This is a genomic window from Vibrio sp. 10N.247.310.98, assembly GCF_041467395.1.
Classification (GTDB): domain Bacteria; phylum Pseudomonadota; class Gammaproteobacteria; order Enterobacterales; family Vibrionaceae; genus Vibrio; species Vibrio crassostreae_C.
On sequence record NZ_JBFSUL010000005.1, the window covers coordinates 38,202 to 150,712 of the forward strand.

The 112,511-nt window shown below is 43.1% G+C and carries 112 protein-coding genes; 68 read left to right on the plus strand and 44 right to left on the minus strand.

Annotation, left to right across the window (positions count from 1 at the left end; genetic code table 11):
* The first annotated feature begins 2,269 nt into the window (after positions 1-2,269).
* The 8 genes from AB6E78_RS03470 (at position 2,270) to AB6E78_RS03505 (ending at position 11,815) form a co-directional block, all read left to right on the plus strand.
* Positions 2,270-3,079, plus strand: coding sequence for a hypothetical protein (locus AB6E78_RS03470; protein ID WP_136987112.1), 810 nt, complete (start codon positions 2,270-2,272; stop codon positions 3,077-3,079).
* 11 nt (positions 3,080-3,090) lie between these two features.
* The gene (locus AB6E78_RS03475) at positions 3,091-3,885 is read left to right on the plus strand and encodes a hypothetical protein (protein ID WP_136987113.1); all 795 of its coding nucleotides are present in this window, start codon (positions 3,091-3,093) and stop codon (positions 3,883-3,885) included.
* A complete protein-coding gene (gene mobH, locus AB6E78_RS03480; protein ID WP_372129340.1) occupies positions 3,885-6,302 on the plus strand; it encodes a MobH family relaxase in 2,418 nt (805 codons plus the stop codon). Before AB6E78_RS03475 ends, mobH begins: the two co-directional genes overlap by 1 nt.
* On the plus strand, positions 6,295-8,208 hold the full coding sequence (gene traD, locus AB6E78_RS03485; protein WP_162299038.1) for a conjugative transfer system coupling protein TraD: 1,914 nt from the start codon (positions 6,295-6,297) through the stop codon (positions 8,206-8,208). The genes mobH and traD overlap by 8 nt, the downstream gene beginning before the upstream one ends.
* A 9-nt stretch (positions 8,209-8,217) precedes the next feature.
* Complete coding sequence (locus tag AB6E78_RS03490) at positions 8,218-8,844, plus strand: hypothetical protein (protein ID WP_086715022.1); 627 nt, start codon at positions 8,218-8,220, stop codon at positions 8,842-8,844.
* Positions 8,834-9,517: a DUF4400 domain-containing protein gene (locus tag AB6E78_RS03495; RefSeq protein WP_081230206.1), complete on the plus strand. Its 684-nt coding sequence runs from the start codon at positions 8,834-8,836 to the stop codon at positions 9,515-9,517. Before AB6E78_RS03490 ends, AB6E78_RS03495 begins: the two co-directional genes overlap by 11 nt.
* A 394-nt stretch (positions 9,518-9,911) precedes the next feature.
* Positions 9,912-10,505: a S49 family peptidase gene (locus tag AB6E78_RS03500; protein ID WP_372153735.1), complete on the plus strand. Its 594-nt coding sequence runs from the start codon at positions 9,912-9,914 to the stop codon at positions 10,503-10,505.
* A 632-nt stretch (positions 10,506-11,137) separates the two neighbouring features.
* Positions 11,138-11,815 (plus strand): hypothetical protein, encoded by a 678-nt coding sequence (locus AB6E78_RS03505; protein WP_154723884.1) that lies wholly within the window; start codon positions 11,138-11,140, stop codon positions 11,813-11,815.
* Between the two features lie 64 nt (positions 11,816-11,879).
* Here AB6E78_RS03505 and AB6E78_RS03510 read toward each other — a convergent pair whose 3' ends face one another.
* Positions 11,880-12,389 carry a hypothetical protein gene (locus AB6E78_RS03510; protein ID WP_136987118.1) on the minus strand — a complete coding sequence of 170 codons (510 nt, stop codon included), beginning with the start codon at positions 12,387-12,389 and terminating at the stop codon, positions 11,880-11,882.
* Positions 12,390-12,454: 65 nt separating this feature from the next.
* Positions 12,455-12,943 carry a DUF4262 domain-containing protein gene (locus tag AB6E78_RS03515; protein ID WP_162299039.1) on the minus strand — a complete coding sequence of 163 codons (489 nt, stop codon included), beginning with the start codon at positions 12,941-12,943 and terminating at the stop codon, positions 12,455-12,457.
* A gap of 768 nt (positions 12,944-13,711) precedes the next feature.
* Here AB6E78_RS03515 and AB6E78_RS03520 point away from each other — a divergent pair.
* A complete protein-coding gene (locus AB6E78_RS03520; protein WP_102305682.1) occupies positions 13,712-14,014 on the plus strand; it encodes a hypothetical protein in 303 nt (100 codons plus the stop codon).
* Positions 14,015-14,106: 92 nt separating this feature from the next.
* On the opposite strand, the gene AB6E78_RS03525 is transcribed toward AB6E78_RS03520, so the two are convergent.
* From AB6E78_RS03525 to AB6E78_RS03540, 4 genes are all read right to left on the minus strand, one after another.
* Positions 14,107-14,766, minus strand: coding sequence for a hypothetical protein (locus tag AB6E78_RS03525; protein WP_231903955.1), 660 nt, complete (start codon positions 14,764-14,766; stop codon positions 14,107-14,109).
* Complete coding sequence (locus tag AB6E78_RS03530) at positions 14,763-15,248, minus strand: hypothetical protein (RefSeq protein ID WP_136987137.1); 486 nt, start codon at positions 15,246-15,248, stop codon at positions 14,763-14,765. Before AB6E78_RS03530 ends, AB6E78_RS03525 begins: the two co-directional genes overlap by 4 nt.
* Positions 15,249-15,262: 14 nt before the next feature.
* Complete coding sequence (locus AB6E78_RS03535) at positions 15,263-15,478, minus strand: hypothetical protein (RefSeq protein ID WP_136987138.1); 216 nt, start codon at positions 15,476-15,478, stop codon at positions 15,263-15,265.
* An 83-nt stretch (positions 15,479-15,561) separates the two neighbouring features.
* Entirely contained in the window at positions 15,562-15,930 is a 369-nt protein-coding gene (locus AB6E78_RS03540; RefSeq protein WP_136987139.1) for a hypothetical protein, read from the minus strand.
* A 305-nt stretch (positions 15,931-16,235) separates the two neighbouring features.
* Here AB6E78_RS03540 and AB6E78_RS03545 point away from each other — a divergent pair, with 305 nt between their 5' ends.
* The 5 genes from AB6E78_RS03545 to AB6E78_RS03565 all read left to right on the plus strand — a co-directional run bounded on the left by AB6E78_RS03545 (position 16,236) and on the right by AB6E78_RS03565 (position 20,044).
* Positions 16,236-16,580, plus strand: a complete 345-nt coding sequence (locus tag AB6E78_RS03545) for a DUF3085 domain-containing protein (protein WP_136987140.1) — start codon at positions 16,236-16,238, stop codon at positions 16,578-16,580.
* Between the two features lie 425 nt (positions 16,581-17,005).
* Entirely contained in the window at positions 17,006-18,832 is a 1,827-nt protein-coding gene (locus tag AB6E78_RS03550) for a DNA cytosine methyltransferase (RefSeq protein ID WP_372129341.1), read from the plus strand.
* A gap of 98 nt (positions 18,833-18,930) precedes the next feature.
* On the plus strand, positions 18,931-19,260 hold the full coding sequence (locus AB6E78_RS03555) for a hypothetical protein (protein WP_372050541.1): 330 nt from the start codon (positions 18,931-18,933) through the stop codon (positions 19,258-19,260).
* An 84-nt stretch (positions 19,261-19,344) separates the two neighbouring features.
* On the plus strand, positions 19,345-19,740 hold the full coding sequence (locus tag AB6E78_RS03560) for a hypothetical protein (RefSeq protein WP_154723879.1): 396 nt from the start codon (positions 19,345-19,347) through the stop codon (positions 19,738-19,740).
* Between the two features lie 16 nt (positions 19,741-19,756).
* Positions 19,757-20,044, plus strand: a complete 288-nt coding sequence (locus AB6E78_RS03565; RefSeq protein ID WP_154723878.1) for a hypothetical protein — start codon at positions 19,757-19,759, stop codon at positions 20,042-20,044.
* Positions 20,045-20,338: 294 nt separating this feature from the next.
* On the opposite strand, the gene AB6E78_RS03570 is transcribed toward AB6E78_RS03565, so the two are convergent.
* The 4 genes from AB6E78_RS03570 to AB6E78_RS03585 all read right to left on the minus strand — a co-directional run bounded on the left by AB6E78_RS03570 (position 20,339) and on the right by AB6E78_RS03585 (position 21,779).
* A complete protein-coding gene (locus AB6E78_RS03570) occupies positions 20,339-20,800 on the minus strand; it encodes a hypothetical protein (protein WP_154723877.1) in 462 nt (153 codons plus the stop codon).
* Between the two features lies 1 nt (position 20,801).
* Positions 20,802-21,044 (minus strand): hypothetical protein, encoded by a 243-nt coding sequence (locus tag AB6E78_RS03575; RefSeq protein WP_102305692.1) that lies wholly within the window; start codon positions 21,042-21,044, stop codon positions 20,802-20,804.
* Positions 21,045-21,256: 212 nt separating this feature from the next.
* Complete coding sequence (locus AB6E78_RS03580; protein WP_102305693.1) at positions 21,257-21,511, minus strand: hypothetical protein; 255 nt, start codon at positions 21,509-21,511, stop codon at positions 21,257-21,259.
* A 61-nt stretch (positions 21,512-21,572) separates the two neighbouring features.
* Positions 21,573-21,779, minus strand: coding sequence for a hypothetical protein (locus AB6E78_RS03585; RefSeq protein WP_081230226.1), 207 nt, complete (start codon positions 21,777-21,779; stop codon positions 21,573-21,575).
* Positions 21,780-21,963: 184 nt separating this feature from the next.
* On the opposite strand from AB6E78_RS03585, the gene AB6E78_RS03590 reads away from it, so the two are divergent.
* Together AB6E78_RS03590 and AB6E78_RS03595 are read left to right on the plus strand one after the other, a co-directional pair.
* Positions 21,964-22,308, plus strand: coding sequence for a hypothetical protein (locus tag AB6E78_RS03590; protein ID WP_102305694.1), 345 nt, complete (start codon positions 21,964-21,966; stop codon positions 22,306-22,308).
* Positions 22,309-22,585: 277 nt separating this feature from the next.
* Positions 22,586-23,038: a hypothetical protein gene (locus AB6E78_RS03595; RefSeq protein WP_154723876.1), complete on the plus strand. Its 453-nt coding sequence runs from the start codon at positions 22,586-22,588 to the stop codon at positions 23,036-23,038.
* A gap of 571 nt (positions 23,039-23,609) precedes the next feature.
* On the opposite strand, the gene AB6E78_RS03600 is transcribed toward AB6E78_RS03595, so the two are convergent.
* The 6 genes from AB6E78_RS03600 to AB6E78_RS03625 all read right to left on the minus strand — a co-directional run bounded on the left by AB6E78_RS03600 (position 23,610) and on the right by AB6E78_RS03625 (position 27,763).
* Positions 23,610-24,053 (minus strand): YiiD C-terminal domain-containing protein, encoded by a 444-nt coding sequence (locus tag AB6E78_RS03600; RefSeq protein WP_082419996.1) that lies wholly within the window; start codon positions 24,051-24,053, stop codon positions 23,610-23,612.
* Positions 24,054-24,118: 65 nt separating this feature from the next.
* Entirely contained in the window at positions 24,119-24,763 is a 645-nt protein-coding gene (locus AB6E78_RS03605) for a DsbA family oxidoreductase (protein WP_055024797.1), read from the minus strand.
* A 120-nt stretch (positions 24,764-24,883) separates the two neighbouring features.
* Positions 24,884-25,195, minus strand: a complete 312-nt coding sequence (locus AB6E78_RS03610; RefSeq protein WP_055024798.1) for an EthD family reductase — start codon at positions 25,193-25,195, stop codon at positions 24,884-24,886.
* Positions 25,196-25,240: 45 nt separating this feature from the next.
* Positions 25,241-26,041: an SDR family oxidoreductase gene (locus tag AB6E78_RS03615; RefSeq protein WP_055024799.1), complete on the minus strand. Its 801-nt coding sequence runs from the start codon at positions 26,039-26,041 to the stop codon at positions 25,241-25,243.
* A 141-nt stretch (positions 26,042-26,182) separates the two neighbouring features.
* Positions 26,183-27,004 (minus strand): AraC family transcriptional regulator, encoded by an 822-nt coding sequence (locus tag AB6E78_RS03620; RefSeq protein ID WP_198589623.1) that lies wholly within the window; start codon positions 27,002-27,004, stop codon positions 26,183-26,185.
* Between the two features lie 165 nt (positions 27,005-27,169).
* On the minus strand, positions 27,170-27,763 hold the full coding sequence (locus AB6E78_RS03625) for a TetR/AcrR family transcriptional regulator (RefSeq protein ID WP_055024800.1): 594 nt from the start codon (positions 27,761-27,763) through the stop codon (positions 27,170-27,172).
* 109 nt (positions 27,764-27,872) lie between these two features.
* Between AB6E78_RS03625 and AB6E78_RS03630 the strand changes: the two genes are divergently transcribed.
* Both AB6E78_RS03630 and AB6E78_RS03635 read left to right on the plus strand, forming a co-directional pair.
* Entirely contained in the window at positions 27,873-28,691 is an 819-nt protein-coding gene (locus AB6E78_RS03630; RefSeq protein WP_055024801.1) for a peroxiredoxin family protein, read from the plus strand.
* Between the two features lie 18 nt (positions 28,692-28,709).
* On the plus strand, positions 28,710-29,267 hold the full coding sequence (locus tag AB6E78_RS03635; RefSeq protein ID WP_055024802.1) for a carboxymuconolactone decarboxylase family protein: 558 nt from the start codon (positions 28,710-28,712) through the stop codon (positions 29,265-29,267).
* A 332-nt stretch (positions 29,268-29,599) separates the two neighbouring features.
* Here the strand turns inward: AB6E78_RS03635 and AB6E78_RS03640 are convergent, their stop codons facing one another.
* The 4 genes from AB6E78_RS03640 to AB6E78_RS03655 all read right to left on the minus strand — a co-directional run bounded on the left by AB6E78_RS03640 (position 29,600) and on the right by AB6E78_RS03655 (position 31,312).
* Positions 29,600-29,854: a hypothetical protein gene (locus AB6E78_RS03640; protein ID WP_371724578.1), complete on the minus strand. Its 255-nt coding sequence runs from the start codon at positions 29,852-29,854 to the stop codon at positions 29,600-29,602.
* 240 nt (positions 29,855-30,094) lie between these two features.
* Positions 30,095-30,352: a hypothetical protein gene (locus tag AB6E78_RS03645; protein ID WP_154724136.1), complete on the minus strand. Its 258-nt coding sequence runs from the start codon at positions 30,350-30,352 to the stop codon at positions 30,095-30,097.
* Between the two features lie 47 nt (positions 30,353-30,399).
* A complete protein-coding gene (locus AB6E78_RS03650; protein WP_102305698.1) occupies positions 30,400-30,756 on the minus strand; it encodes a hypothetical protein in 357 nt (118 codons plus the stop codon).
* Positions 30,757-30,811: 55 nt separating this feature from the next.
* Entirely contained in the window at positions 30,812-31,312 is a 501-nt protein-coding gene (locus AB6E78_RS03655; RefSeq protein ID WP_154724135.1) for a hypothetical protein, read from the minus strand.
* A gap of 174 nt (positions 31,313-31,486) precedes the next feature.
* On the opposite strand from AB6E78_RS03655, the gene AB6E78_RS03660 reads away from it, so the two are divergent.
* Both AB6E78_RS03660 and AB6E78_RS03665 read left to right on the plus strand, forming a co-directional pair.
* Complete coding sequence (locus AB6E78_RS03660) at positions 31,487-31,810, plus strand: hypothetical protein (RefSeq protein WP_154724134.1); 324 nt, start codon at positions 31,487-31,489, stop codon at positions 31,808-31,810.
* A gap of 41 nt (positions 31,811-31,851) precedes the next feature.
* Positions 31,852-32,370: a hypothetical protein gene (locus AB6E78_RS03665; RefSeq protein WP_136987017.1), complete on the plus strand. Its 519-nt coding sequence runs from the start codon at positions 31,852-31,854 to the stop codon at positions 32,368-32,370.
* Positions 32,371-32,418: 48 nt separating this feature from the next.
* Here AB6E78_RS03665 and AB6E78_RS03670 read toward each other — a convergent pair whose 3' ends face one another.
* Positions 32,419-33,132 carry a hypothetical protein gene (locus AB6E78_RS03670; RefSeq protein WP_154724241.1) on the minus strand — a complete coding sequence of 238 codons (714 nt, stop codon included), beginning with the start codon at positions 33,130-33,132 and terminating at the stop codon, positions 32,419-32,421.
* A 178-nt stretch (positions 33,133-33,310) separates the two neighbouring features.
* Between AB6E78_RS03670 and AB6E78_RS03675 the strand changes: the two genes are divergently transcribed.
* A complete protein-coding gene (locus AB6E78_RS03675) occupies positions 33,311-33,526 on the plus strand; it encodes a hypothetical protein (RefSeq protein WP_154724035.1) in 216 nt (71 codons plus the stop codon).
* A 10-nt stretch (positions 33,527-33,536) separates the two neighbouring features.
* On the opposite strand, the gene AB6E78_RS03680 is transcribed toward AB6E78_RS03675, so the two are convergent.
* A complete protein-coding gene (locus AB6E78_RS03680) occupies positions 33,537-33,734 on the minus strand; it encodes a hypothetical protein (protein WP_081230237.1) in 198 nt (65 codons plus the stop codon).
* Between the two features lie 407 nt (positions 33,735-34,141).
* Here AB6E78_RS03680 and AB6E78_RS03685 point away from each other — a divergent pair, with 407 nt between their 5' ends.
* The 6 genes from AB6E78_RS03685 to AB6E78_RS03710 all read left to right on the plus strand — a co-directional run bounded on the left by AB6E78_RS03685 (position 34,142) and on the right by AB6E78_RS03710 (position 38,676).
* Entirely contained in the window at positions 34,142-34,474 is a 333-nt protein-coding gene (locus AB6E78_RS03685) for a hypothetical protein (protein ID WP_081230238.1), read from the plus strand.
* 57 nt (positions 34,475-34,531) lie between these two features.
* A complete protein-coding gene (locus AB6E78_RS03690) occupies positions 34,532-34,861 on the plus strand; it encodes a type IV conjugative transfer system protein TraL (protein ID WP_136987019.1) in 330 nt (109 codons plus the stop codon).
* Positions 34,862-34,923: 62 nt separating this feature from the next.
* A complete protein-coding gene (locus AB6E78_RS03695; protein ID WP_372050578.1) occupies positions 34,924-35,592 on the plus strand; it encodes a TraE/TraK family type IV conjugative transfer system protein in 669 nt (222 codons plus the stop codon).
* An 8-nt stretch (positions 35,593-35,600) separates the two neighbouring features.
* Positions 35,601-36,788, plus strand: a complete 1,188-nt coding sequence (locus tag AB6E78_RS03700) for a hypothetical protein (protein WP_372050577.1) — start codon at positions 35,601-35,603, stop codon at positions 36,786-36,788.
* A gap of 12 nt (positions 36,789-36,800) precedes the next feature.
* Complete coding sequence (locus AB6E78_RS03705) at positions 36,801-38,159, plus strand: TraB/VirB10 family protein (RefSeq protein ID WP_136987022.1); 1,359 nt, start codon at positions 36,801-36,803, stop codon at positions 38,157-38,159.
* A gap of 1 nt (position 38,160) precedes the next feature.
* Positions 38,161-38,676, plus strand: coding sequence for a hypothetical protein (locus AB6E78_RS03710; RefSeq protein WP_136987023.1), 516 nt, complete (start codon positions 38,161-38,163; stop codon positions 38,674-38,676).
* A 56-nt stretch (positions 38,677-38,732) separates the two neighbouring features.
* Here the strand turns inward: AB6E78_RS03710 and AB6E78_RS03715 are convergent, their stop codons facing one another.
* Entirely contained in the window at positions 38,733-38,963 is a 231-nt protein-coding gene (locus tag AB6E78_RS03715) for a hypothetical protein (RefSeq protein WP_086714999.1), read from the minus strand.
* Between the two features lie 9 nt (positions 38,964-38,972).
* A complete protein-coding gene (locus tag AB6E78_RS03720) occupies positions 38,973-39,515 on the minus strand; it encodes a hypothetical protein (protein WP_136987024.1) in 543 nt (180 codons plus the stop codon).
* A 393-nt stretch (positions 39,516-39,908) separates the two neighbouring features.
* Between AB6E78_RS03720 and AB6E78_RS03725 the strand changes: the two genes are divergently transcribed.
* From AB6E78_RS03725 to AB6E78_RS03735, 3 genes are all read left to right on the plus strand, one after another.
* On the plus strand, positions 39,909-40,133 hold the full coding sequence (locus tag AB6E78_RS03725) for a hypothetical protein (protein WP_133150982.1): 225 nt from the start codon (positions 39,909-39,911) through the stop codon (positions 40,131-40,133).
* A 220-nt stretch (positions 40,134-40,353) separates the two neighbouring features.
* The gene (locus AB6E78_RS03730) at positions 40,354-42,018 is read left to right on the plus strand and encodes an ATP-binding protein (protein WP_372050576.1); all 1,665 of its coding nucleotides are present in this window, start codon (positions 40,354-40,356) and stop codon (positions 42,016-42,018) included.
* Positions 42,019-42,078: 60 nt separating this feature from the next.
* On the plus strand, positions 42,079-42,315 hold the full coding sequence (locus tag AB6E78_RS03735; RefSeq protein ID WP_086714996.1) for a hypothetical protein: 237 nt from the start codon (positions 42,079-42,081) through the stop codon (positions 42,313-42,315).
* A gap of 185 nt (positions 42,316-42,500) precedes the next feature.
* On the opposite strand, the gene AB6E78_RS03740 is transcribed toward AB6E78_RS03735, so the two are convergent.
* The 6 genes from AB6E78_RS03740 to AB6E78_RS03765 all read right to left on the minus strand — a co-directional run bounded on the left by AB6E78_RS03740 (position 42,501) and on the right by AB6E78_RS03765 (position 48,934).
* Positions 42,501-43,631, minus strand: coding sequence for a hypothetical protein (locus tag AB6E78_RS03740; RefSeq protein ID WP_136987026.1), 1,131 nt, complete (start codon positions 43,629-43,631; stop codon positions 42,501-42,503).
* Between the two features lie 2 nt (positions 43,632-43,633).
* Positions 43,634-44,893 (minus strand): ParA family protein, encoded by a 1,260-nt coding sequence (locus tag AB6E78_RS03745; protein ID WP_372050575.1) that lies wholly within the window; start codon positions 44,891-44,893, stop codon positions 43,634-43,636.
* A gap of 530 nt (positions 44,894-45,423) precedes the next feature.
* The gene (locus AB6E78_RS03750; RefSeq protein WP_154724030.1) at positions 45,424-45,579 is read right to left on the minus strand and encodes a hypothetical protein; all 156 of its coding nucleotides are present in this window, start codon (positions 45,577-45,579) and stop codon (positions 45,424-45,426) included.
* Positions 45,580-45,722: 143 nt separating this feature from the next.
* Positions 45,723-46,808, minus strand: coding sequence for a hypothetical protein (locus AB6E78_RS03755; protein ID WP_372128876.1), 1,086 nt, complete (start codon positions 46,806-46,808; stop codon positions 45,723-45,725).
* A complete protein-coding gene (locus tag AB6E78_RS03760; RefSeq protein WP_081230253.1) occupies positions 46,808-47,839 on the minus strand; it encodes a recombinase RecT in 1,032 nt (343 codons plus the stop codon). The genes AB6E78_RS03755 and AB6E78_RS03760 overlap by 1 nt, the downstream gene beginning before the upstream one ends.
* Positions 47,840-47,854: 15 nt before the next feature.
* The gene (locus AB6E78_RS03765) at positions 47,855-48,934 is read right to left on the minus strand and encodes a PD-(D/E)XK nuclease-like domain-containing protein (protein ID WP_136987028.1); all 1,080 of its coding nucleotides are present in this window, start codon (positions 48,932-48,934) and stop codon (positions 47,855-47,857) included.
* Between the two features lie 206 nt (positions 48,935-49,140).
* On the opposite strand from AB6E78_RS03765, the gene AB6E78_RS03770 reads away from it, so the two are divergent.
* The 5 genes from AB6E78_RS03770 to AB6E78_RS03790 all read left to right on the plus strand — a co-directional run bounded on the left by AB6E78_RS03770 (position 49,141) and on the right by AB6E78_RS03790 (position 54,013).
* Entirely contained in the window at positions 49,141-49,857 is a 717-nt protein-coding gene (locus tag AB6E78_RS03770; RefSeq protein WP_136987029.1) for a hypothetical protein, read from the plus strand.
* A 98-nt stretch (positions 49,858-49,955) separates the two neighbouring features.
* Positions 49,956-50,660 carry a hypothetical protein gene (locus AB6E78_RS03775; RefSeq protein ID WP_102423357.1) on the plus strand — a complete coding sequence of 235 codons (705 nt, stop codon included), beginning with the start codon at positions 49,956-49,958 and terminating at the stop codon, positions 50,658-50,660.
* A gap of 4 nt (positions 50,661-50,664) precedes the next feature.
* On the plus strand, positions 50,665-51,276 hold the full coding sequence (locus AB6E78_RS03780; RefSeq protein ID WP_136987030.1) for an LPP20 family lipoprotein: 612 nt from the start codon (positions 50,665-50,667) through the stop codon (positions 51,274-51,276).
* A gap of 11 nt (positions 51,277-51,287) precedes the next feature.
* On the plus strand, positions 51,288-51,755 hold the full coding sequence (locus AB6E78_RS03785; RefSeq protein ID WP_102305722.1) for a metal-dependent hydrolase: 468 nt from the start codon (positions 51,288-51,290) through the stop codon (positions 51,753-51,755).
* A 1,202-nt stretch (positions 51,756-52,957) separates the two neighbouring features.
* On the plus strand, positions 52,958-54,013 hold the full coding sequence (locus AB6E78_RS03790) for a replication initiation protein (protein ID WP_170964545.1): 1,056 nt from the start codon (positions 52,958-52,960) through the stop codon (positions 54,011-54,013).
* A 1,555-nt stretch (positions 54,014-55,568) separates the two neighbouring features.
* On the opposite strand, the gene AB6E78_RS03795 is transcribed toward AB6E78_RS03790, so the two are convergent.
* Complete coding sequence (locus tag AB6E78_RS03795; protein WP_372153731.1) at positions 55,569-56,327, minus strand: DsbA family protein; 759 nt, start codon at positions 56,325-56,327, stop codon at positions 55,569-55,571.
* Between the two features lie 181 nt (positions 56,328-56,508).
* On the opposite strand from AB6E78_RS03795, the gene AB6E78_RS03800 reads away from it, so the two are divergent.
* Positions 56,509-57,519: a hypothetical protein gene (locus AB6E78_RS03800; RefSeq protein WP_372128019.1), complete on the plus strand. Its 1,011-nt coding sequence runs from the start codon at positions 56,509-56,511 to the stop codon at positions 57,517-57,519.
* Here AB6E78_RS03800 and AB6E78_RS03805 read toward each other — a convergent pair.
* Both AB6E78_RS03805 and AB6E78_RS03810 read right to left on the minus strand, forming a co-directional pair.
* Positions 57,516-58,946 (minus strand): DnaB-like helicase C-terminal domain-containing protein, encoded by a 1,431-nt coding sequence (locus tag AB6E78_RS03805; protein ID WP_157939158.1) that lies wholly within the window; start codon positions 58,944-58,946, stop codon positions 57,516-57,518. The two genes, AB6E78_RS03800 and AB6E78_RS03805, sit on opposite strands and share 4 nt — an antisense overlap.
* 158 nt (positions 58,947-59,104) lie before the next feature.
* Entirely contained in the window at positions 59,105-59,554 is a 450-nt protein-coding gene (locus tag AB6E78_RS03810; protein ID WP_372128879.1) for a hypothetical protein, read from the minus strand.
* Between the two features lie 253 nt (positions 59,555-59,807).
* On the opposite strand from AB6E78_RS03810, the gene AB6E78_RS03815 reads away from it, so the two are divergent.
* The 12 genes from AB6E78_RS03815 (at position 59,808) to AB6E78_RS03870 (ending at position 74,935) form a co-directional block, all read left to right on the plus strand.
* Complete coding sequence (locus tag AB6E78_RS03815) at positions 59,808-59,966, plus strand: hypothetical protein (protein ID WP_372133825.1); 159 nt, start codon at positions 59,808-59,810, stop codon at positions 59,964-59,966.
* A gap of 36 nt (positions 59,967-60,002) precedes the next feature.
* Positions 60,003-60,269 (plus strand): hypothetical protein, encoded by a 267-nt coding sequence (locus AB6E78_RS03820; RefSeq protein WP_372128880.1) that lies wholly within the window; start codon positions 60,003-60,005, stop codon positions 60,267-60,269.
* A 205-nt stretch (positions 60,270-60,474) separates the two neighbouring features.
* Complete coding sequence (locus AB6E78_RS03825; RefSeq protein ID WP_146493234.1) at positions 60,475-60,954, plus strand: lytic transglycosylase domain-containing protein; 480 nt, start codon at positions 60,475-60,477, stop codon at positions 60,952-60,954.
* Positions 60,955-61,067: 113 nt separating this feature from the next.
* The gene (locus tag AB6E78_RS03830; protein WP_102305739.1) at positions 61,068-61,427 is read left to right on the plus strand and encodes a hypothetical protein; all 360 of its coding nucleotides are present in this window, start codon (positions 61,068-61,070) and stop codon (positions 61,425-61,427) included.
* Positions 61,428-61,541: 114 nt separating this feature from the next.
* Positions 61,542-63,494, plus strand: coding sequence for a helicase-related protein (locus AB6E78_RS03835; protein WP_372133826.1), 1,953 nt, complete (start codon positions 61,542-61,544; stop codon positions 63,492-63,494).
* Positions 63,495-63,570: 76 nt separating this feature from the next.
* Positions 63,571-64,272, plus strand: a complete 702-nt coding sequence (locus AB6E78_RS03840) for a hypothetical protein (RefSeq protein WP_102305741.1) — start codon at positions 63,571-63,573, stop codon at positions 64,270-64,272.
* Positions 64,273-64,515: 243 nt separating this feature from the next.
* Entirely contained in the window at positions 64,516-65,283 is a 768-nt protein-coding gene (locus tag AB6E78_RS03845) for a hypothetical protein (RefSeq protein ID WP_081230270.1), read from the plus strand.
* Positions 65,280-65,981 carry a TraV family lipoprotein gene (locus tag AB6E78_RS03850; protein ID WP_086714968.1) on the plus strand — a complete coding sequence of 234 codons (702 nt, stop codon included), beginning with the start codon at positions 65,280-65,282 and terminating at the stop codon, positions 65,979-65,981. The genes AB6E78_RS03845 and AB6E78_RS03850 overlap by 4 nt, the downstream gene beginning before the upstream one ends.
* Positions 65,982-65,994: 13 nt before the next feature.
* Positions 65,995-68,652 carry a TraC family protein gene (locus AB6E78_RS03855; RefSeq protein WP_372129061.1) on the plus strand — a complete coding sequence of 886 codons (2,658 nt, stop codon included), beginning with the start codon at positions 65,995-65,997 and terminating at the stop codon, positions 68,650-68,652.
* Positions 68,653-69,227: 575 nt separating this feature from the next.
* Positions 69,228-69,722 carry a hypothetical protein gene (locus tag AB6E78_RS03860; RefSeq protein WP_081230274.1) on the plus strand — a complete coding sequence of 165 codons (495 nt, stop codon included), beginning with the start codon at positions 69,228-69,230 and terminating at the stop codon, positions 69,720-69,722.
* Between the two features lie 572 nt (positions 69,723-70,294).
* Positions 70,295-74,488: a hypothetical protein gene (locus tag AB6E78_RS03865; protein WP_269999708.1), complete on the plus strand. Its 4,194-nt coding sequence runs from the start codon at positions 70,295-70,297 to the stop codon at positions 74,486-74,488.
* Between the two features lie 312 nt (positions 74,489-74,800).
* Positions 74,801-74,935 (plus strand): hypothetical protein, encoded by a 135-nt coding sequence (locus AB6E78_RS03870; protein WP_372129062.1) that lies wholly within the window; start codon positions 74,801-74,803, stop codon positions 74,933-74,935.
* 383 nt (positions 74,936-75,318) lie between these two features.
* On the opposite strand, the gene AB6E78_RS03875 is transcribed toward AB6E78_RS03870, so the two are convergent.
* From AB6E78_RS03875 to AB6E78_RS03895, 5 genes are all read right to left on the minus strand, one after another.
* The gene (locus AB6E78_RS03875; RefSeq protein WP_372129063.1) at positions 75,319-75,879 is read right to left on the minus strand and encodes a hypothetical protein; all 561 of its coding nucleotides are present in this window, start codon (positions 75,877-75,879) and stop codon (positions 75,319-75,321) included.
* 310 nt (positions 75,880-76,189) lie between these two features.
* Entirely contained in the window at positions 76,190-76,555 is a 366-nt protein-coding gene (locus AB6E78_RS03880) for a hypothetical protein (protein WP_372129065.1), read from the minus strand.
* Between the two features lie 661 nt (positions 76,556-77,216).
* Positions 77,217-79,379 carry a hypothetical protein gene (locus AB6E78_RS03885; protein ID WP_050612790.1) on the minus strand — a complete coding sequence of 721 codons (2,163 nt, stop codon included), beginning with the start codon at positions 79,377-79,379 and terminating at the stop codon, positions 77,217-77,219.
* 450 nt (positions 79,380-79,829) lie between these two features.
* Positions 79,830-80,129: a hypothetical protein gene (locus tag AB6E78_RS03890; protein ID WP_102558269.1), complete on the minus strand. Its 300-nt coding sequence runs from the start codon at positions 80,127-80,129 to the stop codon at positions 79,830-79,832.
* Positions 80,130-80,159: 30 nt separating this feature from the next.
* The gene (locus AB6E78_RS03895; protein ID WP_102558270.1) at positions 80,160-81,329 is read right to left on the minus strand and encodes a DGQHR domain-containing protein; all 1,170 of its coding nucleotides are present in this window, start codon (positions 81,327-81,329) and stop codon (positions 80,160-80,162) included.
* A gap of 157 nt (positions 81,330-81,486) precedes the next feature.
* Between AB6E78_RS03895 and AB6E78_RS03900 the strand changes: the two genes are divergently transcribed.
* The 4 genes from AB6E78_RS03900 to AB6E78_RS03915 all read left to right on the plus strand — a co-directional run bounded on the left by AB6E78_RS03900 (position 81,487) and on the right by AB6E78_RS03915 (position 87,135).
* On the plus strand, positions 81,487-85,155 hold the full coding sequence (locus AB6E78_RS03900) for a hypothetical protein (protein WP_372129067.1): 3,669 nt from the start codon (positions 81,487-81,489) through the stop codon (positions 85,153-85,155).
* Entirely contained in the window at positions 85,148-85,627 is a 480-nt protein-coding gene (locus tag AB6E78_RS03905; RefSeq protein ID WP_102558272.1) for a hypothetical protein, read from the plus strand. Before AB6E78_RS03900 ends, AB6E78_RS03905 begins: the two co-directional genes overlap by 8 nt.
* Positions 85,628-86,128: 501 nt before the next feature.
* Positions 86,129-86,677: a hypothetical protein gene (locus tag AB6E78_RS03910; protein ID WP_102558273.1), complete on the plus strand. Its 549-nt coding sequence runs from the start codon at positions 86,129-86,131 to the stop codon at positions 86,675-86,677.
* 8 nt (positions 86,678-86,685) lie between these two features.
* Positions 86,686-87,135 (plus strand): type II toxin-antitoxin system YafO family toxin, encoded by a 450-nt coding sequence (locus AB6E78_RS03915; RefSeq protein ID WP_102558274.1) that lies wholly within the window; start codon positions 86,686-86,688, stop codon positions 87,133-87,135.
* Positions 87,136-87,231: 96 nt separating this feature from the next.
* Here the strand turns inward: AB6E78_RS03915 and AB6E78_RS03920 are convergent, their stop codons facing one another.
* On the minus strand, positions 87,232-87,576 hold the full coding sequence (locus AB6E78_RS03920; RefSeq protein WP_136987070.1) for a hypothetical protein: 345 nt from the start codon (positions 87,574-87,576) through the stop codon (positions 87,232-87,234).
* A 466-nt stretch (positions 87,577-88,042) separates the two neighbouring features.
* Here AB6E78_RS03920 and AB6E78_RS03925 point away from each other — a divergent pair, with 466 nt between their 5' ends.
* From AB6E78_RS03925 to AB6E78_RS03935, 3 genes are all read left to right on the plus strand, one after another.
* Complete coding sequence (locus AB6E78_RS03925) at positions 88,043-90,451, plus strand: Ig-like domain-containing protein (RefSeq protein ID WP_136987069.1); 2,409 nt, start codon at positions 88,043-88,045, stop codon at positions 90,449-90,451.
* Positions 90,452-90,763: 312 nt separating this feature from the next.
* Positions 90,764-91,552: a serine/threonine-protein kinase gene (locus AB6E78_RS03930; protein WP_102305763.1), complete on the plus strand. Its 789-nt coding sequence runs from the start codon at positions 90,764-90,766 to the stop codon at positions 91,550-91,552.
* A complete protein-coding gene (locus AB6E78_RS03935; protein WP_102305764.1) occupies positions 91,552-92,289 on the plus strand; it encodes a PP2C family serine/threonine-protein phosphatase in 738 nt (245 codons plus the stop codon). The genes AB6E78_RS03930 and AB6E78_RS03935 overlap by 1 nt, the downstream gene beginning before the upstream one ends.
* Positions 92,290-92,357: 68 nt before the next feature.
* On the opposite strand, the gene AB6E78_RS03940 is transcribed toward AB6E78_RS03935, so the two are convergent.
* Complete coding sequence (locus AB6E78_RS03940; RefSeq protein WP_136987068.1) at positions 92,358-94,844, minus strand: Ig-like domain-containing protein; 2,487 nt, start codon at positions 94,842-94,844, stop codon at positions 92,358-92,360.
* Between the two features lie 423 nt (positions 94,845-95,267).
* On the opposite strand from AB6E78_RS03940, the gene AB6E78_RS03945 reads away from it, so the two are divergent.
* Positions 95,268-96,074 (plus strand): hypothetical protein, encoded by an 807-nt coding sequence (locus AB6E78_RS03945; RefSeq protein ID WP_136987067.1) that lies wholly within the window; start codon positions 95,268-95,270, stop codon positions 96,072-96,074.
* A gap of 80 nt (positions 96,075-96,154) precedes the next feature.
* On the opposite strand, the gene AB6E78_RS03950 is transcribed toward AB6E78_RS03945, so the two are convergent.
* Both AB6E78_RS03950 and AB6E78_RS03955 read right to left on the minus strand, forming a co-directional pair.
* Positions 96,155-96,946 (minus strand): hypothetical protein, encoded by a 792-nt coding sequence (locus AB6E78_RS03950; protein ID WP_372129069.1) that lies wholly within the window; start codon positions 96,944-96,946, stop codon positions 96,155-96,157.
* A 50-nt stretch (positions 96,947-96,996) separates the two neighbouring features.
* Positions 96,997-97,347, minus strand: coding sequence for a hypothetical protein (locus tag AB6E78_RS03955; protein ID WP_133150988.1), 351 nt, complete (start codon positions 97,345-97,347; stop codon positions 96,997-96,999).
* Positions 97,348-97,548: 201 nt separating this feature from the next.
* On the opposite strand from AB6E78_RS03955, the gene AB6E78_RS03960 reads away from it, so the two are divergent.
* The 6 genes from AB6E78_RS03960 to AB6E78_RS03985 all read left to right on the plus strand — a co-directional run bounded on the left by AB6E78_RS03960 (position 97,549) and on the right by AB6E78_RS03985 (position 104,339).
* Positions 97,549-98,058 (plus strand): S26 family signal peptidase, encoded by a 510-nt coding sequence (locus tag AB6E78_RS03960; protein ID WP_086714935.1) that lies wholly within the window; start codon positions 97,549-97,551, stop codon positions 98,056-98,058.
* Entirely contained in the window at positions 98,045-99,625 is a 1,581-nt protein-coding gene (locus AB6E78_RS03965; protein WP_372129070.1) for a TrbC family F-type conjugative pilus assembly protein, read from the plus strand. Before AB6E78_RS03960 ends, AB6E78_RS03965 begins: the two co-directional genes overlap by 14 nt.
* 16 nt (positions 99,626-99,641) lie before the next feature.
* Positions 99,642-99,869, plus strand: a complete 228-nt coding sequence (locus AB6E78_RS03970; RefSeq protein WP_081230308.1) for a hypothetical protein — start codon at positions 99,642-99,644, stop codon at positions 99,867-99,869.
* 12 nt (positions 99,870-99,881) lie between these two features.
* On the plus strand, positions 99,882-100,949 hold the full coding sequence (locus tag AB6E78_RS03975) for a TraU family protein (RefSeq protein WP_081230309.1): 1,068 nt from the start codon (positions 99,882-99,884) through the stop codon (positions 100,947-100,949).
* Positions 100,950-101,080: 131 nt separating this feature from the next.
* On the plus strand, positions 101,081-104,044 hold the full coding sequence (traN, locus tag AB6E78_RS03980) for a conjugal transfer protein TraN (protein ID WP_372103844.1): 2,964 nt from the start codon (positions 101,081-101,083) through the stop codon (positions 104,042-104,044).
* A 25-nt stretch (positions 104,045-104,069) separates the two neighbouring features.
* Positions 104,070-104,339 carry a hypothetical protein gene (locus AB6E78_RS03985; RefSeq protein WP_136987062.1) on the plus strand — a complete coding sequence of 90 codons (270 nt, stop codon included), beginning with the start codon at positions 104,070-104,072 and terminating at the stop codon, positions 104,337-104,339.
* 75 nt (positions 104,340-104,414) lie between these two features.
* Here the strand turns inward: AB6E78_RS03985 and AB6E78_RS03990 are convergent, their stop codons facing one another.
* Together AB6E78_RS03990 and AB6E78_RS03995 are read right to left on the minus strand one after the other, a co-directional pair.
* Entirely contained in the window at positions 104,415-104,582 is a 168-nt protein-coding gene (locus tag AB6E78_RS03990; RefSeq protein ID WP_165919345.1) for a hypothetical protein, read from the minus strand.
* Positions 104,583-104,593: 11 nt separating this feature from the next.
* Positions 104,594-105,598, minus strand: a complete 1,005-nt coding sequence (locus AB6E78_RS03995) for a hypothetical protein (RefSeq protein WP_136987061.1) — start codon at positions 105,596-105,598, stop codon at positions 104,594-104,596.
* Positions 105,599-105,863: 265 nt separating this feature from the next.
* On the opposite strand from AB6E78_RS03995, the gene AB6E78_RS04000 reads away from it, so the two are divergent.
* The 6 genes from AB6E78_RS04000 to AB6E78_RS04025 all read left to right on the plus strand — a co-directional run.
* Positions 105,864-107,711: an ATP-dependent helicase gene (locus tag AB6E78_RS04000; protein WP_102367669.1), complete on the plus strand. Its 1,848-nt coding sequence runs from the start codon at positions 105,864-105,866 to the stop codon at positions 107,709-107,711.
* A 283-nt stretch (positions 107,712-107,994) separates the two neighbouring features.
* Positions 107,995-108,942: a single-stranded DNA-binding protein gene (locus tag AB6E78_RS04005; RefSeq protein WP_372083463.1), complete on the plus strand. Its 948-nt coding sequence runs from the start codon at positions 107,995-107,997 to the stop codon at positions 108,940-108,942.
* Between the two features lie 16 nt (positions 108,943-108,958).
* The gene (locus tag AB6E78_RS04010) at positions 108,959-109,117 is read left to right on the plus strand and encodes a hypothetical protein (protein WP_154723760.1); all 159 of its coding nucleotides are present in this window, start codon (positions 108,959-108,961) and stop codon (positions 109,115-109,117) included.
* A 60-nt stretch (positions 109,118-109,177) separates the two neighbouring features.
* On the plus strand, positions 109,178-110,263 hold the full coding sequence (locus tag AB6E78_RS04015) for an AAA family ATPase (protein WP_081230315.1): 1,086 nt from the start codon (positions 109,178-109,180) through the stop codon (positions 110,261-110,263).
* Positions 110,264-110,667: 404 nt separating this feature from the next.
* Complete coding sequence (locus AB6E78_RS04020) at positions 110,668-111,702, plus strand: DUF3150 domain-containing protein (RefSeq protein WP_081230317.1); 1,035 nt, start codon at positions 110,668-110,670, stop codon at positions 111,700-111,702.
* Between the two features lie 65 nt (positions 111,703-111,767).
* Positions 111,768-112,511, plus strand: a 744-nt coding sequence (locus AB6E78_RS04025) for a hypothetical protein (protein WP_372153733.1), incomplete at its 3' end; no start/stop codon positions are given.

A 112,511-nucleotide genomic window follows, 5' to 3' on the forward strand; every position in this document is an offset into this window, starting at 1 on the left:
ACTGCCCGAGCATCAATCATCGACCGTGACATCCCATGAATATGATTCGACCCTGCCCGAGAGTGAATCAATGACCACTGGCTAACCGTAAAGAGTCTAACCAAGACATTGAAATGGAATCCTGAGCGGTACAGCCCTTCTTAAAAACAAAAAAATAAATATAAATATCCAAAAATCATCTCAAGCCGAACGGTACTACCCAAGATTGAGTCGTTGCCCGAGACGGTTCAATTTCTCGGGGTGACAATGAATATGAATTAATTACTAAACAATCTAGAAAATGGTGTTCAAGCCAATTGTCTTTGACGGATTCTCAACTCACGATGACCAGCGGATTCTCGGTTAAAAGACCGGCGCTGGTGCCGCGTCATGCCATCACGTGTCAGTGCGAGACATGCGGGATTAATTCCCACGCCAGAGCGAGCGCCTGGGTACTAGTCATCGGCCGGTTCCAAGGCAGGGAGCTGGTGGCAGGTCATAACGTCCAGTGTCGGTCAGAGATATTGAACTTGGATATTAGTTACCAGCGAGCCCCGGTCCGTGCATTCATCTCCAGCAGGTAATCGGGTGATAAACCGACGCTGGTGCTGCGTCATAACATCCCGTGTCAGTGCGAGACATGGGGAAATGATACTTACGCCGGAGCGAGCGCCTGGGTACTGGTCATCCGCCGAGTCCCATCGCCCGGTTCCCAGCCGAGGAGCCGGTGCCGGGTCATAACATCCCGTGTCGGTCAGAGATATTGAGCTTGGTATTAACAATCCGTCGTACCAAGTTGATTCAATAGGCTTGAGATTTGGTCGAGCTTTAAGTCATTCGTGTTGATTTTGATTAGTTTGAATAGCCCGACTGTTTTAGGCCCTAAGCTAATTGGCGCCGCACTGCCCGAGCAAAAGGTCCGTTCGTTCACCAAAGCCTATGAGTGTTCATCTCCCAGTGCCAGTGCGAGACATGGGGTATTAATACCCACGCCGGAGCGAGCTCCGGGGTAATGGCCAGTCGCCGGGTCCCAGCCGAGGAGCTGGTGCCGGGTTTACTGCATTCAGTGTCGAGCAATGACATTGAGTTTCAGTTTTTTTTATCAGCGAGCCCCGGAGATACTTGTGACCAGCAGGTTCTCGGGTGAAAGACCGACGCTGGTGCCGCGTCACATCATCCCGTGTCACTGCAAGACATGGGAATCGTTACCTACGCCGAGCAAGAACCTGGGTACTGGTCATCCGCCAGGGTCAACTGAAGACCGGCGCTGGTGCTGCGTCACATCATCCCGTGTCAGGCAATGACATTGAATTTCAGTTTTTGCTACTAGCATCGCCTGGTGACCAGCAGGTTCTCGGGTGAAAAACCGACGCTCTTGCCTGATCAGAATACCGACAGTCAGGCTAAAATGTTGGGGTTGTGCTTAAGATGGAAGTTTACTTACCGACCATTAATTTCTATTTGAGCTTACTGAATACATACTGACAATTCTTAAGCCACGGACACCATTGCTAGTCATTGCCTGATTAAAAAGCCTAAGAGTACATTCGGCCCAGAAATGTTCATCTCCCAGTGCCTGTCCAAGAGGTAGATAACGTCGAGGTCCTGATGACCAGCAGAAAACTGAGCGCTGGTGGCTGGCTCGCAACTGAAATGTCATTCAAAGATGTGGGAATCGAAATCTACGCCGGAGCGAACACCAGGGCGCTGGCCAGCCGAGGAGCTGGTGCCAGGTTTATTGCATTCAGTGTCAGGCAATGACATTGAGTTTGATAATTTTCATACCAGCGAGGCCCAGGTGATACTCGTGACCAGCAGGTTCTCGGGTGATAAACCGGCGCTGGTGCCGGGACACATCATCCCGTGTCAGTGCAAGACATGGGAATCGACATCTGCGCCGGAAGAAATTCTTGGGTGCTGGTCATCCGCCGGTTCCCAGCCGAGGAGCTGGTGGAAAGTCATTAGTTCCAATGTCATTCAGAGAAATTGAGTTGAGCGACTGCACGAGCTCGAATCGTTGGTCACCAGCTGAATTCCACGAACGCTGGTCATGTCTAGTCCCCCTTCCCTGTCATAGCGAGACAAAGTGTTAGGCTGAACAAATTCAAATTCGTGGATACGACTTTCATGATTGAACCATTGTTCATACCAACGTAAACACCCGCAGACCTGCCCTATTCGGAAAGCAATTCTGAAATCTATTAGCGAAAATTCGTCCCTTATTTGAAAAAACGTCGATTTATTTCATGCAGTATCAACCAATACCCCATTTGGGAAGGAGACAGGGTTTATGCATGAACAGGCGGATGTCCTTGACGTTCAAACAGACGAACTTGATGTTCTTACTGAGGACATTGAGGCTGATGTTCAGGTTAAAAAAGACGATATCCATGCAGATTTAAAATTGGGTTTGATCACCAAGAACCTAAAACGTAATGCAATGGAACTGAAGGCGGTCTATGCCGAAGCCGGTGAACTTATAGCCGAAATGGAAGACTTGGCTGACAAGTATTACCGAAAACCTCAGCTCGAACAGAACCATGTAATTATCAAAGACAATTCTTACAACCGTAGAAGCACGTTCGCCAATACAGGCCATGTACTGATTGGGACTAAGTATTACACCAAAGACAGAGACGGTTGGGAGATGGTGATGTGTTTTGAACTTCGAATGCGTGACATGAGCCGCTTAAACAAAACAACAAAAAAGAAGGCGTATCACTTTGATCCCGATAAGAAGATTCCGAATTCAGAGAAATACTATGAAATTCCTAAGTTCGCGACGAAGTACGAGAACAAGTCAGAGAACAAGATTCCCTACAAAGTGCTGACCCACCCTTTTTCCAAATCACAATGTAAAAAATACATGAGGGATTGGGAATTAAAGCTGTTCCTAGCATTTAAGAAAATCATCAGTCCACCCACACGACGTTACCTCGGATTAAGGGAGCGCTATAAAACGCTTCGAGAGGAACGACGCGTATTACTCAGCATTTTCATTGCAGATAGAGGGCTCCCACTAAGCAGGGAATACAACCGAAAAATAGGCGAGCTAGAAAAGGTCATCGCTGACCATTACCCAGAACTCATCAATCTCTAAGGAGAATCACCATGGCTGAATTTAAGCAAATGCGACGCCACATCCCCGTTTCAATCGTGTGTCGAAGCGAGACAATGTACCGCTACTTAGGTCAAAAAGGCGGTCAATTGGTTGGCGCAACACAACGAATTGCGACGCTGTACGAGTCCACCGAAGACAACGATGAAAACCGTGATGCGGTAGTGTCTATCTTTGAAACCAACTTTGAACATTTGGAAGAAGGTCAAGGTGAGTTTGCAAGACAGGCTGATGCAGTGAAGCGTAAATACCGCAAACAAAATCGCAATGTACCTTTTCCTGAAATCGAAGTACCAGATAACCACAAAGTCGTCATCGATGTGACCCACCCTGTCTTCCAACGTGTGTTGCAGGTCATTCGAAAGTTCGACAACTCGATGGCGGTCATGGAAGTACTTTGGATGGTAGGCGATGTCGACGAAGAACGTTACAAGTACGCGAAAATCAAACTCGCTTCTACGATGTCGCGCTTCTCTAACGACGTGTTCCGTATTACCAACCAACTTCGCTCGCTAGACACTGGTCGCGGCACAACACACCAACGCGTTAATCAACAAATCAATCAAAAGTTGAAACCAGTAGAGGTGGTTGAAGAGGTCACCGATGAGCAGCCAGATAACGTGTCGGCTCCATTGAATGAAGCTGAAACTGAGCAAGAAGCAGAACCGGTGGATATTCATGCTGGTGGCGCTGAGATATTAGGCGAAGACGAAGACCCACTGAGTGCGGAAGAAATTCAAACCGTAATAACTCAAAAATCCGATGAGTCACTACAGGAATCAGCTTAATGCGAATGTTTGATGGCGTCAGATCAAAATTAACTCAAAGTGCAATTATCGTAAAAGAGAAATTGCGCTTGAAAACTGGTGAGCTGCATGAGGAGTTCGCCAGTGAAACTATTTTGAAGCAGCAGCAGGAGATCACACGCTTGCAGAAAGAAGTCGCAAGCATGATCAAATACCCGCCGACGCCAGATGGTGTCCCTGTCTTAACGGAGGGGGACATTTTATTCGCTTATAGAGGCATTATTAAGGAAACCTTCCTTGCCGTAGGCATGCTCGAAGGTACAGATAAAAACCTGACGCCATGCTTTATGAACACGTACATGCACGCGATCCGTTCTGTGATTTCATTTTTCCACCTACTGCCTGCTAGTGAGTACCATCATCACAATGAAGTTGGCGGCCTACTTCGTCATTCATTAGATGTTGCCTTAATGACCTTAAGAATGTCGAAGGGCTCTCGGCCTTTGGCTATCGGATTCCAAGATGAGGAGATGCTACGAGAACCGCGATGGCGCTTTGCCGCATGGTTAACAGGTTTGTTGCATGATGCAGGGAAAGTCATTTCTGACATGAGGGTTTCGGGGAAAGAGCTGGATACTACCTGGAACCCACAAATTGAAACCATTTACGAATTCAGTGAAAGATACGGTATTGACCGCTACACCGTTAGCTGGAATCCACGCCGTGCTAATCATTACCATGAGAAGCTGTCAGTGCTGTTATTAGACAGAGTTCTGAGTGACACAGCAAAGCGCTGGTTATATCAATCTAACGATAACCTTTCAGGACCAATCATTGACGCGCTGCAGAATTATGCCCGTAAGGAAGGGTATATCGAGAAACCATTGCGCCGTGCCGATGCGCTCAGTGCCGAACGAGATCGTAGAACCCAATTCCACAAACTCATCGGACAGCGTAAAGCCGGTAAGAGTCACGGCATTATCTCGGCCATCCGTGATTTACGAAAAAACCGTTGGAACAAAGTCAATGAAATCGGTGCTCGCATGTATGTCATTGATGGGGAGGTATATCTCGATTACCGAAATGGCGTGCAAGACATCATCAGCCACATGAACGCCAATTCTAGCAACTCGGGTCACCTAGCCAGAATTGAATCCAACATTGGTATCGTGATTCAGGAGATGGAAGAGCTAGGTATTGTGGAGCCGATGCACGAAGAGTCAGACTTTGTGAGGCTCACATTTACAGCGAAGCAAGGGAAGATGCGACAAGTTGATATCGTTCGTATCAGTTATCCAGATTTGGTCTTCGAAGGTGAATTACGCCCACCTAACCTTAAAGACTGTTACATCGAATTTTCTAGCATGGGCGAACGCTTAACAATCGACGCCAAAGGCAGCTTGGATTATACCGAGCCAAAAGATAACCCATTTCAGACCCTTTATAACTTGGACCCAGAGCAAGGCTCCCAAGTGAATCGTAATAAGGCTCGTTCGTTGAATTTGCCGGGGCTACCAAAACCACCTGAAGAACTCATGCAAGCTGCTGAAAATCAATCACCGACAACGACCCCGCAGCAGATCAATGCACCAGCACCGGCCAACACGAGCAACGATGGGAAGCCAGCAACAGCGACACCTGCTCAAAACAACGTACCTGCGCAGAAACCAGCACCCAAACCACAAGCAACGAAAACGCCAGCAACGAAAACGCCAGCAACGAAAAAAGCAGCGACTAAGACGAACACCACAAAGGCAAACTCACCGTCAAAGACAAGGGGGCCAACAATCGTGTTCGAAAATGAAACAAATCAGTCGGTGGAAGAAAACAATGCGGCACCTAGTGTATGGGATGGCATGAACATCAACGCAGCTGACGACAAACCGGTTCAGGCACCGTCGTCCAAACCTCTAGCCACCGCAGCTAAAGGGCGTAAGTCCCAAACACAGAAAGCACCGCAAAGAGCTTCCGCTTTAAAAAATGTGTCTGATAAAGACCTAAGAACCTTGTGTTATGTGATGGCATGGGCGCTATCCAATGGTAGGACCGATGGTGATTCCATTGTCAGCTACAGCTCAAGAAATGCGATCTACGCGCACAAAACGTGGGTTCTTTGTCTTGTAGAGATGACCAACATGGAAATGAATACAATGGCCTTTTTTGACCGCTTCGGAGATGACATAGAGCCAGGGAAAGTATTGGGCATTGACGCGACAGAGCACATCAAGTTGGACAGCAGTTGCGTCAAAGCCTTCGCAGAGCTGTTCGGTGTGGGCGAAAAGCTGTTCTTAGATCAAATTAAAAATTTCAATGACTATGGTAGGCCGGAGCGTATGGATAACCTCGATTTCTTTGCAGGAAAGCTCACCATTAACAGCGAGCAAGAGAAGTTAATTTTAGATTCAAACCTCGCCAAAGAATTGAACTTAATTGCTAATGGAGTCGCTTCTGATGTTTAAGTCAAAGACAAAACCCCTGTATGACGATATTCAAGACTACTTCCGTGAAGTGTTTGAGATACAACAAGCTCGCGCATGGCTGGCTTCGGGTGCTTTTTTCAGTGTCGCTGGTGGATATCAAGCATTGTACAACCTATTCACTGAGACACCGGCTCCCGATACGGTGATGCTGACAGGCCTAGGTATGGCCACCAGCTTTGTCATGGCCGCAAAACGATCTTCTGAAGCATGGCCAATTCTAAAGATGCAAGCTCGATTGTGTTCAAACAAACTGGATATAGAGTCTTTGGAAGACACTCGAAAGAAGGCAGAAAAATACAAAGACCGCATGTACTTAGGGACCGGCTTTAATTGGGGGCCTGAGCACGCCATCAATATGTATAAAATCAACGCCCTCCCTTCTGCACGCCGCGACCAAAAAGTGCCTTTATATTTAAGGAAGTTTATCCCCTATAACCCTGATCTGAACGAAGCATTAGGTGGGGAGCCATTCCTCATGGCCTTGGGCAACGAGAAAGCTGTGACTGTGCATTATGATGTAGGCCGCGCACACACAATCATCTACGGCGTTCCGGGCTCTGGCAAAACAACGTTGTTAAAGTTAATCGCATTAAACAAACTGTGGTCAAAGCGAAAATGCTTGCTCATCATCATCGACCCAAAAAATACGCCGGAAATGCGAAATGGGTTGAAAGCAGAGATGGTTCGTCAGGGTAAAGGGGACCAGTTCTACTATTTTGCCCCCGCACGGCCATCAGAGTCTGTCGTTGTTGATTGCCTAGCCAACTATAACCGAACATCGGAACTGGCAACCCGTGTCGTTGAATGTATTCCAACGGGCGGCTCTTCTGGGGAAGTATTTAAACAATTCTGTTGGGAACGTGTAAACCAAATTACTCAGGCAGCGGAATACATCGGTGAACGACTCACACTTCGTACCCTTCATTACTACCTGCGTGAAGGTCTAGTTCGTCTGGTAGAGAAAACGTGTGAAACGTACTTCAGTCAAGAAATAGGTGTGGACTGGAAAGCCCAAATGAACGGTCGCATCAAGGCCATGGGCTCGCAAGACTGGCTTGAAAATATGATCATGTATTATTCCGATGTCATGGCCAAAGACAAACCTTGCTCTCAACTTTCAGGGATCATTGACGCCTTCCATAAAAAGTCATCTGAAGTGAGCACCAAAACTGGCTCATTGAATGCAATTCTGGAACAACTTTGTTCGGCGCCTCTAGATACTTTGTTGTCCCCTGATTTAAATAATTTGTCGGACAACCAACCGAACGTCGTCAATTTACGCGAGTTATCAAACACAGGTGGAGTGCTGTACTGCGCCACAGACGGTTTAACAGACCCAGTGATTTCAGGCACCTTATCGAAGCTTGTGTCGGCAGCTGCAGCGGCATCGTCAGCTGAACGTTATAACTTTGGTACAGGAGAAGAGCCAGAGGTTTGCTTTATGGTTGATGAAGCCCATAACGCGCTTAATGATCCAATCCTGAATTTACTCGCCGTCGGTCGTCAATCCAAATACGAACTGTACTTAAGTACCCAGTCCATGCCCGACATCGTAGAAAAAACCTCGCAAGCGACCGCCGATAGGATAACCGAGCTGTGTGCCAATACCATCGCCATGCGATGTGAAGGCAAAGTAACTCGTGAATATGTATCAGAAAAGATGGGGGCTGCCGATCTAAGAAAGCATCAAAAGATGATTTCAAACAGCGCCTCAACACAAGATTCCGTCTCTTCATTCAATTCAGGTTCTGGTGTACGTGAGTCATCAGAAGAGCGCAGTTTATTTCCACCGTTCATGGTATCGGCCTTACCCAATTTGCAAGCTATATGCAGCTTCTCAAATGGAAATAAAACCCTACTCCGCCTGCCTGTAGAGCCACGTTAAGGAAATATTATGAAAGTATCGACCAAATTCAAAAAAATTACTGCCAGCGTTTATCTGAATCGAACGATCGATAAAGAGTTGAGCGAGCGATTGAATTATCAAGCGTTTATTTGGCCGTCTCTTGGTGAGGTTCAAATGCGAGTAGTGAGGTTATTCGGTGACGTTGTGCCAGCTTCTTTCAATGAAGGAGAAGAAGAACTCTTACTTGACGTGGTATTGCGAGAGATGGCCGATACATGGGATGAGCATTATGAAACACACGGCAAGGAAGTCGCCTTCAAGCACATCTTTTTGAAAGTGTTTGACCGAACCTCAGAACTGTTCAAAGTCATGGTCACATCAGAAGACACAAAGGCAGGCTGCGACCTAATCTGGGACCCGATTCGCTGTTCATTTTCAGACTTTGCTACGTCCAGCCGCGTATGTTGCATGGAAGTCATTGACAGAAAACTAACCTCAGAGAGCGAGAAACATTGTCGCCAACTGAGCCTGTTACTGCTCCCTCAACTCTTCGGTCGTCCTGAACTCAATACAATGGGTATCGCACCCTACGCCTTCGAAGATCCTCGCTCGGTGAATTTGTTAGACCTGTTACTCAAACCTGAAAAGATATTGGAGGCTGCTCATGGCGCATGATACCCAATCTTTTATCGACGAAGGTAACAAAGCCCTACTCGGTGATGGTGTCTCGATACTAAACCCGTGGGTAAGGCTGGGGTTTATGATCTGGTTCTTTTCTTTGTTGTATTGCTGGTTTGGTATGTCAGCGGAGCAATTTAGAGCCGACGTCATCGATGAGGTGTCCATTGTTCAGTCGACAATGACCGAAGAGCAATCAGAAATAGTGTTCGACCGTGTAAACGGTCAATACCAGACGACGATGGTCGATACGGGCATCTCCAATGTCATTGATAGATTTTATATCAAACCTGAAAAAACAAATGGGTCCGGGGTCTTTATTGCAGGCATATCAGAGCGGCTGGTGGATAACACAAAGATGTGGTGGTATCGCAGCATACTTCGACTGAACGTACTCATGGAATGGCTTCTTTTAGGCGGGGTGCTTATCTTCGCGTTCATGAGTGATTCTTACTACGAATATCGTAAGCGAATCTACGCCTTTACACAGCACAACGTGAAAATAGCGGCAATGGCCTTTCGCATGATATTCATCATTCTCTTTTCACTATGGGTCTTCCTTGTTGTCCCCATCATTGATGGCGGATTCTGGCGATATTTACCCCTATTTTTCATTGGTTTATGCATCCTATTAACCACCACGATCATGCGTGAATTCCAACGCTTTTAAACAGACATAGGTAATCAATAACATGCGGATATTTAAAAAGAAGAATCAAGAACCAAAGTCATTGAGAGAAAACCTCAAAGAGTTTACGCAGCGATACCGGTCTATTCACAACCTAAATCGGATTAAGGTTGGTTTCATTGTTTTTGGTGTGTTGTTCGCGGTCGGTCAAACCATATACCGAAGTCACTATTTCAACATGCCGGTTCCGCACATAGCGCTCATACAACTGGAGGGAGCGGTAGAAAGAGGCAGCCCTACCGCTGACGGCACCATACTTTCAGAAAGCATCAGGAAAGCAATGAAAGACCCTCTCGCGCACGCGATTTTAATCGAAGCCAATTCACCTGGTGGGAGTCCCGTGCAGGCAGAGATTTTACATCGCACCTTAATGTCCATGAGAGAAACGACAAATAAGCCGGTCTATTTTTCGATAGGAGAAATGTGTGCTTCTGCGTGTTTATACATCAGCTCTTCCGCTGACAAGGTGTATGCACATAGAAATTCATTGATTGGCAGTGTCGGGGTACGAATGGATACATGGGGGTTCGACAAACTCATTGAACAAGTTCAAGTTCAAAGACGAACGTACACGGCGGGTAGAAACAAAGCGCTTTTGGACCCATTTTTACCTGAAAACCCAGAAGCAACAAAGCACATTGAGACGCATGTCCTCCAGCCGCTGTTCGAAGAATTTAAAGATGCCTTGATTGAAGGTAGAGGCGAGAAATTGATGACGGATAACCCGGACATCTTTACCGGTTACATCTGGACCGGGGCTGAAGCTGTCGATATAGGCTTTGCAGACGAAGTGAAAACGCATTTCGAGATCCGTGAAGGACTAAGAGATGAATACCAAGTCACGGACATACAGAACTACACCAAAGCTAAATTCAGCATGATGAAGATTCTGAGCTCGGACTTTTGGGCAGAAGTTCTGGTTAAAACCGCCATCAAGCTGCGTGCAGATACCGAGCTGGAATTGAAATAGACGTCATGCTGGTTAAGAGCTGGCACTTGTCAGGGAAAGTGACATCAGGATTGCTTCTGTGATGTCACTCTCCCTGAATATCAAGTGAAATGGATGACATGATTGCGAAGAGCGTGCTTTCAATGTCGTTCAAAGACAATATTCACGCAGGTGGTGGAGTGATGGCAAAGGAGCCTACCCCTTTATGCGATAACATAAAATGTTATTGTTGAGTAATATTTGAGCAGGGTAACTGAAGTATCTTCATATACTGGATGCGTTTCAGTTCGTGGAGTACCAACAAGCACGTAATCGAAGGGTGTGATGTATGTTGTGTTTCTTTTATTCGCAATGGCAAATGCTACAAAGATTGATCTTGTGCCAATAAATGTGACCGGATTCAAAACAACGAATGATTTGAGTCAATGAAATCATCAACTTGTCTAGAGCAATTGCTTAAGCCATTGATATCTCTATAAACAAAAGCATTCACTCGTTAGATAGCTGCAAGCCCTTTCATTACACGGGATTGTGCATATAATCCGGTAAGACGTTTATTAAAGATGCCTATTTGCCAATAGCAGATCCCTTAATTACTATATTCAAAACTATTAGAAAATTATCACTCCAATCTTATTGCAGTTAGGTGGCTTATGAGTAACAAAAAACAGGGACGTGACAACAAAGCAAGCACTGATGAACTCAATTTGACGCATCTGCTTCCTACACCTAACGGTAATGATGTTCGCGACGAAGTAAATGCGATTTTCCACAAAATGTCATGTTCTGAGCATGAAACCAATAAATTTGACGCTGAATGCTGCAAGAAGGTAGCGGATAAATTGACGCACCTCTATGCGTCAAGAGGGATCATTAGCGGTGACTTAACTGAGCATCATAAGCAAATCGTGGATTTTTCTCCTGAAGTGGAGCTGCAGCGCTATTTAGAAGGCCAAGCAGAAGATGAGCTTTTATGTAGCGCTCAGTGCCAATCATCAAACCACCAGCCGAATGCCTCACCGCCTGAGTACCCAATTGACACACTCAATGATCGGATTCTTGCGATTGTTGCAGAAGGTAAATACCTAGAAAGTCGCATGAAAGAACTCGGCGCAAAGGGTGGTGGTATTAGTACGATGAAGCGTTCGATTAAATACAAGTTACCCGATTGGGTTCTTAAGCATTGTGATGTGATTAGCGAGATCCACTTCAAGGCACTCCATAGACTGGATTACAATGTCAGTCGACAAGAGACAGAATCTTTCTTGGAAGCGTGTTCGCAGTTAAGAGCAGGGTTCTTTTGCGTAGACGATAACCGAGATGAGCAATAACCATGAGCTGATGAGACTGTTCATCGTCAGCGCATGTAAATACCCATCCCCTATCTTCGTTAATCTAAGAGCGCGTTAACTCACTCAGGTCGTATTCAAAGTTCAGAGCCGAGTGGTGTAGGACACTGGCCGTTGTCTCTGCGCGAAGACTGGCCACAAATAAAGTTACGTTGTGTGCAACTTCTGCTTTATTCTCGACATTATAAGACCGTGATGTTCTCTTCCGCTTCGACGTCCTTACTCCAAATTCATCAGATGTAAACTCAGTCCAAGATACGTCGAATACTGGGTATGGCTTTCCTCTACTGACTCGTTGTGTTTCTCTCACTGACACTTGGCACCCATACTTAAGCTTCTTTACCCATCGTGGGTACGCGAGAATTAATGCAGCTCGCATGTCGCCATAAATATACGCGAGTTGCGCTTTAACGTATGTTTCTGCACTGGCTTTAGGGGATTGATAACGAGAGGTAGAGAAATACTCACTGTCAGTGGCCTTTTCAGACCAAACAGTCGGGATCTGAATAAAGTAAGATCCCGCCCGTTTACTGCATGGAAATACATAGCTATTCATGGGTTGAAATTGTCCATCCTTGGTCAAATAACAGTCGTAATATGGAGAAATGGATGTTCTTCTATCTAGTTGTATAAGTTTTCGATCTGTTGCACATCAAAGAAGATGCTTTGATACTTTTTCCATTTTGAGTCGACGTGCTCTTGCCACGGAAAGCGGCCATTTGGGTCGGGTAAAACCAGTTGAAACATCGGAATTTGCTTGTCGGTCATGTCCAGCGTGGTTTCAGCAACGGTGAACGTACCATCATGCATATGCTCTTGAGATACTTTAACCAATGCAACCGGCACATTGAATACCTCTTCAACATAAGTGATAGGTTCATCTAACTCAATCACGCGTTCTTTGATGTGTTGAGCAAAATGGTTTCCGAAGAAGTGCATTTGTTCTGGACTTAAGCCGGTAATGGCGATCTCGAATGCGTTATCTGTACTGACCGACACGCCAACGGAGTACACATACTCTTCACCCTTTGGGCTTGCCGTCATAATGAACGTTGCCTCACCGTCTTTTAATGATGCTACAACTGAATCCATAACATTTAAACGTTCCATAATCATCTCTCTCATTGTGGGGATGGGAGTATTATGTAAGTCCGTTTCTTCGTATCCCCCCGATAGTTGAATCGTCCGATAGTTCAAAAGGGTTCAGTGGGTAAACGGGGGGTAAAATAGAAACCCGTTCAAGTCAAAAAGCCATGAAACATGACTCATTAGATTTCACCGTTGCACAATTTACTTGAATGAAGATTCCAAATGAAAATGTAATAAAGTCTCCATTATGAGAATCAATCCAAAACATACCAAATTTTGTTGAAGAATTCAGGGGATCTTGGTAAACAGATATTAATGCAATTGAGTGCATTATCATTTGCCACTTAGCAAGGCGTTAATAATTGATAGAATGGTTTTGTTTCGAGTTAACGGAAACTTTAATGGTTTAGTATATTGTTACCTTTATTCAAAATTTTATACTAAGTCTTAAAATTCTTTCCGTTAATTGACATATTGTACCACACTCATCTGCATACTGTTTTACATGGACGGACACTGTACGACAGTAGCAACAAGTCCAAAAACTAAAAAATGCTATAATTTGATAACAAAAATAATAATAAGAGCACTCACATTTTTATAGCGAATGTGGTTGTTTTAAAGCCTTGTTTTACCGAAGGTTTTAAGAAAAGAAAAAACTAACTACGTCAAACGTTGCAAACAGTAGATATATCAAAAGTAAAGGAGTGTACGTCTACGCATTTCCTAAACATTTATAGCCATTCGAAAGTTTGGTTTAACTAAAGATAAGAATACTAAGTTAATATTATGCAACTACATCATACGCACGAGTTAAACACCACATCGAATCCATTTGAAACATTTGATGAAAACATCATTATGTTTTTGGAACATTATCAGATCCTCGATTTCAGTTTTGAGTCGTTGAAATCCTTTTTGAAAGCAGAGTATTGTGCGGCAAAGAAAACCGCTTCTTTAAACTTAACGTATCAAGAATGGGCGTCAAAGAACGACGAATATGTGTCGACCGTTTCTTCTTACTTCATTTATAAAAATTGGTTAATGAAATACGCGCCAACGGAATCTAACCAATTGGTCACGCTGCATTAACTGAACGCGTAAAAGCCCAAACATCTCACCGATATTTGGGCTTTTTCTTTGCCTGTCCCTACCCGATTTCATGTCATATACATGGTTTCTTTCTAACCCTCCGGTGATTCCATATTAAAACAGACCTTTCTTTGTTTTCTTGAAATGACATCGATCTGCTGAATGACGACGCTGGCCGGAAGCGCAGGTTTTCCCCCTACATACTCAAGATGCTGTAACTTCAAAAGCAATTGAATTAAAAATGCCTTGCATAACAGTTCAGATATCTCTTCGACACACACCGTTAAGTGGTCCAAAGGGCTCGATTTATCGAGGTGATCAAAGTATTCATTTTCGATGAACGACAGGGTGACAGCCCCAGAACCCACACAAGGTTCATATAACGATATTGCCCCACTATCTTCATTCATACCTGCGCGATTCAAGCCAGCTAAGAGCTTTGCCAGCGCGATTGGTGTTGGGAAAAAATCGTTGGTGTGCGCCAAGCTGGAGTATTTGGATAACAAGTCCCCAAGAACATCCGTCTCGCCTTCTTCTATGGCCAACTTGCATATCAAGTGCGTCATCAGCTGACAATCCTTCTGGATATCAGGGACGGACAACTGTTCAATAACCGTCTCGCTCGGTGGGTACATCTCGGTATGTAAGAAACACCAATAGTCGATGAACATATCGAGAAATGAATGGGTCCCAAATTGATACCGCATACTTTCAATGACATTATTCAATTGGTTCTTCAGATCCTTACTCATGCGGTTCTCTCCCAATATTTCATCGTATTTGGGTCAACGCACAGCGCCATGTCTAGCCACTCTCCAAGCGCATCATCGCAATAAAAACGAAAACTGAATGCACAAGACTGCTGCTCTAAGTTGCCACGAATGTCGGTAAACCCTTCACTCGACACCGACACCTTGAGGTGTCTGGAATCTTCAGAGAAACTAAGTTGGTACTTATCCATATACGCTAACAGTGCAAACGGATCATCGAACTGGCCATGTATCGCGAAGAACCTCCCTTGTGTCTCGACTAACTGTTGAGTCATTCGCTTCACAGCTTCAAGGTTATCGATAGGGATGACACGACCGTTGTCCAACGACACGTTGTGATTGATGACAAACCGAGGTGGCTTGCCATCGATGCTCATGTAAATTGCACGACTTCGGTAGCTCTGTTTGGACAATGAGGTACGCAAGACCCCATGACTAATGCTGCTAAACAAAATAATGCTCATAAATCACCTCGGCTTTATTCGGGCTCATACCCGTATTCGTCGAGACACAGACCACCAGCGTCATTGAGCCTCACTGAAACACCTTGAATGCCAGTGTTGTAAACAATGGATTCCTCTGTACTCCCGTTCGCCAATGACTGGTCGATGAATTCCTTAAGCTCACCGAGCGTTAATAGATCTTGGGTCTGTGGAGTCGCGTCGATATCTTGCATTTGAATTGTGTCTGTCATGGTCATCACCTTAGTGTTGGTTGTGATACTGGATGTGGAATGAAACGAATTGGCAGTGAACAAGCGGTTAAACGTACCCGCAGTTACCAATCGAAAGTCTCAAACAAAGGGATTTGATTGGCGTCTCGGTCGAATTCAATTAAGCCGATGTGGTTGGACGTTGCCCAAGCCATGATTTGATTAAATGTGTCACTCATACCATCCATCGTATTGAGGGTTAGACCTTCACTGCTCATTGAGTCATCGGGGTCAGCGGCTTGCAGCTTAATAAAGTAGCCATACTCTCGCTCTAGAACGTGTGTGTGGGTGTTACTGTGTTGTTGAACCAAAACGCTCAAGCGTTCGGAGTCATCTTTCGTAAGATGGCTAGTCGATAATGCCAGTGAGAGATAGAGTTCCATGCTGCTTGTTTCAGCGAACTTTTGGATATCGGTTTGGATAGAGTTAATCATCGTCAATCTCCAAGTGATGTGGGTACATAAGGTATGGCCCATCATAGGGAGAGCTGAATGCCACTCCCCCCGAACTGGCTGGCAGGGCAATCATGACAATGGATAGTGAATGAAACGGGGGAGAGATAATTAACGAAGTTGATTTAATGGCAATACGAATGAATAAGGCTATTTATGGTGCCAACTGTTTCCCCACATAATTTCTGCTCGGTTCATTTCTCCCCCCGTTTCCGCCTGGTGCTGATTTGCTCCCCCCAATTTGCTCGCGTAGTTTGATAGGACATCCACAAAAAAAGGGACTCATTATGGGAATCGCAATCTTTACTCGTCAGCAAGTGGAAGAACTTGTCCAATTCTGTAAGAAGCACAATAAAACCCAGTTTTTCCTTGCCAAAGACCAAGGCTTGTACATTGGTCAAACCGTTGGCAGTCAAAAAAACAATGACTTTGAGAACAACATTCAATATGCCAACGGGTGTGATCCTAAGTTGGATGATGATGAGTGGTGGGATAATTCAAGGGACATCGCAGGTGGCGACGATTTTGGCGAACACCTCCCTTTAGGCACGATTGAGAAGACCTTAGCTGACAACTCTTGGAAGAATCTTAAAGTGAAAATCACTGAAACCGAACTGACGTTCATCGTCTAGTAAAGAGTGGCAGTGTTGAAGTATTTTGACATACGGCGTTGTGAGCACAGCGATTGATTTATTTATAGTGGGGTCGCACTACCCGCACATGCGTTCCCACTATAAATATCGCTTTTTCACGATCGATTAGAACTCAGGGCTGCGTTCAGGATTTGCAATGTGACCCCTACCTCTTGCCTCCCGCAAAACCGCCTACGGCCATAGCCAGTTGACAGTACGGCTTTAAGAATGAGTACACCACACTGAGTAGTGCAGATACTGAACTATGACCCTCACCTCCCCCCTAAAATCGCACAAGCCATTATCCAATCCCCAGCGAACAAAGAAATGGGGGGATAGCTCACTATGGCGAGCTAAATTATTCATTCAGCAGCTGACTGTGCTCAATATCAGCCGAATAATAATGTCCAACTAGGAGGTCAACCATGGGAACCCTAATGAACAACAACCAGATAACAAAAAGTATGGGTAAAGCCTTTGGGTTATTAAAGGGAGAAGTGGTACTTGATTCATTTGCGGGAGGCGGAGGTGCCAGTACCGGTATCGAACAAGCGTTAGAGTGCTCAGTCGACATCGCGATTAATCACAATTTGGACGCGATCAACATGCACAAAATGAACCATCCCAACGCGCAGCATTACTGTGAAAACATCTGGGATGTTGACCCTGAAGAAGCCTTACTTCGCAGTGGAGGTGATTCTATCGGATTGGCTTGGTGGTCACCCGATTGCACCCATTTCTCGATTGCGAAAGGAGGTACGCCCGTCAAGCAAGCAATACGTGGGTTAGCTTGGGTTGTCATCAAGTGGGCGCTACGGGTCCCAATTCGCGTTAATTTTCTTGAGAACGTTAAAGAATTCAGCACTTGGGGTCCCTTATTACAAGATGAGCACGGCGGCTGGCGACCAGATCCTGATCGTAAGGGAGAGACATTCAGAGATTTCACCAAAGCGCTGACGGTAGGGTTATCCCCTCGTGACCCGTCGTGGAAAGAATGCGTACTTGCTTGTGGGATTCAATACGACATTAAGCAGAAGCTCAAACTGTTCAAAGGGCTCCAGTACGATGTTGATTTCCGTGAACTAGTGGCAAGTGACTACGGCGTACCAACGATTAGAAAGCGTTTGTTTATGGTCATGAGAAATGACGGACAACCGATTGAATGGCCAGAAGTCAGTCACGGTGATCCAGCAATCAATAATCAATTAGCCCCACAAAAGGTTGCTGCCGACGTGATTGATTGGACTATCCCTGTAAAATCCATATTCAATCGTAAAAAGCCATTGGTAGAGAAAACCATGGCTCGTATCGCCAAGGGGTTACAAAAATTCGTTTTTGATTCTGATGCGCCTTATATCGTCGAGCACAAAAACCAACGACCATTCATTACCGAACACGCCAATGCGAGCAGTCAACGCAATATGCCAATCGATGAGCCGTTAAGAACCATTTGCGCTCAGGTGAAAGGGGGGCATTTTGCTGTTGTGTCAGCAGATTTAGAGCAAGCATTCCCCAATGAGCAAAATAATGACTCGCCATCGGTCAAGGACAACAACCAAGAGTTGTTAGCGTTCATGGCCAAACTTTTTTCAGGATGTTCTGGTGCCGATATCAATGATCCGTTAGCGACGATCACAGGCGTCGACCACAACGCATTAGTGACAGCGAACGTCGAAAAATCGATTATTCCCACCTATGAAGAATGGATTCAATCTACTGAAAGATGGGGAGGGACACGCGCTGAATATGAACGCCTGTTTGGTCAAGACGTGGACACAGTTACTACCAGTCACGTTATTAAGATGAGAGGCACCAATCTTGGGCATACAGTGAGTGAACCGGCTCATACAGTGAGCGCTGGTGGCAATCACTTAGGGATCGTCAACAGCTTTCTCATTAAGTATTTTGGTTCTAATTTCGGCACTGACATCACTACGCCAGTTCACACGTTAACCACCAAAGAGCGCTTTGGGCTCGTTGTCGTGCGGGGCGAAGTGATGGTTAAGATGCACGGTGCTATCTATCGAGTGATCGATATCGGTATGAGAATGCTAGAGCCCCATGAACTCTTCTTGGCTCAAGGCTTTCCAAAAGACTATCAATTTCAATTTGACCAAAATGGAAAGAAAATCAGCAAAGCCAAACAGGTCGCACGCTGTGGTAATTCTGTTTGTCCTCCCGTGGCAAAAGCATTGGTTTCGGCCAATATCAAGCACATACCGATGAACTACGCTTTACCAATAGCCGCTTAATACCGTCGTCTCCAGTACCCATGAACTAGCGGCCTAGTTGGTCGCTAGTCACCGAAAGCCAAAACAATGTAACACCATCACGGACATACGGAGTTCACATGGCAACACAGCTTCAATGCGAAATCAAAATCTCGACAAGCTTAATGGCCGTTTCAGTGGTATCTGTCCACTACGATAACAATCAATTTCTCGGACTCATCGATCAAGACGGAGATATTTTGGGTATGCCATTCAACAGCCGACCTTACAAGCCAGTCAATCCATACAGTGAATCACATAGCAAACCACGTATCGGTGAGCCCTACATCGGTTACGCCGCCAAGCAACGTTACGATGGCACCTACGATATCCTATCCGAGCCCAAACCCGTTTCAAGATCCTGGGAGGACATCGAGGATGCACAAGTCACCGAACTTTACTGCAAATAAAGGCAGGAATCTCTGCGGCTAATTGAAATTTCACCGAGCCCTTCTTGTTATAAATGGATATCGTCAGAAATTGGAGACATCACAATGCTAAAGAAAATTACGAGCTTTACCCTAAAATCAGTGCTCGCGTTCTCTGTAACGATAATCCTCGTATCATTCGGTCAATTAGGTCAACTCATGGCGAGTAAAACCCACCTTGAAATGTCAGTCATTGAAAATTGGATCACCTCTCACCCAGCTGATATCGTGCTGGTGGCCGAGTATCGAGAGAATTGCTTAAATCATGGCAAACAGGTTACCAGAGATAACCTCGAACAATCCTTAGCAGCGGCCAAACTAGAAGATTTCCTTGTCACCAAAGAGCGCTGTGCGAAATCGATGGGTTTAGAAGAGCTGCATAACAACATTGAAGTCGCCGTCCAACAAATCGAGTCGTATGCTTGGCCATTGTCATTGCTGGACGACTCACTAACGAACTAGCGATAAGGAACTTGCCATGTTACATACACAAACAAGCCCAACTGCGGCACAACTAAAACATATCATTGCAAAAGCCGAACAAGACAAAGCGTATCGATTAAAAACGGCAGCGTTTAAAGAGTGGCAGCACAAACTCCACCCAAATGACCAACTCCCCCGAGGTGCCTTCTTTAAGAACAAACGTGCGGGAAAGCCCATCGTTATCATGGACGAATTTCATAGGTACTTTGAAAGACCAGCACATCCATTCCCGTATGACCCAACAGCCGCTCTCAGTACCACAAACCAAACACAGAACGCTTAAACCTAAGCCACATTGGGAACACGAGCGCGAATACTATTCAGATGATAGAGGAAAGGTATGACAACTTCACTTGAAGCAATGCAAAGAAACGGTGTTGTCATGGAAAGACAGTGAGGGAACGTAATCAAGCGGAAATAGCAGGTCAAAATATGCACAGTTTATGCAATTGGATTTCTTACACACCGAATTGGTTAAAAAATACACGGGGTTATACCCCCAAATCCTCTGAATGACAATCAAATGAATGAATATAGTTGCATAATAATTCACTCTAAAAAGCCCTGTCACCAACAATCAACCTAGAAAATATTGTCGATACGCCGTCGAGCGTCGGAACCACATCATCTCTACGCCAACAAAGCGACTCAGTTCACCATAAGCCTGTTTCATTTCACTCATCAAATCTGATGTTATTTCAAAGAGTTTGTAATAGATAACTTCATACTTTCGCTCGTTAAGTTTAGCCAATACTTGATAGGTAGGGTCTACATAGTCGCCATCAGCCAGTTTGAGCCAGCAGTGTTCTATCGGTAGCCAAGTGCCGCCACAATTCACCATCGCAACCCCGTAAACCACACAGTCTGCATTCAGTAAATTCAAAGCCAGAGCGCTGTTGTCATAGCAAAACGACGGAATTGTTACTTGCTCTATGACGGCCAATTTGTCATTAGGAAGGTCAGTCACCGTGACCCCCTCCATGTGGTCAGGATTAACGCAGATCATTTTCGCCATTTCTGGACTCGCTTGAATACTCATACTATGCCCACCACGGTTTGTTGCAGGCCCAAACAATGGTTGCTCCCGCTTCATATTTGCATTGCTCTGCAAAGTCATGAGCCTCTTCTGAATGGCCAAAGCTTTCATCGGTATCAATACCGAACACATCTGCCGCATGACCGTTCAGTCTTACGCCGAAGCCTGTGAACTGATTGGCTTTATCAAGGACTTCATAAATCGTTGCTGTGTTTTCTTCTGTATTCGTTGCTGTATTAATTGACATGATATGAACCTGTTATTGGTTGAGGACAGGTTCATTATGCGTAATGAAATATGCCTTCCCCCCAGAACGAGACGATGGCCAGCAATTTAGGGTTTCAGAGGCATTTACAGGGGGAGTTGGGGGGAGTGAGCGTTGTTAGCATGCCGAGTTTAGAGAGCGCAGTGCCATCTCACACAGACAGTATCACCTCAGTGACAATCAATGACATCAATCTAACAGGTCATGATCTTGTAATGCCCCATTGTCCCTCTTAGAAATTCTTTTGATACCCTCTTAATGTGCTCGATATCCGAGTCGTTGAGTTCCGGGTAGTAGTTGACAACCAAGGCACGCACCGCCGCATCACGACTGACATGGATACCCAAATCTCTTTCAATGACATTCACAAACTCAGGTTTACCTGAACCGCGAATACCTTGATCACGCTTCCGGCACGTCTTGAAGATAGCCCACTCTTTCTTGCTCATCGTAAAGCCCTTATATTCTGGATGCGCTCTGTATTAACGCGACGCGACCTTGACCACCAAATCAATGAATGGGGGTTAACGTCATACTGAAATCAGGTGCCACCCATTGCTTGAAGTCACCGGAATGAACAACAAGTTGAAGCTTATAGCCAGTACAATTGAGCTCTTTTTTAGCAAGCCTCACTAGAGCTAGACCTGTTTTGTCCGTTTTAAATTCAACGGTCTTTGATGTGAATGCCGAATGCAGTTCCGCTTTAAATGTTTGCATTAAATATCTCACTCTGTTCGTTAGATATCTCCAGTATCCACCCCCTTACTTCCCTCGCCCCCCATTTGGGGTTTGGAGTGATATATGCCCTACACACATTGATCGAAAGGGGGGAAAAATAGTGTGCAGCCATAGAATAAAAGTTCAGGTACATAAACCGTCATTCAAAAACAGGGAGAAGAGCATGAGCCAAACCATTACCGTGTATTCATCGAACTACCATCACGGAAGCAAGTCTGATGGCGTATCGAGCAACGATCTGGAACCGTACATCTCCAACAATTACGCCGACGCTTTGGGTTACATATTCGATTACGTGAAACAGCGCATCATCCATTCTTGCCCGGACCTCTTTGTTGAAGAGCAGCTTGAACGTCCGTCGATGAACTGCGATGAGCTAAAAGTAATGCTCGACGAAGCGAGCCAAGATCAGCAGGAGAACTATTGTGATTGGTATTTTGAAATGGAGAATGAAAGCCTGACCACGGCTTCGTATTGCATCAAAGAGCATTCTATTTCGTTGTCGTGATGACGGATGGGGGCGTCCACCAGCAAATACGTATTGAGCCAATGTCCGTCTTAGACGGTGAGCCCCCCTTTCTGAATGTAGATCTTTTATACACATCAAAGTGACTGCATTCGGTAATTAATATTCCTAATTTGGGTCACTAATTGCTAATAGTAATTGTCCGGTAATGTATAAAAGATTGGCAACGATAAGATATAGCTTTGTACTTGTAAAAAATTCTCTTCTCGTTGCATTGTTGCTTTTTGAACATCGAAAAAAGTCTATTAGGATTTACTCTATGAAGAACCAATTTGTTAACAAAAAACTCGCTGTAAACCTATACCTTCCAGCTCTACTAGCCATCATCGTCTTTTGTTCTTTCTTAGGAGGTATCAAGTGGATGGGTAAAGGACTGTCTGATATCAGTGACAAATACATTGAACAAGTTGACACCTTGATTAATCAAAGCAGTAAATCGAACACAGACGAACGATTGTACGCTCAAAAATTTTCACCAGCGTTAGATTCCTTCGAACGAAAAATATATACGATAGAAACAAAAAAAGGGGTATATCATACTATCTACAACAGTGAATTGATCGTACCTCTTGGGGCAAAGGTCTTCGTCATGCACCCAATCACAAAGGACACTGAACTTTATACCCACCTGAATCTGGACAGATTTGCGGCCATTTGTATCGAAGATATGGATGATATCGAGTGTTATCGAGGTAAGATTCAGGAGCTCTGAATGGCTATCTAATCTCTCAAGTGCTCCCCGTTTCGTGCGAAAATAAACTCTATTACGTAGCCGTGATTCATGCTGGTGGAAGAAATAAAGTGAGTCTTGGCCAACAGAGAGAGTTTAAGACTCACAGCCTGCCATCGAATCAACGCTCGACATCCACTCCAGGTATGAGCCACCAGCCCTGAGCGCCTTCACCTAAATGTCGGTGGACAACTAAGATCGAAACTCAGACAATAAAGTTCGCAACTTTAACATTAAAGATTGAAACTTTTAGGGGTAAGCACTACTCCTGCTGAAACAGATTTTTGGACAGAAATCATTTAGAGTACTCTGTCTACGTCGACTAATATTGATTAGAAAAAGTATCCGAAATTATCAAAGATCTATAATTAGTTTCACCCTCTTTATCTACAAAACGAGCGGTGAACGGTAGCCGAAGAGTACAGGGCAAGATCACGAAGCTTTACCTTGTGCTAAGTTTTTTATCTTATACTTCTTTTTGATAACAAACCAAGTCAACCATGTCTAAGCTCAATTTATTCAAGTACTTTGTAGCCTTCATTGCATTTTGACCTTATAACTCTTTATTAAAAACGACGTATACTCCCTCAAAAGTAGCAACCAACTCATCCGCACAAAATAGATTGCAGGCTATTTGAACACGACCTTTTCCCTTGCGTTGAAACGCACGATGAAACCGAGACCACGCCGTAAGGTTGTCATATTTACATACTGCTGTTACATCTTTGCTGGCGGGTTTCAAGTATCGAATGCTATTTTTTTGAATAACAATTTGATGTTTTTTACCCTCCAGCTGGGCATAAACTAAAGACCAACCTGCCAAAATACCAACAACAGACAAGCTGCCGCCAAACACCGTATTCATGTGGTTTGTATTCATTCTCAATGGTGCAGTAATCTCGATATTTTTGCTGCTACAAGTATTCACACCGATACCGAGAGACTTTGATACTGGTATATGATGATGAAGGTAGACTTCAAGCTCTCTATGTTTCATATAGACCGTTGCCTTTTTTAGACCGCCAAAATATTGCAAAAGTCCGTTTTAGAGGGATGCAGGAATTACATTTTAGCTAATTCAGTTAATACTTGCTTATACGTATCCACTGATTGGGCTCCAGAAATAGCGCTCTCGCGATTGAATACAACTGTTGGAACACCTGATATACCCGCTTGTTTCCATTTCTGTTCCAGCGACTGGACATGACTTCGCATATTATCGTCATCTAGGCATTGCATTGCTTCGTCAACATTAATACCAAGACTTTGCAACTCTTGCTCGAGGGTACTCTTGCTGGATATATCTTTTTGCTCGCTATAAAACGAAGCAAATAACCGGTTTTTAAGCTCGGTTTGCTTGCCTACACTTTTTGCATGCTCCAGAAGAATATGAGCATCAAGGGTATTTACAGCTTTTAGCCCGTCAAAGTAGTCGAATTTAAACCCAACGTCTTCTCCAAGCTCTGTCATCTCTTTTCTGAAACGAATGCTATCTTCTAATGTAGTACCGTACTTCCTTTTAAGGTGGGCACGTAGGTCTTCACCTTCAAGCGGCATATCTGGATTTAACTGAAAAGGTTGCCACTCAATCTCAATGCGATCTTCTATCCCAAGCTCTTTTATCGCGGTATTTAAACGCTTATAACCGATAATACACCAAGGACAAATCACATCTGACACTATATCCAATTTGATTTTCTTATTCATATTTAACTCTTTTTTATCAAGCGTTTAGCTTCAATTTTATTTCATTAAATAACACTAAGCTGAATCCAAATTGTTTATTATTCGGTATCCTGCTCATTTTCACCGTAGAGAGTTGCGGTTCTATATTTTTTGCTCACAAAGCTGAATTGTTGGAACGGTATTAGTGAAGTTCGGTACATCAGCTTTTATCTTCTCTGCATTTGGGCCAAATGCCGTTTGAAATGACTCTATAGATTCAAATGAAATTGTACTAATCGCCACATATGCCGCTGCTTCACCAGGAACAACACTTGTTAGCCCTGCATCTACTGTCGCCCCTTTTAGTGCGTCTCCCAGAAGCTCTCCTATCATAGGAACATGTTTGTTGCAGTAGTAATCAAAATCAAAAATCACATCATCGTTATTTGGGTATATTACGTATACTTTAATCATTGCTTTTTCCCTTTTTCTTTCACTAAAGTTTTAAACTGTTGGGGGTTACATTTTGTTCTTGGGCATTGCTTTTCCAATCATTGATTCACCCATTATTGCCTGCTTTTGGTGGGAGATGATCCCAGAAAGAATAGCGGTCATTCGATTACGTTTACCTGGAACCACAACTGCTTTTCTACCCAAACCATTGATAGCTATTTCTGCTACTTCCGCAGGATCTTTTGCAACCATAGGTAGTTTTGACCAGTCAACACCATTATCAGCAGTCATCGGTGTAGTTGTTAACCCAGGAGAAAGAACCGTTACATCAATACCTTTGGGTTTAAGTTCGCCATGAAGAGATGCACCTAGCTGAAGAACATAGGCTTTGGTACCTGCATAATTTGAAAAATATGGGGAAACCATATGACCAGAAAGACTTGATACCATTAAAATACCGCCTCTTTTTCTTTCGATCATCGCTGGTGTAAAGTGGTGAGTCAGTTGCAATACAGAGGTAACGTTAAGCTGTATCATCTTCAACTCTTGCTCTAGAGATGATTTAGCAAACGAACCATTAACTTCAATACCAGCGGCTAGTACAAGTAGCCCAATACTTTTGTCAATTTGCTTAACTTTTTCGACGCCTTCTGACGTACTTAAGTCAGCAGAAACTGTCATTGCTTTAATTCCGTAGCGTTCCGTAAGCAACGTAGCTTGCTCTTCAAGCTCTTTTTCTCGACGAGCGACCAAAACAACGTTCAATCCTTTTGCCGCAATCTGGCTTGCCATTTCTGCGCCAATGCCTGATGTTGCCCCTGTGATAAGTGCCCAATCACCATATTTTTCTTTAAAGCTGATACCCATAATTCGTTACCTTTCTCTGTGTTTAGTTGATGGGGTAACTATATGGAATTTGGAGGTACAGAGCTCTCCATAAAAGTTCAAAAATTGCTCACATTAGTTCAAACGAGCCAACCTGAATAGAAAGGTTAAAATGCGGTGGTGTCAAGTTAAACGAAATTGAGAAGGGGATAGGCCTGTTTGTCCTTTAAAGGCACGGTTAAACGTGGAAACCGACTCGAAACCCGTTTCAAAAACGATGTCGGAGATACGTAAGCTATTATCTTTCAGTAACACTTTAGCTTTGTTGATTTTTAATTTGCTAATGTATTTTATTGGGGGTTCTGAATACACCTCTTTAAACTTACGTTTAAAAGTAGAAACACTCATATGACACAGTGCTGCCAACTCATCCACACTCAGATCCGCATACAGATTACTTTGGATAATATCTTCAAATTTGGCAAAGTTAGGTTTAAACATAGAAGCAAGAAAATCGAGTTCAGAAGGTGCGCCGGTTCTTTTCGCCATAAGAATGACAAATTCACGTAGTTTGCTCTCGATAAGCAAATCATCCGCCAACTCTGGAGAATCCAGCAATATACTGATGCTATCACGATAGTGCTCTAGCAATTTGTCCACTTCAACCTGCAAAATATTATAATCGACCCTGTATTTTGACTGGCTAATATCAAAGTTAAACAGTGACTGAAATATTTCAGGATAGAGAAGGATACCAATCGCTTCACCTGCACCTTCATCATTATGATAGCTAGTGTTTTCATAAAAGTAGTTAGTGCATTTTGCCAGTATTCCGCAGTTTTTGTTCAATGAAGCAGATTCTGTCTGTTCCCTGACGTTAAAATCGCCATTTGTGACAAACGCAAAACACGCTTCACTGTCTACAAATACGCGCGGCATACGTTTGAAACTGGGTATATCTTGTTTTTGAAAAACAATACGTCCATTATATTTTATTGTTTTCATTTAAAGGCACCATTCAATAGTATTGCGATAAGGATAAAGCAGTCTACCTGCTCGATTAACTAATTGGCTCAACTAGAATCGTGTTGCTACGGTGCTGCATTCATAATCATTAGACATCTAAAACTCGACAACAAAACTAAAGCTCGAGAATAGCCTACGCATAATCTATTTTTCAAATGTACTCAATACAAGCATGAATACGTGTATAGATCGAGCGAGAGATTCATGTGGTCTTTGCCCTCTTGATTGAACTTTGAGTCCTTGACGAAACGTAAGGAAATAGTCGGTCAAATGCTCCGCATCTATACCATCAATAAGTCGTTCTGTTTTCTCATATTGAGTAAAAAATGCCAGTGTTGCAATACGACCTTGTTCAAACTTCTTAATAACATACTCATAGAGGGCTGGTTCGTTTGATTTTAATTCAACAATACTGTTTGTAATTAAGCAGCCGTAAGTGAGTAGATCATTCTCTGGATTTAAGAACTCACTATCAAATAAATATTGAAGATTCTCTGATATTAATTTATCTGAGTCGAGTTTCCTGAGTACCACAGACATGTGATGCTCAACATAGAAATCTACTATACATTTAAACACGGTTTCTTTGTTGCCAAACGCGTTGTAAATACTGGTTTTAGTTAATCCTGTAACGGTCGATAATTGATCCACCTTAGTCGACGCATAACCATGCTGCCAAAAATATTTGGCCATAACTCCAAGCACTTCTATCTCGTCAAACTGTCTTTTCTTTGCCATTTATCTATACAACTACATAAAATTCTTATTGACACCTATTGTACTAGTTAGTACATTAATTGCAAATGTACTAACTGGTACAATTAAACAAAACAATGAGGAACAAACGATGTTTTCAGCTATAGCACTATCACTACTTGGATTTGCCTCAACGGTGATTGGAAGTTTGCATTACTTTCTAAAAGTAAAAAAGAACAAGCCTCCCAAAAATCCTATCATCCTTATGCTAGCACTTGCGGCAGGTGTCCTTTTGGGGCTAGGTGCAATTATCAGTGGGATTATAAATATGCATTGGAGCTTTGTTTTCGTTGTCTTAATGTCCAGCTTTTCCATATTTCTTGGTGGTAAATTCATTTGGGTATTCAGTCAAAAAGATACTCCTCTAGGTGATATTAAAGTTGTAATTGGAGATAAGTTCCCACAATTCGAATCAACAACATATGACAACGAGATTTATTCGGCTGATGACATAAAAAATCAACGCGTTCTACTCAAGTTTTACCGAGGTGCTTGGTGTCCATACTGTAGTGCTGAATTAAAAATGTTTAACGATATGAAACCGACCCTAGATCGATATGGCGTTAAGGTCGTTGCGTTGTCGGGAGATACGGCAGAACAAGCAAAAATGCACATCGAACGAGATAGTTTAGATTTTCTTCTTTTGTCAGACCCAGAACTCAAAGTAGTTAAACAATACGGCGTTGAACACCACAAGGCTTTAGGGGCTGACTCGTCTAAAACAAAAACAGTATTAGGGCTGCCATTTCCTACTTCATTTGAATACAAATCAATGTCTATCCCAACATCGGTCTTAATTGATGAACATGGTGTCATCCAATGGATAGATCAGTCTGAAGACTATCGACTAAGAGCAAGCGAAGAACGATTAACTCAAGCCTTACGTAACGCTTTCACCATTAATAAATAATAAACCGAGAGAATTATTATGTTTAACTACCACAATATTGAAACAGCACCAGAAGCTTCAAAGCAAATGATGGAGCAATCTAAAAAATCACTTGGTTTAATTCCAAATTTACATAAAGTGCTAGCAGATGCTCCCGCAACTTATCAAGCTTATTTGAAGACTTATGAGTTATTCACGCAAAGTACACTATTCAGTCCACTCGAAGCTCAAGTGGTTCTGATGACCTCAAACTTTGAAAACAACTGTCACTATTGCGTTCCTGGTCATACGTGGATCATGAAATCAGCTAATATGCCAGAAAGCATTATTGAAGCACTACGGGAAGGAAATGAGTTACCTGATGTCAAACTACAAGCGTTGCATGTCTTTACTAAAGAGCTACTAGATAATCGTGGTCATATAGGTGATGAAAAGTTGCAGAACTTTCTAACGGTAGGATACACTGAGCGGCATGCACTTGAAGTGTTGACAGGCTTAGCTTGCAAACTCATTTCAAATTTCACCAATGCATTATCTCATACACCAGTTGATGCCCCATTAAAGGCTTTTGACTGGACTCACCCTTCAGAGAGGTAAGATCAATCTGAAGAGAGTATCTACTGATACTCTCTTTTAATGGCCGTGTATTTTCATAAGTATATGTGTTGTGGATTAGTAAATTTGGCCACATAGTCAGAACTCTAGGCATAAAGAAAAGTAAGTCAAATTACGAATCTTTAGTATAGCCTCATTCCTGCTCTAGCTTGTTATGGGGCAAAAGTAAGTTCATCACGCACCCTGCGTGATGGATTTACAACAAAGAAAGGAGAAGAAGTACGTTAAGATGAGTTGTGGAACGGGCTATTGTACATTTGGGAAGCTTGTTGTTTGGTAGTTTGACTACGACCAGAATAGCTTGACTTGACTGGCTAAAGATCAAACTCAGAGTCATCTTTTAATCGGTCATACTCAGCTTTAACAGCTGGGTCGTCAAATGCTTTGAGTTTTAATGATTCCAACCGACTAAGCTTCTTTAAAGTCCAACTTCCATCACCATTATCAATCCACTCTATTGAATCACCTTCATCCCAAGATAAATCTTTCTGTAACTCATCAGGTATTAAGAAGTAGTGATCACCATCTTCATTTTGTTCTATTTTTACTCGCACTGTATGCATGCTCATACTAAATCTAGGGGGTGTATTAAGTTTGTCGCATTACAATAAATTAGGCAAAGATGATATCGTAAAAATGTTAGGAAAAGCTGCGCTGAATTGAAATGGGGCAAAAGTTTGCTACAACAAAAGACAGACTACGACAAAAAGCATCTAAAAGTTTCTAACTTTATTGTTACTTCTTGCTTTAAGTTGGCCTATTGAGTGAAATTGAGTTTTGATCTTTATTGTCAAATCTTTGCTATAGCGTCACGTAGCAATCAGCTCTGCGTAACAGAAAAGTTTCAATCTTTGTTGTTCACCGACAACAGCATGCACCAGTTTTGATTTCTCACGTTTAACTCTTGCTTGCCCCTTCTCGCTTACGACAAACTCGCAGTCCATCAATGACAATGAAGGACTGTAGCCAATCACCTTCCCATAAGACTCTTTCTCTCGTGACCGAATAGAATACACACGCGTCGTATCAGTGGAGCGATGTAAGTTCAGATACACATCAACTTTCATGTCATGATCTCCAAGGTGTTAAGAGAAAGAATCGAACAAGGTGTCATTTAGCAATAGCGAGCTTCATGAGCGGCTTTGAGCTTTTCCATCAGCGACGACAAGACAGCGGCTTCCACATCAGGCAGAGACTCACGAGCGAATACTTCAAGGAACTCGAAATCCAACGCCTCATAAGTAGCATCGAACTGACATACCTCATCCGGCGCTTCAACTGCTGCTCTTTGCATGTCATCCAAGAGCTTGCAATGGTCTAGGTATTGCTCGGTCGTACCATCAAGTAACTGGTTGGTTTCAAGCCAATGAAGGAGCCTATCCCATGCCATGTCTTCGTCCGTGGCATGCACAAGGTATGATTCAGGTTCGCCGCCTTCTGCGTGTGTAACGACTAAAAATAATTGCTTCATGTCTATCTCCAAATTAAAAAAGTTCGGGGGACTGGGTACACCATTACGTCCCGTTTTAGTCAGCTAATGCCACCTCTTGAGCTTGCTTTGTCGCGATGTCCACAATTTCGCTTTCGAGGAATTCCTTGATTTTACTTTTACGAATTTGCTTCAAGTTCTTGGCTTTAAGTTGAAAGTCTTCAATGGTTTCCTTGCTGGAGGCAATTTTCGATTCCCAATACTGAAGTTCGGTAGGATCGGATTTCAGCTGAACCTTATATTCTTCAAGATCACATTGAGCGTCATTGACCACCCATAAGTGAGCAAGCAAATCCAATCTCGATTTATCTAAGATATGACTTTTGCAGGCCAGCATCGCTGATCGTTGGTCTTTATGCTCAATGAAGGAAAAGCCTGAATTTTCAGGTAACGAAGGCATGATCACTTCTACAACCTCATTGCCTTTACTGTCGTAACCACCATCAGCACTTGGGTACTTCGATAGCATTAGAACGCCGCAATATGCGATCTCATCATGAATGACTTGATACCAACTGTTGCCCCAAAACATTGCCATGAAATTTCTCCAATCTGTTGTGTGTGATGACAGCTAAAGAATAGATTCGACCTATCTCCCCTCCCCCCACTCACTGTGGCAAGTCAATCGCTATCTACCGTGCTAACCAATACGGGGGGAGCCCTTACATTCATCCACTAAAGTATCTCTAAACCGCAATCACGGAGATGCAGCATGAACAACCTTACTTTTGAAACTTGGGTGGAATCCTTTAAACCAATCATCAATGAGAATGGGGGTAGCGCCATCTTCCTTGATGAAAAATGCATCTCATTCGAAACCTATGGCAACGACCTAGAAACCATCAAAAAAACCGACGCCAGTCGAGTTTGGACGATCATTGAGATTGACGTAGATGAAGAAGAGGATGAGCTGGGGGAGCCTATCGACAGTAAATGGGTGATTGTCAATGGATGCCATTGGGTTAACCGAGTTGCCTACATCATTACTCAAACGCCATGGCAAGACGGCAGTGACTACGAGATCACTTACGACTGATACAAATCACACAGACTCCTGAAAGGCAAAGAGAGGCTAATATGGACATGAATAATCAAAAAATCGTCGCTAACGATCTACTCAAGGCAAGAAGTACTGCTGATCCATCAATCGTATTGGAATGTGCTGATGGCAAAGTACGCATTTATTCGTTCCCAATCTCAGACCAAGACAGCAAAGAAAAGATGACCATGGCGCTGCGCGTTCTTATGGGTAAACTCAACGTGCTCAAATACACGTTCGTTCTAGAAGCTTGGATGAGTACCAACCCAGACATCAAACCTTCGATGTCGCCTACACGACAAGAGTATATGGTGTTTTTGATCAATGACCGTGTAGACGAGACATGCACATTCTGGCCGATTCAAAGAAAAGAAGATGGCTCTGGCTTTGTCACCGAAACACACGATGTAAACCAAAACGGACAATCCGGTCTAATGTGCGATTTGTTTGACACTGAGCCGTATGAAAAACTCAGTTTTACGAAAAAACGAGCGATCGACAAATTGGTTCTCAGACTACTGAACATGCGTGCAGAAGCAACGCCAACCTTTCATTAGTAAAAATATACCCACATAAAAAAGAGCACCTGAGTGCTCTTTTTTATATTACGCGACTTGTGAGTACTTGCTATCCGGTTCGCCATCTCGGACCAACTCATAGAGCAAGGGTTCATAATAGTTTGTGGACATAAGGATTAAGTACACCGGAACGCCTTGGTCATAGAGCGCTTTCTGAAACACTTTGATTTCTTTCAATGTCATAGAAGAAGTGCGCTCCTTCATCATTCGCGCTTCGTTAATCATGTTCTCTGAATAAAATTGGACGCCGATGGAATTGACCTTCAGGTACGGCTCGATGCGCTTCCCCAATCGGTGTAACAAGAACTGATCACTAAAACCAGACTGCTTCAATCGCATAACCTTGTCCTTCAACTGCTTTTTCCGAGCAGAGACGTACCGCTTTTGTTCACTTACCAATTGAGCAGCCTTTTCAGTAAGTCCTTTTTTATTTTTAAAAATGCCGTGCCGTGCGAGTCCTAATAATTCATGTTCATTCACTGTCGATGAAGATGGCGAACCATCAAGGTTGTACCGGGTGTAGGAAGCTCGATAGCAATTGATTAACGCCAGCTTGTATTCCCTACTGGAGAAAAACCTATCCAGATATACAGAGACATCTGCCTGCTCGAACGATTGGCAGAGCGTTTTGTGTAAAGAAGCACCAGCCCCAATTGCCAATGGCTTGAGTGGTGTTCTGGCCAGAATAGGAAATAGTGTGAATGCACATTGTTGGATTTGCTCTTGAATACCACGATCCATGTTTACCCTCGACGATTGTTCCATACCATCCTCATTGTATCTAAATGAGTTTACAGATTGACAAATAGCGAGTGAAAAAGGCGAAATTACCTAACACATGAAAATGGACTGGTAAATTGCTAAACCGTCATGGGTTTCGTCGTATAACAGAGTTAGTGCATAACTAGCGAGATATAGTATGACGCCTGAATTTGAAGCAAAACTCGACCGCTTGAATAAACTTCGAAAAAACGCAATGGAAAGCAATGCGTTCTCGGATGCTGCCAAAGAACACGAAAAAGCCATCCAACAAACCGACAGCCACTCCCCTGCCACCACCAAAAAGACCAAAAAGAAAGGTCCCAAATCATTAGCGGAAATCTACAAACCGCATACACATGAAGAAACCCATTAGATAATGGAATCTAAGAATGGGCGCTGCTGGTGGTATTAGCGGATACCCAATCTTTGATATACGCCGAAAATGCACTCTGGTCAGAGATATGCCCCGAGCAAGCCGGTTGACCCGTAAACTCCGCTTTTCGTTTAGCAATAAAAGCCATGAACTCCCAATTGGTGCCAGTTGGACACCATTGTTTGAAAGCCAAATATCGTTCATTCATGATTCTTCTCCTCGGCAGAAACGCTGTCTATTGATAGTAACGTCCCCTCGTCAGAGTACCTAGAAACCTCCCCCCGTTTGGTATCGCTGGTGGTTGAAATCATCGCCATCGAAGCCCTTTCTATTCTGGCTGCAGCTCTGTACTCAGAACCCGTCATCCGCCTGAAATATGAAAGTCACAGTTGGTCGATGCATGGAACTCAATAAAGCATATTGATTGTCAACAATGAAATTTTGGATAAATCAAGATTTTGCCACATAAAAATAAGCATAAATAACAGGTGCTTATGTAAAAAAACAAATAAACCTAAAAAAACGGCTCACTATTTGGAATTCAAAATTAGGTTACCTGCAATGATTCAAGGGCCTACTTAAAAGGTATTTACCGGAATTATTGGAGATATTTCTATGCAAAACACAATCAACGTCAATGATGTACAAAAAGTAGATTCAAAGACGACATACCTCGGCTTAATTACATTCGCGCTTATGTTTTTTACCGTCTCGGCCATTGCCGGTTCAGGTGGTGATGCGTTCCAAGGCCTATTTGATGAACTAGTGAGCTTTGCTGAAGGTGTTCCTGGACAAATTATCGCGTTCTGTTCTTTCGCAGGGATCATCATCTTCTCAATGGTTCGACCAAACCTTATCGGTCTTGGTGTTTCTGTCATCATCATGCTGGTGCTGGCGCAACTTCAAACCATTATCACTACCATGCTAACTGCCGGTCTTCCGGTATAAAGCAACAGATGTCTCTGGGCCTTATAGAAGAGGCCCAGAAGTACATAAGGGGGTCATATGAGTAAGTTAGACATCAATAATGATGCTCGTCCTCAACTACCGAACAATCAAACCTATGTGCCACTTCGAGTAAACGACAAACAATCGGTGATCGGAATGGAGTCGGATACAGCGGGGATTTTGCTTGTCGGTATCGCTATCGGACACATCAGCAAGAACCTGTTACTTATCGGTGGAATCGCCATTCTTTTCGCTCTCGCCTATTCATGGGTCAAAGATAACTATCCCAAAGGTCGGCTCAAACACATGTTGTGGTGGGCTGGAATCATTAACTTTAAATCCCGTAAATCGTTTCCAGAAGCATTTAACCGTACTTATTTTCGCTAACTCTTTGTAGCGATCCGTTTTTAAATTCTATGTGTTGTTTTAGCAAAAGTTTGAGGTTTGCTATGAATATATTTAACCGTAAAAAAAAGGGGCAGGATGAGTCTGAACTGGAGCATGATTCAGATTCGAATGTCCAACGTTCTTGGCAAGCAGCCATCGACCACAGCAACAAAATGACGAAGATGATGGGGCTGTCCATCATTATCTGCGCATTTCTAGCGTTTAAGGTAATGACAGCGAAACCCATCACCGTTGTTACCCCGCCTAATTTCTCTGAAGAAATTGTCATGATAGGCAACAAAGCCAACTCAGGTTACAAGAAGCAATGGGGCATATTCATTGCCAGCATGCTTGGTAACGTGAATGTCCGTAATGTGGATATTGTCTTAGATACGCTCAAACCAATGCTCTCCATTCGAGATTACGATGCATTGAATGAGCAAGTGATCAGTCATGTGAAAGCTTTAGACATCAGGGACCAAGTGCAAGAGTTCAACGTATTAGATGTGTTCTACGATAACAAATACGACAAAGTGATTGTTTACGGCGAGCGTAAGCTTACTGAGCGGAAGAAACGCGGCAATAACAGCGATGAACGCCGTGCAGTACGCTGGACATACGAACTCAAGATTGCCAATGCACACGGTAGTCCAAAGATGAAGTCCATTGACCAATACGAAGGCGCTCCGCAGATAGAACGCAATCGTATCGAACGCAAGCAAGACAAGTAGGTCCCGTTATGAAAAATTTACATCACCTCGCTAGATATACGACCTTGCTTTGTGCCACGTTATCATTCGGTGCAATGGCAAACCAAAACGTCATCCCTATTGAACCTGTTGGCTCGAAAGTGGAGCGACAAACAACGCAACCAGAAAATAAAGCAGCTGTTGCGGCAATGGTTGACCAAGTAGTCAAATCTTTACCGACCGATAAGCAAGAGTCATTAAGTCAATTCACTCCAATCAATGACCCAGCTGCGAAGCAACCTATTGTCAGCACAAAATCCGTCGATGAATTTGGAAGAGTCACCCAATCAGACAAGAACGTGATTGTCGCAACACCACCAACGGCCCAACCACCGAAACCTTCTCTGACTGCATTCGAACGTATGCAGCGACAAATGGCGAAAAAGTTTAAGCCGGTTCAGAAGTACAAACTACGCCCTTCAGACAATATTACGTTGCCTGCAGCAAAGTACATTCTCAACAGTATTCGCACCTCTTTCAAAGAAATTAACATTCGCAGTTCAGATCCCAATGTTGTCATGAAAGTGGATGGTAGCTTTATCTATTTCACATCTAACAACGATGCCCCTTTTAATATCATTATGTTCGAAAAAGGGGTGCCTGAAACCCAAGTTAACTTAACGATTTGGCCACTTGATGTCATGCCTGCAATGGTACAAGTCGATGTCCGATACAACAAAGCACTACAAGCAAAAGTGAACCGCGTATTGGCGTCCAAAAAACAGGATAAAATTGAGCAAGAAAAGCGCATTCAAGATATGGAATCTGAATTGGCCATTGCCAGTGATCCTGAAGTTAAGTCATCTCCATACGTCGAGGGTATCAACAAACTGTTTGCGCAAACGGCAGGAAAAGCAACACCTACAGGTTTTGACTTGCAGACCAACATTCCGCGAGACGCGTTACGTCCTTGTCGATTTGGAACATATGCAGAGACGAAACAACGTTTAATATCGTCTCGACGAATCGTGGACGTTGTATTGGTTAAAAACGTTACGAATCGAAATGTGGTTTTGCGAGAGCAGGATTGCTGGGTAGATGATGACGTGATCGCAACGGGTATCTTAAACAAAGCGACCTTAAAGCCATCAGAAAAAACCGAAGTATACGTATTGCGCGACCGACTGTACTACCAACGTATGCATTCTCGCAATGAACGTCCATCACTTCTGGATTAATCGAGGTGAACCATGAAGATTAACTTTAAAGAGCTTTGGGAAACCAACAAAAATTTCCGATATGGGGTGATTGGCGTCTGTATTGTTCCTGCCGCCTATGTTGCGATGCAATTTATTCATCCGGGCAAAATTCAACGACCGAACGCAGACGCGAATAAAATCGAAAAAGTGTTCATGCCTTCGAGCACACGTACCCAACTAGAGAGGGAAGACGTTGACGGAGTTCGTGACGCCTTAGTTGAAATTTCGGCTATCGATAAAAAGTCGTCGGCACGTAATGACAATTACCAGTACGACCTGTTAAGACAAGAGGTCGATGGTCTTCGTCAAAAAATGGCCGATCAAGATGCTGAGATTGCCGAATGGAAGTCAGGCAAACGACAATTGGAAAGAACCAACTATGATCCGAACCAAATCCGACAAGGCCGCCAAGTCGTTGTAGATCGACACGGGAACGCAACGGAAATCACTGTCGACACTAATGGCGTGCCGAACCAACAAGTGAGCCAGTTGCGCAGCTCCCCTCCCCCAGCTCTTGCAGGCATTCGAAGTGTCGATGAAGGGAATGATGCGATTTTGTTGCAAGACGGGCGTGTAAAAACCTTAGTAGAAGCGAACCAACTGGTCGATGAAGATGAAATGTCAGAGGCGCAAAAACGTGAGGCATTGAATCAGAAAGAAATGGAGTTGGCTGCAGCCTTGAAGAACTATCAGCAAAAACCTGAGCAAAAAGGGTATTCAATTTCATTGCCAACCACCAGCCTTGTAACCGGTACTTTGCTATCAGGCATGCAAGCTCCAACCAGTATTGGTTCAGCGAGAGAGCCCCTTCCGGCGGTCATGCGCATCAAGACAGATGCACTGTTGCCAAATGGTTATCGTGCTGACCTAAGAGACTGTCAGGCACTATTATCCGGCATTGGTCAATTGTCAGACCGCAGAGCCTACATGAGACTAGAAAAAGTGGTCTGCATCGATGAGGACGGACTCACGGCAGAAGCAGCGGCGCAAGGCTTTGCTACTGGCTCTGACGGTCAGGCAGGGATTCCAGGCACGTTAGTTGCTCGAAACGGTGAAGTATTGAAAGGCTCCATGTGGGCGGGTTTCTTTTCTGGACTGGCACAAGGTATTGCCCCATCAAGGGTGCCGGGTGTCGACATCAACTCTGACGGAACAGGCTTTCAAACACCCGATCTAGGGACACTAGGCACCTCGGCAGTACTCCAAGGTGGCGCCTCATCTTTGGACCGCATTTCGGAATACTACGTAAAAATGTTGGAAGAAATCTGGCCAACCGTTGACGTACCAGCAATGCAAGAAGTGACCTTCCTACTTCAAGCCCCTTTAAAACTGACGTTTAAGGAGATCTAATATGGCCACTGGTGATAATGAAAAGAAAAATGACCAACCAACTGAGGCGTCGAATTCCAGTCAGGAGCTTGAACAACTCATTGAGAAGGCATCAAAACCAACAATGCCCGACGAACCTAAAGGCGACGAAGAACCGACCGTGATTGAAGCAACGCAAACGCAAACGGAAAGTAAGACGTCAAATCTATTGCCGAAGATCATCTTAGTGTGGTTAATGGTCCTATCAGGGGTAATGGCTTATGCCATGATGGTGATCGACAAACAAAGTGAAACGTCATTAAGCCAACACCCCATTGTGTTTTACCCGTTTGGTAAAGCGTTTTCGGCTCTTAAATCTCAGGGTTATGATTTTGCTGCTATAGAAAAATATAACAACAACATGATCCAGATATTGAACTCTGAAGGGAAAGTGGTGCTACCTGCAGCTAGTGTGCATGGTCAGTTACCAGATTCTCTTGTTGTTAAGCTAATGTCCGTCGATGAAATGAACAGGCTGGCTTCGCAACAATCGGAGTAACAAAACCAATAAAACTAGCAAACAACACAGCTTGGCCACTTTCACAGTGGCCTTTTTTAATGCACTCCACTCGCGGCATCCATCGCACTCAAACAGATCGTGTCATACTTCGTCTTCATCACATTGACTTTGGTTTCTGCTCGAACCGCTCTGTTATATGAGGCCAACACCTCTTCGCTAGAGTCTTTCACCAACGCCAAGATCGCTTTTTTCTGAGTCTCTGTTAAGTCGGTGGCCAGCAACGCGTCGATGCTTTCATCTATACGATCAAAATACTGAGCTAACATACTTCCCTCCTAGTTAATTTCATTTTGAATATTCAATAGCAAGTGACGACAAGCATTGTCTCTAAAGCGAACGTAGTCCACGGGTGAACCAATACCTTGTCTAAGCGCATCTAACGTTTCCCGAAGGACGACGACCGGCATGTCAGGGTTTCGGCACTGTAGTCCATAGAAGTCGAACTCAAAAACCGTCATGTTTGCTTCGTCGATCTGATAGCGCCTTGAGATATCTTCAATACGTGTAAATAGCCCATAGGCATCGATATATATCGTTTTCCCTTCAATATCGAAAGCATTGAGGTAATGAAGGTCAACGCCATACTCAGACAGAATCACACCTCGAATCGGGAACCGGCTACGTTCTCCAGCCACAATCAAACCCTCGCACAAGACATAACATTTTGAATGAGCGAACTCGTCAATAAATTCAGTGGTAACTGGGCTTGGCTGCTCACACAGATATTGGATGTCACTGAGAGACAATGAACGCATCACATCAATCAGCTCACGACATCCATGGCTATGCCACATTACCCGCTTTACTTCATTCTCCATTGCTGCTCCCCGGCTATTCGTTGAATTCAATATACGACGTTTCCCATACCTGGCCTAGCAATCTCCCCCCACTTAGTACGTAACCCACTGAACGAGAGCTCGAAACATGTATTTTGGATTCGTTAATTGCCATTTATTTCAGCCCCATACGCTAGATTGATACGGTTCAACCCGAAAACATCATCACTAGTATTAGTGATCGTTTTCTCCAAGCTGGAGAGCTTCCAATTCTCCCATGCTATGCATGTCCTTACTGTCAATGCACTTTGACACCAACAAGAGTTACCCACTCGCATTACTACCCGTAATTAACCCCAATCAACGGTTCAAAACACACACCTCTTTGGTGTTTTTTATGTACCTGCGATATCACCTACCCGTGAGGAACTATCCATGAAATTAAGCACTTTGTTCACCATACTATTTGGTTTAACGACGGTTTATTTCTGTATTCACCCTGTTCTTGTCGTTCGTAGCACAGACTTCCCTTCTGCATTCCATAATGTGGTCGAATTCTGTGAAACATGGCGTCATGTTTTGTTGATCACCCTACTCTCTTGGGCTTTGGCAGGCATAACACTTTGGCTAACATTTACGATTCACAAACACAGAGTTTAACCCCCTGTTAGAACCTGGTACTTCCACCAGCACTTAACAAACCTCATTGTCCAGCAATGACAACGAACCTCATCCAATCGGATGAAACTTCCCGGTCAATCGTTCCCCTTCAGGCATTTATGTCTCGTTGAATGCGCTTATAACCGGCTTGTAACCCCTTGTGATGTGCTCACCCAGCGCTTCGCAGATTCATTACCTACCCTATATCGAGGATAAGACTATGACTAACTCAAACAACTCAGTTCAAATCAAAATTAATGAAAACAATTTTCTTTCGAACCTTGGTGCGATTTTTTCCAATACCGGAAAAGTGATCAATGAATTGATTCAAAACGCTTCCCGCGCCAATGCTACAACCATATCGTTTACCACATCAGTCGAAAATGGCCGTGCCTGCTTAACGATTCTGGACGATGGTTCGGGTATCGCAGACATGCAAAAGCTTCTTTCTATCGCGGAGTCAGGCTGGCCAAGCGATGTAGACAAATGTAATCCATACGGAATGGGATTTTTAAGCACTCTCTTCGCGTGCGAACACATCAAAATCCAAAGTCAGCATCAAATGCTTTCATCAAGTACTGAAGCCATCCTTTCGGGTGAATCTATCGTGATAGAAGACAGCCTGCGAGGGAACGGTACATTGATTGAACTGGAAGGTATTTCCGACGCTTTATTTGGCTATTTAACTTCTAGCAAATATAACCGTGAGGTTGATCGAATTGGTGAAGGCTATGACATTGACGTCGTTCTAAATGGAGTTCTGATGTTTAAAAATCACTCAAGAACGACTTTAGAAAGTTCGACCCAATACATCGAGCACAAATTCGAATACGGGAGTATCTATTTTGACACTAAACACAACGGTTTATCTTGGCTGGCATACCTGCAAGGCGCACTGATTTCTAGCACCAATGCGGTCACCAGTTCAAACCAGTTAAACCCTCATCATATCGTTCACTTGAACGACGATGTAAAAGCAAGAATGCCTGATCGAGCTGAATTGTTAGATGCAGAAACTGTCAAGCAATCAATTCGAACGAGTGTTCAAACCCTGATGATGCAGTTCCTCCAAAAAGAACTGAAACGTCTTGGCCAGTCGTTTGCGTTCGACCGTTTACTATGGAGAAAAGCCGTGAACTATGCCCCTCAAGTTCTCAACAACGTTGACTATTTAACGAAGTCTGAGATTGGGGATACCAAAAGTTACGAGCTCGGACTCGCTGGATATGATGGCGTAGAACATAGCCAACTTGAACAGCCGATTTCTCGCGCTGAAGTGGAATCATCTTTACTCTTTGCCCTCCCAGAGCATGAAAGTGAAGAAGATACCATCAACATCAACTACCTGAAGCACTTAAGAAATGTTTTGTTTGTCAACGTGTGCGGCCTGCATGCAGACCACTGGATCCACAAGTGTGAAATCCGCGAAGTGAGTGAACTCGATGTCAGTATCGAATTGGTTAACCCTACTTCGACGGCCAAACTCAATGGCATGTATTCAATACCTGTCGTTATGTGCGACCAATACACGCTGAAAGGAGAATATGGTCAGGTAGTCATAGAAACGGATGCCGTAGTTGTGTCTGGTGATGAATTTGATTATGGAACGTTAGTTATTCCAGAAAGAGAACATTTATCAACCGCACTAGGAATCTATGCCAACTACGAAGATGAATGGGGATGTTTTAGTGAAAGTGACAAAGACCGCGACAATTATCTGCTTGAGAAATTGTACAACAAACTCAGAGCGTCAAGCCCTGAAGTGTTGATTCAAAAAATGCTTGATGAAGCATTCAGGGACTCTGGTATGAAGCGCAACCTCAACAACCTCACGTTCACTGTTTCGTTTTCAGGCACTGACATAGTAGTTACCGAAACTAAGTAACCACACTAACCCGCCAACCTACCTGTCTTTGTACGGTAGAACACCAAGTATGGAGTTACTATGAACTCATTTACTGACTCCCTCATCGACCATTCTCATGAATTGGGTCGGGGATATGGTCCTTACGCTCAAGTCGATATGTTACACAATATCCTTGAGTTAATTGGCCCAACTTTGGATAAAGTTAAATTGCAGGAACTCATTAACAGTGTAGGGTTTATTGAAGCCCTAGACTTAAAGAGTGAAGAAGATAAGGCATTTGTATTAGGGCAGTTACAAGACGCTCTTAATCAATAACTTATCGTTATCGAAAGCTCCCATCATGATGGGAGCTTTTTTTTAGTTCGACAATAGACCGCAGGGAAAGTCAGTATCGTGTTATAGCAAGGGCTTTTATTACATGGCTGCTTGACCACCAGCATCAAGAGATAATTATGCCACTGAGTTTATAGTAGGACGCGTCCTACTACCCAAAAACCGCCCTAACCAAACAAAGTTTTGCTGAACTCTTCTAATTGAGCAATCTGCTCAGGCGTTGCATTGTTCAGTTCAATTTTCGACTTTGTTTTACTCACGACTTGGAATGATACCGATACCTTCCCATTCTTTGCCCACGATTGAGGTTCCTTATTAATGCCCCCCAATTTAGGAGAAACAGGACTCCAATCTTTCAACCGTGCAATAAGCTCTTTGTTCACTTCCTCTGCATTCATGGCTTCGAATTCTGAGCGGTTTTCGTCAATCCATTTCGTGAAGGCACTTTGCTTATCTTCACTCTCTGAAACCGTGCCGATCAATTTACGAAGGAACTTGGCATCTCGGCTACTAAAGGCATAGTTTGAAAACAGGCTCTTCAGACTGTCAGGCATCGAGTAGATAGCGAGGGAGAGTGAGATGTCTGATTTTTCGTATAGACGTTCTTTCTCTAATTTGTACGCCGACCAATCATTCACTTCCATCAAACGAGAATAGAGCTTGCCCTTTTCGTAGTAATTGAAAGACGTTTTGATGTCAGACGACGCCACCAGCCAGGTAATGGTTTCAGGTGTTGGGATTTGATCTAATATTTCAAAGTCCAGCCCCACTTTTTTATCCATGGCAATATCAGTACGACATGAGCCATCCACGACATAGATCAGGCCATCTTCACCTTGGTAAGCAAGTACAGGTGAAATTTGCATACCGAACTCGATTTCATCACTCATCTTGTTGAGTTGAATCGTATTGCGGCTCGACTGTTCACGAACGTTGTCCACGTCAATCCTAACCAAAGTCATAATCTCATCGTATGACAAGGTACGTTGGATAGCACGGTAGCTTGTACCATCAATGGACTTAATCTCACGACCTGTTTGCGCAAAGTCCAGCTTCTTAGTCTCAGTTAAAAACTCTTGGAGACTAATGCCGCCCTCCTTTAGTGAAGCTTCAATGGAAGCCAACTTCCCCTGTGCTAAGGTCATAGTGGTTTCGCGCTCATTACCACCCATGAAGGCTTGGGGCTTGCGTTGTGAGCTCGACACACTCTCCACTTCAGGTTCAGTGATTGAAGGTGATTCTTGTGCGGCCTTAGCAGCGTTAGCAGCAGCGATTTTCTTTAGACGGTTATTGGCCATGATTATTGCTCCTCACCTTTGTCCTGTTGTTTCCAAACGTCCGTGATCAGCTTATGAATGTCGGCCACCACTTCTTTACAGTTTGCCTGCGCCGCTTCCAACGCTTTACCTTTCTTACTGTCCATTGACCTAGAAAATTCGAATACACTGCTATGCTCGGACGCACAACGTTTCACGGCTTCACTGTGTTTCATTTTGGTCGACAATACCGCGTCGCCAAACTGACTGACTAGTGCATTGAAGATATCCAGTTCAGAGTCACTGCCCTTCCAGTTGGAAATGACAATCTTCGCAAAATCGTAGCCTTGATGACCTTTAGCAATGAAGTTGCCGATGATGCTGTCAAGATATTGAAAGTACGCACAAGTTGCATCGGTATCGTTATGTTCCGCCTTACACGGAATCAGCACGCTAGTCGCAGCGAAGTAACTGTTCAACGTTGCAAAACCCAATGAAGGCGGAGTATCAATCAATATGATGTCAAACTCACCATCGAGTGCATCTAAGATATTTTTCAAACGCGTTGTAGGGTCAACATTCTGCTTCTTCAAATCGTCGCTGGTACTCAAAGATTCCGTGTCTCTATCAGACTGGGACGCAGGGATAATTTTCAGATTGGGGATGAGCGTATCTGAAACGGCGTTGCGCACATCGTCTTGAAACGTCTCTGTATTAGGATCAAGAGTCATCAAGTCGCCAATGCTGGTGCGAGCGTCAGAAATATACTTAGCTCCATTTCGCTCAATGTGTTTGGTTTCGTGTTTATGCACTGGAGGGTAGAAACTTGTCAGAGTTGACTGGCCATCCATGTCAATAAGACAGATCTTGTAACCAACATGATAGTTAATCGCCAAACCTGTTGCTATTGTATTGGACAGTGACGTTTTAGATACCCCGCCCTTTTGGTTTTGAACGGCAATAATCTGCGTCTTTTGTTTCGCTGTTCTTTGGAATGGTTTGTGTCTTTTCTTAAGAACGGTGGTATTCGGCATGTTATCGCGGATCAAGTACAGCTCTTCAAGAGTCAGGTAGTACTGAATACCAACCTCAGCATAGCGTTTAGGATCGATACCTAACGCTTTCGTTAAATCGGTCAATACCTTTTGAGAACATTCGAGGTACTTCAATGCCTCAGCTTGTGTGAAAGAACGAGGTTGCTTTTCATTTGTTTCGCGGCGCAATTCCAAGAATTTAGCACCTCCGTCCCCAAGTTCGTCAACTAATTCAAGCGTCTTGAGCTGTTTCTCTGTCATTGTTCCCATAGCAATATCCACCAGTGGCCTGTTTGAAAGCTAGTATGAACCAATATTAAAGGTAAGAAAAGATATAATAAGTCAATTTTGGATAAATTTATTGAAATTCGACTTACGATACAGTTTTAAACTAATGATGTACTTTTCTGCAAAAGATAGGGGAACGATAGAGGAAAAAACAAAACACAACAAAAACAATAACTTAAAATAGTAGGACGCGTCCTACTATTGTACTTATCGGCCATGTTGTGCAATTCATAAACGGACGTGAGTAAGGAGTAATGGGTTTGAAGCCACCACTAACATACGAAAAGTCAGCTCTGCGATACATAAACGCGGGAACTGACTGAATGTTAGGCTTCAATGTATGAGAAAGAAATTTTGTTGTAGTAGTGACCAAACAGGTGTGATGAGAATGTGGAAATGCCAACAAGATGAAAGCAAATCAGAATGAAGCTAGTCACACTAAACAATCAAAATCTCTTACTATTCTGTCATGATGACAGATTGGAACACGGGTAAAATGCCGGAAATATACTCTACGACACTTGCTCCATTAGGTATTCAAAAGCGGTTTCTACCTGTGCTTCTGTCATCGAATCAAATTCAAAGCGTTCCATCGATTCAATTAACTGACTGGGTACAGGTTGTGTGTCGTGATCAGAGTGAGTGCTCGGCACTTTAGTTGTATTCATGTATCTATCACCTTCTTGTCTTTGATGAGTAGATACTAAATCAACAAAACACCCCCTCCCCCCATATTGGCGTTAGGTAAGCATAAACAGGGGCCGAGAATAGAAAACGGGGGGAGATTGGCTTTGAGGTGCAGCACCGAATATTAAATTTTCGTCTCTAGCTGGCTTGAAGAGGACTCTTCATCGAGACAACTAGAGTGGAATTGATAGCTAAAGACTTTCACTAATTCTTGCTCACGAAAACTCGCCACAACAGCAATTTGGTAACCCATCGTAAAGAAGTCGTCATAAGAATAAGGGATCTGTGTTAATCGCTCACCGGTATCAGTAAAGCCAAGTACCCATGTATTGGTGCTTGAATCGAAATCAATGATGGTCAGTAGAATTGAGCGTCTTGCATCGAATCGATACACAGAATTGGTGGCCATGGAAAAGGCAAACCCAAATTCATCGTCCATAGTAGGTTCAGCCGGGACACGAGCATCAGCAAACAGCTTACAGGCAGATAGCTGACTAAGGAGAGCTTCAGAACTGCCTTCTACTTTATTGAAGAAACCAGATATCGCTCCGAGGAAAGTATACCCGCGTTTATTCGCCATCTTTGCAAGACCAGGTAAATCAGATTGAGCTTCACTGTCAATCAGAATCGCAATTTCTGTCTTCACCACCGTTTTTCGCCATATCGGTACTAACGACATCCAATGGCTCATAGGAAGACCGGTATACCCTTGTTCAGTTTTCAACGTTGCAAAATATCCAGAATCCACAGGGTAAATTGTCAGAACAGCAAGGGTAAAATTACTTGTGCCAGAAGTAGGAAAAAAACTGCAATCTGAATGGAAACATGTCGTCGAGTCAACGGAGAGGATGTCGTTATCTATCCAAGACATTGACGCCTCGGGAACTCGAAAACGGACCAGAACATCTCTTTCACGCACTGCCTTATATTCCTTGGGAAGACCTAACATAGACATATGTGGCAAGTTAATGTCATCAGGATGTGTTCGCAAACTCTTCACGACTTGCTGGTGGATATACACATCGGCCTGCTCTTGAGTACACTCAACTTCTTTGACAGAGCCGGTATCGCTGCGCTTAGTTTTGTAGATCAGTTTTTTGGAGCGACCACTCACTACAGAATGAGTGAGGAATACATTCTTCTTCCCTTGCGTGATGATATTCGCAGTAGGCAGTCGCTCAGGTTCGTTGTAAGTTTCAGTGTTCGTCATTAGTACCCCCACCCGCCCATAAAGCCATCAGAACCAAGAGTGGTTGGCGATGGGTTATCAGTTGACGGTTGTTCTGTTGCATCTTGAACCGGAGGAATAAATTCCATTTTTGGTCCATCAGTGGAACCTGCACGCTTAATCAAATCAGCAGCAGACTCACCTGTGTGTGTAACTACCTTCGAAGTACACACAGTATTGGTGTTCTTGATTGGCTGTCCAAAGGTGTTAACAGGAACGTTGTTTTGGTTTGAACTTAATAATTGCTTCTCTTTCTTTCCACGAGCGATCTCGTGGTCCATGGTGGATTTCATGTTCGTCCACATATTATCTTCTACGCTCATGAGCGTTTTAATACGACTGCGGTAATGAGGCTTATCGAAACCGAGTTGATTGAACAACAAGCGCATCATTCTACGAATTGCAGATTTCTTACGCATCTGACCAACAAATGCAGTATTCCAAACCGACTGGTTAGAACTGAAACTCATAGCCGCCATAAGCTCGATCTCATCCAACTCTTCACGGGATAGTGCTTCACAATAAACATGCCCTCCCAGTGTCTCCCCAACAGCATAAGCACATAGTAAGTCCCCACTTGCATAGGCACCTTGAGAAGTATGCTCAGGCAGTGAACGAGAGCCATGATAGACAAATTGGTCATTGCTAAAAACTTGATCCGCTGTAACTTGCGCCATTTCACCTGACTCGAACGCTAAGTGAATCAGTCCGTGGTATGTCGGCATAAATTCCAACACGAAGAAATTCGATACATAATCGTGACGATACAAAAAGGTGCCGTGATTCAAGCCTTCCTCAACAGACAAACCAATGGTCGCTTGGTTCAGTATGCTCCAATACACTGAGTTCGCATCCATATTAGAGGTAATCGACTCACCAAAGCTTTCCAGAATGTATGCCACATATTCCAGCTCTAAGTCTGTATCAAGACCCGATTGGTTCTCAGCAACGATAGTCGAAAAATGAGGACGTGCAGCCTCGACTGCTTGTAATACTAGTGATTGATTAGTCATGATAGCGCCCTCCAATTAACGGCAGTACTTCGGAATAGTGATAGAAGTGATTCCTGATAGATTCACGCGTTTTGTCCATACGCCTGTAGAAAGGCAAGTCGCCAATGTATGTAGCCCATCTTTGAACTTAATCATCGATTCTTCCTTTCTTTGTAAGTCATAGACTTCACATAAATCAGCATCGACATACTCAATGCATGCAAACAAGAAGGCACCCAAGTTCACCTCAAGCAAGCTTGCTACGTAGGTATAGAACGCTTCTTGAATGTGATATCCCAAGTTACCCGCTTGCTTGGCAAACGCATCAGGGTCCGTACTCGCAGTTGTTTTTACATCAACGGCAATACAGTCGAAGCGTAGCCAGTCAAAGCGACACTTGAGCCACAAGCCAGTTTCTGGGCAGCGAGCGATAAAGGAGATCTCTGGTAACCCATCTTGAATCAATGCATCTGCATCAACATTATCTCGACATGTTTCGTGTACGCGGTGTGCATCGTCCCAGACAATGGCATCAATCGCTTTTTTACCTTTATGGATAGCCTTATTGTTGTGCTCTTCTAAAACCGTATCCCAAAATTGCAGGGTCGGTTCTACTGCCAATAACTCTTTCATCAAACGCTCTTTATTGGCGCTTTTTGGCACATTAGGGATGTTAAGCTTCTCAACAAGCGCTTGCATTTCTGCGACCGTTCTAAGGGCATTTGGGTAATCAGCTGGCACAATATCGCGGTAATAGCGGTCATAGAACCCATGAGGCTCTAGGACCAACTCATGACCATAAGTGCCTGCATCAAAGGTGCGTTGCAGCGACTTCGACACGGTTCTACCACGGTCAATATCGCTTATGTATTTTCTGTAAAAGTGGGCAGGGGATTTCTTTACAAGCAGTTTCAACTGAGATGATGAATACGCGGGTAGGGCATGGTAAACCTCGTTCTCCATACCAATGTAAATCCCCTCGATGAGCTCACCTTTTTCATCGAGCCAGCTCGGGGACCCATCTTTGTTGTATGCCTTAAGCACATCACAAGTACTACCATCAAATTTGAATGGAGTAACCGAATCTCTTAGCGAGCTAATCATTTCAGTAATCATAATATGCCTTCTTAAACTTGTTTGTGATGTTATGAATATACATCACGAAATCCATTTTTTAGTAGTAATCTCCCCCCACTTTGAAAATTAGCGAATTCTCCTTGAGCCCTTATATATCAATGTCTTTGAAAGAAATCCTAACTGTCTAAACCAGTCCAAAATCGGTGTATAACCAATGATGACAGAATCAAAAATGGACATCGAATATGCTAGGTATGAACTATGTAATTCCATACGCCAAACACAGAACAAATACTGGCAGTGGCGCAGGTGTGCCGTTGATATTGAAATCGAAAGGGCTCGCAAATGGTGAAGGACTTTATGGTGATTGCTTTAACTTGCCGATAAAGCAAGGCGGGGTGTGGTTGAAAGAAGCCGAAATGGAATCAATGCTCACGAGCACGCTGGTGGAGCTCGGTAAGATACCGAAGAAATTTATAATCACCCGGTTGAACTTAGGACCAAAGGCTGTTCCTGATGAGTTGTTTCTCAATATCTTTGCGAGACATCCTCTGCCCTCAAATGTGAAGCTCAATGGTGTTTGGGCAAGAACGCTTATCCCCGAGTCGCCGTTTGTACTTTCTGTTATCGACCTGCGTGGCCAGAAGTGTGAATTATCCGTGACGGAAAAAGTCAGCCTGCTGCTGGGCAATGTATCCGGAGAAGTCGCGATACTGTCAGACTCCCCTTATACGACCTTTCCAAAGTGCCAATATCAAGCCAAGATGCTGAACGCGGATTATGACAATGATGGCCGTGTAGCTGGGCGGCTATTGAATTTTGAACAGCTACAGCTTTCTAATGCGGCTGCGCTTTTGATCGATGAATCTACGAAACCAGAAAGACTTCAACAAGTTCTCCATTGGTGTGAGTTGTATCAAATAAAGGTCCGAAAGATAGACGCACGGCACGGTCAACAATAAATATTGCCAATTAACGCCCGAAAATTGGCTCTTTAATTGAAAACATCGTTTGAGGGAAACGTTACCTTATTACCGTCTTTACGTTTATTGGTAACTCTATGATCCACTTCCTAACTATTGCTGCCGCCATTTGGGTACTTAAGTATCTGATGGAGCGCTTCCAAAAGAGCAGAGTACTCGTGTTTATCACGGGAATAGTTGGTGTACCTTTACATGAACTCGGACATTACCTGATGTGCAAATTGGTTGGGTTTAAGGTAACCGAAGTGAAACTGTTTCAAATGCCGACTCAAGATAATCCCGTGCTCGGCTACGTAAATTACGAATACCCAATGACCATCTCCGGTTCAATTCGAAAAGTAATAGTCAGTATTGGCCCAATTTTCACAGGCATCGTCGCACTGTATTTCCTCTCACCACAAGTGACACCGTATCTTTTTAATAACAACACAATTGACCTAACGTTGTTCATGAATAAAGCAGGGTGGCAACAGTGGTTTCTCATCTGGGTTTTATCTTCAGTAACACTGCACATGCTTCCATCTCTCACTGACATCAAAATCGCAATGGCTGGCTCACTGTGGATTGGGGTGTTTACTTATGTCGGCTTAATCTACGCAGCTTCACACACCACAACCGTTCTAAGCAGCGTCAATATCTATCTGGAAGAAATGGCAGGTTTGATGAGTGTTGGGGCAATCATCGCAACGGTCCCAGTCGCTATAACGCTACTTCAATTTATTTTCTCAACTATGAGTTCGCGTATGTATAACAAAAGCGTTAATTCATTAAAAAGAGACTAGACCAATGAAAATGACTCAAAAGAAAACATTAGCTGCGTTCATGATTTCAATCATGGCAGTCGGTTGTGCATCTAACGACATGACCAAATTGGAAGTAGAAAAGGCGAAGCATGACGCAACGGTTGACCGTGTGGATGAGACACTGAGTAACATTCCATCTTGGTACATGAAACCACCGAAGTCTAACGGTGAAGGCTTTTTTGCAGCCGGAACAGGAATGAGTTCTGACTTAGACATGGCGGTAACCAAAGCGAAGATTAACGCTGAGTTCGAATTGGCCAAGAAATATCGCCAAATCGTATCGGGCAGTGAACGTGCGTACACATCAGAAACAACCAATTCAGCAACAACGGAAAGCAAAGTCGTATCGTTGACTGAAAAAACGATCGATAAGCTGGTGGCCAATGCACAACTGTCTGATTACGACGTATCGGATACTGAAGTTATTCGAGAAGGTACTCAGTACCGCGTCTATTTGCTGTCATTCATGCCATACGATTCGAACAACGACGGTAGTGATGATTTATTCCGTGATGTGCGAGCCTCAAGCGACATTGCCTTTAAAGACTTAGAGCGTCGCGTGGATAAAGCAACGAACGGCAACACGGGTGAGTAGGGTGGTGCTGCGTGAAGGCAATCAATCATCAAATCACAACAGCAAGCGCCTATTACATCTGCATGAATACCATGCAAGACACATTCTATTGGATGTCATTTGCAGGTATGGGTTTCGCAATGTTAGGAGCATTACTGCCTGACATTGACACGAGACATAGCAGGGTAGGGCGCATTGTACCGTTCTTGAGTATACCGATTGAAGGCATTCTTGGGCATCGAGGAGCGTTACACAGTTTACTTGCTGCGTTTGGGCTGTGGTTCTTGTGTGCGACGTATGAGTTTCCTTGGGCATACTCGCTGACTTTTGGCTATATAGCTCACCTGGTAGGAGATGCCTGTACGAAATCGGGAGTCAATTTCTTTTGGCCGATAAGCACTCGATATCGAGTGCCACTGACGCCAGCCAGTAACGGCTTCTTTGAGGCTGTCACAACACTTGGATGTGTCGCATTGGCGAGTTGGGTTGCATTGAGATAAGTCCAACCTGTGGTTCAGCTATGGATACTGGTTAAGAAAGTACATTGGATAGGATCAATATCACATAAAACCCGTGTGAAACGCGGATTTTGTGTGTGAAAAACAAAACAACACGGAAAACCTGTAATAAGTTACGGGTTATATGTGATGGAAGCACGGAAAATATGTGTGACCATATCTAATAACCACTAAAAACACGGATATATTGTGTGATTAATCGAAAAAGCATGTGTATACACGGATAAAATGATCAACAAGGGGGTTATGAATAGGAAACATAAGCAGGATAAGACCAAATAGCGTGAAGAGTGTACATTTACCGAGCACAAAACCATCAAAACAACAGTACTTCCTGTTTGTTAGCTTAAACGGAAAATATGTAATGTATTGATGACTGTTACGGAGAACTGGGAGAAGAACGGTTTTACCACAAACTAGACACTCACCAAGTGAGCGAAACACGGATAATATGTACATTTACACGGATAAACTGATCATCAAACCTCTTGGTTAGGTTCGTCGTTAAAAAACACGGATTAAATGTATTAATACGCGGATAAACTGATCATTGAAAGCAGTAGAATTGTCATGTCAGCTGTATAAACACGGATTGAGAGTAATACTACACGGATAAACTGATCATTAAAGACCGGTATTTGCCCCCACGCCTGTCATGTGACACGGACAAACTGATCTAAATGAACAGGGCTTAGGTGTGTCTTGGCACAAAACACGGATAAATAGATCAAGAATTCACTATGATTGGATGCATTTCAACCAAATAGAATATATGAGCGTGAGTATAAAACCTATAGTTATCGCAACTACCCTACATATAAAACTATATAAAACAATATCATAGCGAATTCAATGAAGTGATATCTTACAGTGTAAACGTACACGGAATATCTGTAGTGTTACACGGATAAACTGATCACATACGAGATAAATAGTTTGGTTTAGACATTGATACTATCGTTATTGGACGTGTTTAAAGGTATGAATGTGCGATTAATAATCAAGAAGTTGAAAGCGTTATAACCGATGACGAAGATGCCACCAGCGAACTTTCAATGCATGCGGAGAGTTTTTGTAGAAATACACGGATTTCTAGAGTTAATAACGGAAAAGCTGTGATGCTAACACGGATAAAGTGTTATACTTCCAGATAGTAGAAAATACAGTTGAGATTAGGCATGGATATGGTCAATACCTCGAAGAAGCATACACTTCCAAAACAGTTTAAAAAAGCGCATAAGCTTGTATTCTCCCAGCAAGACCTCACACAGCGTGAGGCAGACCTGTTTGCCTTAATGATAGCGCACATGAAGCCTGAAGATTGGGAGAATAATAACACGCCAACCTATCAATTCACATCAACTCAGCTTTCGCGATGGCTAAACATTGATCCAAAGGAACTAGCAAAGACACTCCGACCTGTTGCAGATAGACTGACTAAGAAAAATATTGGTGTGTTAGTTGAAGATGATACCAAGGATATCCAAGAGTTCGACTTCATCTCAATTTTCAAACGAGTGACATACAAAGATAGACGCCTGACAATGAAGCCGAATGAAGAGCTCAAAGATGCCTACATCGAGTATAATAATAGCTACGCTCTTATTACTACACAGAGCTTTCTTAGCCTTAAAAAAGAGTATGCCAAACGTCTCTATGAAATACTTAGTCGTTTCAAAGGCGGTGGGACTTACCTACAAACCTTTGATATTGAAGACTTAAAGGGCTTATTTGGACTCCATGACCCTGCAGGGAAGATCAAATCAGGAAAACGTTCTTTTTCCAATAACAGCGTATTTATTGATCGTTGCATCAAAGCCAGCATTAAAGGTATAGAAGAAGACTCAGAAACAAATCAAGAGATCATGTTCTACGACTCTGAAGATGGCAGAACCCATGGCTATGAGGTCTACCGTGAAGGTCGTAAGATATCAAAGATCAAATTCTTGTACCGTTGGGTTGAGAAGAAAGGCCCAGTTCAAAAGCTCAACATTGAAGATATAAAGCGGATAATCTCTTCATTAGAAATGAAGCGTGTCGGGGGAAGTGAGCTCACTACTGATGAGCTAAAGAACCTTTCACACTGTTATACGTCAATAGGCGAACAAGACAGAGCAAGCAAGATAAACGTAGCTATCAAGCGTCGTGAAAAAGAAGAAGAACAACGTGTGGAAATGGCTCAATCAATTGAAAGCTTCCTTAACGAAATTAACAGCCTATCTGTTGATGATAATTACTAATAAAAACAGAGGCTTAATTAACTTATGCACAGCTCAAAACTGTGCTAAAAATCTATTCAGTGTCAACATGGTGAAAACACGGATAAAGTGTGTGTTTGAAGAGAGCTAAATGATCAATAAACAAGGATATACAGATCAAAGAATCGGATAGAAAGATCATAAGTTCGGGTAAGATGATCATATGTTCGGAAAATGAGATCAAACATACGGGTAATGTGTAACTGAAACCGATAAAAGTTCTTTATAAACAATTACTTAAGATACTCCATAGTTATTATAGATCCCATAGTTCCAATACTAATAATAGATATTAATAGTTATTAATATAGAGTGTAGATAATATTAGAAGTTAGAACACATGGCCACAGATCTTCATGTATTGCTTTTCTCTTGAATCCAAACGCAGTTCCAAATTGACATCTATTGGCATTAAAAAAGAACCCTTATTGATCGGGTTCTTTTTTTCGTTCAAGAGAAGCCATCTGCACTACTCTGGTTCGTCAGCTGAAATCACCCATTTATCAGCCACCAGCCGCGTTAGAAAGGCATCGAAGAATTCTTTTTTACCGAAGTATACCCATTTCATGAAAATCATTGTTGCAGTAGCTACACAGCACCTTAGTTATTGCTTCATTCACTTGATAGTGAATTTCTTGGATATACACATGGTACGAATCTTCGCCATCACCGAACGCTAGAATCACCCCTTTTTGAATCAGTTCAGAAGGGAGTTCCAATTCCTTTTTGTACGTTGAATCGATGAACTTATAGAAGTCGGGGCCGGTGTCCCTCGCGGAAGTAAGTACAACGTGACTTTTCTCATGGTAGATAACCTTTGTTTTGATCTCGTGGTGATTTCTTATGTATACATCAACGACCATTTCAATGAAGGAAAATGAAAATAAAAGAGTTGTTCAAGTTAGGAAACTGAAAATGCCAAGGGTAAAGTGTCTTTTTAGAAAAAAAAAAGGCCCCGCTCCAATGCAGGGCAACTTTTATTATTGTTAAGTCGAAGCCTATCCCCAGGTTATCCGACTTTTCACCACACGTAACTGTCACCACACAGCACGCCAAAGAAGACTGAGGCAATCTGCTTAGGTGTGCTGTGTGACGGTTGCTACACGCGATGAGGGATCAGTGAAAAATACATTTTCAATAAATTCAGTCGAGGACTGGTATGATCAACGGGACATATCACCCGACTAATAAGGGAACTACCGGATAGTGGCAGAGAACTTAGAAGATTTTGAGAACTGAAGTAATTATAATAATGGTGTGTGGTTTTGTATAGTTTATATGCAAACCGGCTGGCTTAACTTTGAACTTGGTGGAGCCGCTGGTGGTTGGCTTGTGGCACAATGACGACAGGCTATAGCAATATAGTGACTAGCTTGTGGCACTATAAGTAAAAAAAAACCCCCGAAGAACGGGGGAGTATGTGTGGTGATTTCGTAGTTATGCCTTACTACTTATAGTTAGTCTGCTCCACTCCCTCCTTGGAGTGACTTTGCAGGGCCATACGAGTAAATACCTCCACACCAATGCACGATGCTTCCTACTTACTAACTGCCTGCCTATTAGTCTGATTTACTAGTTGGCTATATTGAAGGTTCACTTCTTCAAGCATCTGTTGACGACTGATTAACCCCCCGAACTTTTTTTCACCAATATAAAAAGTCGGAGTTCCAGTAAGTTTCAGATCTCTAAAAAGTTTATTATTTTTATTTAAAATAGCACTAACTTGTGACGAATTCGCTGCCTTTTTGATGATCGAGCTGTCTAATCCCATCAGTTCAGCAAGCTCATATGCCTTCTGCGGGACGGACTGCTGCATTGAAAGAAGCTCTTTGTGGAATGCTGGATATGCATTGGGAGAGATCTGATTTACAGCAATGGCTATCTTTGCTAATTCAGTGGAATTAGCACCTAAAATGGACACATCTTTATACACGAATCGGATGCGTTTGTCTTTACCTAAAAGGGGAGCCAACTCCGTTGCACCCCTTTTACATACTCCACATGCGTAGTCAAAAAACTCCACCACAGTGATCTCTCCAGCTTCATTAAGAACCGGCGTATCTTCATCATAATACAAAGATTTTGAAAACATTTGTTTATGCTTCATTGTTTGGTATGTCCTCACGGATTCCACTCCTGCGATTAAGAGTTCAGGGTTTGATTGGAACGCTTTCATAAGCATCGAGTTGAATTGTTGTTGTGACATTTCAACTTCAGAAGCTGATGCGGTAGCTGCAGAACCAATTGCCAAAATTGTGAATAAAGTCGTCGCTGTCTTCTTGAACAAAGGTGCCATCATTAGATTCCTCGATTTGAGTGGTCGTAACATAGTGCTCGATGAACAACGTTATGTTTTCAATTAAGAGAACTTTTTTTCGAGATAGATTGAAACGGGGGGAGAAAATTGACGCGATGATCGGGGAAAACCATAATGAGTTTACCCACCCCAGTTATGAAAAAATGTATGGAGCGTTACTATGGACCCGATCAGTAGAATGAATTCCCTCATTACAGAAAGCTTTAATTCTGTAAAAGAATCGCAATCAGAAGTGCTTGAAACATTGGCCACTACAACAAGGAAGGTGTTCAAAGAAATTACTCAAACAACACCGAATTGGAGGCAGAAGCTTTCAGAAATTGCCAATGATGCAACTTGCGCCAATTATGTTGGCCACGTTGTCTCTAACAGACACACTCCAGCAGAGCTACTTCAGTCACAGGCAACTGACGACTTTGTTCTTAACGAATTACAAGTGACAGCGTTCGTGGTTTACGAAATGGTGGAACGAGGTTGCCCTGAGCCGACTCAGCTCAAAGATCTGAATACTGCTATCCAGAACGTAACGCTGAAGTCATTAAACAGTTTCCGCAAGTTACTACGCCGCCATAACTATGATATCGACTATCTTTCAGATCGTGTACAAGAGGCTGCCTTGGAAACGATTCGTGCTGCACGCTGCTATAAGCATACGGGTATAGCGAGCTTTGATACTTACGCGAGCGCTCGCGTTAAGACCGTTGTATCAAGAAAAGAGCTCCACCATACACTGATGGTGAAAGTATCAGACCGGGACATTTCAGGCGCTTATTCAAAAGCAATTGAAATTAATTCCGAGAAAACCAACAACAAGCTGACCCCAGATTCCAGTGCATCATCGTACTTACCCAAACCATTGTATGACTTTGAGCAAGGTTCGAACGACAATCGATATGGGGTAACTAGTGGATGTAGCGACAATGTGGTGTCGGATTTGACGCATCTTAAGTTGAGACAGCACTTGATTGCCCAGTTAAAGACCCTCAATGCGAACGAGAAAATTGTGATCATGAATGAGATGGGATTAGTAGCCGGTACATTGAATCGAAACGACTTGGTTGAATCTCTCGGTTTCTCCTCGTCTCGATATACCCAAGTTAAGACAAGCGCCTTACAAAAGCTAGGCGCACATAAGTCACTTTCTAAGTCATGGGAACGTGCGCTTGCTTAGTTGATGAACTCAATTCCACTCCCATTGGGACTGTTGTTTGGCAGAGTATCGTTAGTTTCGGTATTCTGCTTTTTGTTGTCGGTCCTTTGGTATTGATCAGCAATAGGTGACGCAGCTGGTGGTGCGCTTTGCGTGTAATTGAAGGAATCTTTAATTTGAGCGTATTTTCCAATGAAGGTTGTTTTTGCAGAGCCTATAGCTGATTTACGAGCTTTGCTAATAATCAAATGAGCGACACCAGGTTCATTTTGAGGATCATACATTTCCGGTCGATAAATAAAGCAGATGATATCCGCATCTTGCTCTAGCGAACCTGACTCTCGTAAGTCGGAATTCACTGGGCGTTTATCAGCACGCTTCTCGATATCGCGAGACAATTGGGATAGTGCTACAACAGGTACTTGTAACTCTTTCCCCAACGCTTTGAGCTGTCGTGATATTTCTGAGACTTCTAAATTTCTATTATCAGTTTTGTATTTTTCACTGGTTAGTAACTGAATGTAGTCCACACCAATACCAGAAATCTTTCCATTATGCTGCCGATAAAAGCGACGTGCGCGACGACACAACTCCTCGACGGTCATTGAGCCGTCATCCATCTCAATATTGTAATCACCGGATCTACCTAGCGCAGATGAACAATCAGCCCATTGAGTATCACTCATGCTGGCGTTTCGAATATTACTCAGTGGTACGCTTGCCAAGTTAGATAGCAAATTCTCTCCAATCGATTCTGAGCTCATTTCAAGGGAGAAAAATAAGAATGGTGCATCGTTTTGATAACTTGAGTTTTTGATAACGTTCAGGAGTAAGGTGGTTTTGCCATGAGATGGACGGCCTGCAAGGATGATGAAATCTGCAGGTCGGAATCCACCAAGTGCTTCAAAGCATGCAAAGCCCGACTTAAATGCATTAAATTCCCCTTTGCTTCTGCGCTCCATGTTGTCCAGCGTTGCAGCAAAGGCATCTTTCAATGAAATTGGGCCTTGCTCATTGTCCTTTTCCACTTCGTCATAAGACTCAACAACAGAATGCATCGAACCTATGATTTCATCGGTCGTCTTGTTTGACGAACATTGTGTTAATAGCTTTTGAAGCTCCACCTGAAGTGTTCGTTTGTTGTTAGTGTCGTTGATTTGCGAAACATAGTCAGAAAGAGCATTTATGTTTGCTGGTTGCGCTAGTGACTCCATGGCAACTGTAGTAATCGCGTCGACTCCCTCTTGCCCATACTCAGCGTATACACGCGCTTTAATCGTGTTTAAATCGATTGATTGTTTATCTTCGTGCAATTGGAAGCAGGTATCGATGAGAACCCGTGTCGCTGTATCACTGACAACGTTAGTTTCTAGGTCGAGTTCGTCAATAACGCCATCGTGGGAGAGGATGAGGTTAATCACTGGGTGGTATAAATTAAACTTTAACATGGTAATGCCCATCGGATACTAGGACATAGTTGATACAACTTTTGAGAGTGAATTTAGAGAATTGAGTGGGGGAGGTGGTAGGGAAACCCAAAAAGTTAACAACGGAGTGGGTTCAATCGCAACAATCAAACGATTGGATTTTTGGGTTTCCCAAATTACTAAAGCGAGGCGTCGATGCCTCCCTCATAATCAAAATCGACGGACTCTGTTGGAGAGCTAATCAATGCGTCGATGATGTTATTGCGTCGTGTCGTGTGGTATTTGCCTGACGGAAGTTTTTGCATAAATCCATCGGTGACCTGGTTGATGTCCAACGAGTAGCCCAGCTTCGAAATCTCGCCATGAAGTTTAAACATCACGTTATCCGATATGTAGTGATAAGCGGTACTGCGCGAGATGTTGGCGTAGGTTCGATAGAGCTCTTCACATGGTTCCATTTTGAACTCATCTTCCAAAAGACTTGAGCTGCATTGAGAAAATAACAAGTTTACTCGTGCATCTAAGTAATCGGTGCGGCTGGGTGTGAGCATATACACGGCCAAACACGCGAAGGCGACAATTAAGCACGCAGTGGTTCTGACAGGGACACACTTTGTATTCATTTCCATAACGTTTCCAGTTCCATTCATCAAGACAACCAGTACGAGAAATATGGCATAGACACTGACGTAGAAATGTAATTAGTGGGACGATTTTATCTGTTTACCTCATTTGAAGACGATCCCTCATCATGTGATTGGGATCGAGTGCCATTGTCAAATAAGAAGCTTAAATGGCTTCGCTAATTCGTAAACCCAAGTGATTAGACGTGTATAACTGACAGTCAGAGTCTAAATCCTCTTAGAGTTGCCGGGGTAGTTAATGAAAAAGATGGTTGTATTGTTGAGTTTGATGACGGTCGCTTCGGTTGCACTCGCTGATAATTCAAACAGTGAAACGACGCTAAAGCTCCCTGCGAATTCAGTCGCTTGCTATGAAACAGTTGCAGGAAGGTGTGATTTCCTGACTACGAAATCGTAGAACTTAAACCAGTAGCAGCGTAACAAGGAGATAATAATGACAAACCTTCTTTTAATCATTTCAGTTGTGATAGCGACATTGGTACTCCAAAAGACGATTGCTTATTTGCGAAACGCTAAGGAAAAAAGTAATAAGGAAAAAGCATTAAAGCTATTGAAAGCCAACGGTTACGAGCCTGAATTGTACCTCGCGACTATCGGAACGGACGATCCTCAACTGAGAGATGCTTTAGACCAGTTCGCATTCACTGGTCATGTAATCAAAAATCGTCACGGAGACATAATCGGGGGGGGTAGTTCCTAAAGCAAAACCTGGTTTAACTAAGCCTAGCTTGAAGCTAGTTGTTTCAAATGACTAGTGAGGGACAGAACGTTGTCGGGTACTTCCCTCATCAAAAACTTCCGCTCAACGAATGAAGATTAAAGATGAAGAGAAAAGGTGTATCACCACAGGAACATACTTAGTCAATACTGACTTTCAATCATTGGCCACGAAAAGGAGAATCACCGTGTTTTTCTTGCCAGATATCCATGACACAAAATTAGATACTGTTGCTTTATCAAACGCGAGTAGATGCAGCATTGTTGCTGAAGTCGCAGGAGAGAAGTATGTCCCGAGAGACTTTCTTAACTTACTTGTGGTTGGCGAGGGGGGCAAAATCGGCAGTAAAGTAAAAAATACTAACGATTCCTATGACTTGGGTCCCGCTCAGGTGAATACAATCCATTCCAAATACATCTTACGAAACTACCCTAATAAGTCTTGGGTAGATGTTGCCACTGACCCTGTTCTCAATATCCGTATCAGTGCAGATATATTCAAAGGATGCCTTACCTACGCTAAGGGTCATGTTTGGGAAGCCGTCGGTTGCTATAACTCAAAGACAGTCAACATCAAGACCAATTATCTAATCAGAACAATGAAAACTTGGGATTACATTCTGAAACGACCATCATTGAACTGCTCGGAGTATTGGTATCAGGATTAGAGCTAACTTCGACTCCCCAAATATCAAATAGCAGCTCAAATTCCCCTCGCTATTTAGCAAAATCGACTTCTACCACAAGTAATATGGGGTTCTCATGTTTATAGGAATTCATTATGTCGATACGTATAAATCGAAAGACACTGACCCTATGTGGCGTACTCGTACTGTCTGGTGTTCTGGTTCTAAAGTTCTCTTCTGTTTTCTTCGATGATTCTCATGCCTATGTTGGCCAGTGGAGCTCTGTATCGTCAGACGGCGCTGCAGAATTCAACGTCGGAGCTGACTACATTGAGGCGTTTGGGAAACGATTACCCGTTGACGTGATTGTTAATGATGACGGCTCTGTTTTGGCTCAGTCTCCAAACCAAAACTTTAGAATAACCAAAACCACCAGCGGTGTTGAGTTAACTGTTACACGTAGGTACATCGAAGAACCGGTCGAGAAGGTTTATGAGCTGACTCTAAAGCAGTAAGCGTTCGTAAAGACGTTCTAAATCAACTTCATATTACTGAGAGCCATCGTAACTAAATGATAGTGCTCAGACGTGTATAACTACTGCATTATTGAATCAGAATGAAACGCGAGAATGCTGGATATAAAGTACATCAAAGACACATTTAAAGTTCCTGTTTGGCAAGTGTTGTTGCGGTTACCTGAATCGTTTGTGGACACGAGACAAGTGGTGTCTGACTTTTCCTATCTTACGGACAGTGACTGTATGGTTATTCAAGGGACAGTGACTTCTATTTCTGAATCATACAATCGAACGACTGTCATTAATGGCAGCATTGTTGACTCCCGAAACGTCGCTCAACGTTTTTCTCATTTTGCCAAATTAGACAGTGAATACGGCCAACAATTGGCAAGTCGACTTAATGATCGAGGTTATTACTTGTGCAAAGTGAAACAAGTCGGAACCGCGCTGTTTATCAACCACCCGCAGCCATTGAATGAAAAATTCATTGGTAAAATCACTCCGGTCTATAAAGTCAAAAGTAAGCAACTCAAAGGGTTGAAGTATGCTGAGTTTTTGGAGCAGCATATTGATGAACTGATCCCATTGACGGCAAGAAAGATACGAGAAGAATTAGCGAAATTAAATCTAAGCAACGGGAAAATTAGACGGTTGTTAGAAGCGCACTCGCTGTGTTTAGAAGAGGTTTTGAGATTTGTGCATTTCCCAAATTCATTGGAAGAAAGTGAACAATGCAACGCTATACTACAAAGAATAGCAGCTACTTTGTTGTTCTCAGAAGTGGAAGGCGAACCAAATTTAACTCACCCATTTCAGCTCGACAAAGACGATACCTATTTCAATGATGTCGTCCCGTTTCAACTGACGGATGAACAATTGGATGCCGTGAGCGGTATCAAAGCCGCGATTAACAACAGAGCCCCACGAAGTGTCTTATTCGGGGATGTGGGGACGGGGAAAACCGTCATTGGCGCGATACTGACACGTCATGTTGTTGATGCTGGTGGTTGTGTCGTCATTATGGTTCCCAACCTAATATTAGGAGCCCAAATCTATAAAGAGATCGACAACTGCTGGCCAGATATTGGCATCGAGTTTTTATTGTCTGAGAGTGAGCATGACAACTTCGTAGGTAAAGGCTATCGATGCATCAACGAGATGACAGAAGACACCCGTGTCGTGATTGGTACGACGGCTTTGCTCCATCATCACAACAATATGCCTATCGACCTACTGTGGATCGACGAAGAGCAAAAAATGGGGCTTGAACAAAAAGAATCCACATTAATAACTCATGGCCGGACACATCTGTTGTTGTCGAGTGCGACGTGCATTCCTAGAACGCAAGCGATGATGAGTTTTGGCATGCTGCCGTACTTCAAATTAACCAAGTACCACACACCTAGAGAAGTGATCACTACCCGTTACGAGCATACCCAAATCGATGAGGTTATCTGTCGAGTTGAAGAACGCATCAATCGTGGTGACAAGGTGTTAATCATTAGCACCATGAAAGGTGAATCCAAAGCTCAAGCTGTTTCACACAGAGCCAGTGCTGAACAACTCTTTGATGACTGGAAAGCGATGTATGGTGACATCGTTAAATTGTCCCATGGTGGGTTGTCTAAACAAGACAATGAGACTGCCATAAATGCAATGAAGTCGGGTGAGGGGAAAATATTGATTGCGACCACATTGATTGAGGTTGGGATCACAATACCAAAACTGAACTATGTCGTTGTGCTGAACCCTGAAAATCTTGGTGTGGTTACGCTGCACCAGATCCGAGGTCGCGTAGCGCGGGAAGGAGGTATCGGGCATTGTGACCTACTGCCTACTACCCAACTCAAAACGCCATCCATAGACCGACTGGATTTGTTGGTCAATCACTCTGATGGGTTCAGTTTGGCAGAGGCTGACTTGCAATTACGGGGTATGGGGGACTTAAAGAATGGCAACAATCAGTCAGGAACGTCGAAATGCATTTTGGTCGACCAACAATTATCGCTTGGTCTGCTAACCGATACCTTAGAAAGACTGACAGGAAAGGGATCAGAAACCTAAACGAATTAATTTCTGAAACTGACATCACGCTCAATAAATGACAGTCAGGCATGAGCAATTTACGGAGAGCACCATTATGCTAATTAAATACAAAAATTATTCTGATCTGGATGATTCTACTTTAGAGCATATGGATAAATTGAAGTACTCTGATTTATTCCATCAATTGAAAATTCAATTTGAAACAATGTGCGGATCTACTTACAGTTTCGGGGATATTTTCAATACACAAATTAATCAAACTGAGATTGTAGAACATAACTGGATGGTTTCAATACCAATTCAAAACCAACTATTCACTCTTGATAGTGTAAGAGAGTCGATACCGGAAAGCGAGAAAGGGATTAATGTACGTTGTTTTCTTGACCCGAATCTCTATGAGCTCATTTTCTTTGTCGACCCTAGAAACCCAAAAGAATTGATCGGGTTTTGCAGCTTAAGTAAGTTTGAACATAACGATGATGGGTACTATTCGATTAGAGTCGTTTTGGAAATGGTCTACGTTAAGCCCAAGTATAGAAATGGCATTCGAGGTCAGATAATGGCCTATGAAACGGGTCGCTTGATATCTAGGCAAAAAGTGTTTGATGAATTTAACAACGAATATCGATATGTGGACGTCGAAGTTGCTGGTCAAGGAACTAACGCAGGAGGTCGAGCATGTTTAGAGCGGTTTTACCTCGGAATCAATTTCCACCTCGGCGGCATAAGTATTGAAGATAAAGATGGTTGTGACATTGAAATACCATCTAACGTTATTTTGTGCGATGAATATTAGCGATTTGTTCTTGCTTTAATACAAGCTCTAAAGGCGGAGTTAAACAACACTATACCTTGCGATAGTTAGTTGTGGGAAAGTGAACCTCATCCCCTGATTATCGTTAATTTAAATACCTTTTCTGATGTAACACTTCACCTCTGTCACCAATAAAATTCAATTAAGCCGTGAAATAAGGCTCACTAATTTAAATTATGCAGATCTAAGTTTGGCAAACTCTTGGTACTAACTAGGAGTGTTGCTATGAAATGGTCAAACAAAATTCAAGGTATGTTGGGCTTAGGGTTGCTTGCCAGCCTTCAAGTCGCAGCTGAACCCCCAACGCAAGATTTCCTCAATGCCGACATCAATGTGGTTTCAAGTTATGAAATTGAAACCGACAAGCTAATTATGATGGAGCTGGATACCGGTGAAATGTTACTGGCCACCGGTGATGGAAAATTTCTTATCAAGGGCGGTTCATTATTCTCAACCGTTCACACCAAATTCGTAAACTCCCCACAAGAGCTTTACGCGGCATCCCATGTCGACTTGAAGAAAATGAAAATCAACCCAGAAGAAGATTTTGCGGGGTTTAACTTAAACCCATTAGCCAAAGTTTTTGGTGGGACCCTCTTTATTGCACCAACGGGTTGTAAGCATTGCGGTGACTTCGTAGAGATCCTTGAGAAGCAGCACCCTGATAAAAGATTCCGCATAGCAATCGTGCCTGTCTTCGATGATAAGGAGTATGAAAATACGTTGTTAGCCCAATGTTCCGATGATCCGGACAAAGCGCTGCACGCCTTATATGAAGGCACTTGGTCTGAAGCTAAATACCCCCGCCCACCAAATAGCCAGTGTAAAGAAGCCATTACCAAAGTGAATTCAACTTACGCGTCTCTACAGATAATGAGTCCGGGCCGTGTTGGGCTTCCTGCATTTTTCAACAACAAAACATCTTCCATTATCGGGCTGCCAACGAGTAAGGCTCAACTCACGTCCATTATCGTAGAAGGAATCGACCTATGATTAAACAATCCATATTTATCTCATTTGCGCTGCTTACTTTAGCCGGTTGTTCTGTCGTAGGCGAAGAAGAGGGCGTGTGTCCAGGCGCGAAAAGTGGTGTAGCGTGTGCGTCCGTCCGAGAAGTTTATGAGCTAACCAATGTCTATAACAATGCTGAAGACTATGCGAAGGCGACAGGTGACGAACGTGTCATGGTCACAGACGAAGATGGCGAAACCATCACAGGGAAAGAATACAAAGAAAAATACGGAACGGACATTGAGGCTGACTCAGCATCAGTGAATGAAACCCAACAACACGCAAACTTTTCTCAAGCTCCAGCGTTAGCTTCACCCGAAGCGGCATATCAGCATTTACTTCTTCCGGCTCCAGAACCCCTAGCCATGCGAAAGCCTGCCGATATTGTTCGTACATTGGTGCGTCCATATACAGACAAAGAAACCTTACAGATCCCTGGTTATGGATTCATCGAAGCAACACAGCGAACTTGGGTCGTCGATAGAAGCGCTAAGACCAATGATTCTCAATACGTCAACTTCCATGTCAGAAAGGAAAGCCAAGAGCAAAACTACGATGTGAATGATGATGGTCAGATTGGCGTCGAGTCACGCAATGCAAGACCGGCTATCAGCGACTCTGAGTTAAGAGAGAATGCGAGAAGTAATGCGAACTCGCTAATCGATCAACTGCGTCAATAAGGGGGCATATATCATGGGTGCGATTTCACGATTTTTTAAGCAATTCGAAAATTCCAAATTTGGCGATCTTCTCCCTGTCTTGGACTACAACCGAAAGCACAAATATTTCGAGCTCGAAGACAGTTACATTGGCTTAATGTACAAGATTGAAACGGTGCCAGCCGTTAACGATGAGTTACAGGAGCTATTAGAACAAATCTATAAGGCCGATTGGCCGGAAGACACGTTTATTCAGGTCTTGTTTTGGGCGAATGATAATTTAAGCCCTTTCACCAATAGCTTTTCTATGTACCACGGAGGTCGACAAACAGGTGAGGCAAACGACAGACTGAATTCGATTTCAAAGGGGCTGATTAACCACTTCCAGCAATCATCACAATCAGGGTTTGGTGATAGCGACTGTCGAGCTCGCATGTTTGATTGTTACTTCGTAGTGAAGGTTCCAATCAAAGGCAACTTTGGCGTGCCTACCAAAAAGGAACTTAAACACTTCAATAATCTACGTACTGATACAGAAGAGTCATTGAACAAGGTCGGCTTGTTCTGTACCCCGATGGATCAGTGGGGCTGGCTACACTTCATGCAAAGGCTCATGAACAGAAAGGACTCGTCAACTTGGCGCAAAGGAGACGTTAATAAAAACGAAGCCTACATGCCCCGAGATCAAGTTCAGGAGCAGGGCGGTAAAATCGAGTTTACCGATTCGAAGGTCATCATTGATGAGCGGCCTATATCGATGCTTACTCCCAAAGAATACCCAAAAACACTGGGCTTTGGTGACATGCTGAATGTCTTTAGTGATTGGCGATATGGGCATTCTACAGCATGGTCGAACTTCGTGATTGTATTGAATGTCCATTACCCTAACTCTAAAAAAGAAGAGGGTAAGATTAAGCGTCGCCGTAAATACATGACAATGCAGGCAAACAACAAATTAGTAAATTGGAATGATACTGTTCGTTGGCAGCGAGCTGACTTTGATGAAGCTTTTACCAAAATTGAGCAAAAGAAGTCGAAGATGGTGAATGCGTATCTTCAGTTTATGATTTTTGGTGATGATGAGGAGCATTTAGAGACGGAGATTGCACGCTTCAAGAAAGTAGCTTCAACCCCTGCAGGATTCGAATTGGAAGAAGACAAGTACATGACTCCACCTATGTTCCTGCATTCATTACCTTTCGCACCAGACCCTGTGACTCGCAAAAGATTAGACCGCTATAACTTAGTACCGTCTGATGTCTGCGCGTTCATGAGCCCGATAATTTCCAGTTCATCTGGCAACTCACCAAGTAAACCTGTGATCCCCTTTGTAACCAGAGACATGTCGATGTTTGGGTTCAATCCTTTTGAAACCGATGGCTCAATGAACGGTATCGTTGTCGCGGAGTCGGGCTCGGGCAAGTCGGTTCTCGTCCAATACATTGTGACGTGCATATTGGGGTCAGGCAAGATGCCAAGCCAGCATCTATGGAACATGATGAATTTACCCAAGTCAGAAATCGATAAGCTGATGAAGACCGCTCAACATATTGCTGAAGCCAAGCGCGATGGTGGTATGGCAATGATTATCGATGTGGGTCGAAGCTACTACCGTTTGTGTGAAGCGTTGAATGGTCAATTTATCAGTTTCGGTCAAGATATGAAGTTCTCACTCAACCCTTTCCCGTCCATTGTTGAGTTCAGTGGTAAGGAAGGGCAGGCTGGTATGATTTTGGAAATGCTGTCGGTGATGGCAGAGCCCAATGGTACGCTCACGACGTTGCAGAAGCGTGGTATGACGACCATTTTGAAATTGATGTGGGATAAGCATGGTCGCGACTCAAGTGTCACGATCTTCGCTGATATGTGTTCTGCGAGCTCTCGTAAAGAGCTGAAAGACATTGGTGAACAGTTAAAACCATTCCGTGAAGGCGAAATGTTTGGCGATATGTTTACGGTCAATAAGCCGCCCCCAACGCTGGACAACCCATTCATTGTCTGTGAATTAGAAGAGCTGAAGTCGCAACCGGAATTGCAGGTAATTGCCTTAATGCAGATCATCAACCTGTGTTACCAACATTTCTTCTTGGGTGATGCTCAAGCCGGTTCTCAGCGTCGTTCGAAAGCCTTCATTGTGGATGAGTGTTGGGAGTTCCTTCAAGAAAAGCAAGGGTCCACAGGTGCTAACCCAGTATCATCGTTCCTTGAGAGTGCCTTTAGGCGTTTTAGGAAGGTGGATGCTAGTGCTTGGATTATCACCCAATTGTTGAGTGACTTGTATGGTTCATCTGTAGGTAAAGCCATAGCCGCCAACTGTGTATATCGTTGCTTCCTGTATCAGAAATCAGACACGATTAATCAAGTTAAAAATGACAAGCTGGTGGCATTGTCAGACCAAGAATTCGAAATTCTCAAATCGATTAGGACCCGTAAAAATAGGTACTCAGAAATCTTCTTCCAAATTGGTGATGACATCAAAGAGGTTGTGCGTTTTTACGCGCCTCCTGCAATGCTGCTGATGTACTCCACGGACCCGAAAGACAAAATGGAATTAGCGGCTCTGATGGAGCGGGGGTACACCCAAGACCAAGCCATCGATAAAATTTTAGAGACGCGTCGGGTCGAGTCATTTGCGACTGACATGGATGACTTGGAAAATGAAGACGAAGAACAAGTCGAAAACGCCGCATAACAATGTCCTTTCTTTGAAAGAAAATAAGTTATGCAAATGATCTCCCAAATAGGCAAGCAGGCTCCAAAACCTGCTTGTCAATTTAAAGTCCAAATTACCTTCCTTGTTTGAAAAACTTATTTCTACCGCTCCTTACAATGAAAATCACACCCCAACAATGGTCACTATGCAATGAAAATTCTAACTATGGTTTTAAGCACTTTGGTCTTCATGAGTTCAGCTATGGCTAACACCAGTGACGACATAATCAGTCGTTACAAAGAAGCGTGTGGAACGGAGTGTGGGGACACCATCGCCTATTTGTCACGCTATGCTTCCGCCCAATGTAACATTCCTTATGATTCAGTCGTAGAAACGTCTGTGGAGCTTACTGGGCTTCAATTTGTGGCGATCTCCATTGCAGTCCAACACCCACTTGCTCACTCATTGCAAAATTATGCTTTGAAGAGTCTTGATTGTTCGGACTTACATAAGTGGTCTAAGTCCATCGAAGACTACTCGTTCGTGCTAGAGGCAAACAACGGACTCCAAGGCTCCAATGTCTCAAGCAGCAATTAGAATGAGTGAGGTTATGGATGTTGAGTACTAACCAATGTAATGAAAAATCAGGCAACAACGTGAAGGTGACATGGCTTCTGGTGTGTGGACTTGTGGCCTTAATCACTATTGTTACCGTGATGATGTGGACAACGAGAGCGAATCGATTCAGTGATTACACGATGATGGAAAAATCATCACGCGAGTATATTTTAAACCTGTATGCAATGGACAACTCAACACTAGATTCAAAGGCGATTCAGTGGCCTGATTTTGCTGTCGCTCATGGTGGGGTGCAGTCAGTGAATTTGGTAACAAAAGTTTGTAAGTCTGAGGCGTCAAATGCCACCTGCTTTTTTGCGTATCAAACTTCCTTTAAAGACCAAAGCCATACCATGACATATGGAGTTAGGGCGACAAATGATGAAAGTGAACCGCTGAATATTGAATTGCTCAATGCAACTGGGGGGCGGTTGTTGCTTTCCATGCCAGATCCCTTTGTGAATAGTCCTGTGGTGGAGGTATTGGAATGAAGACGCTAAATTTTCTTGTTGGATACATCTCTCTTCAATTGGGGATAATTGTCTTTTTGACAAACCCATTGAATAGCATGTCACTCACAATAATTTGCTTTTTACTGGTGGCGGTATGCTACTGTCTTGTCTCCCCGTTTATCAAATGTCGTCTACAAGAACTCAAGCATTTTGATAAATTTGTCTTTGAGATTTATCAGTCAAATCGACGTCATCCATTGTCTGAAAAGTTTGGAACGGAAATATCTAAACACCTGTCTAAAAATGCACAATCTTCTTCTGATAAAAAGAAAGACATCGGCGCATATGTAGCCACGGACTTATACTTGTCCTTATTCACGTTCGGTATCGCGGTCGCGCCAGGTTTATTAATCCATATATTTTTACCATAAGTCTTCATTCTCATTCAGCCCCTTCATAGTCGTGAAGGGGTAATAATCCAAATCCCTCCTTTACAATGAATGCCGCGAGAAAAACTTTAATCTTCAAAAATAGGCTTGTTAATTTCAAAAATTGCTCTCGACCTTATTTAACCTATCCCAATGAAATTGCGTTTGGAGTTGAAGAGCACTATGAACAAGTTAATCAAAATTCTTATTAGTTGTTCACTAACAGTTATAGGGACTGCTGCTGTTGCGAAATCAGTGTACATCATCGGTTCCATAACGAGTGTGCCGCCAAAAGTAGAGTTTACTTACCCTGATGAAATCTATCGTGGCGTGAAAGAGTATTCAGCCTTAGCTAAAGAAGCCGCAGCATCTGGTTGTAGATTAGAAACAGTGCGAGAAGAAGCGTATACGTCTGACAGTAGCAATCTAAAGTGTTTCTTCGAATGGACAGGTGATACCGACCCGAGCTGGAATGCGAATGGATTAGCGCTCGATGGTCGACCTACCGCAGCTGCAGGAGAGCATTACCGTTCATATCGCATTTCTTACTTCAATGGTATTGAGAAAGAACGCATCACATTGATTGAAGACAGCGTGGCCTACACTATCCTTGAACCCGTTCCGCCTGTGATTGTAAATGTCACCACGGACACTACTTCAGCTCAATATCAAGGCTTGAGCTTCATTACGCACGATAAGAATGAAAAACTTCGCAAAATTACTGTTGAGGTCGAGCCTCGTCCATTTGATCAGGTGGTGGCCTTAACTCAGTTTGGTGAATCGTGTGAGGTGCCTGAAGGCCAAGATTCATGCGTGGTCGCCATTTCTGCCTTTCATCTATCTGGTGACGATTCACTGACAGGGCAACTTACCACAGCATTAAAAGTCTCGGATAAATACGATGTCGTATCAGCCCCGAACAGTCAGATCCAATACGCGTGGGATTACAGACCGCCCGTTATTGAGCAGTATGCTGTCAAAGCTGTCGGAGATACCACTAGCAATGATATTTCGATTGATGTTGGTGGAGAAACGGTGGTTGTCCAAAACAATGAAGCTGTAGTCGTTCTCAGTTCGCCGCACAGTACCGATACAGCAAATAAGTGGTGGTTACCATCCAAGGTTAGTTTGAGCTTTGAAGAGCATACAGATCATGTCGGTGTATCCGATTTTGTTACGCTAGAGGGTAGGGATATAGGCGATTTATTCAGAAATGAACACGTTACCTATACCGAGAAGACAGTAGACAGCTTTGGTATCCCTCAACAGATTGGCAACAAGTTTGTCTATCGAATTCCGCTCAGTTCAGTGGTAGATGGATTTTATCAAGGCAACATAAAAGCCTTAGATAGATTTGCAAACAGAGGTGACAAGGAAGTGACTGCAATGCAGTTAGACCGTTTACCTCCTGAGATTCGTCTGTACAACAATGACACGCTGTTTAGTACTGGTGATGAAATCAACTTCATGGAGCATATGATTTTCACCGTGCAAGATGAAACCAGTATTGAGAATGAAATCACTGATATTTTGCTTGATGGCGTACCCGTTGAGCATATTGGTGAATTCAAGATGGCTCGTGCGATCAAAATGGAAACCCCATGGGAGTCTAATACAGTTCATAAAGTCATTGTGCGTGGTAAGGACGGGAACAACAACGTAGTTCAAAGAGAGTATTCCATTTCATTCTTACCTTTAGACTTCGAATACGACAACATCAGTGACCGCAAAGTGGCACTTGTGCAGAACCAAGACATCACATTCGCACAAACGAAAGGTCGAGCTTGTAGAATGTTCAAGTCAGAGCATGAGGCGGTACAAGGGATCAAAAACCCGACTCAAATGACTTGTTCCGTGAACTGGACAGTCATCCCTCAAGGTTTGGAAGAAGCATGGGATACTGCGAGCCCTGAGCTGATTGGTGTATTTGAAAATACGGGTCCTGCGACAGTGGAAGCTGAGATTTATATCCATGACTCTGAAGGCCGAAAAAACTTAATCAAAGTCGACGATACAAGCCTAATCGTTCATACCCCAGATACTCCAGAGATCATCTTCGACGACGACGGTATGTTTGAAGATGGCATATATGCGGTTGAGATGGGGCAATCTAGAATCGGGAGATATCGAGTTAAATCAGCGGCGTCGCCTATTTACATTACGCTCCTTAAAAATGGTGAAACCTTAGAAAGCCAATACATCAAACAGTCCAACCGATACACCGAGCACACTATCACGAAGGTAATCACAGACAGAAACAGTGCAAACCACCGAGATTTGTGGCAGATGGATGATTATGCCGTTCAAGTTCATTACGCCCGTTTACCAGAACAAGTAGTTGAGAGTGCGGTGAAGACTTATGCGGTTCCTTCTACACGAGCAAGGCTCAAGGTTGAGCAAACTTCTCGTGAAACGTCCACCGTTGACACATTCAAGGTTAAATCGAAATTTGGGCTGTATAGTAGTTTTTACCGAGATGTCGTATACAAATCTGAAGAGCTTGGTGATTGGTCTGTTCGAATTGCTGTCATGGACAAAGAGAAGAACCTACATGGCCTGACGGATTGGCAAGATATGAACGAATCAGGTGTGAATGACTTTGATGTAAACTTCTCATCAGATGACATCGGTGACCTTCGATTCTATGCACAAGCGAAACTAAAATCGCCAAATGAAAATTATGTTTCAATGGTTCGCTCTCAACGCGGGACCTTGAAAATCATGAAAGGAACGGCAATCGAAGGTGAACTGCGTACACTGCGTATAACGGGTTCTGTACCGATGAATGCCGCTATTCAATATCAACATCTTACCCGTGATGACAAAGACGCCTCTGGTGAAGTGTCATGGTACATATCGGAAGACAATGGCAGTACGTGGAATCTATATGGAGAACCTGGTAAGCGCTTTTCTTTCAGTACCTCAGTAGAAGGTATTTGGTTGGTGAAAGGTCATGTTCCAAATCGCTTCACAGGGGAGATAGCAGAAACCGACGTCGTACAAATCATGGCGTACCGAGTGCCACAAACTGAACTAGTTGGGGCAGCAAACCTGATCACCGGTATGACAAGAACGTACACGCTTCTTGATCAAGGTGAAGAGGCGGATGCCGGTAATATGCTTATTAAATGGTCTATTGATGGTGGAGTCACGTTCACTGAAGGCGGTAGTACACTCGAATACACTGCAACAGGTGAAGGCAGCAACAAGATTATCGCAAAAGCGGCGTATCTTGGTTATGAAACCGATGAACACAGCTGGGCAACAGAATACCGCTCAGTACGTTCTCAGCGAGCGAAACCTGTTCGAGTAAGAGTGAAAGGGGATACTGATGTTGAAACCACCGATACGTTAACTTTGGTTGGAGATGTCGATACACCGTATTCCAATATGGACTCCGAACTTGAAATTGAATGGGTAAGACCAGACGGAACCATTGTTGATTCGAATGTTGTGGACTTTACTCCAACGAATGATGATTTGGACCGAGCTGACTTTCATACATTCACACTGCGTGCGTGGGTTAAAGATGCCAAGGCGTTAACGTATGCGGAATTCGATCATAAGGTTCGTGTATGGGAGTATCAGTTCCCACAATTCGACGTGGCGTATAAACAGCGTGTGCTCGTTGCACCTTCAGTGATTGAGATCTGGTTACGACGTCCAATTGGTGCGAATTTACGCGAGTACTATTTGTATGAGTGGAACGGACAAGGCCGACTGGAGTTGACGAAAGATTATGGACATCGAGCACGATTTACCGCAAAACAACCGGGTATATACCCAATTTCGGTTACGGTAGAAGATGATCGCGGTAACTACGACACCTTTACTGAATATGTGGAGGTATTGGAACCTGAGCCGATCACTGTGGATTTAACTGCACGGTATAGTAACAGTTATCAACGTTCGCCACTTGATGTTAATGTCCGTCCGACAATTCGAGGTGGTCACCCATCAGACCGAGTGGCAGACTATCAATGGTATGTCGATGGTGAGTTACAACCTGAGTTAGAGAAGTCATCAGCAAATATTGAGAACCTATTAACGGGTGACCATGAATTGAAATTGAAAATTCTCACTAACTACGGTCAAGAAGCGGAAGCGATCATTCCAATTGAAGTGGTGCCAAACCAACCACCGACGTGCTCTATCGATTACCGTATGTACTCGAAGACCGCCCGTATCGAAGCAAAATGTAAAGACTTAGATGGTAAAATGGTCAAATACGATTGGACAGTTGGTGATAACGAGCGTCGCAATATCGGTAAACGGATTTCAGAGTTAAGACAACCGGGCGAATCAGAGTTAGTGACGGTTGTTGGTTATGATGATTCTGGGGATACCGCCACAGCGCAAATGGTCGTGCGTTGGTAAGACTATGACCTCGATATAAGAACGTCCTTGTGTCGTTATTGGTGCATTTAGACTCTTCCGTTTAAATGCACCTTTTTTATTGGATGGGTGTAGCTAGGTTGTCCACGTTTTCATTGAATGAAATGTCGGTGGACAACTAAGATCGAAACTCAGACAATAAAGTTCGCAACTTTAACATTAAAGATTGAAACTTTTAGGGGTAAGCACTACTCCTGCTGAAACAGATTTTTGGACAAAAGTTTCTTAGAGTTAGCATTTCAATTGTAAAATTACGGATTACTTTTAGTATGGTAACGTCACTTTTGGGAGCGTTTGGATTTACTGGTACAGACTATTTCTTACCTTATCGCAGAGTCTGCGGTGATAGGAAATGAACAAGCTTCCGCCATCGTCTTCTCTGCCAATAACTGTATTCAATTAACTCAGCATCAAAAACTGCTGATGTAGTTCAAGTCCTTATCAAGAGTCCAGTAAGATCTCTAATTTAAGTTCTCCAATGATAACAATAATGTCCTCCTGACTAGCACGTACGGATAATGCACTTATAAGGCTATTCATTGTATCGTGACAATTACACTCTTGAGCGAGTTGGATCATTAAGTCCTTTGTATATCCGTGCATATGCGTATAGTTTGGTTTCGGATTCTTAAAGCTTCGCCGCAGCTCCTTTTCCAAAGTTTTGATTAAGTTATTCAAATGTTACTAATCTTTTATCGTTGAAAGGACTTGGATTGCTTCATTTTCAATGCCTATACTACTACTTAGTAACATGAACTTTGATAAAGTAGTTTTTCTACTATAGCCTTATAAATTTAAATCTCTATAAATCGTCAGAGTGCATCGCTTTCGTTTTTATAATCATTTTGTATTTGGACATAATTCTTTGCTTTATGCACTGCATTAGAATGATAATTCGTTGAAAAACTGACCTTGCGAGAGTTTGATAACTCGATGGAAATGGCTTTAGTTTTTTGTATTTGCTCTAAAACAAAAGCAGTGCCCTTCAGGGTTTTAACATCAATGTAGCATTTGTCGTTATACTTTGTTGCATATACTGATACTTTAACCCCATTGACACGAATTGTGTTATCCATACAAAAATGCGTTGTCAAAACGAAGAAAAAAATTGCATTATTTTTGTATAGATTAGATGTATGCTCTGTCTTTAGGTAATAGTCTTCCGACATGAGGTTTCGATACATTGTATGGGAGGAATTTGTCAATCGTTCTGGAAAATTTGCTGCTTGATAACCAACATAAACGGTCCCTTGTTCATTATGTTCCCACCTAGAAGGACTACCTGCACCGTAGCTTGCTGATGACATTAAACTAATGATTAAAAGAAAAATATAGTTTTTAGCTCGCACGACATACTCTCCAATTGATGTCATTAAAATTACTGTAGCAATATTATATGGGTACACGTAGTAGTATCTAATAAAAGCTAAAGTGTGTGGCTAATATCACAGAATGCGGACGAAGATAGAATGACACTGCTCTTCTTTTGGAGCACTTAAAGTTTGGTTGAAAGCAATGGATTGTTTTTTGTGGTCTGACTTTATCATTGGTCAAAAAGCAGGTGTCAGCGTTGGGGGTCAGTATCTTGAGAAAGATGTATGGAAGTTGAAGAGGAGGAAGGGTAAAGCTGAAGCCACAGACCTACTCCCATTCAATCCAAGACAATGGCGAATCTCGCAGTTGTCAATTGCTGTTAACAATTCGGGCCAAAGGTAACAGATCCGATTCACATTTTGCTTCTAGAGCCCACTTTTCAGCTTTCAATTCGGAGGGTAGTTTCTGCTCCATACTATGAAATACTTGAAGGGCAACTTTCTCTGGGTCTAACTCTGAGCCGAGATCAGGCCAGTAGTACAGGATGGATTGAAACGAACTTTTAGATGCTTTTAAAAGTGTAAGTGAGTCATTCTTCCAATTAGTTTTTCCTGAAATAGCTAAGGCACCAGAGCACATTGCATAGCCTATTGCGGCTTCAAACATTTTCTGTTTTGAAGGTTTAGAGTATACATTTGTACTAAAAATTGCGCTGGTGATGATAAAGATAGTCATTTTTATTTTCAATTTCTTACCTGCCAATTCATCGTTTATTGTAGTCAGTATAATTGTGCATCTATCGTTTATATTTAGCCTTAGGTTATACCCAATTTCGAGGTTGTAGGCTTCGTATTAGCTAATAAATTAAGCTTTCTTATTGTTGAACCTATTCAACAGTACAGTCAAAAAAGAAGATGATTGCGCGGTCAATCTCCATATTGATACTTACTTAAAAGTTGAAATTGCCTACGATATGGTAAGCACCCAACTCACCAGACATTACACAGATAAGAAAAGGTAAGCCAAACCACCTCAATGTGATTCATGAATCTGAGCGGCGCTGGCACGGAATGGGGCACTTCCGAGTTACGAAGTGCCATCTGTGAAGGTTCTGGACATAACTGAGCTATAGATTTCGCTAAATTAGCAGTTAACGGATTAGCCGAGGTATTACAAACCTCTAATGTAGTGGCCAAATTCATTCAGCCATTACACTCCGTAATCGTGCAAAGTCGTCTCCCTGAATAGCTAAAAAATAATAATATATTAGTCACTTACCAAGTTACCACCTAAAGCACTTTGCTCTTTAATCCTGAAGATGAGTTCGCCTCTATGTAACGCTACTGCATCATTCCCAACCATTTGCTTTGCAGTGGTAAACCATAGTCCTCTTAAATTATGAAAGACCACTTATCTCATTGTATAAGTCAATCAAGTGAGTAATCGATAAATCTAAAATTGGCTCATACATAAATGAGTTTAAGTGAATGTTTGAACACACGGTGACACTAACTTTCTTAAGTGTAGGTAAATGGTGTGAATCTGGAAATTGAGTTTCGAATTCTTTACCTAAGAGCCTGCCATAGGAAAACTGAGTACTCCAATAATCGTCTCCTTTAACTTTTCTCAATTCCTCAGTAATAAACTTCTCTGCTTTTACTCGAATTGCTATGGATAAGAGTACTTTATCTTGTAAGTTAATACCTTCATGATCAGCTTGGCTGACGATAGAGTCTGCGGTGTCAAAAAGTAAATCAATCATACAGGAATCCTGATTCTCAGGATTATGTTCAGTAGAAAAGAGCTGATTATATACCTCGAAATATTGACCAACGGTTATGTCACTAGAACCTTGCTTCCAATGCAGTAACTTTGTCAGAAGTCGATAGCCGTCATCGTCCGTACCAGTAGTAAACTCAATTAGGTTTCTAGTGAATGGCACGCATGAATATAGAATTGAGTTAGACGTTGTTACGTGTTTCTTCCACAGCCCAACAAAGATGTTTCGTACACCCTCTGATTGAACAAGTTGCAACTCTGTCTCTGATTTATTAACCATTAGACATCTTTTATCAGGGATAAATGACAGCAATAGAGAACGGTAGAAGTCGAAGTTATGGGTTAGGATTACTTGATAAAAAAACGCTGTTTTATTCAAGTCATCTAGATACTGTAAAATTGCATGCTTGTTTTTATAGTCGAAAGAATCAGCTACGTCGTCAATTATGAAGATTGTTTCTAAAGACTCCCTTTTTCTATACTCAACGTCAAAAATAAAGCTAAGTAAGTACAATGCACGGCGTTCTCCTTGGCTGAGGGAGGATATTTCATGGCGTTGGCATTCTAGAGTGTCTTCTTTGTCTGTAAATATAAACTTCAATACAGCTTTTGACTTTCCTAGAATTGCGTCAGATTGATTAAATAAACCTAACTTAAATGGCATGTCGACAAAACGAGAGTTAAAAAGTTCTATTGCATCCAGCCATTGAGGGGCTTCTTGAGCAGCTTGCTCCTCAAGTTTTTGGATCTGTTCTTTATTCGATTCCCATGCTGACAAAAAAAGATTTACTTCAGGACATTTCTCAATATACATTCGCCATAATTCTTGTTTGAACCAGTCACGTTTACCAGGATTCAAATTAACAATTAAGGTTTCAGCTTCAGTTGGACTGCTTAACTCTAAGAGAGTTTGGATTGCCTTAGATTGAGCATTTTTTGCCAATTTAGTTTTGAGAGCTTTGAGCTTTGTGTCCGTGTCTATCTCTTTGTTTACTTCTTTAATTTTTTCTTTAAATTCTTCTAGCCCAATGTCTCCGGCATCACCTTGTATTTTTATGGTATGCCCAGCGTCGAAAAAAGCGTTTTTTTCTAGAGCATCACGACTGGCGTCAGCTTGATTAGGATTAAAAACTCCTTTTAAATATAGGCCTCCACTTGATTTGAAAACATCGTCATAGCGTTCAAGAAACTCTCGTGCTTTCAATACAAACTCAGGACTGTCTAGTACTTCTATTGCGTTTTGATGAAAAACATCGGCATAAAAAACTTTATCTGATGAGAAGGTAGGTGAAATAGTTTTTGCGTTTTGCAGAGATTCGATAAGTGACTGTGCAGGGAAATCTTTACGAATCGTTTCTTCTACGTCAGCTTTTTTAAGCTTTGAAAGTTTTTGAAGTTTCGAAAGCATTTTAGTTTTAGCACTTTCAATATCTTTAACTAATGAGTCATATTTCTCTTTACTTTCCCTGTTGATCAAAAGGTTAGTGACGGATTCGTCATCAGAGGTAAGATCTATGTTTGAATTGAGGACGTAGATGGAATTCGGGTCTATCTGAGCCCCATTGAAATTAACATTTGCAGTGGAAGGGCGCTGAAACCTCTCTTCCTTAGGTTGCTTCTCTTGCCGTAAAGCATCAAATGTTCTTGTAAACGAGGTTTTCATTAATCCATTTGGAGCGTAGATGGCAAAAGCTCGATTTCCACGACCAGAAAAGTCGAAGTCATACTTTAATTCTGGAATTCCGTAACAGTTCTTCAATTGCACATTTAATATAGTCATTCATCCCCCCCTTTTTTGGTAATAAAAGTATCAATAGTTCTATAAATCAATAAATTAGAAGCAATGATATGTCATTCCATAAGTAAAGTGAAAGCTGACTTCATGATTTTGACAAGTAGACCTAATATTACGGTGGAATTTCCCCCCGTAATACAACACGGGGATTCACGGCGACCTGCATTAGAAGAATGGAGAACTTCTAGTAGGGCAAAAACCCCATGAACAGGATATGAATGAGTAAAAGGTCTAGCTTACAATGGGGCAAAAGTTTGCTACAACAAAAGACAGACTACGACAAAAAGCATCTAAAAGTTTCTAACTTTATTGTTACTTCTTGCTTTAAGTTGGCCTATTGAGTGAAATTGAGTTTTGATCTTTATTGTCAAATCTTTGCTATAGCGTCACGTAGCAATCAGCTCTGCGTAACAGAAAAGTTTCAATCTTTGTTGTTCACCGACATGAAATGCAATACAAGCACTGAACTGTTGCCCCATCCAAGTCATCTTCATCAAACAAACTGTCATCAGACAACCATTCGTCTTGCATCGCCTCTGTTATCTCTTTGGCCATAAACACAGCAAGAGTGGCGTTAGGGTATTCCGAAGCAAGGTAAGCCTTAATATGATGCTCTAGCATCGGTTCAATGGAGTGAAGCCATAGGGATTCATTGCTTGAATGAGCCATAGTTATAGCAAGTCGAGCTTGAGTCATTGCAGACGGGCAGCGATAGGCTTGTAAATTCAGTTCCATAATCTCTCTCCTTAGCGTTTATTCCAAAGGCTAAATTTCATCACACGGGTAGATACCACAGACTTTGCACAAACGTCGGCCCATCAGTTTCTCTGAACCTTTTTGCATCATATATTTCGGCTCTTTTGCATTATCTAACTGGAGCTTTTGAACAACGCCTGCTTTAGTCCACCAGCTGTCTTTCATGTTGAGTAACGGAAGTGCTTTTAAGCGCTCTAGAGCACTCCAGTCTGGTGCCGTACCATTAGACATACCTTCTTCGATGATGGAGCGACAAACCCACGCGCATCCGTAGAAATAAATGGCTTTGCTATACATAGGGTCATTCTCAGTATCTTTTTCACCTATTGGCATAGCACTGAGTACGCCCGTAAGCGCAGGCTTGAGCATGTTGAACAACTGATCTGTCATTTCAGGGTTCTTGGTGAGTAATGCATTTGTTTTCGCGGCTGTGGAAGCGCTGGCAATGCTCAAGAAATCTTGAAGCTGTTTTAAGATGAAAAGATGCCCATTGGTGAGCTTTCCACTTACCGAGATCAGATCCCATAGGGACAATTGGTTCACTTCTAAATCCAGAAATCGACGTAATAACCGGCTGTAAGGTTTGCTGCTGTCGAAGTACAGGTTCAGACTCGTCGTTGGTTTTCTCTGATTGAAGTGAAAATCACTGAATAGTTGTTTTATTTGCTCAGTCACAGGCTCTAGCGTGTCGGTATCAGAGACAAGGAATTTCACGCTCAGGGTTTGCGTCGCAAGCTCAGGCATTTCAGTTAATAAAGATTGAAATAGCTCATTACGGTTTTGACCATCGGCAATATGACGGTCACAGTCGGCAGGGATCACGGCTTTAAGCATCCTACGGTTACCTATAATGATCTCTTCTTCATCCTTTAGATGGCTTAAACAAATCGCCAGTCCGGGCAATATGGTATTTTTGCGGGTTCGAAAGTAATCTTTGAGCGGTTCGCTGCGTGATTTTTCAAGATCACGTTGACGTTTTAAGTGAGAAGGTATCTTGTCTGAACTTTCTTCATTTTTGAAATGCTCGGCTAACTCCTTGGTCAACAGAATGCCTTCGAGGGTACGAAAGCCGTACTTGTTGATTCCTTCTTCCCCGATAAAGAACACCACCTCTAGGTCTTTGCCATTAAGAGCATGATTGGGTGTGTATGGTACTGTCAAATCTGTCTTCGCGTTCATATTTTTGTCCTCACTGGATTTATCTTCAGTCTATGTAGAACAACTAACCCTGTCTATAAAATGAAAGAAAAATCTCCCATAAAACGGGGGGATAAACTTTCATTATTCTCTATGCACGTTATAGTTAAGGTATTCAAGATGACTTAGGGAATCGGACATGACTTTATTAGTATCGACAGCACAAGACGCATTAAGCAGTCAATTGTATGCCCTGCATATGGGGATTATTGATCGCTTCAATGACACGGTGAGAGAGACGCGTAGCCTGATCGAAGCTGATGAGAAGTATATTTGTCATGAAGGCTTAAGTATGGGGAAAGACAGCACATTGGTCGCACTGTGCTTGATTGAAGCTTACAAACAGAGCATTGCGGAAGGAAAAATCGAACCCTCACGTCCACTGATGATAAGCACCGTTAATCCTGGTGCAGAAGCATTGCCAATGCAGATGTACAGCGAGTATGCGGCTCCGTTCTTGAAAGCCTATGCGAAGGACTGTGGCATTAACCTTTTCTATGATGGTGTGGCTCCTGACTTTCATGAAGAGTACGCCAATCGTTACTTGTCGGCACAAAAAGTGATTCAGAATGCGTCTATGTCCGGCGACTGCACTGTAATTTTGAAGCTGATCCCTTCCGAGAAGTACATTAAAACCATGTTGAATCGATTTGAAGGTATGGAAGGTATGGAAGGCATGGAGCAGTACGCGTCGTCACCGGTTATCTCTTTTTCGGGCTCACGCGTAAAAGATGAAAGCACACGTCGTACTCGTAATATGAAGAAGCAGGGTACTGCACACAAGACCATCGATGCACTCAAGGCGGAGCTGGTGGACCAAAGTGACGTCAGTAAATTCCAACTGTACCAGTACGCTCCTATCCGAGATTGGTTAACGGATGAAGTCTTCACGGCCTTAGAGTTAGCCGGAAAGAAGCCTTTGACGAAGAACCTCCCTGGTATTCAAAATGCTATTCCAGCATTCATGTCCGACTTTGCTTTGTTGTTGGCCATCTATGGAAATGCCGCGCAAGAAGCATGTGAGATTTCAGTCGGACAAAAACATGGTGCTGGGTGTTCAGGTAAAGCTCGATATGGGTGCTTGATCTGTACTCAAGTTGGCACCATTGATAAAACACAAACCAGTTTAGCTAAACAAGACCGATGGAACATCCTCGGTCAAGAGGAAGCTTTGCGTTTACGTGATTACATGTTCCGCCTGTCTGCGAACATGAGAGCTCGTGCTTTGCATGCCAAAGGGTACGACAGTGTTGGTTTTGGCAGAATTGCACTTCAACCTAATGTGTTGAAACCTCGCTACTTGGAGAAGTTAGTCAGACTTTTTGCTCAGTTATCGATTCTTTCAGAAAACAGGGCTGCAGAGTTCCGTCAACTTATTGCCGAAGGCAAAGAGGATACACATCCCGGCATTGTAGAGATCCAAAATGATGTGACGTTGAATGCGAAAGCGAGACGTGGTTATTTGGCTATGTATAAAGCTCAAGCGGTGAATCCACAAATCAAACTATTCTCTGAACGTCACGCAGTGTACCTAAGCTATCGCTGGGGCATTGACGGTATAGCAAGCCTTCCGTTTAGACCACTTGCTATCTGGCGTGATCTTCACTTAAGACCTGAGTCATGGATTCCGTTTCCGAAAACCAATGCAGAGTGGGAAGCGGAAACGGGGAAGACCATCAAGTTAGTTGACCCGCAATATCCTCTCCCTGAAGCAGTAATGATGCCTGTGTTCAAAAAAGAGGAACCGAACCATTATGTGGCCAACCACCGTGCGCTGCTGTCGTATTGGCGACGCCCGATTGATACCTCGGATATCACTAACGAAGCAGGCTTCAACAATTGCACGCTTGAGCGTTATCCCCAACACAATACGCCAGTCAAAGTGGAAATGTCGGTTTCACATTCATTCAATGACACGCAAGTTGACGATGGCCAGTATCAGCTGAGTGCAAACATCAAAGGTGAAGTGCATCTGGTCGATATCGGGTCTGTTACCTTTGGTACGCCCGAAATGGGGAAGGTACGCATTGACGGAAAATTGGTATCGAAGTCTTTTGAGTCAGAGTATCTATCTACCACGTTCACTGAGTTGGCCACTAATCGCATCAACAATGTAATGGAAGCGATCTCCGATAAATTAGTTCAACGTGAGTTCGTAAGCTTACAATCTGCCCAGCAATTCGTGAACAAAGCCCTCGCTACTGAGTTTCCTTCAAAGAAACCGACTTTACTTACTCATTCTATCCCGTATTTAAAAAGTGCGGTGCTAGGTGTGGCGTATAACGAGAAACCGAGAAAGGTGTCAGCAAAAGCCCATTTCACAAAGCGAGTAGTACGAACTCAAAATGGTAAGCTTACGAAATCGAATACCCGCGTTAAATTCTATCCATTGTCAGTAGATTCGCGCTTACATCTTGCCCATGCCAATAAGTTAAATGGCCTTAATGTTGACTTTGGGTATGCATATGAAAAAGAAGTTAGCGTGCAAACTGAGCTCATTAACTGCCATGGAGAGCTGGTGGATGGTGCAAAAATCGCCGTCACCGAACAGTCCATAGAGATGTTTAAGAGACTGGGTGGCTTTGAACGTGCATTGGATGTACATGATTCACATTTAGCTCATGCGCTCCGTCATCGTGGCCCAGTAAGAAAGTTTATATCAACGTGTCCAGCTGAAATGTTGAATACGATGGGGGGCGTGGTCGTGTCACCTTCATATATCGCTAAGTACCGTGAACTTCTCAAGCGTACTCAATTGTTCGCAGAACTCGGCGCTTTGGACTATCAATCAATGTCTGTTGAGGAAATCCAAAAACAGCCTTGGGCTATTACCATGAAGCAACACAGGATGGATAAAGTGGGTGTACTTCGTGTTGTGCGTGAACTAAGAAATAAGCAAAGGAAGCAGGTAAAGGCGGCTTTGCATGCGGGAACGCCACATCAAGAGTCACTGCTTCAGGTTCAACAGTTGTTTAATCTTGCTCACCAATATGTGGAAGAAGGGTTTGATACGTTATCTACATCGATATTTAACGTCCAGTTTAATACTCACGAGATTAGTCACACTCAAAGGGCAGCGGCATACAAAGCATGGTTACTGCTCAATCAAGATGCGCTGTCTTCATTTAATGAATTGCAACGCATGGCGCTGACCCCATCGCAAAGAAACCAAATTTCACTGGATGCGTCTTCTTTATCCCACCTTGCTCGTGTTACTGAAAAAGCCATGAGCGATCTCAGCACTACGGCTACAGCTGCTATTCAAAAGTGGAGCCCTATGGTTCAGGCTGTTCAGTCAATACGTGAGCAAATTGAACTCGCAGAGAAATCAGGTCAAGATGAAGCACAAATTCGCGATCATCAAATTGGCTTGTATAAGTTAGCTATTGAGCAATATCACCCACAGACAGCTGGTGCATTGTTTGAACCGTCTGCGTCTCACCTACGACCTAATCTGACGAATTTCAAGTTGATGCTGGATAAGCAGCTTGAGAGAATGAGCAAGGCAATCGAGTGGTTTACTGACTTAGCAAAAGGCATTTCAGCTGAAGGGTCGACATTGAAGAGCAAAGCAGTAGCAAAAGTCGATCTCTCAACGCGTCTTAGTTACTGTGCTAATTTACCAAACACTTCACAGAAGGTGCCTGTTCCGGCGTCACTAGAACTGCCAGTAATCGTGCATGAGGACTTAATATTGGAAAGTAAGTCGGAGTCAAAGCAAAAGACTAAAAAGACCGCAAAGAGAACGAACACGTTAGAAAGCATGCTTGCATATCAAGCTAAACAAGAGGACTTCGAACATGTCTAACTATCAAATGGAAAACGACATCGCCTTAGTTGCGAATGTCTGCCATGTATCGATTACTCGTCTGAAAAATTGGTGCAAGACTTCACCTGAAAAAGCCATGCTGTTTGATACAGCGTGTACAGCTATTGAGTTACAACCGGAGACATATAAAGCGGTTCTGCAAAACGCGGTGAGTCTATCAATATCGAACCACCATGAGACTCATAGCCTTTTAGGGATACCATACAAGGTTGAGCGTCTGAGTGGGTTTGCTGTGCCTGTTAATACGCTAAGACGTTGGATGAGTGACAATCCGCATACATATATAGCCGCAGTTATCGGCATGCAGCAATTGATAATCCGCCAGCATTGCGATGCTTCTGTCTCCAAAAAGCTGTACCAAAAAATCGGTTTATGCTACTCAGAACAGTGCAGCCTCTTCGTGGCCAATGCTGACGCGGTTGGTAAACTCATTAAAGGACTAAAACTATAACGTCAACTGGCTTTATCGGTTTAGCTAACTATTTAAAGGCGAGGGTCCATCATTATCTTGGCAAGGTTTTTTGGCCACCAGCCACCAATCGAATTTACAAAACCCTCCCAGAAAACCAGAGACATTGTGGATACTTAACGTTAATATGTGATATAAATCACACTTATCGTATAATCTTAGACTTGTTTTAAGACGATATCCCTTTGATTTTCCCTAAACTATACCTAGAACCGCTCTGAATCGCTTTCTAACGTACAACGATGGTTCGGGTTAATTCCGCGATGCCATTACTGCTACTGTTGCACTAAACGCTACCTGCGCAACATATGGGCATGAGTGGTGTGATATTAATCATTATGGGCTGATTGTTAGCAATATTGAATGGTTGTAATCTGGCCTTGGACATGGATAATTCCCGTCCCGTGAAATGAGCTAGGTTTATCACCTCTCTATAATTACTCCTATAATGTTTTTGAGGTCACAATGAAGAAGAGGCTAATTATGAGTGCAAGTATTCTTGCTGCGCTCGGTGGCAATGCCAGTGCGTCAATGGGCGATACTGTTGCTAAAGCTATGGATCTTCGTCTAGAGACAATTGAGTGTAAAGATGACCAACGCCAAGTTTCGGCTGAAAGCTTAGAAATGGCTGTGTCTATTATTGCAAAACTCAACACTCAAACTAAACAGCTTAGAGAAGTTTACAGTGAGATTGAGCAATCAGATGTACCTGAGAGCTATTTTGATAAAGTAACTATCGATGAGCTGGTGGTCGCAGACGGTTATATCCGTGGTTTTGAGATGATTCTTAAAGCGCAACACGAAAGCCTAAGTCGTCGTGCAACGGCATATGAGCAACCAGCGGTTGAAACAGCAAAACAAATTCGTAAGGCTACAGCGAAGCTACGCCGTGCCGTTGGTGATTTAATGTCGATCGAACGCCAACTCCAAGTGGCTTCGATTGGTAAATATGAGACTAGCTTTGAGATGACTTCTGATAAAGTTGCAAAACTCAAAGCGGCGACACAAGCGACTGTCTCTAATTATCACTAGGGGAACGCATGAAAAACGTCACCCCATCCCCTCGATTTGAACAAGAAATCAAAGCACAAGGTTTCAATGACGTTGAAGCTTTGTGCAAAGATATCGCCCTTCACTTAAGTTACGACGATGATCTATCGGTTCAATATCTTGGCCGTGTTGCAAGTCTAGCCTATCCGACAGACGCTGAAGATGCAGGGTTGGGGCATATCCACTTGTGGGACCCGAGCAGTCCATGGTTTGACAGCGCCAAACAAGGCAAATGGAATCGAGCACGACGTCAATTCGATAGAACGAGTGACACTTGCATTGTGTATTCTAGTCATTGGGAAAATGAAGACGAAATCCTTTTACTTGGTGTAGCAAATCCTTGCCACACAGATAAGGCGAAAGGTAAATTCTCAAAGCTTTTTGATAACAATTTCATGGAATATTTTCTAGAGGAAGGGTTGAAGTTCAACGACCTGTAATCCCCCTGCCAGCTCAACATCAGCTGGCATTCATTCTATTTGGTATACCACCAATCCTTCGTGTTCATTGAACAACAAAGAGCGCCCCCTTGTTAGTTATACTTCGATTTTCAATTGTTTGTTGCGGTTCCTAGCTTTGAAATTAACCGTTTCAGAGATTTCAATAACGACCTCATCACAACGTTCATTGTGAAGTCTTGCTGGTGGAAATTTGATGGGCTTTCCTATGTTCTCAAGATACTGAAATGTATCATTTTTTATCTCAATCGCCTGTTCTGCAATAGAAGGTGAATGAACCACACCGTTACGTAGAATTTCTTCCGTTTCGCAAACCCCCAAATCAAAAGCCTCTATCAACATGCTTGCTGTTTCCCATGTTATTTCTCCGACTTCTGCCGCAGCAATCCAAGTCGAGTGATATCGAAGTATAGTTTTTTTCATATTGAGTAAAGTACTTGGTCAATCTTCCATACTGACAACGATGGAGATGGAATATATTCCTGTAGTACTGTCTGTCATTGTCGGAATTAATGTCTTTATGTTTATCCTAAAGTTTGAGCGTAAGCCTATAGACTCACAAACTACTGGGTCAAAGCCCGTTACCAGTACGACGACTGACACTGACTGATCTCGAAGCCCATCCGATTAAGTTATACGTACAATACACCTTCTCTACCTCGAAAATGAATGGCGAGACTGACGGCGTTGGTCTTTCTTGTCATTCATTTAACCAAGCCTAGCGCGGTAGCCAATCTTCTCCCTTTACCTTCAGTTACGTAAAACAATCACTGAAAATCATGCCATTAATTGGAATTTCTATGTACCACAGAAGATAACATCGGTGAGATGGCCGATGCCTTTGTTTCGACCATAGACCGCATGGCTGACTTTGAAAGGTACAGAGAAAATGAAGACCACACTAAAGCTCTCCTTAATGACAATGATTTTAGGGCTAACGAATGTTCCAATCGCTTCGGCTGCGCTAGAACAAGTTTCATTTACCGATACGAGTGGCAACCCTAAAAGCGTCGATGGCCGTGAATTGAACATGGTCAACATAAGAGACACGCTGACCCTTAAGATTTCATCTGGTTTGGATAGAAAAATTCAGGTTCGACTGCAACATGGTTCAGGTCTAGTTGAAAGTCAGTTGACCGCTGTCATAAATATCCATGATCGACTGAACATAGACGGCAAGGATTTCTACGGTAAGGAAGTGGTTCTCAGCAAGGTGCCTCAAAACGAAGGGGAGTACACCGTTGTTGTGGAATACCTAGATTTATCCAATGCAGTCGTCTCAACGGAATCTTATACATTTGTGCAAGACACGATTAAGCCGGTGATCAGTGGGCAGTTCGTTCACATTCTCAATGCATATTATGGTCACATCGATAATTTTGGGAACACAGGGACAACGAAGCAGCTTGAAGTGAGTGACATTAGTGACAACAACGGCATCTCACGAGCCAGATATTGGGTTAAGCAACCAGATGGTTCCAAGAAATACAAAGACGTTGAATATAATCTAGAAAGAAAAACCGTGATTGTGGCGGGGTCTATCGCGGCCACCACTGGTGCGGGACTTGTCCCTGCGCCCGGATATTACCAATTTGGAATCGATGTTTATGATACATCAGGTAATGTAAGTACCCTTGCTCGATCGTCACATATGGACTTTACTTGCCCAGCCACCAGCTCCAATAAGATTGAAGTACGTAACGCGCAATCTGGCGTTTGGGAATCGTACTACTCAGGTATGACGATATACAGCAACCCAGTCTCGATTAGATATGGCCGCTTACTCTCACAATTTGCTACTAATGACTCCCCTTATGGTTGGAAGAAACTCAATCATATGGTCAGCAACACAGACTCTACGTATGCGTATTACCAGCCGACCATTAACTACCCTCAAATGTATAGCTACTTCCATTTTTATACGGAATCGGGTCATTACTGTTCGACTTATCGATATCGTGATTTGAATTTCAACCTCGCTGCGGGGGTTGATATGGCACCGAAATTTACGGGGGTGTGGCACAAAACCAATTTATCAAGTGAGTGGATCACCAATGACAGACCGAAAACGAATGTTCCCTATACAATCAATGCCGTGCGAGTATTCGTTGAGCCACGTAGTTATCGACAAAAGCTCACCATAACCGCTGGCGGCTCATGCTACGTGAACCCCGGCGCGACATCATGCGATATCAGTACGAACTATATTTACGCCACAGGGCGCGGTTATATCCCATATTCTATCTATACCGCTAAAGAAGACGGCTCGATGAACATTCACGGCGGTTACTTATATACATATTGGGATTTCAATCCAATCGCCATTCGCTCTATTCATTATGACGGAGCCGCACAAAACATTACGATGCAAACGTATGATGCCGATACTGTTTTTGATTGGCGGTCTTCCATGTGGCGATATAGCTCCATTTCGGCAACGGCCAACATTGGAGCCGGTCCACAAGACATCCCTGTCTCTCATACAAATCAGATCGACTTGCAGACATACGATTTCAGCTTCGATGTGTCTGCTCTAGATGTTGAAATGAATGTGCCTTTTGTATTTAAAGTCATTGACTCGTATGGCAACGAAACCAACCGCGTTGAAACGTTCACGATTGATACTGTGAAGCCCAAGATACAGGTTATGTATTCAGGCGAAGCATTACCCGAGGTGTTGAGTGATATACGTGATCTTGAAATCCATTTGGAAGATTTCAGTGAGGCTGTGCCGACTAGTGTGCAACTGTTGGGATCTGATGCTGAAGAGAATGTCTATCTGGCGGTGCTATCTCATGGTGATGGGCTGTTTCGTGTAGCGAAGCCCAAAATATTCCCCACGCTCAATTATGAGGAAGGAGAAAGGTACAAGCTAATTATTACCGCTGAAGATGAGCAGAAGAACGTACAAAACAAAGAAATATCCTTTGGATATGAGCCAGATAACCTGATTGTTGTTGAGGCACAACCTTACGTACCTGCAAACCAAGCTTTGTATGATGTTTCATCAAATGCACTGGCTCGAATTTACACCGAAGATCCGCTCATAATTGAAGGTGGGCAACGTGCAACTGGTCCACAAACAGCGGAAATCAGTAACCGTAAGGATTCGGACTTCGCTATCTCGATTGTGGCGGATACGGGTATTGTGAATGTGTTACCAGGCGAAACCAAAGCGGTGATGGTAGATCTTGGGCCTGCAGGTGACCTCTTGGAAGTTGAAGTGTTTCCGTCTGAGCGAATGGAAGGTACGGCTCAATTTATGTTCTCTATACCGTCCCTCAGTACTATTTACTGACGATTAACAGGGCGAAGCGATTAGATATTCTCACGCGCCTTTACCGCCCCTGTTCATGCTTATGTGAACAGGGGCTTCTTCGTAATAACCGTTGATGATTTATGTTTCTGAGATATGCCTAAATGTGGGAGAGTACTAATGTCTCATACCAAGCAGAAATTATCCGAAATCAAAAAAGCGGATATCACTGCTGTAAGGTGAACTATGTAATCTCGCCCTCTTATTTAAAATGTTGTATTCTCACGGCAACTATATGATTTGTACATTAATAAACCTGTCAATAATTGATGGACAACGTTTTGAGGTCTATTCGTGTTATCTATCGCGAACTATAAATTTACAACTGTTGAACCTTTAGGCGAAGGCGGTTTTGGCTTTGTCGAAAAAATCGAGCTTGTCAGAAACTACAAAGAAGGTGAACAACCTAATCAATATGCGCGTAAGGTTTTGGCTCCAAAGAACGATCTTAAAATGTTTAAAGAACGATTTAAGCGTGAGGTTTTCAGTCAGAATAAATGTGAACACAAGTATGTCGTTGATATCTACCTCGCAGATCTAGACTGTGATTCACCTTACTTTATTATGGAACTTGCAGATTGTGACTTGGCGGATCTCATTAAAGCAAATGAACTAAGTGAGCAAGACAAACTCGATGTCATGATTATGACGTGTAAAGGTTTACAACATATTCATAGTAAAGGTTACCTACATAGAGACATCAAGCCATTTAATATTCTGAAGTTTTCACATGATAAGTACATACAATTGAACGGTGAGGTAACACCAGATGTCTTCTATAAGATTTCAGACTTTGGTTTAATTCGAAAAACCGATCCTGACCCAACATCTGAGGTTCTAACTTCTTTCGGAACCATTCTTGGTACTACGAGATACTGTGCTCCAGAATTGATGTACTCAGGCATCTACACGCATCAAACGGATATTTTTGCTTTAGGTAGAGTGTTTGAAGAGTTGGACGTTCAAGATAAACATTTGCAGAAAATAATTGCAAAATGTGCTGATTTCCAAGCACGCACTCGATATACGAATATTGATCTCGTTTTGGAAGATATAACCAACGTTGTTGAGGTTGTCGAATAATGCTAAAGCTAAAGGAATGTAGTAGTTTCACTCATGCTAAATCTGATAAAAGAGTAAACCAAGATTCGATCCTTACCCCCACTAGGTGTGATGATGGTTTTCTTTTTGCAGTGGCCGATGGAGTTGGTTCTTACAAGGGCTCTGATTTAGCTTCAATGGCTGCTGTTGAGTATTTAGAGAAGTCTCATCTGTCCAAGGCTCGTTTACTTTCTCCAGATTTATTCGAAGGTATCTTAACGAACGTTAAAGTGCTGTCTAACTATGACCCTGAATATGAAGTGGCTTCAACAACACTCACTTATGCATACGTAAATTCAACCGAAATAATAATTGGTCATATTGGCGATTGTCGAGCTTACGTAAAGCAAGGAAACAAGTTGGTCCAACTAACTAAAGATCATACTCAGCATCAAATGTTGATCGATCAGAAGTTATATACGAAGGCCCAATTGAAAAACGCAACAGGGAAAAACCTAATCACAACAGCTATATCTCAAGTTGTACCAATGAAACCTGAGTTTTTCAGCTTTAAAGTTTCTGATTACGTTGATGACCTACAGAATTTAACTATTTATCTGATGAGTGATGGCGCACATGCGTACTGGGAGGAAAACCCTAGATTCTCACCGAACACCATGAAAAATGTCACAAAATTATCTAACAGCTTATTACGTCGTATTGAACGGAAAGGCGCAAAAGACGATTATACGCTCGTTGCATGTACATTTTCTGTTTAGTTAAACAATTAAAGGAGCGTCAAGCTCCTTTTTTATTACGAACGTACTGCTCTGGACGCACCAGTACCTCAATCGATATACGCTGAACTGAGTTGCGGCAAATTAAACAGAAAATCGGCTTGTCCATTGTTGTTATCTGAAACCGGATAGACTTCGACATATAGGGGGTCACCATTGCCTAAGTCGATTACGATGTCCTTCGTTTCTCCCGGAGTGACTTCAACCCAACCGTTTTTAGTTTGAATTCGAATAGGGAAGTCCGAGGAGGCATTGTTGGTGATTTCACCCTGCTGGTCACCCGTGGCCAACATACTGTTTTCGAGTGTGAGTGCTCGCTCTGTCAGGATGATCGCCATTGGTTTACCATTTGATAAATACAGCGGTGTATTACTTTGCGACGCTAAATAGTCAATGGTGTCCATGACAATCAAGTTTTCGGGCTTGTAACTGAAACTTCTGAGTATTGAGTTGGTATTACTAAATTCGTCTGCAGCAACGACCGATAACGAATAGATTTCATTTTCATCAAGCGTGGGGAAGAGTTTAGGTAATTCGAGTTGATAGGTTTGGCTGTTTACTGTTTCTTCAATAAGTGAGTATCCAAGCTGATAGTCAATGTCATAACGAGAACCACGTAATGAGACAGTAATGTCATTGATGCTAGAGCTGTCAGAAACGGTAAAGGTCACTTTTCTCAAATCGGTCACCTGATCTGATAAAGTGCTTCCATCATAACCCATGAGTATCGATGGAGCGGTCTTGTCACTGACGTAAGTGACGGCATGTTTACGAGTGTCTGGACCGTGGCGCTCTCTTGCATAGACGTAGACTTCATGAGTCCCCTCTGGTAGCTCGGTTAGATTATATTGGCCTTCAAAAGTCGTGCTGTTGACCGTTGAGTTAAATCGCGAGACATTGAGCTTGTTTCCATCGGCATCTTGCAGTTCATATCTATCCATGTAAATCCTATTTTGGTAGCACGTATGGCATGTAAGCTCGACGCGAACCGATAAGACCTTGGTATCTTCATTAAATGAGGTTTCCTCTACAGATGGATAGTACCTATCATTGTATGATCCAACGGGGTACGTAGGGTTACTCGATAAAGTCTGGTCTTCACTACGTACAGTGAAGCTACTGTGATAATAAGCCGATCCACCAGCTGTCATTGTCCAAGGTGAGCTTAGGATAACATCACATACATCTTGCCCTGTCGGAACCGAACATGAATGCCCTGCGTGATAGGCAATTTGAGGATAACTTCTAGCATTTACAAAAAGTCGTATGCGTTCGATCTGTACTGGCAGTTCATCATTGTACACACGTCGACTCCATGACCCCCAATCTTGTGTATCCGAATAATAGTATTGCCCATATCTCGGGACAGGAGTTTGTCGGGCGCTATCTGAGAGTGTTACACTATAAAGACTTGGCCCAGTCACATTCCGGTAATGCGCTTGGTTTCGCCATGATATACCGATGGCTCCAGCGGGTGAGGTATCGACAAAATATATAAACCCGTCACCTCTGTCTGTGTATACGGCGTTAGCTCCAGAAGCCCAGATTCCCCCCGCATTGTCGAAGCTCCCAGAATCATCGCGAAAATTCCAATCTGCTACACGGTATAAGACCGTTACGGGATTGGTATCTACCTCCATGTCGCGCACATAAGGTTGAAACCCGGTTAATCCGCCAATTACATTGCTACTCCCTGGAACCAAGACACCAACAGCCTCTAGTGTGTCCGTTCGTAACGAGTCCCAATACACATCTTGATAGGCGGTATAGGTGACATTACCGGCCTTGTCCGAAATCTTTGTTCGCGTTTGGAATCGATCAATCGCATTACCAACTGGGAATAGAGTAGAGTTCGCTGAAAGGTTTATTTCAGCAGATAGTTTTGACTCAGTGTAGGCAAGGCTCTTCGATTTATATGGAATACGATTGTCTTCGGCGTCGAAGGTGAAGGTTTCCATCTCAATGTTATCAATGCCCGATGTATCGGAGACATTTTTGACTTCAACGATGGTTGAGGTATAGGAACCCATTTGAGCTGATAAATACCAGCTTCCGGCAGGCAGCATTGAGTTTACATAGCCGCCATACATGTATTTTACTGACATATCATCAGAGGCTGGTGGCGTGACATCCCTAATGATGTTCGTGGTTTCTGAATTAACCACCTCTCCATCTAGTGACAGCGTTTGCGCCTGAACGGTAAAACTGCCTTCTGAGGGAATAGAAACGTTAAGTAATGAACCGAAATACTCACTATTGAATGGAGACTGTGAATCATTGACCGTGATCACGTTACCCGTGCTGTTGGTCACAGCAACGCCGTTCTGAAGAATATTGACTCGGATGCGACGATCTAATCCCGCACTAACATGAACCCCTAATTGGCCGACGTTATTAATTAACGTGGATTCGGCAGTGTTCGTTTTTACAAGCTTGGATATGCCGAGTGTATCGGTGAACTCGAACCCCTCGATTGCTGAATGCGCTAACCCAGAAGCGGTAAGACAAATTGAAAGAAAACATAATCGAAATTTCATACTTGACCTATTTAAATCAAAGTGAATTAGATTGATGTTATCAAGAGTGACTTAACAGGAATTCAAATAAAGGAAGAAATTACGGTGATTGATTGACGATGGTGCTTTAAAAAAAAGAAAAGGGCTCGTAATGAGCCCATTCTCGCTCTTGAAACCCCTTCCAAGAGACTTGTGCTCGCAAGACCTCTCCTGCAAGACTTCAATCCGAGGATTGACCTTCTGGAACCCCTTCCAGTCGGATTTGTATGGAGGAACTAAGAATAAACTTATGTCATTCACTCGTTCAAAATTAGTATACACCAGAAAGATTAAATGTTTAGAAAAACAAACCTACTTAAAAAGTCAAAATCGCGTCGTTATTTGAAATAAAGTGTGGATCGCCCAATTAGAATGACTCTGTAACTTTACTCAAAGGACGATCCAATGAACCAATCTCCCCATCTATTCAGTTGTCTTATTGCGAGCGTCTTCGTTATTACTGGTTGTTCAAGTGAACCCGAAGATGCTGCGTATTGTCCCCCCGTAAATACTAACCACAGTCCATCTCACAAAGTTGATGGTGCCAGTGAGTATTTCAAAGCGGCGACGCCAGTGTCATTGAATGAATTTAACCTTAAGTCATACGAAGCTCCGATCATTGATGGTGAAATCCACTTGACTGATCCCAAACGCATATCGAGTCGGTACGTCTTAATGAATTTGAATCATGGGAAGGAGTCACTGTATGTCATAAGGCATGCGGCGATGGACTATTCAAGGTTAAGTGGATACGACTACGCGTTCTTAGCGGAGCATAAAGAGCATGCAACCGTAGTAACAAGTGGTGAGAAGGTGACGGTCGTTGCGTCTTCTGGGAAACCGAACTCATTCAACTACATTGAAGCGCCAATTTATAAAGAGGGATATGAGGGGCGGGTCGAATGGAAGACACAAGAGTACCTATATGGGTTGGCCACTCAATTTGATGAACTCTATATCGACACAGCGATTTCTATTGATAACAAGCCTTATGTTCTGGGTTTCGCCAAAACAAAGACAACCACAGGTGAACGGGTGGGCGTCGTTTTGTTCGACTTGAGCGATAAGGGTTCTTATAAGTACACAAGGGTTATTGAATATAAAGGTGAGAAAACGCTGACCGGCAATGCGATGTATGTGTATCAGCACGACAACGTTGTCATGGTCAGCGTGTTTGATAAAACGTTTAAGGTCGCCCATCCAAAATCATGATCCTGGTTCGTTTCCGATAGTTAACTAGCACTCTCCCCTGAAGCTCCGCGAGGAGCTTTTGTGCATAATTACCGTTGATTTTATACCTTGTCTTTAATCTCCAGTGTCTGTTGCGATATGTACATTCCGCACATACTGGAAATTGAGTTCAGTACTGTATTGGAATCCACTCCCGGAAAGTTTCTGCAGTAGACCTCTAGGGCCATTAATCCAATATGCATACTTTGTGGAAGGCTTACTGGTACGGGTCTGACCGATTTGTCCTTCTGACCTACTTGGAAAAAGACTTTCGTACCTTGGTGTTCTACGCCAAAGAATTTCGATGATTTCTCACCGCCGACACCATGATTGCTGAAACTTATCTTTTGGTAATAACCCAAACATACACCAATGAACAATGGCAGTTCGATGTCTGTGAGTTGAATCGCGACCTTATCTTTCCAGTTGTATGAGCGATCAGTTGAGTTATTACTAAGGGCAGCTTCTAAACGAATGGTATAGAAAATATTTTGCTCGCCATTTTCATCAACAATACCCTGTTGGCTCGACTTCAGCTTTTCGTCCGGCTTCACTTCTAACGCTGCTTTACCGCCATGAACTTTGTAACCATGTGCTCGGATCTGGCGCAGCGAATTCGAATCAGGCGCAGGGTTATTTGCTTTGAATGGATTGTGTTTGTTTCCTTCCTGTTGCGGGTTATTTGCTGGTGGTACAGATCGCGCTAACGCTTGGTTGTTCTGAGGTTGGTTCTGAGGTTGGTTTTGGCTTGGTCCGTTTGCAGGCATCGAATGTACGTTAGCAGTCGATGGACCATTGTTATTTTGAGGCTTCTGAATTGGACGATTGTTTGGTGAAAATGTTGACGTGTTCATAAAAGGAATCCCTGCATGACATTTAACAGGGTTATACAACTTCGCACTCGCTATTTAGATTTTGGCGAGCTTTGTTCGATGTGTGTTTCGATATCCGATAGCAATTGTTTCGTATGGACGCACAAGCGGTAGTAAACGGTGGGGGACTCATCAGCATAGGGGCTTAAAAACGTATCTGCTGAGTATCCGGTATTTTGATAGTAAGCACTACGTATGCCTTCAGTCAGAATGCGCAGAGGGATGACAGGGTAAGGGTCAATCAATGTTTGGTTGGCTTCTAATGACGACTGTAGAGCGAGTTCAGATTGCAACAGTGCTTGCTTTAATACGGCTGTTAAGTCGACCAGAGCGTTATGGGTTAAGGTTGAGTCAATCAACGTTAAAGAGTTTGTGTTTTTCATACCATCGAGTGTCTTTGATGCGTTCGATTTCATATATTAGCATTTCTTGATGTGTTGTACTTATCATTCCCAATTTTTTTAAAAGCACAGCAAATAGATCAAATAGTCATCAATATTTGGCTGCCTATTTGGATTTTATGACTAAATAAAGTGTGAAGATTACGTATATCCAGTTTATCAATGTTTCGATAATGGCGGCGTATGAACATTACACAGTACACATATATCAAAATATTCGGCACGCTCGTTGGCTTAGTGTTGGCCGTATTGTTACTTAGTGGTCGGTATCAGATTTCATTGGTCCCAACAGCATTGGGTTGTTTACCTATCAAGGCCGCTGTCATCGACTCTAAGAATCATTTCCCCAAGCGTGGGCAACTCATGTCCTTCCTGTCGCTTAACGCACAACCTTATTTCGCACATGGCACCAATTTCTTGAAAATAGCAGCTGGTGTTGCTGGCGATACCGTGACCTTTGACTTGGATGGAGTCACCGTGACCACCAAAGATGGGGAGGTCATTCGTTATGCGGCTGATGCTCGTCGAATGATTAATTATGCCCAAATCGACTTCGATACCCTCAATAAAACTTTCGTTGTCCCTGAAGGTCAATATTTCGCTCTTGGCACGCTACCTACCTCTTTTGATTCAAGATACTGGGGTTTAGTTGAACACTCTCAAATTATCGGAGTTGGCTATGCATTTCTCTAAGGCACACAACGTCTTGTTACTAACTTCATTCATTGCGACTTACGCGTTGGCTAACGGACAACTCACTCAAGAAGATCTGGACAATGTACAACGAAGTAACGACATCATATCCAACGCCCATGAAGTTGAAGGTACTCAAGCAGTTTTAGATGCAAGTAACTTGAACCCTAAAATGATGAAAGAACTGAAACAAATGGCGGATCACGCCAAGTTGTTGAACAGTACTATTTCTGACCAATCGGACTCTCTTATCGAATATCGCAAGGACGATACGCCAGATATCAATTTCAGAGCCCTTCAAGATGTTATCGATGATAACCAAACTCAGTATCAAGCCAATTCCATTGTCAATGAAGGACAACCAAAACCCTTAGCATTCGCTCCCTCCACATTGACAATTGATAATCTCGATTCGATAAGCATTGAGCAGCCTAACCCTTCGTCTCCAAGTCAAAAAGTAGACAACAAATACGACGATGAAGAAGCGAACACTGTTTTTTGGATATTCGTGTCGAGTTCAATGCCTGATCACCAAATGAAAGAGGTGCTAGAGCTCGCTGCAGAGTGGGGAGGCCGTGTTGTGTTTAACGGCTTACGACCTGGCGACGTGGGCGTACCAGATATGATTAAAGGTTTGTGGCAATTAAAGGTCAAACTGGCTAATGCTCAAGATGACATACGCACGCATGCCGAGAACCCAGACAAACTGAAACGAATCAATAAAGCCGCTGTTTACATGGATCCAATGGCATTCGAGCGTTTCAACATTGAACAAGTTCCAACGATGGTTTATGAGCGCAAATTATCCGATAACACAAAACTCGTCGGGAAAGTGAAAGGTCTAATCAGCGCAAGCTACTTACAGAACGAGACGGAAAGCGCGGCAGCAAACCCTGATTATGACGGCTCCGAGGTATTCCTTGGTGAAATGGGGTCCATATTTCCTATCGCAGAAAAAAGCTTCATTGAAGAGTCAAAAAATAGAATGAGGGCCGTGGATTGGGAAACGGAACAAAAACAAGCAATAGCACGCCATTGGCATAACCGCAGTTTTCATACTCTTCCACCAGCCGCGAAAGACCGTGAGTTCGACTTTGACCCAACAGTAATAGCCACTGCTGATGTGAAAGCGGTGAATGGTCTTATTCTGGCCAAGAAAGGAGAGTTAATAAATCCCCTCAAGCCGCTTAAAAACCACGACATAGTACCTGCACATTTAACCATGTTTATCTTTGATGCGACCGACGAACAGGAAGTGGAGTTTGTAAAGTACATGTCTCTCAATGAATCTCGCGGGAAAGTGAAACTCATTTCTACACGTATCGACAAGGATAGGGGGTTTGACCACATATCTGAGTTAAATAAGAAGTTCACCTATGACGTGACCATCCTGACTAAAGAAGTCATCGATCGATTTGATTTGGAAGTGACCCCGACTCGGTTAATTAGTACCGATGAGGGTATGTTCCAGATAAATGAGTATTCAGCGCAAACAGTCACTCAGGTCAACCTACAAGTAGCTGACGGTGGCCAACCTACACCGTTCAATCAATCCAAAACAAACTAGTTAAGGAAAACACAACATGATTAAGAATCTCGTACTTATTGGTTTCGGCGTCGCTCTCGGTGTGTGGTTGGCTGATACACAGCCCAATCTAGCCAACTCTGTGAGGGACATTACTGAATCAAGCATTGATGCTGCAGATCAGCTAATGAAAGATAACCCAAACTTCTCGAATTCCGTGAACAACATTAAAGAACAAGGTATTGACGCTGCTGGTGTTGTGATAGAGCAAGTGAATAAGAACTAAAGGGAGGAACATATGATTAGGTTCTTTTTGATTGGTTTGATGTCCACAATGATAAGCATGGCGAGCTTATATTCTGTGGCTGCGGATAACGACAAAGCAGGCGACTTATGTCCCGATGCCAACATCTTGAGTACAGTCATCGACGGTATGTGTTGGAGCTGTTTACTTCCAATTCGACTAGCCGGTATTGGTGGGGACGCGCCTAAAGGTGCCGCTTCGAGCAAGCCTTTTTGCATGTGTGCTGATGAGCTAGGTGTCCCTGAATGGGGTATACCGCTCGGATTCTTCCAACCATCAAGGATCGTATCTTTTTCACCAACGCCATACTGCATGCCTTCATTCGGTGTTCGTTTGGCAGACGATAATACCCGTGCTGGACAAGGCCGAACAGAAACAGCGATTGACGATACAGAAACTTCTTTTTTTCACTATAAATATTGGGTTTACCCAGTAATGCAAATGATTGAAATGTTTGCCAATGCGGATTGTACCTATGATGGGGCGACAACATTGGATTTGGCGTACTTTTCCGAAGCCGACCCGTTGTATCAAGATGATTTGTTGGCGTTCGTGATGTTTCCGGAAACCGTTATCTTTTCGAACCCAATAGCGACGTCTATCTGTACAGCCGATTGCGCTCAAATACTGGCTGGTGGAGAGGTGGTTGAAAACTATTTTTGTGCTGGGTGTTCAGGGAACCTTTACCCAATGACTGGTAATAATCAGTACAGTGACGATCCGGTACGTGGCACTTCGTTGTTAACCACGCGTTTGATGGCCACTCTACACCGACGTGGGCAAGCACAGCTGACAATGGGTAATCATATGATTCAAGACAGTTGTGAACCGAACTACGCGCCAATGTTGCCAAAAACACAATATCGTTCATCCATGCTTTACCCAGTAAGAGAGGCGAGCTCGCAACCTAAAGGTGGGGGAGGATCTTCAATTCCACTATCAACAGGTTGTTGTCATAAACTCGGTGACAGCGTTCTTAAGTGGGGGAACGGGCGATTGGTCCCTGGTCGGGAAGCGTTCGTTTATCTTTTGTATTCTTGGAATGATTGCTGCTTAAGGTAACTTTAGAGAGCCACCCTAACGGGTGGTTTTTTGTATTCGTTTAACAAAAACTCAAAATGCCCTCGCTATTTGAAATTTTTTAAGTGTTACGGGATTAACCTGATCTTGTTTTGAGAAAAAGGCAGGGCGTTATGTTTAATCGAATACTGACTCACTTTAGCTTGTTCGCGTTTCTGGTTCAGATCTTTCATGTTTCTTTTATCGGTGTGCTGTATGCATCTACCTCAACGGTGACCTACGCACAGGATATGTCACTTGATGAGATATACGGAAACTTTCAAACACCTACTTACAGCGGTGGTAATGCTACTGTAGGTGGTAACTCGCTAGGCAACTCAGAATTGTTTGGATTGGATGTTGAGCGTGTTGGATCAGAAGGGCAATTCGACGCTTACCAAGCCTATCAAAATGAAAACAAACTCAGAGATTCAGGGCAAGGTGTCTCTGATAGATTTTCTAGCAACACAGTTGGCAGTGAGTCAGATTATGACGCTAAGGCATACAACACCTTAAAACTGAACTATAACGACAATTACCAAAAGCTAGAGTCCGATGACGCTATCATGGTCGATGCTGACAACATCTTTAAAGACTTAGCCAATAACCTCGAAGATTCAGATTCTGACTTTTATAGTGCCTGCACCACTGAAACAAACACGTATTCAGTAAACAGGGAGTATGTCGGAAAAGTGCAAAATGAATGCATGGAACCCGATCGTTCGAACTTAATGAAGTGTGAACTGACGCGACACACAACTTACCCTTTGAAAAAGCGTTCGGGGAGTGGTGATGTAGAAATTCTGGATTCTCATACCTTCAGGTTGACGGTAGGTGACCCTACAAATAACGGCACAAATGACCACGGAATGGGGTGTTACCACAAAATTAACTTTGTTGAATTTGAACTCGAAGACGATGTGCGTATCAGCTCCGTGACCTTTGAACGCGTGTGGGTGGATGATGTCATTCAGTTTACTCTTAATGACGAAATCGTTTATCAATACGTTCCTACCAAGTCGTATTGGTTTGGCAATAGCGGTTCTACATACCCTGATTATGATGAAAACGGCAATTGGGCGCACCCATATGTAGACGAAACTGGCTTTCCATACCAGCATACCAATTGTGAATTCAGCTCTAGCCGAGTCTTTACAACGAATACCAATATAACAGGCCAATTTGAAGCCGCTCGCGCTTCTAATCGCGGTATTGTCAAATTCAAAATGCGCCTCGGTGTTGGTGGTGGAGGGGAAGGTAAAGCCACCATCCTAGTTCGTACCGTGGATCCAATCGACCCCCGAGAATTCATAGAACAATCGCCTGTAGGTTGTGCTGCTGAACTTGGGTGGATTCAAGACCCATCAACGTGTGGTGTGTTCGGTAATGAAGGCGACGAAATATACATTAACCCAGATTGTAGCAACCCTTTGAATCAAAGTGGTGGACAACAAGGCATGATGTGTAGCTATGGTGGTTGGGAGTGCGTCGATACAGAAGCCGCGCATATAGACGATTACGATCCGTTTTTGATTGGCTTGCCGATAAATGTTCCTCGTGCTGGCCAAACGAGCGATGGTAAAGAGTGTCTAAAGGCCAACGCCGTCAACTATGAATGTAACCCCTTACCTGATCAGCAAATTTGTGGCCAACCTTATTGGCCTGAAAGCAATGAGCGGGTTTGTACTTCTTTCACTGAATTTAATGCCAATATTCCGGACCGATGCGAGCCATACAGAAACAGTGCTGATTGTGCGTTAATTGAACAAAATCCAGCCTTTGTTGACCCGATAACGGGTCGAGCCTACGTTCAAGAGTCAGTCTACGAATGTAATACCTACACAAACGGAAACTACTCGTACACGATGGAGGAAGACATCTGCACGGGTGAAATGCAGTGTGTGGGTGGAGATTGCCGCTATTCCGAGCTAGAGATGAATGATGATTTTGCAGAAGCGATGGCAACGTTCAAAATGCTCGAAGACATCAAATCGAACATGGAATGTGAAAATCCAGATGATGTCTCTACCTGCAAAGTTTTCAATGGTGAAGTGTCATATTGCGGTATCGAGCAAACAGGACTTGGCTTCAATTGCTGCACGCTATCCGCAGGCCAAACTAATATCTTCGATTATATCAAAGGGGTCTATCATCACTACGCAATGGAGCAATCATTGGCTGGATTGGCTAGTTCGGGTGCGGGATTCGGTTCGTGGGCGTCGAGTTACCCGACTCCTGTCACCGACACAGTAACTTATGTAACCGATGCCGTGAGCGCTGGATGGGATTTTGCAGTTCGTAATGTCACGGGTGAAGTTGGAGAGGCCGCAGCGGAGGCCGCCACAGAGAGCTTGTTAGACGAAATCAAAGGTGAATTGATGAAAAAGGTCGCGGATTTGATCCCAGATGCAATTCGAGATGCCATCTTTGATACCGTGACTGAGGGGACGGGTTCAACAGCCACTACCACAGTGTCACTCAACCCAGCTGTCTCTGGTGCATTTGCAACAATTATGGCCGTGTATGCCGCGTATCAGCTGATTAAATTGGGCGCAATGATGATTTCGGAGTGCGACGACCTCGAAATGGGCATGGGTATGAAGCTTGACCAACAACAATGTATATATTCCTCTACCAGTTGCCATAAAGATACCCCTTTCGGCTGTCTGATAAAACGGAAGCACTATTGCTGCTACCCAAGTCCATTGGGGCGTATCATCATGGAGCAGGCTGCGCCTCAACTGAATATCAGCCTAGATCCTAGAAATGGACAATGTTCTGGTATGACGCTTGAACAAGTCAGTGAGTTGGATTGGGACGCCATAGATTTAACCGAATGGGAAAACTTGATCATGGCCTCTGGGTTAGCCGTTGAACATGATGACTTAAATATCGATACACTGTCGAGCCAAGCTTGGATGCCGAACAATGATGATGCATTGAATCCTGTGGACCTTAACCAAGCGCGATTCGAGTCAACTGACGCTGATGCAAACTTGAAAGAAACGCATGATGCGGCAATGCCTGGTAACTTAGATTGCTCGGTTTACCCTAGACCACCAGTGTGTGACTCTCCGTTATCGATTTTGGACGACTAGATTTCATTTATAAAGGACAAATGGCATGAATCAACTCACTGAATTACAAGCTGGGTTAGCAGTACTACAAAGTCACTGTACAAGGGGTAAAGTTATCGTGGAGGCGAATACAGGGGGAACGGGTATCAACGTTACCCTTCGTGCGCCAAAGAGTGAACAAAATGGTCTACTTGAGAAATTACGTTCTGTCGCCCCATTCCAAGGCAAAGAACAGCTGATTTCTCTGTGGGTCGATGACCTTAATTTCTATGAGTGCCGCCTAGAGAAGTACATGGCGTATATCACGGATAACTAACCATCAATGATACTGCTGACTTCGAAACATGAAAAAGGGCTTACAATGTAAGCCCTTTGTATTCATATTGACTATTTAGCTGTCTGCTTCTAGTTGCTCAACACGACTGATTTCGTCGTCGCACGAGATAGCGGTTATTTCAACATCTTCATACTTCGAATCCGCGCAGAACGCTTGTGTCAACTTCTTGGGTAAGGACGCCCCCTCTTTAAACTTAAAAACCACTGTCATGAATTGTTCCATATTCGGGCTCCTTACTGCGTAGAAACTTTTGTATGCGAGTTTTTGTTTTTGGCGCGTTCAAGAATCTCAGTGACCGTCGAGTGATACTCCGACAACTTTTGAGTGAACTGCTGTCCATCAACCGGCTTAACGAAATAGTACACCGTGTCATTGTTACGCACTGCATTGATGTTAGGAATGTACTGAGAATCAGCGATATATTCCTTCATCGGTAAACTCATAAAAGTAGCGGTCGGGAGCTTAATAGAAGGGCTGGTGGATAAGCCATTGGCATTTACAAAGCCTGTTGTTTCAGCGTCGCTGTATTGCATGTGTGCTATCAGGCTACTGTAATAAGTAAATCTGACCGCGATGACATTTGTATCTGGGATCTGCTTTTTAAGGTCAGCATCGAACACGTCTGTACTGAAAGGTTCCGAAATAGACCGTACACCGACTCTCGTCCCTAAGAAGGCAGTGTCCACTCCTCTGAAATATATCGCTGCGTGGGAGTCCACGTTTGAATCAAGTGGATACCCTTCAACACAAAGGCTTTCACCACCATTGTATCTTTCATCGTAAAACTTCGAATCTGGCGACAATGGTTTTTTGGTAAAGGATTGAAGTGTGTCGAATGAAGGAACCATTACCTCATCCATTTTAGACATGACAACCTTACACATTTCATACTCGTCTAAGCCACTATAAGTATCAGCATCCAAGTACATAACTAGGTTTCTTCGATCCCAACCGTACTTTTGATCCGCTAGGATGGCCAATCCGAAACCCGTTGCCATAGAGCCCAATGGTAGCCCTAATAACGTAGACCCCACATAGCCACCGATTCCCACATCCGAAATTGCACCTTTAGGTAAGGTTTGGTCTTCGATGATCGTTCCACTTCCTGCTGAACGGGTAACTTGGAGCGCGATACTTGATGTGCCTAATTCCGGTACTTCGTATTTTGCACTATTGGACGCACATGCATTCAAGAGTAAAGCGGCGGTAATGACTGATGCTGTTTTGAATAGGTCCATAATTCTGTCTTCCTTAGCCAAGTGAAACTGTATGAGTATTTATTAAATCTACTTACATTTATACATCATGAGCCGAAAAATACACAAAACCAGCCAATGAAAACGGGGGGAAATGGGGGGAAGCTTCGGATTATTTTCAAAATTAGTGACGGATGTCGAAACGATGTAACAAAGTGAATTTCCTTCGTTAATTGAACTTTGTAGCTAAATAATCTCCTACTCTGATGTACATATTCAAATCCATGAAGCAGTACGAGTCACGTATATGTTAAATCCAGATCAACATCTTTGCGTTAATGCGGAAGGCCATATCATGGTTGTTGCATTGCCCGGTTCAGGTAAAACTGAAGTGTCAGTGCGTTATGCTGAAAGGGTGCTTACCGATTCTGAGCAACACGCAATTGCCATGCTGACGTTCACAGATGCAGCGGCTACCAACTTAAAACGTAGGCTTAAGTCGACAATGCCAAGAAGTCAGACTCTTCGTGTATTTCCAAGTACTTTTCATTCTATGGCTGTGCAGCTTTGGCGTCAGACGAACTCATATAAAACGATTGTTATGGGTGGACACTTAAACATCTATATTGAGCGAGCGATGCGTGCTTGTCATGTGGCGATGAGTTATGAGGAAGCAGAGAAAACGATAAGTACGATCGGACAGTATTTAACTATACCTCGCTCAGAATTCTCATCTATCAAACTGAAACTTTTTGCAGCTTATGAAAGCATCATGCGAAAAGAGGGCAAAGTCGACCTAAATCAGATATCTCGCGACGTTATTCATGGTCTGCGAGATGGAACAATTCGACCACTGTCAGAAACTTTAGGCGTTACTCACATATGTGCTGATGAGTTTCAGGATTCCGACGATCTCCAATATATGTTTCTTTACGAGCACGCTAAACGAGGTTGTTGCATCATGGTTGTTGGAGACGATGACCAATCAATCTATGCCTTTCGAAATGCAAGAGGGGTCGATAACTTCCGTAACATGCAAGCTGATCTAAACGCGAAAGCCTACAGCTTAAAAATTTGTTATCGATGTCCACCAGCAATACTGAATGTGGCCAACAACCTAATTCAACACAATGTAGAACGAATTCCCAAAGAATTAAGGTCACACGTAGAGGAGGGCGGTGTTGTCGATTGTCATGGTTTTAAGGATGAAGACCATCAAGTTGAAAGTGTTGTTGAAGGTATCCTTGCCGATCAAGGCGGGTGGGCGGTACTGGCTAGAACCAATAAAGAAATCGATACAGTTGAGCTGGAGTTGTCCAAACATAAAGTGAAAGTTAAGCGCCTCGGCGGTAAGAGCTTCTTTGAGTCAGCCGATGTAATTTGTTATATCAAGTTGATGTGGATGCTGACACACCGTAACAGTCGGTATCTACAAGATTTCTTAGCTTACATGCATGAAGATGAGGTGATGATTGATATGGCGAAAAGTGCTAAATCAAATGGAATCGACTTTATTGGGACGGTAACCACCTTAACCCAAAGCCAATCATTGCTAATCCACACCCAATCAATTTTTGAAATGTTCATGCATGAAGGTGTCCCAAAAGAGCCAAGCAAAACGGTCAACGCCGAGTATCAACGAAAGATCATTTCAATGGTGATGGCGCAACGAAATATGAACTCTCCTGCGGCTCTTGGAGCGATGGCTGACATCCTAACCAAAACAGCTGCGTCACTTGGCAGTTTGGCTAAGGCCGCAGATCAGTTTCATGACCGGATAACCAAAATAAACGCTAAAAAGGCTGAAAAGATTGGTACAGATGAGGTAGTGATCGCTACGTTGCATGGCTCTAAAGGACTAGAGTTTCCGAAAGTCGCGATATTGAGCTGTCAAGATGAAAGAATTCCGCAACCAGATAAAGATGGTTTAGGCGAAAAGCATTGGGAGGAAGAGCGTCGCTTGTTGTATGTGGGGATAACAAGAGCTGAGAAGTACTTGCGACTGTGTTTCTTCAAAGAGCAGTTGTCATTTTTGAGAGAGGCGGTTCCAGATCGAATTGAGTTGGCCGTACAACAGCGAAATGAAGAGCCAGATTCGGCAGCTCAGGCAGAAAAACTGCAACAGCTAAAAAATGAGTTTTTGAACGCTTCTTAGCTTACGGAAAAGTTAAACACTAAAAAAGCTGCGCTTAATTTACAAAAGTCTCCCGTTCTTGGGGTTTACTATAGGTGATTTACCCGAGAAATTTTTTCACTTTTTTAAAGTGATACTTTTCTCCCTTAGTTGGAGAGCTAATAGCAATTCTCCCATAGATTTATTCTATGTCCCCAGTGACTTTTTTAAGTCATAAACCTGACCCTAAAGTGGGCTATAGATATCCCACTAGGGGATTACTCTATCTATAGTTCCACGTTATTTTATTAATGAGGAATTAATTATGAAACCTTTCCGTTCAAACAATGGCCTTATCGCATTCGTAGTTACTGGTTCTCAAATTGAGAATGGCAACACGACCATCTGGGCCGATCAAGTTACCTCTTGGGTAGACGGTCAAAACCAAATGCAGTCACGTACTAACCAGATTCAACTTTTTGCCCATGGGCAATTAGAGTTTCCAGTCGGTGTTGGTTATGTGTGTAAAGTATCTCTTAAGACGTGTAAATTCACTGGTAACAATAACAGCGAACTTACGCATACTTATTATGAACTTCATAATGTGTTAGGCGAAATTGATGGCAATTCTGTTAATCAATTTGGACTACCTTCATTGTGTAACTTTACGCTTGGCGGCAATGTTGGTTCGATTGAACAGAAAAATGCAAATGGCAGTACTTGGTACAATGTTTCAATTGCATTAACTCGTTCATTTAAAGATGAGCAACAAAATTGGCAAGATGAAACCCACTGGGCTCGCCTGTCAATTTCACAAAAAACTTTTGATCAGAACTTCAAACAAGGTTTAGACAAAGGTGATTCTTTAATGGTCGAAACTGAACTCTCTACTAACGATTACACCGACAAAAACGGCAATAATGTCACTGGACATGAATTCCGCGTTAGTCGTGTTCTTGGTATGGTTAAGAAGTTCGAACTTCAAAGCTTAAAAGCTGCGAATCAAGCCCCACAAAACAATGGATCTGCGTACAACAACGCACCACAGCAAAACGCTCCACAGCAAAATGCTCCTGCGTATAACAACGCACCGCAGCAAAATGCTCCTGCGTACAATAACGCTCCACAGAATGGTCCAGCGTATAATGCTCTACAGCAGAATGCTCCACAGCAGAATGCCAATAATGCACAACAACCTGACTCTACACAGCGTCAATTCCGCCCACAAGCAGGCAACGGAAATTTCCGTCAGCGTGCTTATAACCAGCAATAATTCGAGGTACGCGGATATGAATTTTTCTCACCAGAAAAATGTATCTGCAGCACGAAAAAGGCGCGCTCTGCGCCTTCTTCGAAAGGCTCAGGTACTGAATAACCCCAAACTTCTTCATAAAGCAGAAATGCTACTTGAAGATGCTAATAAAGCTTTCTTTCTCAAGACAGCTTAACCCCTTAATTAACTACCCATATTAATTTAACCCCACACTTTATTCCTGGAGGAATTAACTATGTCTAATGCTAACCCTGTGACTACTGTAGACACGAATAACCAACCAACTTCTACTGTTGAAGAAATTGATTATTCAGAGATGATTACTGTTCGTATGGCCGACGTGTTCAAACCGTTTGTCCCAGCAGCAGTAACGGCAGTTATTCAGATCCCTAAACACCGTCATCCAGATGTACCTCGCGAAATCGCAGGTTATATTCCAGATGAAAAACAACTTTCCCAAGTTATATCTTGGTTTTGCTCACCTCAACGACCTAACTTCATGCATATGGTTGGTCCTACGGGGTCTGGTAAAACTGATTTCATGCTTTGGCTTTGTGCTCGCCTTAATTGGCCAACTGTGCTGGTGTCTGTTAACCCGACATTACGCCCTGAGAAGATGCAAGGCCGCTGGGTGTTGTCAAACGGTCAAACGGAATATGTTTATGGACCTATCGCTGACGCTATGAAACACGGAAAATGTGTTTTGCTTGATGAATGTGATAAAGGGTCTTTAGATTTTATTGCCAAACTTCACCTTCCTTCTGAGATGACGAAACCTTGGTCTATTGAAGACACAGGAGAAATCATCTATCCACACCAGAACTATCGTTTTGTAACGTTAGGTAATACTTCTGGAGAAGGGGACATTTCTGGTTTGTATCCATCGTCTCGACGTTGGGATACGGCTTTTCGAAATCGTTCATTCGTTGTGCCTTTTCCGTATTTACGCACGGAAGTAGAAGAGAAAGTGGTAATTGGTAAATTTCCGTTCTTACGCGACCACAAGAAGTTACTTAAGAAGTTAATCCAGTTTGCTAATGCTATGCGTGATGCAATGTTAGGTCCTAATCGAGATCGAACAACCAAATCTGGTATTGGAACGGCTTTTTCAACTCGTGTGGTTTTGTCTTGGTGCTACTACATTCAAATTAATGGTGATAGAGCTCCACTGCGTGCTTCGTTTAATAATGTATTTTGGAATGGCTGCGACACTCGTGACAAAGCTGATATCGAAAAGATTATTGATCAAGTGTTCAAAGATAAGAATGGTCATATTCTCGATCAACCGTATACCTGGTTGAAAGAGCAATCAAAAAAGTAACAAGCAATGATTCAGAGTGTGATGATGCTGATTTGCCAAGATCGGATTTAGACGGTCTAGATATCAGTACAATCAAGTTCAAAATGTATCATTGCAATGACAATGGAAGTAATAAGCTTTGGGGATATACGTGCCTTGGTGCCGACACACTGGTTGTTTACGGAGCCAAAGGCCAAAAGCTTAACTTCTATCGTAAAACCCATCAGTCTGAGTTACTAGCGCGTAACTACATCGACAAAAAAGTTAAAGAGAAAATGAAGAAGCAATATCAGTTTACACAGATTAATTGTTTCAGCAAAAACGAACTTAGGTTCGCTACTCCTTAACAAACCTACCTAACCCCTTCAGGGACTAGATTCCCTGACCGGGATCAGTCCCTCCAATTTTTATTCCTTGGAGGAATTATGAAAGACATCAACGATACCCAAACTCTCGATATCGATACAGTAGCTCAAAATCAACTTGACCAAGTGGCTCAACAAGATGGCGAATTTGCTAATCGACTCGAAAATGGGCTTGTGATTATCGATGTAACTACTTCTGGCCGTGATGGAGAGAAAACGTTAGCGAATGCTAAAACTCTCTTAGACGAAAAGGAAGTGAATTCAAAGATTGCTCGTAAAGCCCGTATTGAGTGGTTTCCTCGTTCTGAGTTGCAGTTTAAGAACACATTGGAGACTAAGGCACGCCGCGCTATTGCAGCCCGAGGTGTCCGATATGGACGCGTTACCGCGATTCCAGTTGATGAACTTGACTCTCTACTCGTTGAACTCAAGGCAATTCAAGCTGAGTTTTATTCAGAAGTCGCTGACCGTGATAATCGCTATGACACCATAGTTGAAGAACACAAGAAAGCTAACCCTGATATGGCTGAAATTATTGAGTCATTGAAGACCCCTAAAGATGATTTCTTTAGACGTTTTCAATTCAACGTGTTGCCGCCGATGGCCTTCAAACCTTATTTCAATGATGACCAACAGGAAGCTGTTGATTACATCGTGGAAGGGATTTTGGATAACGTCGCGGAGCAAGCTGTTGTTGTTTATGAAAAAATTATTGGTAAAAGTTCAATGATTCAGCGAACTTTCAAGCCAATAAGAGCTATTCGTGATTACGTTTACTCAATGTCATTCCAACACACTGTGTTTGACCGATTGGTTGATGAACTTGATGAAGCGTTCGATACCTTACCCAAAACTGGGAACATCGAAGGCTCTGATATGACCTACGCGGTTAAATTGGTACATAACCTTACAGAACGTGGCTCCATCTTAAATGGCATTGTGCCGGTGATGGAAGTCGCAGATGAATCTGAACCGAGAATTATTGACGCGATTAAGGACTCAGTAGTTTCTACTGATACTGACAGCGGCAATAGTACTCCTACCTATGAAGAAGTCACTGGCGAAACGTCAACAACCGGCTTCTGGTTCGGCTAACCCCACCTACCTAACCTAATGAGCTCCCTTTGGGAGCTCTATCCTATTTTTTGGAGGAACACCTTATGGCTTCAATTCAAGAAGTTCAAAACACAATGCGAGTTATTACAGATATTCACGCACGATTTGACGTAAATATCTATTTTGACCGTCGAACTTGCTACACGAATGGCAGAGATATTTACATCAATGCTGGTGACCCCTCTGATGAAGTTTGGTCACGACTCGTTGAAGCAAAAATTACTCATGAAGCTGGTGGTCATTTACGATTCAGTGACTTCTCAGTCTTCGAGAAACACCTCAAGGGTAAATCAAGCACGTTCTTATCAATCAACAATATCATTGAAGATTGTCGCGTAGAGACTGCTTGTATGAAGGAGTTTTCTGGTGCCTACTGGGTATTTCAGAAAATGACTTATGACTTGCTCGAAGAGGGTTATTTTCAGGAACCAATAATAAGTAACGGCCCCGCTGGGTTGTTATTTGCTTGGTTATTGTATTCTGGTCGTGGTATTGCAATTGAGGGGCAATCTCACCTAAAGAAACTTGGTGATGATGCTCGACATCTACTGATGAAATTAGGCACTCCAAACTCTCCAATTTTTGATGAAATTGAAAAGCGGATGATTAATTGGGGTAAATTACCTTCAACAGTGGCTGCTATAGATGAAACCATCGAGGTTATGCTTTTATTAAAGCGTCTTTCTAAAGAGCAACCGCAACCACCACAGCAACAACAATCGGCTAATCAGAATTCAGAATCAGACGATGATTCAGATGGTCAGGGCTCCGGTTCAGATTCAGACGAT

Excerpts from the sequence above, each read along its gene's own strand:
- AB6E78_RS03935 (WP_102305764.1), top strand. The coding sequence starts at position 91,552 with ATGCTAAAGCTAAAGGAATGTAGTAGTTTCACTCATGCTAAATCTGAT.
- AB6E78_RS03490 (WP_086715022.1), top strand. The coding sequence starts at position 8,218 with ATGAAAGTATCGACCAAATTCAAAAAAATTACTGCCAGCGTTTATCTG.
- AB6E78_RS04005 (WP_372083463.1), top strand. The coding sequence starts at position 107,995 with ATGAAACCTTTCCGTTCAAACAATGGCCTTATCGCATTCGTAGTTACT.
- AB6E78_RS03805 (WP_157939158.1), bottom strand. The coding sequence starts at position 58,946 with ATGTTAAAGTTTAATTTATACCACCCAGTGATTAACCTCATCCTCTCC.
- AB6E78_RS03535 (WP_136987138.1), bottom strand. The coding sequence starts at position 15,478 with ATGACAGACACAATTCAAATGCAAGATATCGACGCGACTCCACAGACC.
- AB6E78_RS03810 (WP_372128879.1), bottom strand. The coding sequence starts at position 59,554 with ATGGAAATGAATACAAAGTGTGTCCCTGTCAGAACCACTGCGTGCTTA.
- AB6E78_RS03510 (WP_136987118.1), bottom strand. The coding sequence starts at position 12,389 with ATGAATAGCTATGTATTTCCATGCAGTAAACGGGCGGGATCTTACTTT.
- AB6E78_RS03900 (WP_372129067.1), top strand. The coding sequence starts at position 81,487 with ATGACTTTATTAGTATCGACAGCACAAGACGCATTAAGCAGTCAATTG.
- AB6E78_RS03470 (WP_136987112.1), top strand. The coding sequence starts at position 2,270 with ATGCATGAACAGGCGGATGTCCTTGACGTTCAAACAGACGAACTTGAT.
- AB6E78_RS03710 (WP_136987023.1), top strand. The coding sequence starts at position 38,161 with ATGGCCACTGGTGATAATGAAAAGAAAAATGACCAACCAACTGAGGCG.
- AB6E78_RS03500 (WP_372153735.1), top strand. The coding sequence starts at position 9,912 with ATGAGAGAAACGACAAATAAGCCGGTCTATTTTTCGATAGGAGAAATG.
- AB6E78_RS03595 (WP_154723876.1), top strand. The coding sequence starts at position 22,586 with ATGAAGAACCAATTTGTTAACAAAAAACTCGCTGTAAACCTATACCTT.
- AB6E78_RS03815 (WP_372133825.1), top strand. The coding sequence starts at position 59,808 with ATGAAAAAGATGGTTGTATTGTTGAGTTTGATGACGGTCGCTTCGGTT.
- AB6E78_RS03555 (WP_372050541.1), top strand. The coding sequence starts at position 18,931 with ATGGCAACACAGCTTCAATGCGAAATCAAAATCTCGACAAGCTTAATG.
- AB6E78_RS03990 (WP_165919345.1), bottom strand. The coding sequence starts at position 104,582 with ATGGAACAATTCATGACAGTGGTTTTTAAGTTTAAAGAGGGGGCGTCC.
- AB6E78_RS03950 (WP_372129069.1), bottom strand. The coding sequence starts at position 96,946 with ATGAACACGTCAACATTTTCACCAAACAATCGTCCAATTCAGAAGCCT.
- AB6E78_RS03565 (WP_154723878.1), top strand. The coding sequence starts at position 19,757 with ATGTTACATACACAAACAAGCCCAACTGCGGCACAACTAAAACATATC.
- AB6E78_RS03845 (WP_081230270.1), top strand. The coding sequence starts at position 64,516 with ATGAAATGGTCAAACAAAATTCAAGGTATGTTGGGCTTAGGGTTGCTT.
- AB6E78_RS03855 (WP_372129061.1), top strand. The coding sequence starts at position 65,995 with ATGGGTGCGATTTCACGATTTTTTAAGCAATTCGAAAATTCCAAATTT.
- mobH (WP_372129340.1), top strand. The coding sequence starts at position 3,885 with ATGCGAATGTTTGATGGCGTCAGATCAAAATTAACTCAAAGTGCAATT.
- AB6E78_RS03640 (WP_371724578.1), bottom strand. The coding sequence starts at position 29,854 with ATGAGCATGCATACAGTGCGAGTAAAAATAGAACAAAATGAAGATGGT.
- AB6E78_RS03625 (WP_055024800.1), bottom strand. The coding sequence starts at position 27,763 with ATGGCAAAGAAAAGACAGTTTGACGAGATAGAAGTGCTTGGAGTTATG.
- AB6E78_RS03665 (WP_136987017.1), top strand. The coding sequence starts at position 31,852 with ATGGACATGAATAATCAAAAAATCGTCGCTAACGATCTACTCAAGGCA.
- AB6E78_RS03670 (WP_154724241.1), bottom strand. The coding sequence starts at position 33,132 with ATGGATCGTGGTATTCAAGAGCAAATCCAACAATGTGCATTCACACTA.
- AB6E78_RS03960 (WP_086714935.1), top strand. The coding sequence starts at position 97,549 with ATGAACATTACACAGTACACATATATCAAAATATTCGGCACGCTCGTT.
- AB6E78_RS03675 (WP_154724035.1), top strand. The coding sequence starts at position 33,311 with ATGACGCCTGAATTTGAAGCAAAACTCGACCGCTTGAATAAACTTCGA.
- AB6E78_RS03770 (WP_136987029.1), top strand. The coding sequence starts at position 49,141 with ATGCTAGGTATGAACTATGTAATTCCATACGCCAAACACAGAACAAAT.
- AB6E78_RS03860 (WP_081230274.1), top strand. The coding sequence starts at position 69,228 with ATGTTGAGTACTAACCAATGTAATGAAAAATCAGGCAACAACGTGAAG.
- AB6E78_RS03745 (WP_372050575.1), bottom strand. The coding sequence starts at position 44,893 with ATGGGAACAATGACAGAGAAACAGCTCAAGACGCTTGAATTAGTTGAC.
- AB6E78_RS03695 (WP_372050578.1), top strand. The coding sequence starts at position 34,924 with ATGAATATATTTAACCGTAAAAAAAAGGGGCAGGATGAGTCTGAACTG.
- AB6E78_RS03720 (WP_136987024.1), bottom strand. The coding sequence starts at position 39,515 with ATGGAGAATGAAGTAAAGCGGGTAATGTGGCATAGCCATGGATGTCGT.
- AB6E78_RS03635 (WP_055024802.1), top strand. The coding sequence starts at position 28,710 with ATGTTTAACTACCACAATATTGAAACAGCACCAGAAGCTTCAAAGCAA.
- AB6E78_RS03705 (WP_136987022.1), top strand. The coding sequence starts at position 36,801 with ATGAAGATTAACTTTAAAGAGCTTTGGGAAACCAACAAAAATTTCCGA.
- AB6E78_RS03905 (WP_102558272.1), top strand. The coding sequence starts at position 85,148 with ATGTCTAACTATCAAATGGAAAACGACATCGCCTTAGTTGCGAATGTC.
- AB6E78_RS04010 (WP_154723760.1), top strand. The coding sequence starts at position 108,959 with ATGAATTTTTCTCACCAGAAAAATGTATCTGCAGCACGAAAAAGGCGC.
- AB6E78_RS03750 (WP_154724030.1), bottom strand. The coding sequence starts at position 45,579 with ATGAATACAACTAAAGTGCCGAGCACTCACTCTGATCACGACACACAA.
- AB6E78_RS03760 (WP_081230253.1), bottom strand. The coding sequence starts at position 47,839 with ATGACTAATCAATCACTAGTATTACAAGCAGTCGAGGCTGCACGTCCT.
- traD (WP_162299038.1), top strand. The coding sequence starts at position 6,295 with ATGTTTAAGTCAAAGACAAAACCCCTGTATGACGATATTCAAGACTAC.
- AB6E78_RS03910 (WP_102558273.1), top strand. The coding sequence starts at position 86,129 with ATGAGTGCAAGTATTCTTGCTGCGCTCGGTGGCAATGCCAGTGCGTCA.
- AB6E78_RS03655 (WP_154724135.1), bottom strand. The coding sequence starts at position 31,312 with ATGGCAATGTTTTGGGGCAACAGTTGGTATCAAGTCATTCATGATGAG.
- AB6E78_RS03875 (WP_372129063.1), bottom strand. The coding sequence starts at position 75,879 with ATGACATCAATTGGAGAGTATGTCGTGCGAGCTAAAAACTATATTTTT.
- AB6E78_RS03925 (WP_136987069.1), top strand. The coding sequence starts at position 88,043 with ATGAAGACCACACTAAAGCTCTCCTTAATGACAATGATTTTAGGGCTA.
- AB6E78_RS03880 (WP_372129065.1), bottom strand. The coding sequence starts at position 76,555 with ATGACTATCTTTATCATCACCAGCGCAATTTTTAGTACAAATGTATAC.
- AB6E78_RS03525 (WP_231903955.1), bottom strand. The coding sequence starts at position 14,766 with ATGAGTAAGGATCTGAAGAACCAATTGAATAATGTCATTGAAAGTATG.
- AB6E78_RS03940 (WP_136987068.1), bottom strand. The coding sequence starts at position 94,844 with ATGAAATTTCGATTATGTTTTCTTTCAATTTGTCTTACCGCTTCTGGG.
- AB6E78_RS03630 (WP_055024801.1), top strand. The coding sequence starts at position 27,873 with ATGTTTTCAGCTATAGCACTATCACTACTTGGATTTGCCTCAACGGTG.
- AB6E78_RS03775 (WP_102423357.1), top strand. The coding sequence starts at position 49,956 with ATGATCCACTTCCTAACTATTGCTGCCGCCATTTGGGTACTTAAGTAT.
- AB6E78_RS03520 (WP_102305682.1), top strand. The coding sequence starts at position 13,712 with ATGCAACTACATCATACGCACGAGTTAAACACCACATCGAATCCATTT.
- AB6E78_RS03605 (WP_055024797.1), bottom strand. The coding sequence starts at position 24,763 with ATGAATAAGAAAATCAAATTGGATATAGTGTCAGATGTGATTTGTCCT.
- AB6E78_RS03645 (WP_154724136.1), bottom strand. The coding sequence starts at position 30,352 with ATGAAAGTTGATGTGTATCTGAACTTACATCGCTCCACTGATACGACG.
- AB6E78_RS03690 (WP_136987019.1), top strand. The coding sequence starts at position 34,532 with ATGAGTAAGTTAGACATCAATAATGATGCTCGTCCTCAACTACCGAAC.
- AB6E78_RS03560 (WP_154723879.1), top strand. The coding sequence starts at position 19,345 with ATGCTAAAGAAAATTACGAGCTTTACCCTAAAATCAGTGCTCGCGTTC.
- AB6E78_RS03600 (WP_082419996.1), bottom strand. The coding sequence starts at position 24,053 with ATGAAACATAGAGAGCTTGAAGTCTACCTTCATCATCATATACCAGTA.
- AB6E78_RS03995 (WP_136987061.1), bottom strand. The coding sequence starts at position 105,598 with ATGGACCTATTCAAAACAGCATCAGTCATTACCGCCGCTTTACTCTTG.
- AB6E78_RS03660 (WP_154724134.1), top strand. The coding sequence starts at position 31,487 with ATGAACAACCTTACTTTTGAAACTTGGGTGGAATCCTTTAAACCAATC.
- AB6E78_RS03895 (WP_102558270.1), bottom strand. The coding sequence starts at position 81,329 with ATGAACGCGAAGACAGATTTGACAGTACCATACACACCCAATCATGCT.
- AB6E78_RS03615 (WP_055024799.1), bottom strand. The coding sequence starts at position 26,041 with ATGGGTATCAGCTTTAAAGAAAAATATGGTGATTGGGCACTTATCACA.
- AB6E78_RS03920 (WP_136987070.1), bottom strand. The coding sequence starts at position 87,576 with ATGAAAAAAACTATACTTCGATATCACTCGACTTGGATTGCTGCGGCA.
- AB6E78_RS03955 (WP_133150988.1), bottom strand. The coding sequence starts at position 97,347 with ATGAAAAACACAAACTCTTTAACGTTGATTGACTCAACCTTAACCCAT.
- AB6E78_RS03715 (WP_086714999.1), bottom strand. The coding sequence starts at position 38,963 with ATGTTAGCTCAGTATTTTGATCGTATAGATGAAAGCATCGACGCGTTG.
- AB6E78_RS03945 (WP_136987067.1), top strand. The coding sequence starts at position 95,268 with ATGAACCAATCTCCCCATCTATTCAGTTGTCTTATTGCGAGCGTCTTC.
- AB6E78_RS03975 (WP_081230309.1), top strand. The coding sequence starts at position 99,882 with ATGATTAGGTTCTTTTTGATTGGTTTGATGTCCACAATGATAAGCATG.
- AB6E78_RS03570 (WP_154723877.1), bottom strand. The coding sequence starts at position 20,800 with ATGAGTATTCAAGCGAGTCCAGAAATGGCGAAAATGATCTGCGTTAAT.
- AB6E78_RS03590 (WP_102305694.1), top strand. The coding sequence starts at position 21,964 with ATGAGCCAAACCATTACCGTGTATTCATCGAACTACCATCACGGAAGC.
- AB6E78_RS03830 (WP_102305739.1), top strand. The coding sequence starts at position 61,068 with ATGTCGATACGTATAAATCGAAAGACACTGACCCTATGTGGCGTACTC.
- AB6E78_RS03835 (WP_372133826.1), top strand. The coding sequence starts at position 61,542 with ATGCTGGATATAAAGTACATCAAAGACACATTTAAAGTTCCTGTTTGG.
- AB6E78_RS03985 (WP_136987062.1), top strand. The coding sequence starts at position 104,070 with ATGAATCAACTCACTGAATTACAAGCTGGGTTAGCAGTACTACAAAGT.
- AB6E78_RS03680 (WP_081230237.1), bottom strand. The coding sequence starts at position 33,734 with ATGAATGAACGATATTTGGCTTTCAAACAATGGTGTCCAACTGGCACC.
- AB6E78_RS03725 (WP_133150982.1), top strand. The coding sequence starts at position 39,909 with ATGAAATTAAGCACTTTGTTCACCATACTATTTGGTTTAACGACGGTT.
- AB6E78_RS03580 (WP_102305693.1), bottom strand. The coding sequence starts at position 21,511 with ATGAGCAAGAAAGAGTGGGCTATCTTCAAGACGTGCCGGAAGCGTGAT.
- AB6E78_RS03735 (WP_086714996.1), top strand. The coding sequence starts at position 42,079 with ATGAACTCATTTACTGACTCCCTCATCGACCATTCTCATGAATTGGGT.
- AB6E78_RS04000 (WP_102367669.1), top strand. The coding sequence starts at position 105,864 with ATGTTAAATCCAGATCAACATCTTTGCGTTAATGCGGAAGGCCATATC.
- AB6E78_RS03610 (WP_055024798.1), bottom strand. The coding sequence starts at position 25,195 with ATGATTAAAGTATACGTAATATACCCAAATAACGATGATGTGATTTTT.
- AB6E78_RS03790 (WP_170964545.1), top strand. The coding sequence starts at position 52,958 with ATGGTCAATACCTCGAAGAAGCATACACTTCCAAAACAGTTTAAAAAA.
- AB6E78_RS03515 (WP_162299039.1), bottom strand. The coding sequence starts at position 12,943 with ATGGAACGTTTAAATGTTATGGATTCAGTTGTAGCATCATTAAAAGAC.
- AB6E78_RS03780 (WP_136987030.1), top strand. The coding sequence starts at position 50,665 with ATGAAAATGACTCAAAAGAAAACATTAGCTGCGTTCATGATTTCAATC.
- AB6E78_RS03540 (WP_136987139.1), bottom strand. The coding sequence starts at position 15,930 with ATGATTAACTCTATCCAAACCGATATCCAAAAGTTCGCTGAAACAAGC.
- AB6E78_RS03800 (WP_372128019.1), top strand. The coding sequence starts at position 56,509 with ATGGACCCGATCAGTAGAATGAATTCCCTCATTACAGAAAGCTTTAAT.
- AB6E78_RS04015 (WP_081230315.1), top strand. The coding sequence starts at position 109,178 with ATGTCTAATGCTAACCCTGTGACTACTGTAGACACGAATAACCAACCA.
- AB6E78_RS03820 (WP_372128880.1), top strand. The coding sequence starts at position 60,003 with ATGACAAACCTTCTTTTAATCATTTCAGTTGTGATAGCGACATTGGTA.
- AB6E78_RS03620 (WP_198589623.1), bottom strand. The coding sequence starts at position 27,004 with ATGAAAACAATAAAATATAATGGACGTATTGTTTTTCAAAAACAAGAT.
- AB6E78_RS03575 (WP_102305692.1), bottom strand. The coding sequence starts at position 21,044 with ATGTCAATTAATACAGCAACGAATACAGAAGAAAACACAGCAACGATT.
- AB6E78_RS03700 (WP_372050577.1), top strand. The coding sequence starts at position 35,601 with ATGAAAAATTTACATCACCTCGCTAGATATACGACCTTGCTTTGTGCC.
- AB6E78_RS03965 (WP_372129070.1), top strand. The coding sequence starts at position 98,045 with ATGCATTTCTCTAAGGCACACAACGTCTTGTTACTAACTTCATTCATT.
- traN (WP_372103844.1), top strand. The coding sequence starts at position 101,081 with ATGTTTAATCGAATACTGACTCACTTTAGCTTGTTCGCGTTTCTGGTT.
- AB6E78_RS03495 (WP_081230206.1), top strand. The coding sequence starts at position 8,834 with ATGGCGCATGATACCCAATCTTTTATCGACGAAGGTAACAAAGCCCTA.
- AB6E78_RS03755 (WP_372128876.1), bottom strand. The coding sequence starts at position 46,808 with ATGACGAACACTGAAACTTACAACGAACCTGAGCGACTGCCTACTGCG.
- AB6E78_RS03530 (WP_136987137.1), bottom strand. The coding sequence starts at position 15,248 with ATGAGCATTATTTTGTTTAGCAGCATTAGTCATGGGGTCTTGCGTACC.
- AB6E78_RS03795 (WP_372153731.1), bottom strand. The coding sequence starts at position 56,327 with ATGGCACCTTTGTTCAAGAAGACAGCGACGACTTTATTCACAATTTTG.
- AB6E78_RS03730 (WP_372050576.1), top strand. The coding sequence starts at position 40,354 with ATGACTAACTCAAACAACTCAGTTCAAATCAAAATTAATGAAAACAAT.
- AB6E78_RS03840 (WP_102305741.1), top strand. The coding sequence starts at position 63,571 with ATGCTAATTAAATACAAAAATTATTCTGATCTGGATGATTCTACTTTA.
- AB6E78_RS03765 (WP_136987028.1), bottom strand. The coding sequence starts at position 48,934 with ATGATTACTGAAATGATTAGCTCGCTAAGAGATTCGGTTACTCCATTC.
- AB6E78_RS03550 (WP_372129341.1), top strand. The coding sequence starts at position 17,006 with ATGGGAACCCTAATGAACAACAACCAGATAACAAAAAGTATGGGTAAA.
- AB6E78_RS03850 (WP_086714968.1), top strand. The coding sequence starts at position 65,280 with ATGATTAAACAATCCATATTTATCTCATTTGCGCTGCTTACTTTAGCC.
- AB6E78_RS03915 (WP_102558274.1), top strand. The coding sequence starts at position 86,686 with ATGAAAAACGTCACCCCATCCCCTCGATTTGAACAAGAAATCAAAGCA.
- AB6E78_RS03890 (WP_102558269.1), bottom strand. The coding sequence starts at position 80,129 with ATGGAACTGAATTTACAAGCCTATCGCTGCCCGTCTGCAATGACTCAA.
- AB6E78_RS03970 (WP_081230308.1), top strand. The coding sequence starts at position 99,642 with ATGATTAAGAATCTCGTACTTATTGGTTTCGGCGTCGCTCTCGGTGTG.
- AB6E78_RS03545 (WP_136987140.1), top strand. The coding sequence starts at position 16,236 with ATGGGAATCGCAATCTTTACTCGTCAGCAAGTGGAAGAACTTGTCCAA.
- AB6E78_RS03865 (WP_269999708.1), top strand. The coding sequence starts at position 70,295 with ATGAACAAGTTAATCAAAATTCTTATTAGTTGTTCACTAACAGTTATA.
- AB6E78_RS03505 (WP_154723884.1), top strand. The coding sequence starts at position 11,138 with ATGAGTAACAAAAAACAGGGACGTGACAACAAAGCAAGCACTGATGAA.
- AB6E78_RS03475 (WP_136987113.1), top strand. The coding sequence starts at position 3,091 with ATGGCTGAATTTAAGCAAATGCGACGCCACATCCCCGTTTCAATCGTG.
- AB6E78_RS04020 (WP_081230317.1), top strand. The coding sequence starts at position 110,668 with ATGAAAGACATCAACGATACCCAAACTCTCGATATCGATACAGTAGCT.
- AB6E78_RS03585 (WP_081230226.1), bottom strand. The coding sequence starts at position 21,779 with ATGCAAACATTTAAAGCGGAACTGCATTCGGCATTCACATCAAAGACC.
- AB6E78_RS03685 (WP_081230238.1), top strand. The coding sequence starts at position 34,142 with ATGCAAAACACAATCAACGTCAATGATGTACAAAAAGTAGATTCAAAG.
- AB6E78_RS03885 (WP_050612790.1), bottom strand. The coding sequence starts at position 79,379 with ATGACTATATTAAATGTGCAATTGAAGAACTGTTACGGAATTCCAGAA.
- AB6E78_RS03650 (WP_102305698.1), bottom strand. The coding sequence starts at position 30,756 with ATGAAGCAATTATTTTTAGTCGTTACACACGCAGAAGGCGGCGAACCT.
- AB6E78_RS03740 (WP_136987026.1), bottom strand. The coding sequence starts at position 43,631 with ATGGCCAATAACCGTCTAAAGAAAATCGCTGCTGCTAACGCTGCTAAG.